Genomic DNA, 113,205 nt, shown 5'->3' with positions numbered 1-113,205 from the left:
AATGGCCAGCGCATCGCCCATTGCAAGGGTCAGCGTCGTCGAGATCGAAGGCACCATGCCGAAACCGCAGGCCTCGCCCATCGACGGTATCAGCAGATGCACATCAGCCTGTTTCATCAACGTGCTTTCTGGCTTGCTGGATAGCCCGATCAGCGGAATGCCAAAGCGGCGCGTAAAGGCAAGCAGGTTGGCCAGCTCAGGCGCTTCGCCCGAATTCGAAATCGCCAGCACCACATCGCCTTTGGAAACCATGCCCAGATCTCCATGGCTGGCCTCGGCCGGGTGCACGAAATAGGCGGGCGTTCCGGTACTGGCCAGAGTGGCGGCAATCTTGTGGCCGATATGGCCCGATTTTCCGATGCCACTGATGATGATGCGCCCGGTGGCTTTCAGGATCAGATGCACGGCCTCGGCAAAATGCTCGTCAAGACTGTCGGCCAGCACATCCAGCGCGCGGGCCTCGTCAGTGACGACCTGGCGGGCGGTTCTCAGGAATGCTTCGGTGTCGGTCATGAGTGTGCAAAGATATCCGTTTCGGGCCAACCGGCGAGGTCCAGCTTCGCACGCATCGGCAAGAAATCAAAACAGGCCTGCGCCATCTCGGTCCGGCCCTCGCGCGCCAGCCGCTTGTTCAACTCGTCGCGCAGGCGGTGCAGATAAAGAACGTCCGAGGCCGCATAGTCCAGCTGAGCATCGGTCAGGGTTTCAGCGCCCCAGTCGCTCATCTGCTGTTGTTTCGAGATATCCACGCCGATCAGTTCCTGGCACAGGTTCTTCAGCCCGTGACGGTCGGTGTAGGTGCGCACCAGCCGGCTGGCGATCTTGGTGCAGTAAACCGGCGCGGCCAGGGCACCAAAGGTGTGATACATCGCGGCGATGTCGAACCGCCCGAAATGGAACAGCTTCAGGACATCGGGGTTTTCCAGCATGGCACTCAGGTTCGGGGCTACGGTCTGGCCCTTGTCCACCTGGATGATATGGCTGTTACCGTCGCCGCCTGACATTTGGATCACGCACAGGCGATCGCGATGCGGGTTCAGCCCCATGGTTTCACAGTCAATGGCCACAACCGGGCCCAGATCCAACCCATCCGGCAGATCGTTTTTGTACAAATGGTTCGCCACCCGACTATTCCTTTGTGCGATATCGCCTCCGAGATAGGCGGTTTAGTCCCCAAACTCAACGCCGTCCGAAAGTCGCGGGCCGTTCGATGCCGAATCCTTGACCATATCCCCATCGGGGGGATATGGATAAGTCATGTCAGACAACGCCCACCAGTCACATCCACAAATCACGGCCCGACTGAAGCGGGCCCATGGGCACCTCGCCAAGGTCATTGCCATGCTCGAGGAGCACGCCCCCTGTTCCGACATCGCCCAACAGTTGTTTGCAGTAGAGAAGGCCGTCACCAATGCCAAACGCGCATTGATTCATGATCATATCGAACACTGCCTGTCCGCTGACGACGATGGCGGCGGGATCGAAGACTTCAAAGCGATTACAAAGTACCTCTGAGCCATGCTGAGTATTCTGAAACACCGCACCTACCGCCACCTGTTCGCCGCCCAGATCGTCGCCCTGACCGGAACCGGGCTGGCCACGGTCGCCCTTGGGCTGCTCGCCTTTGATCTGGCCGGGAATGCTGCGGGCCTTGTCCTAGGCACGGCACTGACGATCAAGATGGTGGCTTACGTCACTGTTGCACCGCTCGCCGCTGCTTTTGCCGAGCGTCTGGATCGTCGCAAGATGTTGGTCGTGCTGGACCTGATCCGCGCTGCGGTTGCAGTGTGCCTGCCTTTCGTGACCGAAATCTGGCAAATCTACGTGCTGATCTTCGTGCTCCAATCGGCGTCGGCGGGCTTTACGCCCGCCTTTCAGGCCACGATCCCGGACGTTCTGCCAGACGAAGCTGAATACACGCGTGCCTTGTCGCTGTCACGCCTGGCCTACGATATGGAAAGCCTGCTGAGTCCCATGTTCGCCGCCGCATTGCTGCTGCTGGTCAGCTTCAACAGCCTGTTCTGGGGTACCGCGCTGGGTTTTGTCGCATCGGCAATGCTGGTTGTCTCGGTCGTGCTTCCGTCACCCAAGCCAAGCCGCCCCCGCGGCATCTATGACCGCACCACGCGCGGCATTCGTATCTATTTGAAAACACCCAGGTTGCGCGGACTGCTTGCGCTCAGCTGGAGCGCAGCAGCCCTGAGCTCGATGGTAATCGTGAACACTGTGGTCATCGTGCGCGCCAATCTGGGCCTGTCGGAAAGCGCGGTGGCCATTGCCCTGGCCGGGTTCGGGGGCGGGTCGATGCTTGCAGCCTTTACCTTGCCCCGCCTTCTGGATCGGATCGAGGACCGTCGGGTCATGGTCGCGGGCGCCGTATTCGCCACTGGCTCCATGGCCGTCGCTGCGATGTTGGCCGCAATTGCTCCTCTGTCGCTCGGGTTGCTGACCGCGTTGTGGGCATTCACCGGTTTCGGATATTCCACCACCCTGACACCTTCGGGCCGCCTTTTGACCCGGTCGGCCCACCCCGAGGATCGCCCCGCCGTCTTCGCCGCACAGTTTACCCTGTCGCATGGTTGCTGGCTGGTTCTTTACCCGCTGGCGGGGTGGTTGATGACCGTGTTCGGCCCGACCGTCACACTCAGCAGCATGGCGACGCTGTCCGTGGCGGGCGTCGTCGGTGCAATCGGCCTGTGGCCGCGCCTCGACCAGGAACCGATCACCCATGATCACCCCGACCTGCCGCCCGATCATCCGCATCTGGCCGGGTCAGGCCCGCACGCGCATCCGATCATCATCGACGATCTGCACCCACGCATCCCGCGCGAACCCTGAGCGGGCGCTTCGACCTGATCTCAACCCGGAATGACCATGAATCAGAGCCCCAATGGACCAGCTTGACCGTCGCATCATCGCCGCCCTGCAAGCCAACGCACGCGCCTCGACCACGCAGATTGCGACCACGCTGGGTGTGGCCCGGACAACCGTGCACGAGCGAATTAACCGGATGGAACAGCGCGGCCTGATCGAAGGATATTCCGTGCGCCTCGGGTCCACCGAAGACACGCCGAAAGTGCAGGTCATCGTCATGCTCGAAGTGCAGCAAAAGGAAACCAGCCGGATCATCAAGCGGCTCGAAGCCTACCCCGAAGTCAAACTGTGCCTGTCGATCAACGGAGAATTCGACCTTATGCTGTCGGCAGAGGCCCCAAGGCTGGAAGATCTGGACATTCTGGTCGATGACCTGGCGAAAATTCCCGGTGTCTTGCGCACCAATACCAGCGTTGTTTTCGGGCGCAGGATAGATCGAAACTGAAACGGCGATAACTCTCTGTAAACCGATCGTTGGCTAGCTTGGCCGGGAGAGATCAGAATCCCGGACCGGCAGAATGCCAAATCAGAAGTTCCCGCTGTTACTCATATTGGTGCATGTGCTTTTGGCGCAGGCAGGGTTTGCCATGCCAGATGCCAAAACCGGTGACCTCTGCGATCATGCCGCGCGCCGCGCCGCTTTGTCCGAAGGCGTGCCCCTGGACGTGCTGCGCGCCATCTCGCGCGTTGAAACCGGGCGCAGGCTGGAAGGCCGGTTGCAGCCTTGGCCCTGGACGATCAACGTCGGCGGTCAGGGATACTGGTTCAAGTCCGAGGTCGAAGCCAAGGCCTATGCGTTCAAAATCTTCAAATCGGGCGCCCGCAGCTTTGATGTCGGCTGTTTTCAGATCAATTATCGCTGGCACGGCAGAGCCTTCCGTTCGATCGACGCGATGTTCGATCCGGATGAGAACGCGACCTACGCCGCCCGGTTCCTGAATGAACTCCATGCCGAGCTTGGATCGTGGCCCGCAGCCGCGGGGGCTTATCATTCCCGCACGACACCCCTTGCCGAAGCTTACAAAGAGCGGTTTCAAAAGGTGCTGGCACAGCTTGAAGGGGCCCCCCGAACCCGGGTTGCGGGCACGTCTCGGGATCCGTTCACCGGAGCCGGACTCCCCTTGATCCCCATTCCGACGGCCTCGCCCCGCACCGGCGCGCTTGGGTCTCTGGTGCCGGCCGCAGGCGCCGCAACCGCGTTTATCGCCTTCAACTAGGAGTTTCGCGTGCCCAAGGTAAACATCCAGTCGCTGTTTTCGCCTACTGTCCTGCTGGCGATTGCGCTGATGACAGTCATCGTCATGATGATCCTGCCCATGCCAGCCTGGGTTCTGGACGTGGGGTTGGCGGCCTCCTTTGCCCTGGCCATCCTGATCTTCACCCTGACCCTGTTCATTGAACGCCCGCTGGACTTTTCGTCCTTCCCGACGATTCTGCTGGCGTCTTTGATGTTGCGCCTGTCGCTGAATGTGTCGTCGACGAAACTGATCATCGGGCAGGGGCACACCGGCCCGAATGCGGCAGGAGACGTGATCGAAGGTTTTGCCAGTTTCGTCATGGGCGGCAGTATTTTTCTTGGCCTGGTGGTGTTCGGCGTGCTGCTGATCGTGAATTTCATGGTCATCACCAAAGGCGCCGCCCGCATGGCCGAAGTCGGCGCGCGCTTTGCGTTGGACGGGATGCCCGGCAAACAACTTGCGATCGACAGCGACATGTCCGCCGGGGCAATCGATCATCAGCAGGCCAAGGAACGGCGAGAGCTGGAACAGCAGGAGACTACATTCTTCGGTTCGCTCGACGGTGCGTCGAAATTCGTGAAAGGTGACGCCGTCGCCGGGCTTCTGATCACGTTGCTGAACCTCGTCATGGGCCTGGTCATGGGCGTCGTCGTACATGGAATGCCCGTGGCCTCGGCGTTCGAAACCTATGCGATTCTGACCGTCGGCGATGGGTTGGTATCCCAAATTCCCGCCGTCATCATTTCCATAGCGTCTGCCCTGCTGCTGGCACGGGGCGGCACGCAAGGGGCCACAGACAACGCCATCTTTTCTCAACTTGGCCGCCACCCCGCAGCATTGTCGACTGTCGCGGTGCTCATGGTCCTGTTCGCTCTGGTGCCCGGTCTCCCTTTTCTGCCGTTCATCCTTGGCGCGGCCATTCTGGGATATGCGGCTTACAATGTTCACCGAAAGCAGCAAGATGCGGCGGCATCGGCAAACCTGCCCTCGACCGAAACCGAAGCGCCGTCATCCCAGGCTATCGGCGACATCCTGGACCTGGATGATGTCCATCTGGAGTTCGCCCCGGATCTGGTCAGCATGGTTCTGAACCCTGGCACGGGGCTGGACGCCCGTATTGCCAATATGCGGACCTATGTGGCGTCGACCTTTGGCCTGATCCTGCCCGAAATCCGCCTGACCGACCGCGCCGACCTGCCGACCGGAACGTATGTGATCAAGGTTCAGGGCGTCGAACAGGCACGCGGTGTCTTGCATCCCGATCTCATCCTGGCGCTCGTGCAGGACGGGTTTGACCTGCTGCCGGAGGGCAATGACGTGACCGAGCCGGTCTATGGTGCTCCGGCGCGCTGGATCCTGCCGAAAGATCAGGAGGACGCCGCGCTGAGCGGCGCCACCATAGTCTCACCGCCTGAGATTCTTGCCACCCATCTGCTGGAGATCATCAAACAGAACTTCTCGCGCCTGCTGACACTGAAATCCCTCCGGCGCCTGCTGTCGGAAATGACCCGCCTGAGCGACCCGGTACGCGCCGAAGCCAACCGCAAGCTGCTGGATGAACTGATCCCCGACAAAGTGCCGATCGACACGTTGCACGCTGTTCTGCGCCTGTTGCTCGACGAACGTGTGTCGATCCGCAACATGGCGCTGATCCTTGAAAGTGTCGCCGAGGCGCGGCTGACCACAACCCAGCCCGAAGGCATCTGTGAACTGGTGCGTCAGCGTCTTGGCTTTCAGCTGGTCGCGGACATGAAGCGCGAGGATGGTTCGATCCCTCTGATACAGTTGGCCCCGGAATGGGAGGACACATTCGCCTCTTACCAGATCGACGCCCCAAATACCGGCATGGATGTCGCGCTGCCCCCAAACGTGTTCAACAAACTGGCCGACGGAGTTGTGAGCACCATCGCCAATTCCGCTGACAACGGTCTGTTTCCGGCCGTCGTGACCTCGACCCGGCGCCGTCGGTTGCTGCGCACAGTCATGCAGGCACGCGGCGTGTCCAACCCGGTGTTGTCCTTCGAAGAAATCGGGCTGGAAGCCAAACCTGCCTTGGTCGGAACTGTTGCAGCGTGATTGCCCTGCCGCCAGAAATGCTGTCGCAGCTGGCCGAAGTAATCTGGCAGGCCTTTGTCGTGTTTCTGCGCGTCTCCGCTCTTGTTTCGCTGCTTCCAGCTTTCGGTGAGCGCAGTATTCCGACACGGGTAAAGCTTGGTGCTTCCGTTGCTTTCACGCTGATCATACTGCCCGCTGCGCCCCCCGTCAGAATTGATCCCAGCCTTTGGGCGACCGTGCAACTGGTCGGCACCGAAGTCCTGATCGGGCTTGTCCTGGGGATAGGCCTGCGCCTGTTCGTTCTCGCGCTGCAAACCGCGGGATCTATTGCGGCTCAGTCCACGTCATTGTCGCAACTGTTGGGTGGCGCGGCGGCCGATCCGGTCCCCGCCATGGGATACCTGCTGACCCTGGCAGGGCTGACACTTGCCGTAATCATGGACCTGCACATCCGGGTCGCGCAGTTCCTGATCCAGAGTTATGGCCTGTTCCCAATAGGGCTGGCACCCGGTGCCGCGGATGCGTCGCGCTGGGGATTGCATCAGGTCGCCAACAGCTTTGGGCTGGCTTTTGCACTGGCAACGCCGTTCGTCATTGCCTCTCTGATTTACAACCTGGCACTTGGGGTCATCAACCGGGCAATGCCCCAGCTGATGGTGGCCTTCGTGGGTGCTCCTGCAATTACCTTCGCCGGACTGTTTCTGCTGTTCGCAGGCACACCGCTGATCCTGTCCGTGTGGGCGGACGCGCTGGTCGCCTTCTTCACCAACCCGATGGGAGCGCAAAGATGAGCGCAGGTGATGACGACAGCGACAAGTCATACGAGCCGACACCGCAAAAGCTGCTGAAGGCGCGCGAGAAGGGTGAGGTTCCAAAATCCAACGACTTGTCGGTCGTGGCGGCATATACCGGGTTTCTGATCGCCCTGCTTACAGTCGGTCAATACAGCGTCGAGCATATGGGCACCGGGTTCATGGTTCTGATCGATCAGTCCGACGCTTTTGCACGGCTTCTGACGGATGGGCCATCGCATGCTCCGGTTGCAGGGGTTTTGAAAAGTGCCCTGCTGCCTGTTGCTTTGCTGTTCTGCCTTCCTGCCGCGGCTGTTCTGCTGAACTTGATCGCCCAGCGCGCGCTGATCTTTGCCCCAAGCAAATTGAAACCAAAACTTTCGCGTATCTCTCTGATTTCGAACGCAAAGAACAAGTTCGGGCGGGGCGGCCTGTTCGAGTTTGCCAAAAGCACCACCAAACTGTTGATCTACAGCACCTGCCTTGCGCTTTTTCTGAAAGCCAATCTAACCGAAATTTTGTCTGCCAGCGCGGCGCCGGCAAAGTCATCCATTCTGCTGATGATGAACCTGCTGTTTCGCTTTCTGTTCATCGTGATCGCTATCGCACTGGCCATCGGGGTTGTCGATTTCCTTTGGCAATATGCCGAACACATGCGCAAGAACCGTATGTCGCGCAAGGAGATCATGGATGAAACCAAGGATGCCGAGGGCGACCCTCATGTCAAACAACACCGGCGCCAGCGCGCACAGGAAATCGCAACCAACCAAATATTGGCAGGTGTTCCAGGCGCGGATGTCGTGATCGTAAACCCCACCCATTATGCTGTGGCGCTTAAATGGACACGGGTTGCGGGCAGCGCCCCGGTTTGCGTTGCCAAAGGGGTGGACGAAATCGCCGCCACCATCCGATCCGCCGCAGGAGAAGCAGGCGTTCCGATCCATTCAGACCCTCCCACAGCTCGCGCCCTTCACGCGACCGTGGACATAGGTCAGGAGATCGCCGAAGAGCATTATCGTCCTGTTGCCGCCGCGATCCGGTTTGCCGAAGCGATGCAAAAACGCGCGAAGGAGCAAGTTCGATGACTCATACGCAATTACCCGATCTGGAAAAAGTGACCAACGCAGCGTTTCAGAAGCAATTTCAAGCGCTGCGACCGATCTTGGAGGCCGAGGCACGGATCAAGCAGCAACTTGCCAGATTGGACGGTCAACTCCGTCAGGCGCGCCAGGACAGCACCAAGGTCGAAGGCTATCAGGTTTCAGGGACCGACGTTCTCTGGAATAGTTGGGAGTCCGCGACCCGGAGACAATTGAACCTGCAACTGGCACGAACGCGCGCGCAGAAACTGGCCGGAATGGAAGCTTTACGTGCTGCCTTTGGGCGAAAACAAGCGGTGGAAACATTGCGGAAGGAAGTTCAGCAGGCAAACCGAAAAGCAAAAACCAGAAAACACTTCGGGCCATAGCTTGACCGACCCGGAGTATCGGGCCGATTAGTGTCAGCTATCTTGTCGGTTTACACTCAGGATCAGCACTTTGGACACGTCGTCGCCAAATTCTTTGCGCGCCACTTCCAACAAGGAATTCCGCAATACATCCAGGTTCCCGGATTCTGTAAAAGCCCCGTCAAAACCACCCGTGTTTGCATGGTCAAAAAGAACCTGAAGAAATCCATCCCTGAGTTTAGGTTCGATTGCATAATAGGTTTCTGTAATGGCTGGATTCGCCTCAAGGCTCAGCGACAGCGTTACCATGGCTTCGATCTGGTCATCTTTTACAACGGGGACGACAAATTGTTTGGTCATTTTCAGATAACCAAAGCTCTCCCCCTCGCCTTTTTCCTTTGATTTCCCTGTTTTTTTGCCGGCCGCCTTGTCCTCTTTGACTGCTTCTTTTTCGGCAACGGCAGTTTCAGGTTTCTTTGCAGGTGCAAGAACCAGACCCGCGCCAATACCCGCGCCGAGTCCAACAATCAAAAGAATCACGGGCATCAATTTCGCGACCACGATCTCACCTCAGAACGGCAATAGGGAATCAAGAACTTGCTGACCATAGCGGGGTTGCTGGACATCCGTTATCTGCCCTCTGCCGCCATATGACACGCGCGCTGACGCGATTTTGTCATAGGTTATTTCGTTTTGCCGCGAGATGTCCTGCGGGCGGACATATCCCGTCACAAGAAGCTCTCGCAGTTCGAAGTTGACCCGCAACTCTTGGGATCCCGATATTGAAAGAACTCCGTTCGGCAACACATCCAGCACTGTTGCGGCAACACGCAGAGTCAGTTTTTCGTTTCTCCTGACGGATCCCCGGCCAGAGCTCGAGGAATCCGCCTCAATCGAAACGGCTTCATCCAGTGACGCGCCCTGGGGCAGGTTCTTTTGCACGCGCTGAGGCAGGCCGAAGAGGCTGGGTACTTCGAGATTCTCGGAACCAGATCTGGATCGTCTGGTGTTGTTCGAAATTTCTGCCTTCTCGTCCAGCTCGATGACAACGGTCAGGATGTCGCCTTTCTTGATCGCCCGCTGGTCGCCCAGCAATGAATGCTGCCCGCCGCTCCACAAAGAGGATCGGTCGACGTTTCGCTGGGGTTGGGTGTGCAATGGCAAACCCGGCCACAACATTGCAACCTGTTCCGGGGAATCCTCGTTGGGTGTGAAACTTGGCGGTTTGCCCAAATGATCCATTCGACCACATGCGGACAAGGCAAAAGCCGTCAGGATAAGGGTTTTTGGCAATCCGTGCATCACTGTACCTCGATTTGACCGTCCAGACGGATTCGGCCTGTTACGGTTGTTCGGGATGAAAGGTTCATGACCCGAATGCGATCCCCCGCCGCGCCGCGCCCCAAGGCCCGGCCCTCTGTGGTGATCGACAAGGGTTGGCTACTGAACACCAGCACGACCAGATCGTTTCGATCCACGATGGCAGGTGGCCCGACATCAGAGCCGCGAATTGGCCGACCGGGGTAGAGCGCCACCCGGGCCTCTTGTCCGATCAGAAGATCAGGGTCTGAAATTGCATCGGCAACATCTGTTGGCTTTAGCTCGAGATCGGCCGCAGAAATGACTTCCTTGGCCCGTATCGTGCGTGTCGGCACCACAATGTCAGCCTGTGCGGCAATTGGCGCCAGCAGCACCAGAGAAAGAACCAGATGTCGCATCACCGTACCTGCGTTGTCGCGCTCATCATCTGGTCCACCGCCGTGATGACTTTGGCATTCATCTCATAGCCGCGTTGCGCTTCGATCAGCTCGGTAACTTCGCGAACGGCGTCAACCGAACTGTCTTCCAGATAACCCTGCCGCAAAGTTCCCAGACCGTCTTCGCCCGGCGTACCTAGTACCGGAGCGCCGGAAGCTTCGGTTTCCTTGAACAGATTGCTTCCGACGGCTTCCAGGCCCTTTGCGTTCGAAAAACTGGCCAGCGTAAACTCCCCAAGCAACTGACCTTCGGGGGAATCGTCAAAATATGCATAGACCTCGCCCGACGCATTGATCGAAACAGAACGCGCATCGTCGGGGATGGTGATTTCCGGCGAAACCGCAAACCCCTCAGAGGTGACGATCAGACCTTCTGCCGACCGCTTCAAACTGCCGTCGCGCGTATAAGCGGCCTGACCGCTGGGCAAGGTCACCTCCAGATATCCGCGACCTTCGATTGCAACATCCAGATCGCTCCCGGTGGCTGACAAGGCGCCTTGTTCCAATTGCACTGTTACCGCTGCCGGTCGCACACCCAGACCCAGTTGAATACCCGTGGGCAGAACCGTTCCGTCCGACGCGTTCACGGTGCCGGCCCGCGCCATCTGCTGATAATGCAGGTCGGCGAATTCGGCCCGTCGGGCGTTGTAGCCGGTGGTGTTCATATTCGCGAGGTTGTTCGAGATCGTCTCGACCCGCATCTGTTGCGCTGTCATCCCGGTGGCGGCAATTTTAAGGGCCCGCATGTCTAACTCTCCTCATCCAAATCAGCGCATCAGCGCCTTGAGTGCTCCACGCACGCGCTCATCTTCACTCTCAAGAAAGCTTTGCCCCAGCTCATAGGCGCGCTGGATTTCCACCAAACGGGTCACTTGCTGAATCGCGTTCACGTTTGACCCTTCGAGAAAGCGATGCAAAACCACCGGCTCGTCGACCGGCTCGATTGCACCGTCGGTGCGGAAACGAGTGTTTCCTTCGCGTACAAGTTCGTTCGTGTCGGCGACGTTGAAAACGCCCAACTGACCCAGAAGTTGACCATCGACACTCAGCGTTCCGTCGCTGCCGACATCGATTGACGCGGCATCAGGCGGGATGAACACAGGCGCGCCATTGGCATCGAGCACGCGCGCACCATCCATTGAAACCAGATCGCCATCGGCATTGGGAGAAAAACTACCAGCCCGCGTCAGCCGGTTGCCGTTCTCGGTTTCGACCATGAAGAACCCGTCGCCCTCGATGGCAAAATCAAATTGCCCGCCGGTTTGCTTCAGCACACCCTGCTGCGTTGACGAATTTCGCGCCTCGGCCCTGCTCATGGAAAGGGAGGGGCTGTTCGGCATATCTCGAATGTATTCCGAGAACACCAGCCCCTGCTGGCGATAGCCGGTCGTGTTGGCATTTGCGATGTTATTCGCCACCAGGCGCATTTCATTCATCAGCCCGGACTGGCGGGACAGGGTGACATAGGCGGTGTCCATCAGCGACCTCCTGCGATCAATGGAACAAGCGTACCGGTAAAAAACGTAACAAGGGTCTGAGTCATGAACCCCATCGAGATCCAGAACACGACGACGATGGCGATCAGTTTGGGAACAAAGGTCAGTGTCATTTCCTGTATCGACGTCAGGGCCTGAAACAGACCAACGATCAGGCCTGACACCAGAGCAACTGCCAGAATCGGGACCGATGTGATGACGGCGATCCAGAGAGCCTGACGCACGATGTCATAGAAAAGACCTTCGCTCAGCATGGTATCAGACCGGCATCCGAAGGATTTCCTGATAGGCCTCGACCACCTTGTTGCGCACGATCACAGCTGTCTCGACGGCCAGTTCGGTCTGTGCCAGCGCCTGCACCAGCGCGTGCGGGTCGGCCTGCCCCACCATCGAGGTCTGCGACATCTGCTCGCTGTGTTTCAACGTGGACGCAAAGTCCTGAAAACTTGCCTTCAGCCCCTGCACCATGCCCGAGTGATCTGGGTCGGCCTGGGTTGCAGGACGGGCGCCGGCATAATTCTGCGCGGCAGTCAAGGATCGGATGTCCATTCTGGCTGTCCTTTATTTTCTAAGCAGTTCCATCAATGACGACGACATTTGCCGTGTTTGATCGAACATCTTGAGGTTGGCTTCGTAGCTCCGCTGCGCCTCACGCGCGTCGGCTATTTCGATCATCAGATCGACATTCGATCCCAGATAGTGACCACTGGCATCTGCCAACGGGTGACCGGGGTCGAAAATTCGTGTCAAGTCGCGTCGATCAAGCTTTACGCGGCCAGCTTTCACCACGTTCCGACCCTCTTTTTCCATGGTCTCAAACGGCACCGTCTTGCGCCGGTACCCGGGTGTATCCGCATTCGATATGTTTTCGGACACGTGACGCAGACGGGCTGCCTGCGCACGCAGGGCGCTGGCGGATGCAGCAAGTGAGTGGGAAAAATCGCTCATCCCCGGCCTCCTTATCCACGCCCCAGACTGGTGCGAAGGATGTTCATCGAGGATTTGTAGATCGCCAACGCGCGGTCGTGCTGTCGTTTGACATCGACCGATTTCAGCATTTCTTCTTCAAGCGATACGCCGTTGCCATTTGGATCACCCGACGAAGCGGCCTGGTGCTCTGCCCAGGGCTGCGCACCTGTACCGCCGTGCAGATGACCCTGCCGCGTGGCCATCATGGTCACTTCGCGTCCCGAGGTTTCAAGTGCTTTATGGAAGGGCTCGATATCGCGCGGCTGGTAGCCCGGCGTATCCGCATTGGCCATGTTGCGCGCAATCACTGCCTGCCGTTGCCCGGCATGGGTTGCCATTGCGTACGCGGTCTTTAGGACGTTCAAGTCATAGAACATCGGGGCTTCTCCCTCGATCAATTTCAATCAAGGCTTAACCCCGATTCCTTTAGAAACCGTTTTCAGAACCCAATTGGAGAACCCAAGATGTCTGATCTCGACCCGATGCTTCTGAAACATGAATTCGATCGGATGACTTCAATCCGCCACGTGGGCCTGGTCAGCGGCGTCGCGCAAGGGTTGATCGAGATCAGTGGCCTGAACGAACATGCGCGAATCGGGGACTTGCTTACATTGCGGCGGCGCGCAGGGCCCGATCTGGCCGGTGAAGTGCTGCATGTCGGTGCAGACCATATCCACATGATACCGGGTTCCGCCCCTGACGGTGTCAGCCTCGGGGATCGTGTGTACCTTGATCCCTCGCCGGGTTTCGCGCCCGCATTGCACTGGCTTGGACGCGTCATTGATCCGTTTGGCAAACCGCTGGACGGAAAACCTCTGCTGAACGGGCCACAGGATCGCGACATCATGCAAGCCCCGCCGCCTGCGGTGGCGCGCAAGCCATTGGGAAAGCGGATGGCCACCGGACTATCCGTTCTCAACACCATGCTGCCGATTGTGCGCGGTCAACGCGTTGGGTTGTTTGCGGGATCGGGTGTGGGGAAATCAACGCTGCTGTCGACGCTGGCGCGCTTCATGCAGGCTGACGTGGTTGTGGTGGCTCTTGTCGGCGAACGCGGGCGTGAAGTGAACGAATTTGTTGCCCGCGCCATAGGCCCGGAAGCCATGAAGCGCACTATCGTAGTCGCCGCGACGTCCGACCAGTCTGCATTGGCGCGCAGACGGTGCGCGTGGTCGGCCATGTCGGCGGCAGAGTTTCTGCGGGATCTGGGGCTGAACGTCCTGTTTCTGGCCGATTCGGTAACCCGTTTCGCGGAAGCGCACCGTGAAATCGCCGTTGCCATGGGCGAAGCCCCGTCGCTCCGAGGGTATCCGCCCTCTGTCACCCCCCTGATTGCCAATCTGTGTGAACGCGCAGGCCCCGGCACGCAGGAGCAGGGTGATATCACCGCCGTATTCAGTGTCCTGGTTGCGGGCTCCGACATGGATGAACCCATCGCCGACATACTGCGCGGTGTGTTGGACGGGCATATCGTACTCAGCCGCGAGATTGCCGAACGCGGGCGCTTCCCGGCCATTGACCTCAGCAAATCCGTATCCCGCAGCCTTCCAGAAGCCGCGTCCGAGGCCGAGAACCAGATGATCAACGAAACCCGCAAACTTGTTGGCAGCTACGAACAATCCGAAGTCATGATAAAGGCCGGGCTGTATTCAGAAGGATCAGACCCGCTCTTGGATCAGGCCGTGCGCGTTCATGAGGAGTTGGACGCATTTTTCGGCAAACCCGATTCCGAAGGGATTGAAAACAGCTTTAACCGGCTGTCCCTGATTCTGCGCCGTGCTTCGGCCGGCCTGCCGCGTTAGCGAACTCTGAACAGTTTTAAGTGTTAAGGCCACCTTAAGACCTGCGCTGCTATCCCGATAGTCGGGTGATAAAAAGGTGGTGGAGATGGGTGCGCAAACCAATGCGGCGCCAATCATCATCAAGAAGAAGCGTGTATCGGGTGGCGATGGCCATCACGGTGGCGCGTGGAAAGTCGCGTATGCCGACTTTGTGACGGCCATGATGGCCTTCTTCATGTTGATGTGGCTGCTGAACGCAACAACGGAACAGCAACGAAAAGGGTTGGCGGATTATTTCGCGCCAACAATCCCGCTGAGCCCGGAATCCGGCGGCGGAGACGGGGCGTTTGGCGGCGACAGCATGCTGTCTGAAGAAGTGCTGCTGCGGGACGGTCAGGGTGCCACGACCACACACCCTACCGAATCGCATCAGGCCCGTGGCTCGATCGGAGTGAATGCCGAGGGCGGCGGCAAAGGGAACAAGGAAGACTTCACTACGTTGGAGGCGCAACTGTTGGGGCGCACGGGTGAAAGCGAGGTCTCGGACAAGCTGCTCAAGCATATCGTCACACGGGTCACAGATGAAGGATTGGTGGTGGAACTGTTCGACACCGACGATCAGGCATTGTTCGAATCGGGCTCTGACAAACCAACCAGCTTTCTGCGCTCCCTGGCCCTGATCCTCGCCCGAGCCTCGGATATTGTCGTCAATTCGATCGCTGTCGAAGGGCATGTCAGCGCATCTCCGGTCGTACAGGCGCGCAACACAGCCTGGGAGTTGTCCACGGCAAGGGCCCAAAAATTGCGCCAGTTGCTGCAAGACAAGGGCGTTGCGGCACAAAGGATGGATCGTGTTACGGGCCATGCCGACAGAGAACTGTTCGCCGAAAATCCCATGGCTGCGCGGAACAACAGGATCGAAGTGATCTTTCTGCGCCAGCCCTAAATGATAGAGCGTATTTTACATGTTAGCGCGCTGTTAAGGGGCAGCGCGTTACCTGTTGCATCAAAGACGGACGCAACAGAAGGGCGCACCCATGACCATTTCCTCTTCGCTCAATGCCGGTGTGGCGGCGCTGAAAGCCAATGCCAACAGGTTGGCGACGATTTCCGACAACATCGCGAACTCTTCAACCTATGGATATAAACGGGTCGAGACGGATTTTCATTCAATGGTCACGTCGGGCCAGGGTGGCAGCTATTCGGCAGGCGGCGTGCGGACGACAAGCCAGCGCATGATTGATCAACGCGGGCCATTGGTCACAACCAGCAACTCAACCGATCTGGCAGTTCGTGGGCGCGGCATGTTGCCTGTGCGCCCCAGTTCGCAGATCGGGAATAATTCGAACGAGATGCTGCTGACAACAACCGGGTCGTTCCGCACCAACGAAGAAGGGTATTTGGTTACCGAATCCGGCCTCGTTCTTCTGGGGTGGCCCGCGGCATCTGATGGCACTATTCCACCGGTTTCGCGCGACACACCCTCCGCGCTTGTACCCATTCAGCTCAGCGTGAATCAGCTGTCGGGTTCTCCAACCACGGAAATGAAACTGCGTATGAACCTTCCGGCCACGGCAACAGATGCGGGCGCGCCGGGCGACATTCAGCCTTTGTCGGTCAAGTATTTCGACAATCTCGGCAAGTCTGAAAGCGTCGATATCCAGTTGATTCCGACCGTTCCTGCAACCGGCAGCAGCAATGAATGGCGGATGGTATTGCGCGATTCAGCCTCTGGCGGGGCCGTCGTGGGGGAATACAGGCTGACATTCACCGACAACCGAACGGCCGGGGGAACCCTCGCAAGCGTGACACCTATTTCAGGTGGTGCTTATGATCCAGCAACGGGCAGTGTCATGGTCAACGTCGCCGGTGGACCGATGGAGATCAATATCGGCCAGATCGGGGATACCGACGGCATAACCCAGCTATCCGACACCTTTGCGCCGGTTTCAATCACACGCGATGGCTCTGCCGTGGGAACCATGACCAGCGTTCAGGTGGACGAAAACGGCTATGTCTACGCGCGCTATGATACAGGTGTCAACCGCCGCATGTTCCAAATCCCGCTTGCTGACGTTCCCAATCCTAACGGCCTGACCGCGCTGGACAGCCAAACCTACGAGCCGTCACGAGAAAGCGGTACGTTCTTTCTTTGGAATGCCGGCGAAGGCCCGACAGGGGATCTTGTTTCTTTCGCGCGTGAGGAATCCACCACGGATGTGGCGACTGAGCTGACCTCATTGATTCAGACGCAACGTGCTTACTCGTCCAGCGCCACGGTGATCCAGACAGTGGACGAGATGTTGCAGGAAACGACAAACCTGAAACGTTAATCCAGCTCTGACCCAAAGAAAGGAGCGGCCTCATGAACATGTCGACAGCACTCAATAACGCATTGGGCGGGCTGACTGCGGCCAGTCGCGGGGCCGCTGTGGTGTCCGGGAACATCGCGAATGCGCTAACCCCCGGCTATGCGCGCCGGTCCCTGGAACTTGCGACAAGTCCTATATCCGGAAATGGCGTACGCACCGTTGGCGTGATCCGGCATCAGGATCCGGTTTTGACCGCCAACAGACGTTCGTCTGATGCCGAACTCGCCTTTCGGTCGGACGTTTCAGATTTTCACGCGCGGTTCGAACAACTGGTGGGGTCTCCTGATGACGGCCCTTCGCTGTCTACCCGTCTGTCCTCGTTGGAAAACGCCTTTATCACGGCGGCCAGTCTGCCTGACTCGATCGAACGGCTGGATCAGGTTGCGCGCTCGGCCCGCGATCTGACCAACGAGCTGAACGCGGCGTCCGAAGGCGTACGCCAGGCACGCTCGGATGCTGATCGAAAAATTGGCGCCCAGATCGATACCCTGAATCAGACTCTGAAAGATATCGAAGACCTGAACGCCAAGATTCCCGCCATTCAAAACTCTGGCGGTGACATCGGTGCCCTGCTGGATCAGCGGCACGTCCTGATCGACCAAGTCAATACCCTGATCCCGGTCAATGTCGTGCCTCGCGCCAATGATCAGGTATCCCTGTACTCGGAGGGCGGGCTGATCCTGTTGGAAGGCACGGCCTCGGAGTTCACTTTTTCCACGACGGGCGAAACAAAGCCTCATATGACTGTGGCAAATGGTCTGTTGTCCGGTCTGGAGATGAACGGAAACCCGGTACGGACAAGCGGAGATAACGCTCAAATCCGCGGCGGGGCACTGATGGCGCAGTTCACCATCCGCGACGACTTGGCAGTCGAGGCGCAGGTTCAGCTCGATACGGTTGCAAGGGACCTGATTGAACGATTTGAAACGCCCGGTTTGGATTCGTCGGCTCTTGTGACAGATCCTGGTCTGTTCACCGACGATGGCAACCGATTTGATCCTGCATCTGTTGTCGGACTTGCATCACGGATCTCACTCAATTCAACCGTGGACCCTGACAATGGCGGGGACAGTTGGAAACTGCGCGCGGGTCTGGGCGCCGCAACTCCGGGTGACCCTGGGCAGGCTGCTCAATTGCGCGCGTTCGGGCACATATTGAACGACGCACGTCCGGTACCTGGCGGGCTGTTCGGCACGGGAAACATGCGAGCTGCCGAGTTGACCGAGGCCCTGTTGTCGAAAGCGGGCGCACACGCCCATGCCGCAGATCAACGCAAGACTTTTGCAAACAGCTTCCAGCAGCAAATGGCGCAGATCGAGGCCGCGCAGGGCGTGGATACCGATCAGGAACTACAGCGGCTCATGCAGGTCGAACAGACTTATGCCGCAAACGCTCGTGTCATCTCGGTTGTTGACGAGCTTATGGAAACTCTTCTGAGGTTGTGACCATGAATATCACTTCTATCGGCGATTTGGCGCGAGGAATGACCTTACGAACCCGCGCAACAGATATCAAAACCCAGATCGAAACCCTGTCTTATGAAATGTCCACCGGGCGGGTACAGGACGTCTCGGGGCGGCTTGGCGGGGATTATTCGCAAATTCTGGATCTCGACCGCAGCCTCGCCAGACTCGACGCCTTTGGCATCGCAACGTCCGAAGCGGCCCTGTTCACCGATACCATGCAACTGAGCCTGAAAACCTTCGGAGATTCGGTCGGAGACATGACCGCGTCTTTGCTGGCTTACGGAACCGCCAATCAGCCCGTCAATCATGAACAAGCGTCCCAACAGGCGAAGAATGAGCTGGACACGATGATCTCGGCACTGAACACGCGCGTAGGAGGGCGCAGCCTGTTTTCCGGTACCGCCACCGATGTGTCGCCCCTGCAATCTTCGAACGAGCTTTTGACGGCGCTGAAATCGCAGTTGACGGGGCTTGCGACGGTCGCTGATATCAGGCTGGCGGCAGAAAACTGGTTCAATGACCCAGCCGGTTTCGACGCCGTGATTTATCAGGGGTCAAACGGCACCCTGTCTCCGATGCAGATTTCGGAAAACGAAAGCGTCACGCTGCCGATCACGGCAACGGACCCGGCGTTCAAGGCCGCACTCAAGGATGTCGCCGTTGCGGCGCTGGCCACCGACAGCGCATTGGCACTTTCGCCCGATCAACGCACCGCTTTGTTCACGCAGTTAGGGGTCGATCTGGCCAACTCACAGGATGCCACCGTCAAGCTCCGGGCAAAGGTCGGGGCGGCCGAAGCCCGCATCGAAGAGGCGGCAACACGCAATTCCTCGACCCGAACCAGCCTGGAATTCAGCCGGAACGAACTGATCGCGGCCGATCCTTATGAGACGGCAGCGAAACTGCAAACGGTGCAATTTCAGTTGGAAAGCCTGTATTCCGTAACCGTTCGCAATGCGAACCTGTCGCTGGTGAACTTTCTGAGATGAGGGCGCTGATATTTCTCCTGCTTCTCCTTCCCGGCATGGCTTGGGCAGGGACAATCCGTCTCAAGGACCTCGTGGATTTTGACGGTGTACGGGGCAACGATCTGGTGGGTTACGGCCTGGTGGTCGGCTTGAACGGAACTGGCGATGGGTTACGCAACGCGCCTTTCACCGAAGAAATCATGTCCAATATCCTCGAACGCCTTGGCGTCAACGTCACAGGTGAGGATTTCCGGCCCAAAAACGTGGCAGCGGTATTGGTCACGGCCAGCCTGCCGCCCTTTGCACGGGTGGGTGGTCAAATCGATGTAACGGTTTCAGCCATAGGCGATTCAAGCAACCTGTTGGGTGGAACATTGATCATGACCCCGCTTAACGCAGCCGATGGCCAAATTTATGCGGTCGCGCAGGGCACAATCCTTGCAGGTGGCGTTTCGGCTCAAGGAGAGGCAGCCTCGGTCGTGCGTGGGGTGCCAACTTCGGGCGTGATCCCATCCGGTGCCAGGGTCGAGCGTGAAATTGACTTCGACTTGTCAACTCTCACTCAGATGCGCCTTGCACTCAGAGAGCCCGATTTCACAACAGCCGCGCGCATCGAAACCGCGATAAACACCGAGTTCAACAGAACCGTGGCAATCATGCGAGATTCCGGCACGGTTGAGATCAACGTCGCGGCGACGCAGGCGGTTTCGACAGCCCACGCCATAGGGCGTATCGAAAACATTCTGGTCGAACCTGAATCGAAAGCGCGCGTTGTTGTTGATCAGCGCTCTGGCACCATTGTCATGGGGCAGGAGGTCCGAATTTCGCGTGTTGCGGTGTCTCAAGGCAACCTGACTCTGACGGTTCAGGAAGCACCGATTGCGGTGCAGCCCAACCCGTTCGCCAGAGGTGAAACAGTGGTCGTGCCACGTACAATCGCAGGGATCGAGGAAGAAGAGGGAACCGGCCTCGCCGAAATCCCCGAAGCCACCACCCTGTCCGAGGTTGTGGCAGGTCTGAACGCGCTTGGGATCTCGCCTCAGGACATGATCGACATTCTGAAAACGATCAAGGCAGCAGGCGCGCTGCATGCGGAATTCATCGTCAGGTGAAGGGCGCCGCCAGTTGGATGGGCGTGCTGCTGGCACGCCCGCCAAAGCTTGTATCTATTTCGATTTCCAGCTGTCCAGCCAGCGCCGAAATCTGTTGTGTCGCTCTTCTATGGCGTCACCCGCCGCATAAAGGCCGTCTTCCACGTTTTCGATCATCGGATCAATCCGTGCTTGCCGGAACCTGCGCCAACGCACCCACATCGCCCAGACGAACGCCGCAAAGATCGTCAGGAAGATGATATTGAACCAGGGAATGATCCGAACATCCGGCCCTTCAACGTCTTTGATGAAAATGGCGTTGGGAAAGATCGACATGAATTCGTTGCGCCACCCGTAATGGGTTACGACCACCCATTTCGGGTTTTCCTTGGTGGATTTCGCATCATTGGCCTCGGTGTACAGGTTCGCAGTGTCGAACTTGAAATACGGGGGCCATCCCCAGCCGGTATCCTCATTTCGGTACACGATGGGTTTTCCGTTGGCCCGCACTGCCTGAATGAACTGCACATCCCGGTTGGACAGGCTGGTGGATTGATCTTCCGGCTCTGACCAGAAGATCCGGGTCCAGTCGTTCAGATCCTGCCGTTCTTCATAGGTGTTGACGATGCGCACAATGTCATGCTGGGGCAGAGAATATTGCAGGATCACGGCAATCGTACCCCAGAAAATGATAATGAACGCCCATTTCACATAGGCCATGCCTAAACCCTCACATGTAATTCACGATGTAGATCAGCGCGCCAATCGCCACCCACGGCACAATATAGACACCCAGGATCAGTTTACGCCGAAACGAGTTGTCATACACATGCAATCCGCGTTCGACAAAGGCTTCTTTGTTGCCGGTCTTGCCCTTTTCGTCCCACCAGTTCTCCAGTTTGCGCCGGCGTATGCCGCGCGAATAGAAAGACAGCCCGACATAGGCAATCGTCTGGATCACCAGCAAGATCAGCAAAAGGCGCAATAATCCAATCATTTCAACCTTTCCTCACCGAACCCCACGGACCAACCCGGGCAATTATGTCATCGCTGACCCGATCGTCGCCGCTCATATCCGGCTCATGTCCGAACAGGGCGGCGCGGGCGCCTTGCTTGTCCACCTGATATTCGCGCGCAAGGAAGTCGGCCACATAGGCCTTCTTGCTCTCGGGCCAGCCCGAATATGTTCGGTAGAACAATTCTTTGTGGCAGATGAACATCTGGCGCGGGTCCAGCGGGGCCAATTCGGACAACAGCATGTTCACCAGATCACGGTTCGGTGTATCGGTCGCCCGCAAGGTGTAGAAGTAGGCCGGGTGATCCGAGGTGATGCGCGGCCAAGGTCCGCCATCCTTTGCCCAGCGCAGCAATTGCGCAAGGCCGTGATAGGCTTCGGGCAGGCGGTCGGCATGGTTGCGCGCCAACCGGCGCATATCGCTGCGATCCAGACCCGCCATATCCACGCCCGCATCCGCAGCAGCAGAAACCGTCAGAAAATCCATCTTCTGTTGCAGGATCGCGCTCGAGTTCACGCCCCGCGCTTCGATGATCGTTTCGACAAGGTTGTTCAGCCCAAGGAATTTGGCGATCTGATTACGTTGCGCCTTTTGAAAGACGTGTTTCAGCGGAAGATCGTCTGGTACGTCTTCCATACAAATTGCGGCCGGGTGATCCAGATCCGGGAACAGATAAAGCCCACCGAAATGCGCTGTCCAGAAGTTGCGCTGCTCGAACGCGGTATGGCGCAAGCGGACGGGGTTTCGGGTCACGTCACCGGTTTCCCTGGCCGTTTCGATCATCTTGGCGATCAGCACATCGTCGAACCAGGCGTCCTCTTCGGTTTTGAACCGCTCGACCATGCCCGCCAGTTGTTCGGCCTTGCGCAGGGTGCCGCCTGCGGTGTCAGCCTCAATCTCAATCTTGCGCAGGTTCAGAAGATCGCGCGGCGTGCTGAGTTTGATGACCGAGTTCACCAATTCTCCGGCCACCGCATCGGTGGCGGTCAGGGCAAACAACTGCGCTTCGTTCATCTCGATGAATTCCCGCAGGATATCGCGCGAGGTCGAGAATTTGACGTTCAGCAGCGGCGCGCGTTTCTGCTCGGTCGTCAGCAGGATGAACTGCCGGTTGACCCCGTTGGGATTGAGGTAGAGCTCATCCTCCAGCTCAATCCCCACCTCCGGCGAATAGCCCGAGATATCCACATGAAAATCCGTCAGCGCCGTGGTCTTGCCCGCCAGATGCTGCAACGCGCGATTATACCGCTCGACCAGAGCCGGGCTGGAGATATGGACGAGGTTGCCGAACATCAGGCCTTTTTTGATGAGGCGGATCATTGGCCTCCTTTCTGTTGAGCGCTCTTTTCCTCAACGTTCCACAAAAATTCTTCCTGCTGAGCCAACTGGGATGATTGTCGTTCTGAGCATATTTCGCCATTGCCAGAATTACGGCTGCTGATTGACACTGCTGCTAGGCAAAACAGGATACCCAACACCAATATTGCCCAAAGGATAGCCGATCCGACAATGATGCCGCCAACCACTATGAACATTGCCGCGGTCCACATGTCCAAAAAGTGGCTCAAGCTTTCCGCGCCACCTGCCAAAATAGTTGAGACCACGACAGGTGCGAGTGGAACTACTGTGAAAAACAACGCCATAGTCATCATCAACGCACGAAACCTAATGAAGCCAGCTCTGTTCGAAGCTGTCTTTCCTGCACGCCAGCCGACAAGACCGGAAGTCACCATACTGAAAACAAAAAAGACAACGATTACGAAGTTACTGCTCACACCTTCCCCTCCAGATACCGCCGCTTGGCCTCGCTGACTACAATCAGGATCAAGACAACCGAAGATAGGCAAAAACTAAGAAGAAACGAAGCCCAACCCGTTGCTGCGTAAGTTGTTCGATCATTGCTGAGAAGCCGATGGCCAAGGCCAAGATCGAACAACATTCCGATCAGAGAAAGACACAGGATCGAAACTGCCAGCGCCGTAATCCATGCTACAATCGAACGCGGGATGAATGGCAGGCGGACAATTTTTTGAGCAATCAAAAAGCACGCAGACAAACTCAGACTGGCTGGAAGTGCGAAGATCACAAAGTTAGCAATCAAGACCCCTTCCCCTCCAGATACCGCCGCTTGGCCTCTTCCATCCGGCCCATCTCACGCACCGCGTTTTCGATGGCGACCTCGTCGCTCTTGTCGGCATAGCGGAACTCGCTGTCGGCGTAGCGGTTGATCTCTTGGATCACCATCTCGACCGTGATCGGTTGGCGCAGGTCCTCGATCATCGCTTTCTTGGTGTCGTAGTCGCGGAACAGGAACAGGTCGGGGTTTTCCATCCATTCGTCAGGCAGTTCGAAATCCATCGCGCGGACCTTGACCGCGTCGGTGATGTTCTTGATCGCGCGACCGGTGAAACGCTCATCCGCCTGTTGGATCGCCTTGAGGTAGGTGCCCAGCTTAGCAATCGTGTCCATCTGGCCGATATCGCCGGAGACCCGGTCATAGACCTGCAACAAAGCATCCTCATGCGGGCGCGAGTGGCTTTCAAAACTGGCGGCGACGGCCTTCTTGATCTCCTGCGCGGCATAGGCTTCGTGCTCGCCCAGCGGGATGTCGTGGTTGCGGCCCATCAGCAGGTGCAGGATGTCGATGTAATCCTCTCGCGTTTGCGGCCCGTCCACCAGAAACCGCGCGCCTGCCCGCTGGCGTAGGGCGTCGTCCACATTCTCGGGGTAGTTCGAGAACATGCCAAAGGTGCAGTTGCCGCGCACGACGGTGTTGGCACCGGCAAAGCTCTCCATCAGCACGGCGGTGATTTCCAGCTGCCCGGCTGACGATTGCCGGTCGCCGCGTTTGCCTGCCAGCTGGTCGATATCGTCGATAGTGCCAAAGCCGATGACCGAGGGGTCGATGATCGTGTTGATAAAGGCCTTGGCGTTCTGACCGGATTTCCCCTGATAGCTGTCGATATTGTCGGTACTCAGGTTCTGATAGCGGAACGGATAGCCCGCGTTCTGGCAATAATCGTTGATCAGCCCGGCCATCATCTGGATCAGGGTGGTCTTGCCGGTACCCGGCTTGCCGTCGCCCATGAAGGTAAAGATGAACCCGCCCAGTTCCGCGAACGGGTTCAGGCGGCGGTCGAAATCATAGGCCATCACCATCTTGGCCAGCTTCATCGCCTGATACTTGGCGATATGGTTGCCCACCACCTCGTTCGGTTTCTTGAACGTCATGGTGAGCGTTGTGGATTTGGCTTTTGAGGCCGGCTCAAACCCCCGGATCGTCAGATCATCCGCCTCGATATGCCAGGCAGCATTATGGAACTGGGCCAGATGGCCTGCGGACCCTGCGCGCAGGGCGGACTTTTCCATCAGTTGTTCGGCATAAGCGCTGGTTGCCGCGATCAGATGGGCGTCGTCGGGGGCGTGTTTGGCCAGCACCTGATCCAGCTCCCACAGCGCGCCATGCAGGGCAAGCTGGCCATTGTCGGTCAGGACCTCTTCGATCTCACCGAGATCAACCGTGGTTTCGCCCAGATGCGAGGACATCAGGTAAGCCAGCGCATTGCCGAACACGTGCGACGTAATCAGGGCCTCAGCCGTCAGCAATTCCGAGAATTCCGTCTTGCGGGCGGCGGGCAGATCCCCGGCCAGATTGGCCCGTTTCAGATCCGCCAGCGGGGTCTGTTCCGCATAGGCCTCGGCCACGGCCAGAGCGATGGCAATGGCGCGTCGGATCGCCTGCTGCGTGGTTGCTTGCGGCGGAGAGACCAGCGTATCGCCATCATCTGCGGCCTCAATCCGGTCGACCAGATGTACGCCATCTGCCCGCGCCACCCGGCGCGTGACCAGCCCGGGCGTGGTGGACCGAAACCGCCGCCCCGTTGACACGCCGGGCGACCGTTCAACCGCAGCTTCAACCGGTTTGGCAATCCGTGGCGCGTGCTCGAACCCGTTCAGCAAGGCGGTCGCTGCCGGATAGTGCTTGCGAATATCCGCCTCGCGCAATTCCATCTGATCTGACGTCAAATTCATTTTCTTCCTCGCAATGCCGGGCTGAAGCCCGGCCTACTTTTGTCGCGTAGGGCGGGCTTTAGCCCGCCACCCGCTTTAATACCGCAACACCTGCCCCGACTTGCTGACCACGAATTTGCGCACATCGGCAAAGCCTGGCGGGTTGCGCTCGGCCAGCACCTGAAACGGCCGCTGTGGCAGGATGATCGACCGCTGGGTGCGCGTAGCCCCGGTTTCGGCCCCCTGCCCGCCGAACGGGTCCAGCGCAAAAACCTCGCGCTCGACGGTTGAAAACCAACCGGCGCGTTCTTCGATCACCTCTTCGCTTTCCAGCTCCTCGGTGGTCCAGGCCAGCGCCCAATCCTGACCTTCGGGCGCCTGTGCGTCCTCCAACACCTGCCGCAGGGGGCCGGATTGCTCGGTATAGGCCGAGGAATACATCGGGCCCACATGGATGCGGCGCAAATGTTTGGGATGGAGGTCGTCGAAATCCTGATCGAAGCCTTTGGCAATGGTCACCAGTTTCAGACCGCCTAAGCTTTGCGCCATCAGATGCGCCTGCACCTCGGGCCAGCGGCGTTGGTCCTTGGGCAGGGCAGTTTTGCCGCTGTCCTCCAACTGCATCAGGTAAATGACCGGCAGGTTGATCTGGCTGTCATAGACCGCCCAATGGATCAGGAACTTGCGCCGCTCGCCCTCATTCCCGATCCAGTGACATTCGGGATCGTTGCGGGCCCAGAACAGCTGACCTTTCAGCAATTCCTCGTAATAGAGCCTTTGGGACAGCGCGAATTGCAGCTTGGTGGGAATCTCCCGGTCGCCAATAATTGTCCGCACCATGTCGGTTTTCAGGTCGTCTTCCGAGGGCATATTCGCCAGATGAACCTGCGCCTGCTGCGCGTCATTGGCCATGGTCAACAACTCGGCCGCCACCGGAAACCCGCTGTCGCGCTTGTCCATGGCGAGGCTGCCAAAGAACCGCCCCGTATCGCGCCCGACCAGCAGGTATTTCATGGACAGCGCGCGGAAGGTGTAGAGCAGCCCCGAAAGGTAGCGCGACACGATCCGCACCTCTTGCTTTGAGATCGCGCCCTCAGCCTCCATCGTCGCGGCCACGCGCAGGAGGTGGACGGTGATCACCTCGAATTTGCGGAAATAGCGGCGCGAGGCGAAGGTGTCGGTCAGGCCGACATGGTCTTGGGTAGGACTAGTCATATTCCTTTGAGAATGCCCATAATTGCTTTTCCGAATGCTCGAAAAGTTCCTCGGCAAAGTGACCTGGCGACGGAATCACACGTTTCGGCTTCGCTTTGGCAATTGAGTAAGTCTAAGGCACAGACCGCTATCAAAGCAGCGAAAACCAGACCTAACAATCCAAAGACAAGCAGTCCCTTACGATCCGCCATACAAATTCTTATCATGCTTCTCGACAATCGAGGCAAACCGGCGGGCAAAGCGTTCATCCGCCTTGGCTTTTTTCTCCAGCACGTCGCGGGCAAAGACCATGTGGTCCTCATGCGCCTCAAGCATGTCAGCCATTTTCTGGTTGGTCGCGGTGCCGATGGCGGCCATGGCCGTCTGCGCCTCTTGGTCGGTCTGCACGCCGATCTCGTTAATACGGTGGGCCACGTCCTGCTGCTGCGCGGTTTTTAGTGATTTGGTCAGGGCGTCATACAGCACCACGCGCTGCTGCGTGTCTGTCTGCAGCTTGTTGATCAGCACCATCTGCGTCGCCGCCTGGTTCTGGAGTGAATCGACCCAAGTCTTGCCCTTTTCGATATAGCGCTCCAGCGTTTGTGATTTGGCCAGCTTGACCTGCTCTTCCTGAACCTTGGCGTTGTATTGCTTGTTCAGCTCTGCCAATTCAGTCTCTAACTGGGTCCGCGCGGCGGCGTCCTGTTCGACGCTGATCTTGTTTTCCAGCGTGATGATCGTCGGATCCATACCCTGAATCTCGGCGCGCAGCGCCTCGAGTTCCGCCACAGTCGCCTCGCGATCGTCCAGCGTGACGGTCAGGTTGTCCTCGACCTTGACGCGCTGTTCCTCCAGCACGGCCAACTGCCCTTGCAGCAGTTTGACGATCACGTCGGATTTGGCGATCAGGTCTTGCAACTTGTCGTCGATATTGGCGGTGCGCATCCGCTCCTGCCGCATCGACTCGGATTTACCTTTCGAGAAGATGCCGACAAACGACTCCCACCCGGTTTTCGAGCGCATCTCGTCAAAATCCTTGGAAAACGCGCTGGTGACGTCGTCCAGCCCCATGATCAGCTCGGCGATATTGGCATTCATCACCTCGGTATGGGCATGCACATCTTCGAGCGTGGCGTTTTCGATGTCGATATCGGCCTCGGCAGTGCCGATCTTGGCGCGGGCCGCTTCAATGCGCGAGGTCAGCCCTTCGATCTGAGACTGGCTTTCGCGCACTTTGGCTTGAGTCTCTTCTATCAACGCTTCGAATTGCTGGTTCGACATCGCTTCTATCCCTTTTTTCTTCTATTACCCAATAAGATAGGAAATGTTACACTGATTTACATCCCCTGGGTCTCAAAATTCACCCAGACTTTGGCAAACTCCTTGGCAAAAAGAAAGGCGAGACCGGACAATGAAACGCGCAGATTTCGGGTGACTCGATTAAATTAACTTGTTAAGTAATTTTTTGATCAAATCTGGATTGATTCCACATCCAGAGTGGCCATAGACAATTGAGACATCACCTGTTTGGGTGCGCACAACCCAATTCACGCCGGAGGCTTATCATGCTGGACGCAACGACCGATCTGAAGTCAATCCTGAAGAACCCCGAATTGCTTGTAACCAAAGCCTATATCGGCGGTCAGTGGGTGGACGGTGACAATGGCACGTTCAAAGTCACAAACCCCGCTCGGGGCGATGTGGTCGCCGAGGTGGCAGACGTCAGCCGCGCTCAGGTCGCCGGAGCAATCGCACAGGCCGAAGCCGCGCAGAAAGAATGGGCCAAGCTGACCGGCAAGGAACGTGCAGCCATCCTGCGGCGCTGGTTCGATCTGATGATGGAAAACGCCGAGGATCTGGGCAAGATCCTGACCGCTGAACAAGGCAAACCCCTGGCCGAAGCCATCGGCGAGATCGGCTATGGCGCGTCTTTCATCGAGTTCTTCGGCGAAGAGGCCAAGCGCGTCTATGGCGAGACTATTCCCGGCCATCAGCGCGACAAGCGGATCATGGTGATGAAGCAGCCGATCGGCGTTGCGGCCTCGATCACGCCCTGGAATTTCCCCAACGCGATGATCACCCGCAAGGCAGGCCCGGCTTTGGCCGCCGGCTGCGCCTTTGTGGCGCGTCCGGCCACTGAAACGCCCCTGTCGGCGCTGGTACTGGCGCTGCTGGCGGAACAGGCCGGCGTACCCGCGGGCGTGTTCAACGTGGTGCCCTCGTCACAGGCCAGTGAGATTGGCAAGGAGTTCTGCGAGAACCCCGGAGTGCGCAAGCTGACCTTTACCGGATCGACCGAAGTGGGCCGCATTCTGCTGCGGCAGGCGGCTGATCAGGTCATGAAGTGTTCGATGGAGCTGGGCGGCAACGCGCCGTTCATCGTGTTCGACGATGCCGATCTGGATGCCGCCGTCGAAGGCGCGATGCTGTGCAAGTTCCGCAACAACGGTCAGACCTGCGTCTGCGCGAACAGAATCTATGTGCAGGCCGGTGTCTATGACGCGTTCGCGGCCAAACTGAAAGCGGCAGTGGAAGCGCTGAAAATCGGCGACGGTTTGACCGAAGGCACCACCACCGGCCCGCTGATCAATGCCGACGCGGTCGCCAAAGTCGAAGAACATATCAAGGACGTGACCGACAAGGGCGGCGCGGTTCTGACAGGCGGCCTGCCCCATGATCTGGGCGGCACGTTCTTCCAGCCAACCATCGTGACCGGCGTGACTCAGGACATGCTGGTGGCGCAGGACGAAACCTTCGGCCCGCTGGCCCCGCTGTTCAAGTTCGAGGACGAAGACGACGTGATCGCCATGGCCAATGACACGATTTTTGGTCTGGCCTCGTATTTCTATGCCAAGGACCTGAGCCGCGTCTACAAGGTGGCCGAAGCGCTGGAATACGGTATCGTCGGCGTGAACACCGGCATCATCTCGACCGAGCTGGGCCCGTTCGGCGGCGTCAAGCAATCCGGTCTGGGCCGCGAAGGCAGCCATCACGGCATGGAAGACTATCTGGAGATGAAATACGTCTGCATGTCGGTCTGATCCAATACGGTCTCTGTCCCATTGCGGTGGGCAGAGACCCCGCGTCCGGAAACGCAATCGCGTCGTCTTTTGACTGTTCATGGCGGCGGCCCAGTCGACGCTGACACGGCTATTCTGCGGATTTGTCGCGGATTTGTTCGATTGCACGGGTCGCGAACTTTCCCTGCAACGAACCGTCCACCATGGCCTCCAGCGCGGGCAATGCAGAGGACGCCGCGCCACCTATTTTCCCCAATGCAATGGCTGCCTCTTTGCGGACAAACACCGACGGGCTTTCAAGAAGCGCGATCAATTCCGGCACCGCTGGCTCTGCCTCGGGACCAAACAGGGCCAGCGATTGAGCTGCCGTCCTCTGATCTTTGGCATCCCCCCGTGACAGATCCGCCCTCAGGCTTGCTATGGTTTTTTCCGGAGGCAACGCCGCCAGACGCAGCCCGTCGTTCAGCCGGGCGTTCAAATGCTGGTTCTCACCGACCCAGCGAATGATGAAAAAGTAATTCTGAACAGCGTCCTGTATGACACCGGCATGCTTGCCCTTTTGCCATCGGTCGATGATGGCCCTGCCCGCACGGCGATCTCCATTCAGGGCCAGAACCGAGGCTGCAAATGGCATCAGCTCGGTTGCCTGCGGATTTCTGTTCAACTCTTTCTCGATCACATCTGCCGCGCCCGTCAGGTCATTCAATGCGTAAAGAGCCGCCGCTTCGAACAGCGCGTAGTGGCTGGGATAATTGGGATCCAGCCGGGTCGCAGCCTGTACAAAGGCCAATCCTTCCTCGGGCTCACCGGCTGCAATCAGCGCCCATCCCATCGTCAGATGCGCCTCGGGGTCGCTGGGTTGCAGCGCGATGGCTTTCGCTGCTTCTCGTCTGGCTTCTTCCGTCCCCCGACCTACCCGTAGGTTACTGTCCCAATCCGGAAGGTTGAGACTGACAATAGCCCGGATAACGTGCACCAGGGCGGTATCCTGCTCCATCACATCCCGGTAATATCTGTAAAACAGGCCGATATGCATTTGCGCGCCTGACTCTGCAAACCCATTCCAATGATGAAAGATGTGCGGCCGCAAATGCGCCAGGGCAAGCGTCGCCCAGGCACGCCCATAATCCGGGTCCAGTTCCACGGCCTTTTCAAAATGGGGAATTGCCGCAAGGTTGTCCTGTTCGTTGAACTGCGAATACAACTCCCACCCGCGTTGGAAGGCTTCGCGTGCCGCAATGGTCTGGGTTTCCACGCTTTCGATGGCTTGCCGGCTTTGAGGGTCGAGCGGAAGATCCAGCTCCTGCGCAATTGCGAGAACAATGGTTTTCTGCACTTCAAAGACGTCATCAATCGCGCCATCAAACCTGTCCGCCCAGATCAATCGCCCGCTCAATGTGTCGGTCAGTCGAATGTTGATCCGGAAATCTTCATCCGCACGTCGCACGCTGCCGTCAACGACGTAGCGAACCCCAAGTTCTTCGGCGAAACGTGCGATATCTATGTTTCTGTCGCGGTATGCGAAGGATGAATTCCCGGCGATGACGAACAATCCGGATATTCGGGACAGGTCCGTGATCAAATCCTCAGAGATACCGTTGATCAGCATCTCCTTGGATGCGTCATCGGTGTAATTCGCAATCGGCAACACGGCGATGGAAGGCAGATCCGGTAAAGGGTAAACCATCTGCGCCTCTGAGGCGCGCAATTGGCCCGTCTTCCACGGTTTCGTCAGAAAAAGCCCAACAGCTGCCAACATCACCAGCAGAGCCGCCAGTGGCAGCCAGCGGGATGTCCTCTGCGTGCGGCTTTTTCGCGGGGAAGGCAAAATTTCCGCTTCTACGCGGAAGGCCTGAACCAGGTCTGCGATGTTCTTGACGTTCTGTGGCCCGATCGGGGCAAAACCATAGGGCACTTTGTTGCGCGCATAATCGACGATGGATTGTGAAACAATGATACCACCGGGATCTGCCAGTGCCTCAAGCCGCGCGGCAACGTTCACCCCGTCGCCAAGGATGTCATCCCCGTTCGAAACCACATCGCCGACATTCAGGCCAACCCGAAACGCGATGGCGTTATCTTGATCGGTGCCCGCGTTTCTCTTTGCAAGGTCGGCCTGAATTTCCACGGCGGCGTGAACCGCATCGACGGCGCTGCGAAATTCGATCACAAAGCTGTCTCCCGCAGTGTTCGCGATGCGCCCTGAATGCCGGGCGATCGCCGGCTCTATCACTTCGCTGCGGATCAGGCGAAGCTTTGCGATGGTACCTTCTTCGTCCAGACCAACCAATCTTGAGTAGCCGGCGATGTCGGCTGCCAGGATAGCTGCTAGTCGACGTTTTGGTCGGCTTTCCATAATGCCCAAGACTATCAGGCGGATAATTTGCTGGGAACCAGTTTTCGAGCACACCAAAAACACAACGCCCCGCATCTGGAGGAACGCGGGGCGTGTGTTGCGGCAGTCCGGGAGGAGTGAACTGCCGCGGGATATTCAGAAGCCTCAGTTCACGGCTTTGGCGTCCATCACATCCTTCTCGATGGCTTTGGCCGAGGTGATCTCGATCCGGCGCGGTTTCAGGGCCTCTGGAACCTCGCGCTTCAGTTCGATGTTCAGCATACCGTTTTCGTGGCTAGCACCGGTGACGCGGACATGATCCGCCAGGGCAAACCGACGCTCGAACGCGCGGGTGGCGATGCCACGGTGCAGATAGGTGCGCTCTTTGTCTTCGGCGGCTTTTTTACCTGCCACGACAAGTGAATTTTCTTTCACTTCAACGGTCAGGTCGTTTTCCGAAAAACCGGCAACGGCCACCGAAATCCGGTAGGTGTCGACATCAGTTTTTTCGATGTTGTAGGGTGGATAGCTGGGCTGGGCCCCATCATTGGTCAGAACGCGATCCATCATGTCGGCAATCTGGTCAAAGCCAATGGTGGCGCGGTGCAGCGGTGCAAAATCAAACGTACGCATGTGTCATATCCTCATTCTTGAGCGATTTGCGATAAGCGCCCTCCGACTGGACGGGCGATTTCAGGTACCGGACCCCGTTGTGGCGGTCCGATACACATCACATGGGTAGCGATTTCGCCGAGTTCAACCCCCGCCAGAACTGATGAATTTCGCACCAGATCCTGACTTACCGGACCCGACCTGCAATCGGCGGATCGAAGCCTTGGGCTGAGGTGCATCGCGCCGCATGATGGCCTTGAGCTCGGCGACGATCCCGTCAAGCTCCATGCCAAACCCCACCTTTCTACGGCCGTTCGTGCCTGCCGCCGATACCACGGACAGGATCTGCCAGCGCGCACCGTTTTTCGCCAGAATTGCAGACCCGGAAGACCCGAAAGTAATGTCGCAATCAAAGGTGATCAGACCCTGCCTGCGGTCGATGATACGGCACGACCGTTCTCGGGTGATCGCCTCGGACCGTCCCCGCCCATACGAGGCAATGCTGATCTCGTTGCCCGGAACATGGCCGCTGTGCAGCGCAAAAGGGTCGGCGACCGAATACGGAATAGGCTCATTCAGCCGCATCAGGGCCACGTCCAACTGGACGCCTTCGTGCGACAGCGGGTTCTGCGCCCCATAGCTGGGATGAAGGGCGATTTGCGTGACCTGACGTTCGGCCAAAGCGTTGCCGTTGCTGAGGCCTGCACGAAACGTGATGTCTTCGGGCACATATGTCTTCCCGGTTCGACGATCCACCGCACAATGGGCTGCGGTCAGTACCATGTCCTGCGCGATCAACGTGCCGGTGCAATACGAGGCATCGCGGACATCCAGTCGACCGATAGCCTCCCAACCATAAAGGTCATCCCGGTCGGTCAGCTTGCGCTTGTTGGATTGCGCTTGCGGCGCTGTTGCCAAGACGCTCAGGCCCAATAACAAGCTCCAAAAGACTCTCATCATGGTCGAATGAACCTTGCGCCTATGTTCTTGTTCGTTCCCGATCCGGACGAGGAAAGCCCAAATCCCCGCCCCGCAGAAAGTTCGTCACGCAGCAATTGCAGCGAATGCTCAACCGCGGTTCCAATTGCAACACTCTGGCCGTCCATACTGGCCTTGGCCGCAACCACCGATACGATCTGAGGGCGCGCGCCCGAGAAAGAAAAAACGGGTGCCCCCGAAGACCCGAAATCAACATCGCAGGACATGACCATAACCCCGGCCTGCCGGTTCATGACCGAGCAGACCTGTTGCAGCGACGGAGCTTCTGACCGGTCATGCGCATAAGACACAACGCCCACTTCAGCGCCACGTTTGGGCTGATCGCCCGACTCAAATGGAATGACGGCGGTATTACGGATCGGCTGCCACAGCTCGATCAAAGCCACGTCCGCGCTTACCCGGTCGGCCGTAGAATCGACGCCATATTGGTAGTCCGGATGGATCACAGCCTGGCGCGCGGTCCGATAGGCCAACGCACGCCCCAAACGCCACCCAGCCAGAAACTCGATATCCGCAGGGTTGATCCGTTGTCCTGATCTTTTGTCGAACAGGCAATGCGCCGCTGTCAGTACAAGCGTCGGCGACACCAGCGTTCCGGTGCAAAACCCTGCGCCGGCGATATCCAACCGCCCGACAGCCATCCACTCGCGCCCGGAATCCGACGTATCCAGGCTTTCCAGCCTGGTGTCCTGCGCCGTGGCCGCCAATGGCAAGACACAGAGCACGATCGCCTTGATCCAGTTACGCACGCGGTTCTCCGAGACTCACTTTGAAGCTTTTGTCCTACGTGCCGCGTTGGGCGAAAATAGGGCGGTCATGCACCAAAGGTATTTCCCTGGAAAATGATGCGCGCTGGCATCAGCATGATTTACCGCAAGACGGGAACCGGATCCGCTGTTCTCTGCAAGGCCGGTGGCTTTGGCCCGCCCGTCGCCCAGTCCAGCAACTCTACCGTGTGAACGATCGGCAGTTGCGTACCAGAACCGATTTGCATCATGCACCCGATATTGCCGGCAGCAATGATATCGGGCTGTTTCGCCTCAAGTGTTCTGACTTTTCGCTGTTTCAACTGGCCTGATATTTCCGGCTGCATCAGGTTGTACGTTCCTGCGCTGCCGCAGCACAAATGACTGTCGGCGGGTTCGACAACCGTGAAACCCGCGTGTTTCAGCAAGTCTTTGGGATAGGATTTGATCTTCTGCCCATGCTGCAATGAACAGGCTGCATGATAGGCGACGGTCAGGTTTTTGTTTTCCCCCGCCGACAGGTCTAGCTGGATCAGAAGTTCACTGACATCCATGGCGATTGCAGACACACGCGCCGCATCTTCGGCAAGCGGGTCATTGCGAAACATATGCCCATAGTCTTTCACGGTTGTGCCACAGCCAGAGGTGTTGATGACGATGGCGTCCAACCCATCACCGTCCATTTCCCGTTTCCAGGCTCTAATATTGGCGGTTGCCGCCATATGACTGTCTTGCACTTTGCCCATGTGATGGGTCAAAGCTCCGCAACACCCGGCACCGTCAGCGATCACGACCTCGCACCCCAACCGTGTCAGCAGGCGGATCGTGGCGTCATTGATATCGGTGTTCAGCGCCTTTTGTGCGCAGCCCGTCATCAGCGCCACCCGCATTTTTCGTTCACCGCCGGGCGCAAAACTCTGCGGATCATCGTTGCGGCTGACAGACGGGATATGCTTGGGCGCCATCTCCAACATCGCGCGCAGCCGGGCATCAGGCATCAGGAACCGGAAAGGACGGCCCAGCCTGGCCCCGATCAGGGCCCAACGGAACCGCATCGGATAAGGCAGGATCTGCGCCAAAACCCAGCGCAACACGCGATCCGTCAGCGGGCGCTTGTAGTTGGCCTCGATATATTCGCGCGCATGATCGACCAGATGCATATAATGCACACCTGACGGGCAGGTGGTCATGCAGGCCAGACAGGACAGGCAGCGGTCGATGTGCTTGACCGTCTTTTCGTCGGGCACGCGCTCGTTTTCCAGCATGTCCTTGATCAGGTAGATGCGCCCACGCGGACTGTCCAGCTCGTCTCCCAGCACCTGATATGTCGGGCACGTGGCCGTGCAAAATCCGCAATGGACGCAGTTTCGCAGAATCTCGTTCGAGCGCTGGATGGCCGGGTCTTGCAATTGCTCATCAGTGAATGTTGTCTGCATCGCCCTATCCCATCAGCCCCGGGTTGAACAAACCCCGAGGATCAAATTTCGCACGCAAGCCCTTTGTCAGTGCCGATATTGATGTGGGCTCCGGATGAAATCGCCCCAGTTTTCTGATCGTGTCGTGGTCAGATCGTACCAAAGTGGCATGACCTGAAAACGCGCCAAGCCGGGCACGCACATCCGTGCCAGCCGGGACCAGCAGCCAGACAAGACCGCCGCCCCAGTCAAACAGCGCTTGATCCGCTTCGGCGCGCGCCGAAATCTCTGCCGCGTCACCCGGTTTTACCGAAAGCCGCCAGACGTCCCCGTCCTTTCCCTGAAATGGGTGAACGTCGCGGATCCCGGTCCAAGGCGCTGCGGCGTCTCCCTCGTCTATCACCTCACCAAAATCTGCCAGTAAGGCGGTCAAACGACCGATCCTGTACGTCACCGATTCTGCAAACCCCTCGACCCTAAGCAGGGCATTGCCACCCGCCGGGTCATAGGCGGCACCCGTCACTTCAAAAGGTGATTTCAACGCAGCGGAAAGAACTTCCACCGCTCTGCCGGCATCCCGAACGGCGACGGACAAAGTCGCCGCTTTTTCCGGCTTGGGCAGCACCTTCAACGACACTTCGGTCAGAATTCCCAGTGTTCCCCAAGACCCACCCATCAATTTAACGAGATCATAACCGGTGACGTTTTTCATAACTCGCCCACCGTTCTTGACCACCTGTCCGCGCCCGTCGACGAAACGCACACCTAGCAGGAAATCCCGGCAGGCACCGACCTGAATCCGCCGCGGGCCCGAGATATTGGCCGCGACGACACCGCCGATCGTTGGTTCACCTTGAGTTTCAAGCAAACTGCGGTGATCCATCGGCTCAAACGCCAGCTGCTGACCTTCCGCCTCCAGCACGGCCTGGATCTCTGCCAATGGTGTCCCGGCCTTGGCCACAAGAGTAAGTGCTCCGGGTTCGTAAAGCGAAATGCCACGCAGAGCCCCGGTTTCGATATTCGCTTCGGGGCCGGTGATCGCGCGCGTGCCGCCACCGACGATGCAAACAGGGTCTTTCAATCCGGCCACCATGTCGGCCAGTTCAGATTCTGATTCAGGTTTCATGGCAAAATCCGTTATTAGAGCCTGTTACTCGGCAGCAATCTGCGCGTGGCGACGGGTTTCCGAAACGTTCAGTGGAAACACCTTGGCAGGGTTCAGCAGCCATTTGGGGTCAAAAATGTCCTTGACCGCCATCTGCGCCTCAAGATCGGCAGGCGCATATTGATGCGACATGAGATCCCTCTTCTCGATACCCACGCCGTGCTCACCGGTCAGACAACCGCCTTCGTCCACGCATAATTTCAGAATTTCGGCCCCGAATGCCTCGCATTTTTCCAGATCACCCGGTTTGTTGGCATCGAAAAGGATCAGCGGATGCATGTTCCCATCCCCTGCGTGAAATACGTTGCCAACAGGCAGACCGAATTCTTCACTCAACTCGCCGATACGGCGCAGCACCGTCGGCAGGGCCGACACCGGGATCGTACCGTCAAGGCACATATAGTCGTTCAACTGCCCCATGGCGCCGAATGCGGATTTCCGACCAAGCCATATTTTTGCACTTTCTTCGGCTGACTGGCTTTCTCGCAGTTCGACCGGGTTGTGTCGTTTGGCGATCTCGGTGATTTTCGCCAATTGATGGTCAATTTCGGCTTCAGACCCTTCCACTTCGACAATCAACAGCGCATGGCAATCGGGGTATCCAGCGTGCGCAAAGTTTTCGCAGGCTTTTATGCACAGCGTGTCCATGAACTCGATCGCGACCGGCAGAATGCCCGATTTGATAATGTCAGAAACACACTGACCCGCGACTTCGTTGTCGTCGAACCCCATCAGAACCGGCCGCGCGCCTTCGGGTTTGCGCAGAATGCGCAGTGTTGCTTCGGTCACCACGCCCAGCTGACCTTCCGAGCCGCAAATGACGCCCAACAGGTCCAGACCGGGTGCATCCAGATGCGCGCCGCCGATCTCGACGACACTGCCATCCATCATCACCATGGTCACGCCCAGAAGGTTGTTCGTTGTCACGCCATATTTCAGGCAATGGGCGCCACCTGAATTCATCGCGATATTGCCGGCAATGGCACAGGCCAGTTGCGAGGAAGGATCAGGCGCATAAAAGAAGTCTTCTTCCTCGACCGCGCCGGTCACGCTCAGATTGGTGCGGCCCGTCTGCACCCTGATGAAACGGTTGTCATAGTCCGTTTCCAGAACCTCATTCATCCGCGCAACGCCCAGAATGACGCAATCAGCCGTTGGCAATGCCCCGCCGGCCAGCGACGTACCCGCACCGCGCGGCACGACCGGCACGCCTTCTTCATGGCAAATGCGCAAAACATCCGAGACTTCCTGCGTGCTCGACGGCAGCACGGCCAGCATCGGCGGGCATTTGTAAGCCGTCAGGGCATCGCACTCATAGGCTCGGGTTTCAGCCGGATCATGGATAATTGCCGTATCTGGCAGAACCCGCGACAGCCGCGAAACGATCGTGCTTTTCCGGTTCAGTACGTCCGGGCTTGGCTTTGGCATTTCCATGGCATCCCTCCCCTTCCTCCCTTTGGTAAAATAATATTACCAATTTACCACTCTGGCAAGTTGCGATGTCCGGTCTTACTGTCGCGCCATGACCTGGATCGAACGTGCCGCCCTGTTTTCCCTTCTGGATTATGCTGCCATGGCGATATTGCTGGGTACGTGGCTATGGATCGGATGGAAGATCGAACACCCGTCACCACAGAAACCGTCCGTCGCCCTTGTGATGGATGGCTACCGCCGCGACTGGATGCACGAGATGGTGACGCGCCAGCCACGGATGTTCGATGCTCAGGTCGTGGCTGCCATGCGGCAAGGCAGCACCTTTTTCGCCTCAACCACGATGATTGCCATCGGGGGCGGTCTAGCCCTGTTGGGCAATACCGAGCGATTGGCCGGGGTGGCGACGGATCTTGCCATCGGCAGCGCACCGGCGATGGTCTGGGAAATCAAGATACTTGTGGTTGTCCTGCTGCTGGCCAATGCCTTTCTGAAATACGTCTGGGCACATCGCCTTTTTGGGTATTGCGCCGTTTTGATGGCCTCGGTTCCAAACGATCCTGAAGACCCAAACGCCTATCCTCGGGCCGGTCAGGCGGCCGAGATCTGCGTGACCGCTGCCCGAAGCTTCAACCGCGGTCTCCGCGCCACATATTTCGCCCTTGCTTCGCTGGCGTGGTTTCTCGGGCCGATGGCATTGGTGTTGGGCACAATGATCACATTCGGTGTCCTGTATCGCCGCGAATTTGCATCGCATTCCCGCGCGATCCTCATGGCCCAAACGTCGAACACAGAGACGTGATCCCCAAGCGCGACATTAAACCCTAGGTTCGAACCATGCGATATGTGATTCTCAGCGCCCTTCTGGCTGCACCTGCCCTTGCCGACCCGCCGACAATCGAACAGGTCCGCGCCAGTGCCACCGGTGACACATGGCGGTTCGATGTGACGATCCGGCATCCCGATACAGGGTGGGATCATTACGCCGACGGCTGGCGCGTTTTGGACATGGACGGGAATGAACTGGGAATGCGGGTGCTGCACCACCCGCACGAGACAGAACAACCCTTTACCCGCTCGCTTGGTGGCGTGGTGATTCCGGAAAACGTGTCACAGGTGCAGATTCAGGCCCGGTGCAATGTGGATGGCTGGAACGAAGACACGACATTGGTCGAACTGAACTGACCTTCAGAAAATCCCCATGGCCAGGCCCGCACCCAGCGCGGCGCCGATCTCGCGACACCGATCCAGCTGATCTTCAGGAATGGTTTTCCGGGCCAGAATGGCCTCGGGCGTTTGCGCATGCGTGCAGACAATCAGCGGCGACTGGACCTTTTTCAACCGCCAGCCAGTGGCGATCCGTGCGATCTGGCGGGCTGCATTCTCTCCGTCTGATCCGGCGCAAATCATCTGCGCATATGGACGACCTTCGATCTGTCCCAGAACCGGATAATAGCAGCGATCGAAGAATTCCTTCATCAAGCCCGAGATCGCCGCCAGATTCTCTGGCGCGCAGAAAATGTAGCCGTCGGCGGCCAGCACATCCTCCGGCCCCGCTTGATCCGCAGGCACAAGTTCAACCTCGGTCTCAGCCCGCGCCGATTCAGCCGCCGCTTCGGCCATCTGCCGGGCGCCACCTGTGCGCGAATGGTAAACGATCAGAAGCTGCGCCATGTCAGACCCGGTGATAGGGGCCACCTGACAGAATGGTCGCGGCCCGATACAGTTGCTCGGCCAGCATCACACGGACCAGCATATGAGGCCAGACCATCGACCCCAACGAGAGGGAAAAGTCGGCTTCCGCCCGCAAAGCAGGGTCTATTCCGTCCGCTCCGCCGATGATCAGCGCCAGATCCTGCCGCCCGGCATCGCGCCAACTACCCAGTTTCTTGGCAAAATCGGGCGAGGACATCACGCGCCCGCGTTCGTCCAGCGTACAGATCACCGCGCCCTTGGGCAGAGCCTTGCGCAGCAACACGGCTTCGGCCCCCATGCCTGCGTTTTTCTTGTCCTCGACCTCGATCACCCGCGCGGGACCAAGGCCCAGCGCACGTCCGGTCCGGTCAAAGCGGGTCAGGTAATCATCAAGCAGGGACTTCTCCGGTCCGGCGCGCAATCGCCCGACCGCAACTATGCTGATACGCATATCTCTCTCGCCTCCGGCCCTTTAATACGGGCCGGGATGGCGCCTCAGTTCGCCGAGGCGCTGCCGCCCTGAGGCAGCCACATCTTTTCCAGCTGGTAGAATTCGCGCACTTCGGGGCGGAAGATATGGACGATCACGTCGCCCGTATCGATCAGCACCCAATCGCCGGCATCCTTGCCTTCGACCTTCGAGGTGAAACCGAATTCCTGCTTGATGCGATCCGTCAGCTTTTCCGCCATGGCCGAGACCTGACGGGTCGACCGACCCGAAGCAATGACCATGTGATCCGCGACAGACGACTTGCCTTGCAGGTTGATCTGCACGACGTCTTCGGCCTTGTCATCGGAAAGTGAGGAAAGGATACGCTCAAGCAGCTTATCGCTGATTGACTGAGAGTGGGCCATTACACGGGACCCGTCTTCGGCGGGCAAACCCGCCTGTGTATGTAGAGACAGGACATAGTCCTCCTTTGCTGCGCGCCGTGAAACCCCGGCGCCAGGGTACTAATAAGGTAGCAAGGGGAATGCAACATTTCAATGAAAGCGCGTCCGGCCCCGCGCAGGGGTGATCACTCTTCTGCGATTTGTTGCATGTTTGCGTTTTCCGACAAAAGCCGAACCTCGCGCTGCGGGAAGGGGATCGAGATGCCTTCGTCCTGAAACGCATCCCACAGCGCAAGATAGACATTTCCCCTGATATTGGTCAGCCCTTTGGTCGGATCGCTGATCCAGAACCGCAGAACGTAATCCACGCTGCTGTCGCCAAAACCGGTGATATGGCATACCGGTTCATGTTTTCCGCCACTCAATACGCGGGTCACTGCCTTTACAGCCCGGATCGCCGTTGCCCGCACTTTGTGGGGGTCATCCTCATAGCTGGTGCCGAAATCCAGATCCAACCGCACGAATTTGTCGGAATGCGACCAGTTCACCACCTGGTTGGTAATCAGGTCCTCGTTCGGGATCAGGTATTCCCGCCCGTCCCGCGTGACAACCGAGACATAGCGTGCGCCCAGCGCATTGATCCAACCAAACGTATCGCCCAGCGAGATCACATCGCCTGGCTTGATCGACCGATCCATCAGGATGATGATCCCCGATATGAGGTTTGACACCACTTTTTGCAGGCCAAACCCGATGCCGACGCCGATTGCGCCCGACAGCAGCGCAATGCCGGTCAGATCGAAGCCCAGCGTGCGGATCGCAGCCAGAAAGACCGCGCCGTACAGCAGCACCTGAATTCCCTTGGCCAACAACACCTGCATGGATGGGGTGATGTCGTCATTGCTCTGCAATCCACGCTCGGCCGCGCGGGTGCCGATGCGGGCCAGCGTCAACAGGACCCCGATCAGCAGGATGGCCTTGAGAATGCCCAGCAAGGAAATATGCAGGTCACCGACGGAAATCGCGACCCCATCAAGGAATTTGGCCACGTCATCCGTCAGATTCAAAGCAACAAGCGTTGCATAGACCCACATTGCCCACTTGAATATCCGTCGCAGCGTCCGGTTGCGGACAAGCCTCGCGACCAGTGCAATCGCCAGCCACGCAGTTGCCAGAGTTGCAATGATCCCAATGAGATAACTGCGCGACGGCCAGGTAACATGCTGCATAACCTGATACAAGAACCAGGACAGCAGCACGAAATAGACCAGTGTCAGCCGCTGCATCAGCTGTACCATGGTGCGAAGCCGCCATTTCGGCCATCCGGTGCGTGCGCGCGTCCAGGCATCCCATCGTGGCTGTGTCAGAACTTTCAGAAGGAAAGCCAGCGCCCAAAGGAAAAGGATGATGACCAACTGATACTGCCGCCAGCCCGGCGTAACCACCAACTCGACCAGTTCTTGAAGCTCGGAAGAGAACCCCGCGACCATGTTGTTGTAAAGGTCTGTCAGCGAGCTGGGGATCAGGTCTTGGTTCATACGCGCCTCCTGCACGGCAGCTTGGACAGCAATGCCAGGCGATGCAAGCCTGACACCGGTTTTGAACCTTGATTGCAGCAAACGCGCGGTATATCTGAACCGCATGAGACTCAATGTGGCCCAAGAACAGAATCTGGAAGACCGCGCGCGTCTGCGCGAACGGTTCTTTGGGGCTGCCCGCACGGTCCTGGCGCGCCTACCCGTCGCCTGAGCCAACTCGCCAGCTATTTCTCATTACATACGGGAGAGGACACATGTCCCCCAAAACACTCTATGACAAGATCTGGGATGCCCATGTCGCGCACGAAGCCGATGATGGCACCTGCCTGCTGTATATCGACCGCCATCTGGTCCACGAGGTCACCAGCCCGCAGGCGTTCGAAGGCCTGCGCATGGCGGGCCGCAAGGTGCGCGCGCCGGAAAAGACCATTGCCGTGCCGGACCACAACGTTCCGACCACACCTGACCGGGTGAACGGTATTGAAAACCCGGAATCGCGCATTCAGGTCGAAGCGCTGGACAAGAACGCCCGGGACTTCGGCATTCACTATTACCCGGTAAATGACGTCCGTCAGGGCATCGTGCACATCGTCGGCCCCGAACAAGGCTGGACCCTGCCGGGCATGACCGTCGTCTGCGGCGACAGCCATACCGCCACCCATGGCGCATTCGGCGCATTGGCCCACGGCATCGGCACGTCCGAGGTCGAACACGTGCTGGCCACGCAGACCCTGATCCAGAAGAAATCCAAGAACATGAAGGTGGAAATCACCGGCAAATTGCAGCCGGGCGTGACCGCCAAGGACATCACCTTGGCCGTGATCGGCGAAACCGGCACCGCCGGCGGCACCGGCTATGTCATCGAGTATTGCGGTGAAGCCATACGCAACCTGTCGATGGAAGGCCGCATGACCGTCTGCAACATGGCCATCGAAGGTGGCGCACGCGCAGGGCTGATTGCACCGGATGAGAACACGTTCGAATATGTCAAAGGCCGTCCGCATGCGCCGAAAGGTGCGCAGTGGGAAGCCGCGATGAATTGGTGGAAAACACTCTACACCGACGAAGGCGCGCATTTCGACAAGGTTGTCACGATTCGTGGCGAAGACATCGCGCCTGTCGTCACCTGGGGCACCAGCCCCGAGGATGTTCTGCCGATCACGGCAACCGTGCCGCACCCCGAGGATTTCGAAGGCGGCAAGGTCGAAGCGGCCCGCCGGTCAATCGAGTATATGGGTCTCAAAGCCGGTCAGAAGCTGAGCGATGTCGAGATTGACACCGTCTTTATCGGGTCCTGCACCAACGGACGTATCGAAGACCTGCGTGCCGCGGCCGAGATCCTGAAAGGCAAGAAGATCAAGGACGGGATGCGCGCCATGGTGGTGCCGGGTTCGGGGCTGGTCCGCGCTCAGGCCGAAGAAGAAGGCCTGGCCGACATCTTCAAAGAGGCCGGGTTCGAATGGCGTCTGGCAGGCTGTTCGATGTGCCTGGCGATGAACCCCGACCAGTTGCAACCGGGCGAACGCTGTGCCGCAACCTCGAACCGCAACTTCGAAGGCCGTCAGGGCCGGGGCGGGCGCACACATCTGCTGAGCCCGGCAATGGCTGCCGCAGCGGCAATCACGGGACGGCTGACAGACGTCCGTGAATTGTTGTAAGGTGCCCTCATATCTAGATATTTGAGGGATTGAACAAATGAGTGACTGGGTCAAATGGCTATTGCTTGGACTTCTGTCCATAGTGTTCGGCATCTTTGTGCTGGGCGCACCGGTCGTGGCATCAATCACCGTGACGGTGGTCACAGGTGTATTGCTGCTGATTTCAGGCGCGTTACAGGTTGTTGGCGGCTTCACCGTCGATGGGGCCGGCAACAAGATACTGTCACTTATCATGGGTGTCGTGATGCTGTTTCTGGGCTGGTCCTTTCTGGATCACCCACTGCAAGGAACGCTGACACTGGCAACTGTCTGCCTGATCCTGTTCATGGCTGGCGGCATTGCCCGCGTGATCCTGTCGTTCCAGATGCGCGGAACGCAATATTTCTGGGCGACGCTGGTCTCGGGCATCATGTCGATTGTACTGGCGATCCTGATCTGGCGCTTTGCCGCAATGGACCCTTCGGTGCTGCTGCAATTGCTGGGCATCCTGCTGGGGATCGAGATGATCTTTAACGGGCTCGGCCTTGTCTTCATGGCGTTCTTCGTCAAGGACGCACCAAAAGAAACGAAACAAGCTTAACGCGGGGCCTGGGCGCGGCCCTCTCCCGCAGGAGTGTGAACATGGATAAGTTTGAAAAAGTCCACGGGGTGGCCGCCCCGATGCCATTGATCAATATCGACACCGATATGATCATTCCCAAAGTGCATTTGAAAACCACCAAACGGTCCGGCCTCGGCGTCGTGCTGTTTGACGAAATGCGTTATCATGATGACGGGCGCGAGAACGAAGAGTTCGTCCTGAACAAACCCGCCTATCGCGAGGCCGAAATTCTGGTCGCCGGAGACAATTTCGGCTGCGGCTCGTCGCGCGAACACGCACCCTGGGCGATCAAGGATTTCGGCGTCAAGGTTGTGATCTCGACCAGCTTTGCCGACATCTTCTTCAACAACTGCTTCAAGAACGGCATCCTGCCGATCGTGGTCGAAGAAGAGCATCACGCGATCCTGATGGAAGACGCGCATAAAGGCGAGAATGCCCGCATGACGGTACATCTGGAAGATCAGCAGATCACCACTTCGGATGGTGTCGTGATCGAGTTTGATATTGACCCGCATCGCAAACACTGCCTGCTGAACGGTCTGGACGATATCGGCCTGACGATGGAGAAAGATCACCACATCGACAAGTTTGAGGAACACGCCAGCCAGGCCCGCCCCTGGGTGTAAGGCCCAAGCGATTCTTTGAACACTCAACCTAACGGGGTCGCCAATGCGGCCCCGTTCTCATTCTTGGGGTTGATTTTCGCAAAACCACAACATCTTGGTCTCATATTGGGATACACGTCGGATTTGCGTCGAAAATGATGCAATCCCGCACCAGTTGCGCCATCATTTTGCCCGAAATCACGTGTTTTCTGCACCCTGTCTTGAGCGAAATGCCGCTTATCGTCCATGTTGGCGCTAAAGAGGCATCCGTCAAAAACTCGAGACGATGGGCACAAGTTGGAATGTAAGTCGGCGAAGATCGACTTATCCGGTTTGAAAAAGGGTTCGGATAGTGATTGCGCGCACAACAGGGGCGGCGATACGCGGAATACTTGTGGCACTTATGGTGCTGACACCCGCGTTGTACCTGCCTGTATCATCGACGAACGGGACCGAGATTCTGGTCTTCCTCGCGATTCTCGCGTTCATCCTGACATTCGCCGAGTACAATTCTGCTTTTCCCAGTTTTATTGAATTTCGCGATGCGCCGCCGGTGAACCGTCTGCGGTTTGTCGGGCTGATGTCGATGGTCACCTTTCTGACGCTGGTTTGCAAAAACACCTATGAGCCGACTGAACTGACCGCGTTCGCCTACACCGCAGGTCTGGCCGTCGCGAATGTTGCGGACTTTCCCTATTCCCCGGTTCGGTTGATCGTGCTGATGCTACCCTTGGATGCCGGTCAGCCGTTGATCGAATTGGTTCGGATCGCAGCCAGTGTGGCCTATGTGGCCGCCTTGGTCACCGTCGCCAGCTTTGCCTATGCGGTCAAAGTGCGCGGCTGGCCCACGGGCAATGGCGCCTTCAACGTATGGACCAATCTGCCGTTGTTTGATCCCACCAAGGGCGGCGATGTTGTCACCCGCCTGCAACGTGATGGTCGCCTGAATATCTGCATTGGCGTTCTGCTCCCCTTCCTCATTCCGGCTGTCATCAAGCTCATGAGCAGCGTCGTTGCCCCGATCTCGCTGAGCAATCCGCAAACATTGATCTGGACCATGTGCGCCTGGGCCTTCCTGCCCGCCAGCATGATCATGCGCGGCATGGCGACGCTTCGCATCGCGGGTCTGATCGTGGAAAAGCGCCGCGCCTATTCGACAAACGAGACAACGCAAGCCGCATGATCCGTGCCCTTGCTCTGCTGCTGTTGCCTTTCTCGGCACAGGCAGAGGCTTATCGCATCGCCACCTACAACACTGAACTCAGCAGAAACGGCCCCGGCCTGCTGCTGCGCGACATCCAGCGGGATGATGCGCAGGTTGAAGCCGTTGTCGAGGTCGTTGCTACGGCGCGACCTGATGTCATTGCCCTGCAAGGCATCGACTGGGATCTGGACGGCGCGGCCCTGAGCGCCCTGTCCGAGAAATTGCGCGAGGCGGGCCTGGATTTCCCCTATCACTTTTCCGCCCAACCAAATGCTGGGTTGGAAACGCCGCTGGATCTGGACGGAGATGGCCAAACGCAAGGCCCCGGCGACGCGCAGGGCTGGGGGAAGTTCACCGGCCACGGAGGGGTGGCGGTGTTGTCCCGTTTCGAAATCATGACCGAAGACGTTCAGGATTACACCAATCTGCGGTGGAAAGACCTGCCTGGGGCTGATTTGCCATTCAGGGATGGGCTCCCCTTCCCGTCTGAAGCTGCGCACGACATTCAGCGCCTGTCCTCGACCGTGCATTGGGTGCTTCCGATCGAAACCCCGCAGGGGCGATTTAGCCTGATGACCTTTCACGCTGCCCCACCGGTTTTTGACGGACCCGAGGATCGCAACGGTCTGCGCAACAGGGACGAGATTCGCCTGTGGTCGGTTTTGCTGAATGGCGGCCTGGGGCCAGTTCCTCAAGGCCCCTTCGTGATGGCCGCGGACGCCAATCTCGACCCGACCCGCGGAGAAGGCCACAAGCAGGCCATTCGCGCGCTTTTGGCCGATCCCCATGTGCAGGATCCGATGCCAAAGGACCCATCGGGTTCATCAGCAACGGTCGAATGGAAAGCCACCGGGGAAATGCGCGTTGACTATGTGTTGCCGTCCAGTGATCTGCAAATCTCGGAAACCGGCATTGTCTGGCCCGTGGAAGGTGGCACGCTGTACGACAGTGCCCGACGCGCCAGCAGGCATCGACTGGTCTGGGTTGACATAATCCTACCCTAGAACCTCGCCCCTGTTCCCGGCCGTCGCCGATGAAACGGCACGTTGGGACGAAATGGCGGAACGCAAGGCATCCTCCAGCTTCGTTTCAGAAAACGAGGTCAGCAATTCTTTCATATAACCGCCATCCAATTGATGCGGCACGTGCCAGAGGTACCGCATCTCGATCAAATGAGGGGCCATGCGCCAGAATGGGCGGGCCAATTGCAGAGGCCACCATTTCATACGCCGCATTGTAACCGGCCGGCCGGTGACTTGCGAAAGCGATTGAGCGATCTGCGTCCCGGTCAAAGTGTACCCTTCAAATGGAACATCGCAGAAACGGGGAAGGTCTTGCCGCATCTCAGCCAGCGCGACGGCGGCGCGGGCCAGATCAGGCAGAAAGGCCCAAGCGTGCGGTGCGTCCGGATCACCGGGATAAACGAACTGACCGCGCGAAAGACGCTTGATCATGACCTGATCGAACCAGTTTCCGGATGCATTGGTGTCGATGAAATCCCCGGCGCGCAACAGGATGGTGCGCACGGTTGACGCGCGATAGGCCTCTTCCATCTCGATCCGAACCCGGCCCAAAGGGTTGGTGGCTCGATGCGGCGTCCCGCCCGACCATGGGCCCGGCGTATTCCCACCAAATACGTAGACATTGCCCGGTACGATCACGGTCGCCCCCGTATCTGAGGCCGCATCTATCACCCGTTTGGTCAGTACCGGCACATCGCGTGCCCAATCGGGATAGGGCGGATTCCATCCGTTCACGATGACGTCCACGCCGCGCGCCGCCTGTGACAGCGAATCAGACCTGCGGTCAAATTCCGTCACATCCCAGCCCGCGCGCCTGAACGCCAGGGCTGCGTTGCGTCCAAAACGACCTGTTGCGCCCAGTACCAGTGCAGATTGTGCCATGTTTGCCTCCTGTCTGAGGTCAATCTACCCATTCACTTCGCGCAAGGAATTGCCGCAATTCGCAGAACGTGTATTCATTTTTGAATGGACAAAGCTCTGACACATGCAGATTGGTCTCTGATCCAATGCTTTCTGGCCGTGGCCGAGACGGGATCGCTGTCCGCCGCCGCACGACATCTCAATCGCAGCCAGCCCACTTTGGGGCGGCAGGTCCAAAACCTCGAGGACGAGCTGGGTGTCTCTCTTTTCGATCGCCACGCGCGTGGTCTGAAGCTCAGCGAAGCAGGTTCACAGCTTTTGCCGTTGGCCCAGCAGATGCACAGCGCCATGACCGCGTTCAGTCTTGCCGCCGCGGGGCAATCGCAACAGCTTGAAGGTTCGGTGCGCATCACCGCATCTGTCTTTGCCTCGCATCACCTGCTGCCACCGATACTGGCGTCCATCCGCAGGCAAGAGCCCACGATCCAGCTTGAACTGGTGGCCACTGACACCACCGAGAATCTGCTTTATCGCGAGGCGGATATCGCCGTGCGGATGTATCGCCCTGCGCAGGTGGATCTCATTTCCCGCTATCTCGGGGATGTGCCGCTGTGTTTTTGTGCGGCAAAGTCCTATCTGGACCGGAAGGGGCGCCCCAAGACACCCGAAGAACTGTTTACGCATGATCTGGTAGGGTTTGACGCGAACCAGGAGATCATCAAAGCCATGCGTGAAAAGGGGTGGCCAGCCAGCCGCGACAGTTTTGCCACCCGCTGTGACCTGCAAAGCGCCTATTGGGAACTGATCCGGGCGGGCTGTGGCATAGGCTTCAGCCAGGTACAGGTTGCCCAAGCCGACCCCGACGTGGAAATCCTGCCGCTGGATGTGGACATCCCGATTCTACCCGTGTGGCTGGCCGCACCCCAGGCCATGCGCCAGACCCCGCGCATCCGCAGGGTCTGGGATTTGTTGGCAGAAGGGCTCAAAGCCGCTCTTTGAGGGTCAAAGCGGGCCGGTATAAGTTCCGCGCGCGGGATAGTTGTTGCCCAGTGTGAATTTCAAACCACCCGCAATATCCGACATGGACGGGCGACCGAAAGGCGTGGTCTGTTGCCATGCATAGTACAGCGTCCGGTCGGGTGCGATGTAGAAATGCCCCGGCTCTGCGAACAGGTCCGGTTCGGCGCTGCCTTCGCGCTTGGTCGAGATGTTAAGGCCCCAATCATCCCGCGCAGCGGACAGGGGAAGGCTGTGGCCCACACGCAGGCGCGACGCTCCGGCTTTTTCGGCGGCTTCCGCCGCGCGCTCGGCTGTATCGGTGGTGATCATGATAACCTCGACGCCCAGCGCCGCAAAGTCATCCAGCGCCGCTTCGACCTCGGTCATCTGCTTGATGCAGATCGGGCAATGCAGCCCGCGATATTGAATCACCAGCGTCCCGTGTTCGCCCTTGTCCGCGTCAAGATCGAAGCTGCCATGGGCAACAGTTTCGATTTTCAGCGCAGGAACCGGATTTCCAGGTGTCAGCATGTGTTTTCCTTCTGTTTTGGCAGGTTCGTCTCATTGACCCGATGCAACGCAGACGCTAGGCCCTGTGCAACAAAACGCAAGGAGACCCTTCATGTCCAACCCTTCGCTCCTTATCCTGCCCGGAGACGGAATTGGCCCGGAAGTCATGGCCGAAGTGCGCAGAATCATCGATTGGTTCGGCGCCAATCGCGGTCTTCAATTTGACGTGAGCGAGGATCTGGTCGGCGGTGCCGCCTATGACGCCCACGGCAAGCCTCTGTCCGATGAGACGATGGCCAAGGCGCAAGAGGTCGACGCGGTTCTATTGGGCGCTGTCGGCGGCCCAAAATACGACGATCTGGATTTCAGCCTGAAGCCCGAGCGCGGCCTGCTGCGCCTGCGCAAGGAAATGGACTTGTATTCGAACCTGCGCCCGGCCCAGTGCTTTGACGCGCTGGCTGATTTCTCGTCGCTGAAGAAAGACATCGTTGCCGGTCTGGATATCATGATCGTGCGCGAACTGACCTCGGGCGTTTATTTCGGTGAACCACGCGGTATCTTCGAGGAAGGCAATGAACGCGTCGGCATCAACACCCAGCGTTACACCGAATCCGAGATTGAACGCGCCGCGCGTTCGGCCTTTGAACTGGCGATGCGCCGGAACAAAAAGCTGTGCTCGATGGAAAAAGCCAACGTGATGGAATCGGGCATTCTGTGGCGCGAAGTGGTCAACCGCGTTTCCGCTGACTACCCCGAAGTTGAGCTGAGCCATATGTACGCCGACAACGGTGCCATGCAGCTAGTGCGCGCGCCGAAACAGTTCGACGTGATCCTGACCGACAACCTGTTCGGTGACATCCTGTCCGACTGCGCCGCGATGCTGACGGGCTCTCTGGGCATGCTGCCGTCGGCGTCGCTGGGCGCGCCGATGGCCAATGGACGCCCCAAAGCAATGTACGAGCCCGTACACGGGTCTGCCCCCGATATCGCGGGTCAGGGCAAAGCCAACCCGATCGCCTGCATCCTCAGCTTTGCGATGGCTCTGCGCTACAGCTTTGATCAGGGCGAGGAAGCGGATCGGCTGGAAGCTGCGATCGAGAAAGTTCTGGCCGACGGCGTTCGCACCGGCGACCTGCTTGCGGATCAGGGCGTTCAGCCCGTCTCGACCAGCGAAATGGGCGACGCGATCCTTTCAGCGTTGGACGCAAGCGTCTAAGAAACGAAAGAATGAAAAAACAAAAGGCGGTGCCCAGCGCACCGCCTTTTTTTGCCTGCTCAATTCCCGAAGATATTGTTCAACAGGTTGTTTATAGCCCGGTCCAACCCGGTTTGTTTCTTTCGCCGTTGTTGCTGCGGCTGCGCCGTTTGCACCGGAGGTTCCGGCGCCATCATCGGCAACGGGGTGGGCGTCATCCCCTCGGTCACGCGCAGCATGGTTTCTTTCCAGATCTCGGCCGGTAAGCCACCACCGGTCACGCCGGACAAGGGCGTGTTGTCATCATACCCCATCCAGACCCCGGTCACATAATCCGCCGTGAACCCGATGAACCACGCGTCGCGCGCGGCCTGGGTCGTTCCGGTCTTGCCCGCCACCTGCCAGCCGGGCAATTTGGCCCGCCCGCCGGTCCCTTCAGAGACCACGCGCTCCATCATCCAGGTCAGCTGTTTGGCAGCCTTTTCATTGATGACCCTCTCGCCAATACCGGTCGTCGTGACCATGACGGGTGTTTCGTCGCCCAGCAGCTTCAGTTCGGTCAGCCCATAAGGTTCAACCTGCGACCCGCCATTCAGGATGCCTGCATAAGCCCCGGTCATCTCGATCAACGTGCTTTCCGATGCACCAAGCGCCAGCGCAGGCCCCTGTGCCAGGTCGCTGGCAATCCCGAAGCCGCTGGCAACCGTCCGAACATTGTCCAGGCCGGAAATCTCGGCCACTTTCACCGCCGGTATGTTCAGCGAGTTTTTCAGCGCATCCGCCAAGGTCACCCGCCCATAATACTTGTTGGTGTAGTTCTTGGGGCACCACTGGCCTGACCCCGGAATATCGACGCAATAGGGTTCATCCATCACCGTATCCAGCGGCGAATACCCAAGTTCCAGCGCGGTGGCATAGACGAATGGCTTGAACGATGATCCCGTCTGTCGCAACGCCTGCGTCGCCCGGTTGAACGCGCCAGACACGCGTGTCTTGCGCCCACCAACCATCGCGCGCACCGCACCGTCGGCCGACATCACCACAATGGCCGCCTGCGCCTTTGATCCTTCGCGCACTTTTTCCTGAAAGATGAATTTCAGCGCCTCTTCCGCAGAGGTCTGAATGCGCTGATCCAGGGTGGTCCGGATCACCACATCTTCGGTCGTGTTGCGGGTAAAGAACTCGGGCCCGCTGGCCATAACCCAATCCGCAAAATATCCCCCGGCCCGTGCAGCCGCCGCCTCGGACAGTTGGGCTGGGCGGGCCCGCGCTTCGCTGGCCTGCGCGGCGGTCAGATAGCCCTGATCCTCCATCAGACCGATCACAAGGCGGGCCCGGTCCTGCGACCGTTGCAGATTGTTCGTCGGTGCATAACGTGTGGGCGCAACCAACAGCCCGGCCAACATCGCTGCCTCGGCCGGCGAGACTTCGGCGGCGGACTTGCCAAAGTACCGCTGGCTTGCGGCCTCGAACCCGCGCGCGCCTGCACCAAGGAAAGCCCGGTTCAGGTAGATCGTCAGAACCTCATCCTTGGAGTATTTCACCTCCATCGCCATTGCATAAATGGCCTCTTTGGCCTTGCGCAACAGCGATCCCTGTCGGCAATCGGCTTCATAGGCGGCCTCTGATTCCCATTCAGTCGGATCATAAGGCACGCCCAGACACAGCAATTTGGCCGTTTGCTGCGTTATGGTTGACCCGCCATGCCCGGACAACGGGCCGCGCCCTTCGCTCAGGTTGATGCGAACGGCGCTTGCCACACCGCGCGGGCTCACCCCGAAATGGCGATAGAACCGTTTGTCCTCGGTCGCGATGACGGCGTTTTTCAGATGCGGCGACACCGTATCGGCAGTGATCACCCCGCCAAACTGGTCGCCCCGCCAGGCAAACACTTTGCCGTCGCGGTCCAGCAGCGTGACAGACCCGCGCGCACGGCCGTCCAACAAGGCATCCAAGTCCGGCAACGAGGAATAGACGACACCCACCGCCAGGGCGATCAGGATGGCCACGACCGCTCCGACCCGCCAGGTCAGCCCCCAGACCATGCGCCAGACCCAGCGGAAAAAACGACGCAGGATGCCGCCGCCTTTGCCCCCCGATCTCTTGCGCGTCTTTTTGCGCGCAGTTTTGCGTGTGGTGGTTTTGCGAGCCGTCGCCTTCTTGCCCGCCGGGCGCTTGGATGCCGACGGTTTACGACCCTTTGACGGGTACCTTTTGTCCGCAACCAATTTCGGCTTGCGTCGCTTGGACTCAGTCATGCTCAAACTCTGCCCGGGTTTTCTTTTGCGCCACCATACCCCGGTGATCCGAGTATGTAGAGGTCCGAATTTCCGAAAATTCCCCTCACAACACTGCCCGTTATTTAATCAACGCGACCGAATTGTGCAAAAAATGTGCAATCTTCTGCCATTTGGCAGCCCTTTGACCCCCAAGAGCCGTTTCATACCGCGATCCGTCGCGCATTTTTCTGCAGGTGCAAACAAACCGGTTCCACCGGAGAACCAGAGGGGAAAGACGTGAAACTGATCATTGCGACAATCAAGCCGTTCAAGCTGGAGGAGGTGCGCGAGGCACTGACCGAGGCCGGCGTGCGCGGCATGATGGTGACCGAGATCAAGGGCTTCGGCTCGCAATCCGGCCACACCGAAATCTATCGGGGGGCCGAATACGCGGTGAATTTCGTGCCCAAGATCAAGCTGGAAATCGTGGTGCCTGCCGCGATGACCGACCAGATCGTCGAGACCATCACCAAAACCGCCAAGACCGGCAAGATCGGCGACGGCAAGATTTTCGTCCTCGATGTCGAGCAGGCCCTGCGCGTGCGGACCGGGGAAACCAACGAAGAGGCGCTGTAAGGCGCCGCGACCGACAATCATTCGAGGACTGAACATGAACCTGATGAAATCCCTCATCCCTGCCGCCGCGATCGTCGCGCTGCCGCAGATGGGCCTGGCGCAGGAGGCCGCCGCAACCGGCGAAACCGCGCAGCATACACAATACATCCTGACCTCGCTGCTGTTCCTGATGGGCGGCTTTCTGGTGTTCTGGATGGCCGCGGGCTTTGCCATGCTCGAGGCCGGTCTGGTGCGCTCCAAGAACGTGGCCATGCAGCTGGTCAAGAATATGGGTCTGTTTTCCTTTGCAGCCATCATGTACTGGCTGGTGGGCTTCAACCTGATGTATCCGGGCGACGGCTGGACGATCACCGGCATTCTGGGCGCGTTCTCGCCAACGTCACTGGAACCGGTTGGTCTGGAAGGTGTCGAAACCGACCTGTCTTATGCATCCGTCGGTTCGGACTTCTTCTTCCAGCTGATGTTCTGCGCCACCACCGCGTCCATTGTATCGGGCACCATGGCCGAGCGCGTCAAACTGTGGCCCTTCTTCTTTTTCGTGATCGTTCTGACAGGCATCATCTACCCGATCGAAGCGTCCTGGCAGTGGGGCGGCGGCTGGTTGTCCGAGATGGGCTTCAGCGACTTCGCCGGCTCGACCCTGGTGCACGCCGCAGGTGGCTTCGCAGCTCTGGCCGGTGCCATCGTACTGGGCCCGCGCATCGGTAAATACAACAAGGAAGGCAAAGTTGTGCCGATCCCCGGCTCGAACCTGGCGCTGGCAACCCTGGGGACGTTCATCCTGTGGCTGGGTTGGTTCGGCTTCAACGGCGGCTCGCAGTTGGCCATGGGCACGATCGGTGACATGGCCGATATCAGCCGTATCTTCGCCAACACCAACATGGCCGCCGCCGCCGGCGCCGTTGCCGCCCTGATCCTGACGCAGGTGATGTATGGCAAGGTCGACCTGACCATGGTTCTGAACGGCGCGCTGGCCGGGCTGGTCTCGATCACCGCCGAACCGCTGGCGCCGTCGCTGTTTCAGGCGCTGATCATCGGCGGCATCGGCGGCGTGATCGTAGTCTACACCGTGCCGCTGCTGGACAAGATGAAGATTGATGACGTGGTCGGCGCCATCCCGGTTCACCTGATCGCAGGCTTCTGGGGCACCTTCATCGTGGCATGGACCAACGGTGATGCGTCTTTCGTGACCCAGATCATCGGTTTCGCGGCTATCGGGATCTTCGTCTTCGTAGTCAGCTTCATCCTGTTCTCGATCCTCAAGGCCACCGTCGGCCTGCGGGTTGGCGAGGAAGAAGAGATCAACGGCCTCGACATGGGCGAACTGGGCATGGAAGCCTATCCTGAATTCTCGAAAGGCTGATCCCACTTCCACCCAAACAAAAAAACCCGGGCATTCGTGCCCGGGTTTCTTGTTTGGCAATGCCCGAAAATCAGACGCCGACGTCGACAATCGCCTGCGCAAGGATCGGAACGGTGTTGGCGTTCAGACCGGCGATGTTCAGGCGGCTGTCGCCAACCATGTAGATGCCGTGTTCAACGCGCAGTTTCTCGACCAGTTCCGGGGCCGCACCCAGGCGCGAGAACATACCGCGGTGCTGGGCGATGAAACCGAAGCTGTCCGAGCCGCTCAGACGCTGGAGTTCGTCGGCCAGTTGGCGACGCAGGCCCAGCATAGACAGGCGCACCTCTTCCAGTTCGGCCATCCAGTCGGCGCGCAGGGCTTCGTCCATCAGGATCGTGGTCACAACACGCGCGCCGTGGTCGGGCGGGAAGGAATAATTCTGGCGGTTCAGGAATGCCAATGTACCCTGGTTCAAAGCGGTCTGCCCGGCATCGGCGCTGATGGCCATCAGCAAACCGGTGCGTTCGCGATACACGCCGAAATTCTTCGAGCATGACGCCGCTATCAGACATTCCTTGACCGAAGACGCGACCAGACGTGTCGCTTGCGCATCCTCTTCCAGGCCGTCGCCGAAGCCTTGATAGGCGATGTCGATCATCGCAACGAGGCCAAGCGCGTTGATCAGGTTCACGACCTCCTGCCATTGAACCATGTTGAGGTTGGCACCGGTCGGGTTGTGGCAGCAACCGTGCAGCAGAACCACGTCACCCGCTTTTGCGGTCTTCAGGTCTTCGATCATGCCATCGAAATCGACGCCACGTGTGTCGCCATCGAAATAGCGGTATGGAACCGTCTTGATCCCCAGGTAGTTCAGGATCGACAAGTGGTTCGGCCATGTCGGGTTCGACACGAAGACGCGGGCCGACGGGTTGGCCATACGGATCATCTCGAAGGCCTGACGGCAGGCGCCGGTGCCGCCCGGTGTCGCCACGGCGGCGATATTGCCGCGCTCAACCGAGGTGCCGAGGATCAGCCCGATCATCGCATCCGCATAGGCCGGATCGCCGGCCAGCCCGGTATAGGCTTTGGTTTCCTGCTCTTCCCAGACGCGCTGCTCGGCCGCTTTGACGGCGCGCATGACCGGGGTGATGCCTTCCGCGTTTTTGTAGACGCCGACGCCCAGGTCGATCTTCTGATCACGCGGGTCTTCGCGATACATCTGCATCAGCGCCAGGATCTTGTCGGCAGGCTGCGGTTTCAGGTTCTCGAACATCAGGTCTCTCCGGTTGCGACGGGCAGGGTCGGGAAGGCGCCCCATTCAGCCCATGAGCCGTCATAAAGCGAGTGGTCTTTCTTGCCCATGCGTTCAAGCGCAAGGCTGAGGATCGCGGCGGTCACGCCAGACCCGCACGAGGTGATCGCCGGTTTCGACAGATCGACGCCCGCGGCCTCGAATATGGCGCGGCACTCTTCCGGCGACTTCATGGTACCATTGGCGTTCAGCAACTGGCCAAAGGGGACATTGCGTGAACCCGGAATATGCCCCGAGCGCAGACCCTCGCGCGGTTCGGCCTCGGCCCCGGAAAACCGGCTGGCAGAGCGGGCGTCGATGATCTCATGATCACCCAGCTTGGCGGCGGCGGAAACTTGCGTGACGTCCCGGACAAGCTGATTTTGCACCCGGACGGTCATATGACGATCACGGATGACCGGCGGCAGGTCTTCGACCTCGCGCCCTTCCGCCTGCCATTTGGGGAATCCACCATCCAGAACCGCGATGTTTTCCTGCCCCATAAGACGGAACAGCCACCAGACGCGCGCAGCCGACATCAGCCCAGCGCCATCGTAAACCACGACCTGATGACCGTCGCCCACACCCATCGCGCGCAGGCGCGACATGAATTTCTCGACCGGAGGCGCCATATGCGGCAAGTCGGAACGGCGATCTGATATCTCGTCTATGTCAAAGAACCGCGCCCCGGGGATGTGGCCTGCGTCATATTCCGCCCGTGCATCACGATTTTGCGCGGGCAAGTACCACGACCCGTCCAGAATCCGCAGATCCGGATCCTTCATATGCGCGGCCAGCCATTCGGTGGATACGAGGGTTTTTGGATCGTCCTGCATCAAAGCCTCCCCTAAGCGCGCTTGATTTTTCCCTATACCCGGCGGCATAGGGGTTCAAGGCTGGATAGCGCTCACTTGGCGCTGCGCAGGCGGAAATGTTGGATAATCCCAATGAGGCTGATCAGAATCCAGAACCCCTCGATCAACATTGATGCGAGATTGAAGTTCTGGAGCAGGGAATAGACGATCAGCACCGAGCCCAGCAGGTTGATCACCGGAAAGGCCAGATCATCCGAGTTCATCATCCGCATCTGTGTTGCGAAATACGCGGCGACCACGATCAGAGCCCCGAAAGAGCCGATGGCGTCGACGATGGTCAGGCTGTCGAAAAATGCGGTCATGAATGGGCCTTGCCGTTCTCTACAAATTCGGTGTGTTGGGCGTAATGATGCATGTTCAGAAAGGCCGCCCCCTCGGGGCCGGCGCGATACCCGTGCGGAAGATCGGCCGCGAAACGCAACCCCTGCCCGGCTTGTAGGGAAACCCACTCGTCTCCGCGCAGGATCTCAAGCGTGCCGCTCAGAACAAAGACCTCTTCGGTCACGCCTGTCGCGTGGGCGGGCGACTCGTGGCTTTGGTTCGGCTTGAGGTTGACGTGGAATGTCTCGGCCCCCAGAGCGGGATCGAATGGAAAGACGATCTTGACCTCGATCGTGCCGGGGAAAGTTACGGTCTGAAAAACCGAAGGGTCCCCGTTCATCGTATCGATCAGCGCGCTGAGCGGCAGTTGAAACCCCTTGGCAATTTTCCACAGCGTTGCGATGGTTGGGCTGGATTCACCGCGCTCGATCTGCCCCAGCATGGCTTTGCTCACGCCAGTCATCTCGGCCACTTTCGACAGGCTCAGGCCCGATGCCGCACGCACGTCTCGCAGTTTCAGCGTTATATCGTCAGAGTCCATCTCATCGTCCCGCGAATCCTCTTGTGCGTTATAGCGCACATGTGGTACGTGCGCTATAACGTACGAACCCCAAGACATGCAACCCGAGGCAAAAGGGAAACAGCATCATGCCATTGTACCGATCCAGAACCTCAACCCATGGCCGCAACATGGCTGGCGCACGCGGCCTTTGGCGCGCCACCGGCATGGGAGACGATGATTTTGGCAAACCGATCATTGCCATCGTCAACTCGTTCACCCAATTCGTCCCGGGCCACGTGCATCTGAAGGATCTGGGCCAGATGGTTGCGCGCGAGGTCGAGGCTGCAGGCGGTGTGGCCAAAGAATTCAACACGATCGCGGTGGATGACGGCATCGCAATGGGCCATGACGGGATGCTGTATTCGCTGCCCTCGCGCGAAGTGATCGCGGATTCGGTCGAATACATGGTCAACGCCCATTGCGCCGATGCGATGGTCTGCATTTCGAATTGCGACAAGATCACCCCCGGCATGCTGATGGCCGCGATGCGCCTGAACATCCCTGCCATATTTGTCTCGGGCGGGCCGATGGAGGCTGGCAAGATCGATATCGCCGATCTGGAGGCCAAGAAAATCGACCTCGTCGACGCCATGGTCGCCGCGGCGGACGACAAATTCACCGACGAACAGGTTCAACATATCGAAGAGAATGCCTGCCCGACCTGCGGCTCCTGTTCTGGCATGTTCACTGCGAACTCGATGAACTGCCTGGCCGAAGCATTGGGCCTGGCCCTGCCGGGCAACGGCTCGACACTGGCGACACATGCCGACCGCAAAGAGCTGTTCCTTGAGGCAGGCCGCCGCATCGTTGAGATCACCAAGCGCCATTATGATCTGGATGAAAAAGGTTTTCTCCCACGCGAGATTGCCACCTTCGAAGCATTCGAAAACGCCATGAGCCTCGACATCGCCATGGGCGGGTCCACCAATACGGTGCTTCATCTGTTGGCCATCGCGCATGAGGGTGGCTTTGATTTCACCATGTCCGACATGGACCGCCTGAGCCGCCGCGTTCCCTGCCTGTGCAAAGTCGCGCCCAACACCGAAAATGTGCACATGGAAGACGTCCACCGCGCCGGAGGTATCTTCTCGATCCTCGGAGAGCTCAGCCGCGCAGGCCTGCTGCACGAGGAATGCAACACGGTACATTCGGCCACAATGGGTGAAGCGATCGCCAACTGGGACATCAAGGTCGCCAACAATCCAAAGGCGCAGGAGCTGTTCAAGGCCGCCCCCGGTGGTGTGCGCACCACACAGGCGTTCAGCCAGTCCAACCGGTACAAGGAACTGGACACCGACCGCGAAGGCGGCGTGATCCGCTCGAAAGAACACGCGTTCAGCCAGGATGGTGGTCTGGCCGTTCTGTTCGGCAATATCGCTCGCGACGGCTGTATCGTGAAAACTGCTGGCGTGGACGCCAATATCCTGAAATTCACCGGCTCGGCCTACGTGTGCGAAAGTCAGGATCAGGCGGTCAACGACATTCTCACCGGCAAGGTGAAAGAAGGCGATGTGGTCGTCATCCGCTATGAAGGCCCGCGCGGTGGCCCGGGGATGCAGGAAATGCTGTATCCGACGTCATATCTGAAGTCCAAGGGTCTGGGCAAAGCCTGCGCGTTGCTGACCGATGGTCGCTTCTCGGGCGGCACATCAGGCCTGTCGATCGGCCATGTTTCGCCCGAAGCGGCCGAAGGCGGTGAGATCGGTCTGGTTCAGAATGGCGACACGATCGAGATCGACATCCCAAACCGCACCATTCATCTGGCAGTTTCGGATGAAGAGCTGGCCGCCCGCCGCACGGAACAGAACGCAAAGGGGTGGGAGCCCGCCGCGCCGCGCAAACGTAAAGTGTCCACCGCGCTCAAGGCCTATGCCAAGCTGACGACCAGCGCAGCAAAAGGGGCTGTTCGCCAAGTCTAAGCACATACGCGACCGGCTTGCCGAGGCGGCGAGCCGGGTAATCAACCGTCCTCAAGAGATCCCGCGCCCGATCCGTACCATCGGCTTCGCCGATGCCACGTTCGACCTTGGGCCCGGCGCCGCGCAGCGCGCGGCGCCGGGCCCAACCGGAGGAGATGTTTCGCAAGAAATATCGACGACAGGCGGGAGCACCCCCACCGTCAGTCGCCCAACTTGGCGTGGATTTCGTCCAAATCGATTTCACCGATCGGCATCTTGTTCGCCGGGTTTTCGAAGTCGTATTTGAACAGCTCGAAATCCTGCTTGTAGATCTCGTAGACCAGATGCATTGACAGATCGTCAAAGTAGTCCTCGACCGGATGCGCACGTTTTGGCCCGTGCCCTTCGGATTCATTGAACCGTGGAATCTCGGACAATTTGACCGGGTGCTTCAGCTCGACATTGTCCAGAACATCCTGCATCCCGTCATTGAACGCTTCTGTCCAGAATATCCGGTCATAGTGACCGCCGTTCACGATGAAAGTAGACACGTGGCCTGACATCGCAGACCAGTGAATGTCCGGGTCCATCGGGCGCCGCCACCGGATCGTATCACGCGCAAACAGCAGAAACCGGCGGAAGCTGGCGATCTGGTCAAACTCTCCCTTGCCGTCGTCGCCGCCCACTTCGATCCCGTAGTTATAGATCAGCGTCGGCACCAGATTGCCGCGGTATCTCTTGCCGTTGCGCTGAATGCCGCAGATCTTGTCAAAGAATGAGCTTAGGATGCGGGTGTAGGGATTGCGCACGCAAGTGAAAGAATAGGACGCGTGATTGCGCACATTGTTCGAGATCAGCTTCTGGCTCTGATCAAATGCCCATTTGTGCATGCCGTCCTTGGCATCATGGATATCACCGTCGAAGAACTGACCATGATCCGAGAAATACATGATCTGACCAATGGTCGAGCAAGCACATTTGGGCACCACGCGGTACACCATGCTTTCGCTCTCGGTCATCCAGGTACCGGGAAACCCCATCTGCTGTGCCTCCTGCGCTGGCCAGGTCTCGATGCGATACGCCAGCTTTTGGTAACAAAGAACCAAAATTATTCTGTTTATTCAATCGCTCATCCTCAGTATCACGGTTGAAATCAGGCAGAAACGGATATTGCGTAATCTCAATGGCAAAAGTCGCCTATATATTGCTGTGTCACAAGGACCCTGAAGCCATCATTGCACAGGCCGAACAACTGACCGCTGTCGGCGATTGCATGGCCATCCATTTTGACGCCAGCGCCAGCGCCAAAGCCTATGAGCGCATTCGTTCCGCACTGGATCAGAACCCCAATGTGACCTTTGCAAAAAAACGCGTCAGATGCGGCTGGGGAGAATGGTCGCTGGTCCGGGCCACGCTGAACGCCCTGGAAGCCGCCGTGGAAAATTTCCCCCGCGCCACACATTTCTACATGCTGTCGGGTGACTGCATGGCAATCAAAACCGCTGAATACACGCACCGTTACCTCGACGATAACGACAAGGATTTCATCGAAAGCCACGATTTCTTTGAAAGCAACTGGATCAAGACCGGCATGAAGGAAGACCGGCTGATCTATCGCCACTACTTCAACGAGCGCACGCAGTCCAAGCTGTTCTATGCCGCCTATGAATTGCAAAAGCGCCTCGGTCTGACGCGGGACATCCCCCAAGACATTCAGATGATGATCGGCAGCCAATGGTGGTGCCTGCGTCGCAGAACCGTCGAAATGATACTGGATTTCCTGCATCAGCGCCGGGATGTGATCCGTTTTTTTTCGACCACGTGGATTCCTGATGAAACCTTCTTTCAGACGCTGGTGCGTCACCTGATCCCAAAAAACGAGATTGAAAACCGAACGCCGACATTCCTGATGTTCTCGGACTATGGAATGCCGGTCACGTTCTACAATGACCACTATGACATGTTGCTGGGCCAGGATTATCTGTTCGCACGCAAGATCAGCGCCGAGGCGCATGAGTTGAAGGCCCGGCTCGGCTCGCTCTATGCCAGTGAGGGCGTCGATTTCCCGATCTCGAACGAGGGGCGCAATCTGTACGCGTTTCTCACTGGTCGCGGGCGTATCGGCCGCCGGTTCGGACAACGCTTCTGGGAAGCCGGGAGCGTACTCGGCCCGGAACGGGAACTGTTCGTGATCGTCTGCAAGAAATGGCATGTCGCCAAACGTCTTGTCGATCAGATCGCATCTGAAACGGATATTCCTTGCGTTGAATACCTGTTCAACGAAGAAAATACGTTGCTGCCGGATCTGGGCGGGATCGACTCCACACTGACCAAGCGCTCTCGTCACCGGCGTGCCGTTCTGCGCCTGTTGTTCGACAGTTTCGGGTCGGATCAGCTGGTGCTGTGCCTTGACCCGGCCAATCTTGACGCGCTCGAGGATTTCTGCGGCGACCAGGCCAAAACCCACGTGCTTGAGATCGAATGCGAATACTCGGACGACTATCTGATCGGCCACGCGCGTCGGGTCGGGCTGGCCGGAGACAACAGCCCAACGGAAACCGTTGCTTCCTTGCTGCCGACCCTTCGCAACGATCTGGGCTATGAATCCGAACGGATCCGCGCTGCCCGGCTGGACAATTACCTGCGCCTGCGGGAAACGGCCCCGCGCGCCGACAATGAAGCGGTTATTGCCAAGTTTCTTGGGGTTGGTGAAGACAAAGCCCAAGCCGTCATGCAGTTGGATTACCTTTTCCTCGACTGATCCCCAAAGCCCTTCACAGATTGTCTGCCCGAAGGCTGGCACCCGTGACCCGCGCAATCCAAATCGCGGATGGCAAGTGTTCCGCCATGCAAGGCAGCCGCAGCCGCTGCAACTGCACTCGTGATTTTTATTCAATTATCGGATACTGTGCAGCCAATTGGGCCATTTTGTTCATACTTTTTCCATCAGAAACACGGCCCTTGCCAGAAACAAACACTGAAAACAGGCAGGTCTTTTATTCTGAATGACCGTCGTCCGAGCTTCGAAGAACCAGAGGCGCTGGCGGACCGAAGATTGAAATATTGCAACGCAACTCCGGGGGGACACAGTTGTGACCATAGATCAAATTTCCAAATCCAGACCTTACACCCCAAGCGACGCAGACTGGAAGATGATATATGATGTCCTTCCGGGCAAGGCTCAGATCGCCGACCCAGCCGTCATCAACCCACAATTCGAATGTATCGAGGTGACCGGAAACGCGGTTCTGCCAGCGAACGGCATGTATATCGTGCTGCGTGGCGTGGTTCAGCTGCGCCAGAACGGAAATCCATTGGCCAGCGCGGATGTCGGCGATTACTTCTATGAAGAACACCTTCAGATCTCGGATATCCCTGTCAGCCTAGAAGCGCTTGCGCTGGATGGAACCCGGTTGGCGTATCTGTCCAGCCAGAACTGGCTTCAGATACCAGAGAGCGTCCGGCAACCCTGTTTTGCAACGATGTTTGGTGATCTGGTCAGCGTTCAGTTGCAGAATTTTCAGCAGCCGATCAATTGTTGCAGTGTCACGGCGGCCGCTCTCAGCATGTCGGCGCTGGGGTTCAGCTGCGAAGTAAATGACATCTTCCGCGAATGCGCATTGCCCTCGTCCTTTGTCGTGAACGACGGAATCTCGCTGGGCGAGCTTTTTGACGTCGCCTGCACCTACATTCACACGCAGGGGCTGCGCGAGAGGGTTCAGGTTCAGGCCTATTTCATGGACGCAGACACAACCAGTGTGCCGCTGCTGCTTGAGGCGATCGACGAATCCAACCGGCTGGGCGGTGACAACGACATTCTGGTCGCTAATTTCCAGGTCGGTCTTGCCCATGGCAACGAGACTATGCCCGGCGGCCATTTTGCCGTCATCGCCAAGTGCAATCCAAGCACGGGGCTGGTGCATATGATGGATGTGCACCCTGAGAAATACGGCAAGCTTTGGGTGACAACCGTCGAACGGTTGTGGCAAGCCATGTCGGATCGTGACGGAACCTCGATGCGGTCCCGCGGCCTTTTGCGGTTTTCAGCACGGGCCGCGGTCAAGACGCACCTGAAGACTTTCAAGCAGCGGTGCAATTACGTCGACAGCACACGTTATCTGGCTAAAGATCCCAAGAAACGCCGCAACCTGTTCCGCCGGGCAACGCCCAACATGAACTCGATCGGCGTTTTGGTGGAAAGCCTCGCCATTCACGGCGACTACAGGGTGGACGAGGACGAGTTGCTGCGGGCGGCCCAGGTGTCGTTCACGGATACTGTCCGCCGGGTCGCCACCGCCAAAGACATGCACGACATGGTCGAAAAGTATATCAGACAATCCGAGAACCTGCATCTGAGCAGTTCGTTCCAGAGCTTTGAGACCCGCGATGACAAATCAATCCAAACCCCCGAAGACTGGTTCAAGGCGCAGTTGAAAAGCCTGACCCCCGACAGCAACCGTCACCTGATGATTAACATCGACTTCAATCGCGTCACCGGGATCGAGGCGATCCGCCCGCCGGACAACGTGTTCCGGGAAACTGCGTTGCTCGAAGAGTTCTGGTGCCTGTGCATAGACTATGACGAGGATGAAGACGTTGTGACCATAGTCGATATGAGTCCGGCAACCTCGCAGGTCTGGCAAGCGCCGCGGGGCAACATCTTCCGTGGTCTGCGGGATCTCGAAGACCCTGCATTGTTGGTGATCGAAGAGGTCGAGCCGCCCGAAAACCCAAGCGATGTTGCCAGCATCATCAAGCACAATACAATGGTTCTGTTCTACGAGGACGAGGACCCGTGGTCCTATATGCTGCGCAGCATTCTTTCGAATATCGGGGCAACGACCGTCAAGCAGATCGACGTGGGCGGGCGCGATCCCAATATGATCAGGATGCGGCGGCAACTGGTGACGCTGGGCGAAAGACCGGACGTGCCGTATTTGTTTTTCAAAGGAAAATGCATCAGCAAAAGTGAAAAGCTGGAAGACATCGTAGACATGATCCAGGCCGGTGAATTGCAAGCCAGAATGCGCAGGGAAGGGCTGCCGGTATCCGAACTGAATGAAACCCCAAGCCTTGAGAAGAACCCGTTCGGCTATCCCAAGGGGGTGATGAATCAAGTAAACGCCGGAAAGCGAAACGTATTGCTCTGCGCCTGCGGGTCATCGGCGGCGGACAAGATCCCCGAGCTTGTCGAACGCATTGTCGACGCGGGGCATAACGTGAAACTGATCCCGTCTGTTTCGGCCGAGAAATTCTTTCGGGATTTCGGCGCCGAACGGATCGACGCCAAGATCACCCACAATGACTATTACCGCGACGATGACGAGTGGAATTTCCGCTATTTGAATTTCGACATGCCGGTGCGCGCCTCGCATCTGGCACTGTGTGACTGGGCAGATTGCGTCATAGTGGCCCCCATCACCTGCAACACGATGGGCAAGGTTGCCAATGGCATCGCCGACAATCTTTTGACCTCGGTCTTCGTGGCATGGCAATACCAGAAGAAACCCGTGATCCTCTGCCCCGCGTGCAATACGAATATGTGGAACAATATCACCACGCAGAACAACGTCGACAAGCTTAAGACGCTTGGGGTCGATTTCGTCGGACCGCGCGAAGGTCGCCTGTCGAACGGCCGGATGGGCATCGGCATGATGGCAACGCCGGACCAGATCATGGAAGCTTTGGCGGATGCGTTCGAGGAATTGGACGACCAGAAGTATCGCGTCTGCAAATGGGCGCGCGAGGCCGCTGCCGCCGATGATATCAACGAATGGAAGCGCGTGTTCCGTGCCATCGACGAAGGGGTCGTCGGGGTCAACATCGTGGACGAGGCCCATGGAGATTCACTGTTGCACTATGCAGCGGGCGGTGAAGGCGAACTGGGCGAAAGCGGCCATGATCTGGGTAAGCCGGATTATGAGGCCGCCCAGAACCTGATCGACAGGGGTATCGACGTCAACATTGTCAACGATCACGGATTCACCGCATTGCATGTGGCGGTGATGAACAAGGCACCGAAGATGGCGGAAATCCTGCTGCGGGCCGAAGACATGGATGCGACCTCGTGCATCGAATTCGTTCAAAGCATGCAGATCGAACCGGAAATCCGTTCCATGCTGGACGCCTGGGCGCAAGATCACAACCTGAAGATGGCAGACCCCGAACAGGGGCGTGACGAAAGCTTCGTGGCGGTGAACGAGCCCTCTTACCTGTATTTCACCTATGGATCACTGAAGCGGGGGTTCCCCAATCATGACGCACACAGCGCGGTCCTGAATGAATTCGTGGGAACGGCGCGCACCCGGCAACCAATGCCCCTGATCATCCCGAAGGAACCATTCTGCGACAATCCCAACTGTGGGTATCTGCATCGCATGGCAACCCTTGTGGATCAGCAGGGGATGGGCAAGCAAGTGGGTGGAGAGGTCTACCGTGTCACCGAATCCGGCCTCGGCGAACTGGACAGGCTGGAAGGGTATTACGGCCCCGGCTCACCCGAGAATGTCTATGTGCGCAAGAAAATCAACGTCGTCATCGAGGGTGCGATGAAACCCGCATATGCCTATGTGATCGCTGATCCGGAAAAATACCTGAAAAGCTGGCGCGAGGGTACATCCGAAGTGGTGAGCGATTACACGCTGGACATGGCGCAGGGCGAACCCAAACCCGGGTTTGAACCCGTGGCCTAACAATCCCGCGTGCTGATCGGTGGCGGTTCCGAGCTGTCCTTGATGCCGAGGTTATAGGCCGTGATCGCCACCATACACAGCAGCACGAAGGGCCAGAAACTGGCCTTTGGGATCAGGTTGTCCCGATAATGGATGATCCGCAGCGACGGCACCGCCTCTGAGGCGAACAGGTACGTATTGATCGAAACCGCCAACAGCATGAAATACATAAGGAAAAAGAATGACTCCATATAGATCACGGGCGATCCGGCGAATCCTTCGCGCAGTTGCACATGGGCCAGCAGGATCACGAAGAACAAAACCGAACAGGTGCCGATCACGCTGGACGTGCTGAAGTCATGCCGCTCGACCAACCCCTCGCGGCGCGTGACGGTCATGACTGCACCGAACAGCAGCATCACCACGACGAGCAACGGGATCATGTGAACGATGAACGCGTTTGCAAAATTGCGTTTGATGACGAAGTTGTAATGCAACTCGGGCGTGTTGGTCTGGTAAGCGTTCTGCCGGATGCCCAGCGTCGTATCCAGTTTCGACAGCTTGTAGTCGAAATAGGTGTTTTCTCGCTCCCACGTGCCCATCACGATCCGGTTGTCGATCCCGAAAATGTCATCCGATCCGGTCGCCGGATAAGCCTCGAAGTCAGGAACCAGCGCGATATTGACCTCGAAAGAAGCGGGTGAGAACCGCACCCAAACCGTTTTGTGATCGAAGGGATAACTGGTGTAGTCGAAGCTCTGGCGCAGGGTTTGTTCAAAATACCAACCAATCAAGACGCCGTCGGGTTGTGACAAGCGGTATGCCTCTTCAACAAGGCCGCTTGCGGTATCGACCGCTTCGGGCAGAAGAAATCCAACCTCACCTTCGGCGGGAAGGATCGCATCATGTTCCTTTGCCTTGTAGTGCTGCCAGATATAGCCGGTAAGCCGCACGTCGCTGGCGCCCAGAAAGCTGAACGACTTTATGAAAATCCCCGTTCTCAAACGATAGTCCGGCGCTACGTCCATTCTGCACAGATACGCATCTACCGAAGCCTGATCGGGCAGCTGCGTCAGGTCTTCCTCGAAATGGTTCAGTTCGATCCAAAGCTTGAGCAACAAGGCGGCCAACCCAAAGGTCAGCAGGCCAGAGATAAGCCAAACCTTTTTTTCGACGCTCATTCAGCCTCCTGCCTTGCCGCCTAACTGGTCAGAAAATCCGCGCGGCCCAGCAAGGATTGGGTAATGCCCATCGCGGCAAAATGCTCGGTCATACCGGCAAAACCGCTATGCTCTGACGGTGGAATATTCTGCCTTCCGCTCTCGGCCAACAGCCGTGTTTGACGAATGGACAGGTCCACCATCGGCAACGGCTCGTTCCTGGTGAACGCGGCAAGGCCATCCGCATACTCCATTGCGGCATCCCAATCACCACGCGCCAGCATGACGGCGCTGGCATCGGGGAAGAAGTGCAGATGGCTGTGGCCAACACATCCCTCGGCGATGATCTCGGAACCCAGTTTCAAAAGGCGCGTTTGCTCATCCGGGTCCGTTTCGGCCATCGCCAGGGCTGACAGGGCCTTGGGTCCAACAAAGTTCCGGCCATGTTCAAGCGCGATTTCGACTGCTCGCAGACCGGTTTCACGTGCGCGCCCGACCTGGCCGGCATAAACCTGCGTTCTGGCCAAATGTTCCAACGCCTGCGCTTCAAGGCGTTTTGCGCCCACGCGCTCTGCGATTTCGGCCGAAACGCCAAAGGCTTCCAGCGCACGGTCGAGACTGCCCAGAAAGGTCTCGGCCACGCCAAGGCATGTTTGCGCAACACATTCCGGAACGAAAGCGAAATACGTCTGCGAGATTTCAATCGCCTCATTGGCATCTGCTCGGCCCTGCCCGACATCCCCAGTATAGCTGCGCGCCACGCTGAGATTGTGCAGATTGGCTGCAAGGTCCCGAACCAGCCCTTTTTCGCGTGCCCGTTCAGCGGCTTGGGTATAGAACCCCGCCGCCGTCTTCATCGAGGCTTTCATGAAATTGGCGTCGCCAAACCCACTCAGCGCCCCAACCTCAAGGCGCGGGGATTCCAGCTTGCGGGCAAGCGAGAGCGCCCGCTCGTTGGCCTTCAGCGCTTCTCTGTTCCGGCCCAGCGGGAAATAGACGTTGCCGCGCACATAGCTTATCTGGGCCTCATCTTCCTCGGACCCGCAGCGCTGTGCTGCTGCCTCGGCCGTGTCGAGCGCTTCCAGCGCGTCCTGATACAGGCTTGCTTGCCGCGCCGCCTGCGCAAGCCCGATATGGGCCCGGGCGATTTGTTCGTCTGTTTCAGCCAAACCGGCGGCGTCTTTGAACTCGTCCAAAGCTTCGTTTGACAACCCCTGCAACCGATGGGTTTCGCCCCGCGCGCACAGCAGGTCAAATCGGACACCCGCCGGGGACGGCAATTCCAAAGCACGCTCGATCAGCGGGCTGGCATCGTCGAATCGGAAGGCTTGTATCAATTTGTCGGCTGCTTCCAGATAGGCTTGCGCCGCGTTATTGGCCCCGGCCCGGTCCAGATGCTGGGCGCGCAAGGTTGCATCCTTGTCTTCGAACCACTGAGCCGCCTGCCGGTGCAGGCGGGCGCGTTCGGATTTGACCAGTGTTGCATAGGACCCGTCCCGGATCAGCGCGTGGGTAAACATGAAATCGGGCCCTGCCTCTCGGATCAACGCCGAGCGGATAAGGTTGCTGGTATCCAGATGCCCTTCACCCAGAATGAAATTCAGAACTTCGGGCGAGAACCGTTGACCCAGAACCGATGCGGCCTGAATGGCGGTTCGGCTGGCGCGATCCAGCGCGTCCAATCGCGACTGAACGATACCCTGAATACTGCCCGGCACAGTTTCCTGTTTGAGCACATCCGTGTTTCGCAACAGCTGCTCCAGAAACAACGGATTTCCACCGGCGCGCTGGACGCAGGTTTCCAGCAAGTCGCGATCGATGGCCCGGAACTCTTCGACCAATTGCCTGACGTGCTCTTCTCCCATCGGTGCCAGTTCCAGTTTTGACACCAGCGCGCCATCCGTGGCCATCTGCCAGTTCCTGTCGATCGGATCGCCCTCGGCCCGGCTGGTCATCATCAACACACAGGGCGTGTTCCGCGTCACCGCGGCGATATGAGAACACGCCGCCAGGATGTCGGGCGTCGCCCAGTGGATGTCTTCAATCTGAATAAGCAGGGGCGATTCCCGACTGCTGGCGGAAAGCAGCTCCTCCAGCACCTGACGCCGCCCCCGCAGACGGGTCTTGTTGTCCATCACCGCATAGACCTCGGCCAGGCCCGGATCCTGCTCGAGTTCAAGCAAAGCATTGAGGTGCGCAGCGTTGGAAGGGCTGACCCAGCCCTTGGTAATGGCCTCTTTTGCAACGGCCGCCCCGGTTTCCGCCCCGTCCGACGCCTCAAGCCCCAGAATGCTGCGTGCAACGGTCTGAATGGCTGAATGACCTTCGCGCGCGCCGAAATCCATCACAACGCCGTTGTGGATCGTGTAGGACAGGCTGGTCGCCAATTCCGCCACTTGCTCGGACAGATGGGTTTTTCCAATTCCGGGTTCGCCCAGAACGATGTGCACTTCACCTTTTCCATGGCGTTGGCATCGGTCGAATGTGGCCGAGAAAATCGACATCTCACGCTCGCGCCCGATGAATTTATGCCGTCTGGTCCGAATGTTCCTGGCCAACCGGTCCAGACGCCAGACCTCAACCGGCTCGTTCAGCCCCTTGATCGCCTTGACCCCGATGGAGTCGCCCACGAACAACGGGCCCAGCGCGCGTTGAATGTCATGTGAGACCAGAGTCTCGCCGCCCCCTGAGATATCTGTCAGCCGAGACGCCAGATTCACCCCATCCCCTGTCACCGTATATTCCGTATGCGACTGGCTGCCTGTCGTACTGGCGATGACCTGACCCGAAGAGATACCGATATGACAGGACAGCGGCGGTGATAACGTCGGAAGAACCGCATGAATTTCAGCTGCCGCCCGTGCTGCCCTTTCCGTGTCATTGGTATGTGAGATCGGCGCTCCGAAAACGGCCATGACCGCATCACCGATATGCTTGTCGATGCGGCCGCCGTATTTTTCGACCACATTGTCCACTTTGCTGAAGAACTGGTTGAGCAGCGCGTGCAGATCCTCGGCATCCAGCTTGCTGGACATTTTCGTGAACCCGGTCAGGTCCGCAAACATCACCGTGACCTGCCGCCGCGCAGGTTCGTGCGGCGCTGCGGGTTCAGGCTCTGCGGCGATCTGCGCGGAATCAAGTTGCTCGATGGCACGCAAAAGCCGCCGACGATCGCCGACAGCGGTCACACCGATTTCGATCAGATCCTCGGCCGTCAAATCAGGCAGAATGGAAAAGTCGATCTTATTATCAATGAAGGCCTGCGCGTACTCGTTTAATCCATTTGCGCTCAACCAGCCCCTCAGATCTTGAGACATATCGCCCCTCTGAAGTCCCCCACTTCAAGCGAGAACCTAGCATGGCAGCGGGCGTGAGTCTGCAAAAACCAAATTAATTTGTGATTTTGAGCAGGGTTAATCCCCTTTTGATGCATTCACAGGCTTGAATTTCCAAACCCACTCGACAGGACAAATGAACGACAGGCCTCCGAAATTTCTCGGAATCGCGACCTTTCCCGCACATAAAGATACACCTCGCGCCTGTCCGGCAAATCCGAAATCGGACGAAAGGCGACTGCGTCCGGGATGAACTGCGCGACGGTCTGCGGCAGGACCGTGATCCACTGGCCTGCCCTGACAGTCGTGATCAGGGAATGCGTGTTGTGGATGGTAACCTCGGCCCTGTCCAGAATTTCTCGGAAAGGCGCGGACTCGATAAAGTCACACAGGGCGTTTCGCACGAAAGGCTGAGCCACCAGATCGCAAATGGCTGGCGGTTCCGCCCGTGTCATCAGCGGATGATCGGACGCTGCAACCAAGCCGAAACGGTCCTGAAACAGCGGCTCTGCACTGACCCCGTTCAGCGGAAAATGGCCGGACGCTATGCCGATATCAGACGTGTCCCCGGCGACCGCATCCAGAACCTGCTGCGAATCTCCGTCTCGCAGCTCGATCTTCAGGCCGGGAAAACGAGACGTCATATGGCCCAGCAGAGCAGGAAAGACCAGCGCCCCCACGGACGGCACGGATACGATCCGGATCAACCCGTGCTCGGCCTGTGCCGCCAGTTCAATATTCTGAACAGCCTGATCGAAATCCCGCACCTGTTTGAGCGCAAGGTCGAGAACTTGCTGACCGAGCGGAGTAAGGTGGTTTTTCCGTTCGCCTTCAAACAGTTTCTTGCCAAGATGCTCTTCGAATTGTTTCAACATCATTGAGACCGCGGATTGCGTGCGGCCCAAACGGCTGGCTGCCTCGGCAAGATTTCCGGTTTGGGCCACGGTGCAAAAGCACCGCAGCATCTCTATTTTCACGGCCATGCTTCAATCTTTCTGAAGTTTTCTAAAGTTATTTGAGTTTGACTGATGTCGTCAGCAAGTTCCATTCTTTCGCAAACTGAAATTTGCGAATTTGGGGCCTGACGTGACCAAACTGAATCTGATTGCCGGCGAATGGCTGGCTGGCGAAAGCGAAATCGAAAACCGCAACCCATCGGATCTGAGCGATCTGGTCGGCATGTTCACACAAGCCAGCGCCGACCAGCTTGAGGCGACCCTGGATCAGGCGCGCGTCGCGCAGGCCGAATGGGCCGCCTACGGGCTCGAGCGCAAACAGGCCGTCCTGAACGCCATCGGCAACGAGTTGATGGCCCGCGCCGAAGAGCTGGGTACTTTGCTGAGCCGTGAAGAAGGCAAGCCGCTGGCCGAGGGCAAAGGCGAGGTTTACCGCGCCGGTCAGTTCTTCACTTACTATGCGGCCGAATGCCTGCGACAGATCGGTGAGAACGCCGATTCCGTGCGCCCCGATATCGAGGTGGACGTGCGCCGCGAAGCTGTTGGCGTGGTTGCCATCATCAGCCCATGGAACTTCCCCACTGCAACCGCCTCGTGGAAGATTGCCCCGGCGCTGTGCTATGGCAACGCGGTTGTGTGGAAGCCCGCCAACATCACCCCTGCCTCGGCCGTGGCCCTGACCGAAATCATCGAACGGCAGGATATCCCGAAAGGTCTGTTCAGCCTGGTGATGGGCTCGGGCCGTTCCATCGGTCAGCGGCTGGTGGAAAGCCCCAAGGTCAATGCGATTTCCTTCACCGGGTCTGTGCCCGTGGGCAAAGGCATCGCCGCCGCCGCGATCCAGAACCTGACCAAGGTGCAGATGGAAATGGGGTCCAAAAACGCGCTGGCCGTGATGGACGACGCCGATCTGGATCTGGCGGTAACTCTGGCGCTGGGCGGGGCCTTTGGCGGCACCGGTCAGAAATGCACTGCCTCGTCGCGGCTGGTGGTTCACGCGGGCATCCATGATGCCTTTGTCGAGAAACTGGTTGCCGGTGCGCAGGCAATGAAAGTGGGTCACGCGCTGGAAGCGGGCGTGCAGATGGGCCCCGTCGTCAGCCAGCAGCAGTTGAATGAAAACCTCGCCTATGTCGAACTGGGCAAATCCGAAGGGGCCGAGCTGGCCTGTGGCGGTCAGCGCCTGGAGATGCCCCATGACGGTTTCTACATGTCGCCGGGCGTGTTCCTGAACACCACCAACGACATGCGCATCAACCGCGAAGAAATGTTTGCGCCCCTGACCAGCGTCATCAAGGTCGGCAGCTATGACGAGGCGCTGAGCGTTGTGAACGACACCAATTTCGGCCTGACCTCGGGCATAGTGACCAAATCGCTGGCCCGCGCCACCCATTTCCGCCGCAACGCGCGCACCGGTGTTGTGACGGTGAACCTGCCCACCGCTGGCACCGATTACCACGTGCCTTTCGGTGGCCGCGGCGACAGCTCGTACGGACCCCGCGAACAGGGAAAGGCGGCGGCTGAATTCTACACGACCGTCAAAACCGCCTATATCAGCGCAGGCCCTGTCTGATGCGGATCGACGGCCTGCAATATGCCAACTGGTCGGAAAAGATCTTTCGCCAGTTGCGCGAAGGGGGCGTGGATGCGATCCACGTCACCATCGCGTATCATGAGAATTTCCGCGAAACGGTACTGAATTTCGAGAAATGGAACCGCTGGTTCGAGCAATACCCGGATCTGATCATGAAAGGCCGGTGGGCCAGCGATATCGACACGGCCCGTAATACGGACCGAACCGCCGTGTTTTTCGGGTTTCAGAACCCGTCGCCCATTGAAGACGATATCGGGCTGGTCGAAATCCTGCACGATCTGGGCGCGCGGTTCATGCAACTGACCTACAACAACCAATCCCTGCTGGCGACAGGTTGCTACGAGGCCGAAGACACCGGCATCACCCGCATGGGCAAGCAGGTCATCAAAGAGATGAACCGCGTGGGCCTTGTGGTAGACATGAGCCATTCGGCAGACCGTTCCACGATCGAGGCGGCTGAAATCTCGGACCGGCCCATCGCGATTACACACGCCAATCCGCACGAATGGTCCCCGGCCCTGCGCAACAAGCGGGATGACGTCATCCGTGCGGTAACGGAAAAAGGTGGGATGCTGGGCTTTTCGGTCTACCCTCACCATCTGAAAAACAAGTCCGATTGCACGCTGGAAAGCTTTTGCGAAATGATCGCACGCACTGCTGACAAACACGGGGCCGAACATCTGGGGATTGGCACTGACTTGTGTCAGGATCAGCCCGACAGCGTCGTGGAATGGATGCGTGTGGGGCGTTGGACAAAAGAGATCGACTATGGCGAAGGCTCGGCCTCGGCTCCGGGATTCCCACCGATGCCGGGTTGGTTTCAGGACAACCGAGACTTTGGCAACATCGAAGAAGGGTTACGCGCGACCGGCCTGAACGATGACGAAGTGGCCGGGATCATGGGCGGGAACTGGTATCGGTTCTTTGCCGAGAACTTCGTCCCACAAAGGTAACCAAATGGAACCACACGCGCAGACAGAGATCGCCAGACGTGACCCATCCACGGTCATGCGGCTGTCACGTTTGGGATCGTTGCACCAATGTCGGCTCAGCTTTATGCGGCAGCTGACGCGTCGCATGGCCGAGGAAAACTGGAGCTTTTCGCGCCCCGCGTTCGAAATTGACAACAAGGGTGTGGGCCATGCGGTCTATACTGCGCAAGGCCCCGATCGGGCTTATTCGCTGGTCGCTTTTGCCCATGACCTGCCACCCGATCAACGATCGGACCGGGTGATTGCCGAGGCCTGGGATGCCACCTTTACCTTGTTTGACGGCATTCCAACGTCAGAGGATATCGACCGTCTGTCGCAGAATGTTCCGTTGCAAGAAGCCGGACGCGTCAGCGAAGCCGAACTGTCCCTGTCGCGGGCGAACCGTTCCGTGCGGCTTTGGGCTCATGTGGTGGATCAGCTTGCTGCGGGGCGGCAACCCGACCTCGAACAGATCTACAAGGTCGGCTATCTGATGCGGACCACGGCCGTTTATGGTTCGGGCAAATTCGGCGCGGCGGACCGCGAAAAGACAGCCGGCCGGGCCGAAGTCAGCGGTCCGTTCCAGATCGAGATGCTGTCGGTCTATCTGACCCGCGCCTTTGTGCGCGATCTGGTGCAGCACATGGCGCGGGTCAAAGGCCAAGACCAGACCGCAGAGCTTGATCCAGAAATCGCGCGCTGGCTGGGCATCGGGAATTCGACCGGCCTGGGTATGGCGCCGTTCATCGTCAATCACCCGGTGCTGTTCAACAACTGGATCATGGTGCGCGAGGAGGCGATCTCGCGCGTTCGGTCCATTGATGCGGCTTCGGAAGATGAAGCACATGTCTTTTGCGATGTCTTTGCACGCTGCAAACAGTCAATCGCCTGGTGGCGATCTGAACACCCGGTGCAGATGGAAAAGCTGGCGGCGCTGAATTCGGATCTGCAAGAAATCGAGAAATACCTGGCCAAGGATGATCTGACACAGGATCACCCCTGGAACCGACTGATCCTTTGGTCCGAAGCCGCGCTGACCGAAGAAGGTCAGGAGCTGCTGGCCTCTTTGATCCTTGAACCTTATGGCGCGCTTGTTGACGGGCTTGCGAGCTGCATGGCAGACACCGACGCCTCTGCACAGGTGATTGATGGGACCATGCCGGTATCAGCGGTGCGCGCTTTGATCCGGAACAGTTTTGACTGGGCTTTGAACCTTGATTGGGCCGCCGCCGAAAACTGCGCGCGGGCCTGGTACGTATCCGAAGAAAAGCTGGAACCCCGACTGGGCGAGCGGTTCGAGGAGCCGATCTCGGATTATGAACAACCTCTTGCACCGGCGCGGGATGCAACCTTGGCTTTCGAAGCGTTGCAGAACTGGCCTGATGACGCTCCGATAGCAGAGTTTCTGTTGCGCCATCCGGAACACCGCCACAGCGTGCGCCGCGCGCAAATCAGCCGTATCGCTCCCTACGGTGAAATTCGAGACAACACGATCAGCGCGCAGGTGATGCCCATTGATATGCTGCGCGCCAAGCTGTCCTTCTTTGGGGCGACGCATTTCGACCCGCGTTCGGATCGGTGGGTGCGTATCTGCATGTATGCGGGCGCGCCCTACCCGGAAGAGCTGAACACCGCGAACGCCGATCTTTGGGTTTATCCGGAGGTTGTGCAATGACCTTCTCGTTGAACGAAGTGGAAGCCACCGCCAAACGCGCAACCCGTGGGGCTGGATATGCCTGGGGTGTGGCGGAGGAGGCCGCGAAAGCAACCCGATGGCTGTGCGTCCAGGGGTTTGACGGGCCTGCGATCCTGTCCCAGTTGCTTGAGCTAGAATTTGCGCCGCACCTGGAACATCACATCCCAGCGGCCCGGGACGGCATGTGGGCCGGCGCCCGGGATCTGTGCCCCCTTATGACCGGATCGGCGCTATCAGATTGCCCGGACGCCCTGTCGCAAGGCAAAGTTCTGATTTCCAATGTTGCCGCACCTCTTCTGTTGCTGCCCTTTGTCGCCACCATGGCGAAAAAGCGGAAATCGACTGTGGAAATCACTTTGGACGGGGTTTCCGCGACCACTGATGGTGTCCATCTCAGCTGTGAAGATTTCGGAATGGACAAGGCAAACCGCGTAGGGATAACCGAAACCGGCCGCAACAGACCCACCCGTTCCTTGCACAGCCGCGCTGAACCGGATCCGGGGGCGTGGCAATTCCTCAACACTGTGGCGCATCGCACCTATGCCCCCGCAACTGAAGAATCCCGGCTGCTTGGCGCTGGTGCAGGCTTGTCAGACAACGATTGAAGGACCACCCGATGACCGAAACCAGAACCCTCTCGCTTGCCGAAATCGAAGAGCTGTCATTCAATGCGCTGGTTGCCGCCGGCACAAGCGAAGAAAACGCGCGCCCTCTGGCTGTTGCCACAGCCGCGACCGAAGCGGACGGCGTGGCCAGCCATGGGCTGGCGTATATCCCGATCTATTGCGAGCATGTTCAATGCGGCAAGGTGGACGGTCACGCAAAACCGGCCCTTGAAACCCCGCGTCCGGGCCTCATCCGCGTCGATGCCAAAACCGGGTTTGCACATTCGGCCATCGATCTGGGTTTCGAGGCGCTGATCCCTGCGGCACGGGAACAGGGCATCGCCGCATTGGCGATTACAAACAGCTACAATTGCGGTGTGCTGGGCTATCACACGTATCGGCTGGCCCAGGCAGGGCTGGTCGGATTGGGGTTCACCAATGCGCCAGCATCCATCGCACCCTCGGGCGGATCGAAACCTGTTGTTGGGACCAATCCGTTCTCGATCGCTGCACCGGGTACGGATGGTCAACCCGCGCTGCTGATAGATCAAAGCGCCAGCACCATCGCCAAAAGCGAAGTGATGAAGCATGCAAGAGAAGGCAAGGCCATTCCTGTCGGATGGGCGCTGGACGCTGACGGCAACCCGACAACCGACCCTGACGTTGGTTTGAAAGGCAGCATGGCCCCCTCGGGCGGCTACAAGGGCGTGGGTGTTGCTTTGCTGACCGAAGTCATGGCCGCTGCCCTTACCGGATCGACACTTGGGTTGAACGCATCGCCTTTTTCCGGAACGGCCGGTGGCCCCCCGAAGACAGGGCAGTTCTTCATTGCGATTGATCCCGTGGCGTCCTCTGCAGGTTTGTTTTCAAATGCCATGGCAACTCTGGTTGAGTCGATCAGATCTCAGGACGGCGCGCATCTGCCCGGTGATGGCCGCCGCAAGAGCCGGCTTTCGTCAAGCGAAGCGGGTGTCGCAGTGAACTCCGCAACCCTGTCAAAGATTGAAGCGATTTTGGGCTCCGGCTAGGCGACGGCCTCACCTTCCATTCGGTGCAGTGACCAATTGGCGGCAATCCCCAAAATTGCGCTGGACAATTCAGTCAAAGGATTTGCCTGTCTCTGATTTACAGGCGCGTTGATAGGCAACGGGATACGCGCCTGTATCCCGGGCCGCAAAAAGCGCAAGTCGCGTGTGAAATCCGATATGCGGCGATCCGTGCCGCGCGAAAACGTTCGGCAGACAAAAAGACTGGCAGCGCGTTGAAACCCGACAAGACCGATGTCTCACGGTCTTTCTATCGGCTGTCGTGACGTGTTGGCGTTGAAACACAACTGGGCCAGACCCAAATCGCCGCTCGCTGCACGACCCAAGAACCTGTGATTCTCGCTGCCATTCGCTGCGCATGCTGCCAAGGACAGCCAAAGCAGCGATTTTGCGGAGTATCCGGCACCTGGCGGTCGTTGCGCAAAAAAGTTGCAAAACGGCCCGTTTGATTGCCTGCAGCAAGCCACATTGCGGCTCTACTGCAGGCTCTGCCTCTCAACTTTCCAGGAAATCGGATATGACTGTAGCGGCCTGTTTCAATTTCGGAGCAAAAAGGGGCGCGCTCCAAAACCCGGTCAGTATTGAATGCTCATTGACAGGCTTTGCGACGAGAGTTCCTTCTCAACGACCCTGGTCTCGTCGATCACGCAAGTAGCAGTTTTTTCACCAGATACATCCAGTCTCACATAGTAAGTTCATGGCCATCCCATTTTGTTGTTTCAGTCGCTGCAATCATTGCAGCGTCCCAGCCGATGATCGCATCTCAATTGCTCAAAACGCTACATCTGTCCGATGAGCTCTGGCTTCAGACCCCAGGTTCAACAGTCAAGGTTATTCTGCCGCGATCGCCTTCTCTTGCCGTCTCTCGACGTCTTCGATCAGCAGCGTGCGGGTTGGGAACGGAATATTGATATCGGCTTCGTCCAGCGCCTCTTTGACTTTGCGCTTCATGTCCGCCTGGTATTGGAAGTAGTCCGAAGACTTGCACCACACGCGGACAAGAAAATCGACGCTGCTGCTGCCAAGATTGTTCACCTGGATGAACGGTTCGGGATCAGCCAGCGAACGGGCGTCCGACATGATCGTCTCGCGAATGACGCGCTCGGCCTCCGCCAAGTTGACGCCGTATCCAACGCCGAACGTCCACTCGGCACGACGGGTCTCGTAGACGGAATAGTTCTTGATGGTGTTTCCCCACACCTCGGCGTTGGGAACGATAACCTTGACGTTCCCCATATCCGCAATTTCGGTGTAGTTCAGGGTGATATCTTTTACGGTTCCGAGCACGCCATTCACGTCAACGAAATCGCCGATCTTGAGCGGTCGGAACAGGATGATCATCACGCCGGCTGCAACGTTGGACAATGTGCCTTGCAGGGCAAGACCAATGGCCAAACCCGCGGCACCGATCAGCGCGATGATCGACGTCGTCTGCACCCCAAACGTATTCAGAATGAACAGCCCTGTAAACGCCAGGATCGTATAGCGCGCCAGATTGCCAAGAAAGTTGAAAAGCGTGTCGTCCAGACGTTCCGAGTTTTCACCGACGCCCCGGATCTTCCGGCCGACATATCTTGAAATCACAATCCCAAGAACCAATAGAATCAGCGCCGCGATCGCGTTCGCGACGAGGCCAAGAAGGGCCTCGAGCGTCAGCAGGTCGCTCAGCGATTTCCCGTCATACAGCTCGGTATTCAGAACTTGTGACAGTTTGGCCCAAACGGTGTTCGTCACGGTCTCTGCGGTCTGTGCAATCTCGTTTTCCATGGTGTTCCTCGTGTTTCATCGCCTGAGTTTTTTCTTGCAGCGCGGTCCTGCCGCGTCAGACCTCGATCACGGCGCTAGAGGCAAAGAACATGGCCTGGCTGACGGCCGATTTGACCTGTTCTTCGGTGTAGGGTTTGGAAATCAAAAAGGCCGGTTCGGGCCCTTTGCCCGTCAGTAGGCGCTCGGGGAAGGCGGTGATGAAAATGACGGGGCAATCGCCGTGCTGGGCAATGATGCGGTTCACGGCATCGATTCCGCTGGACTTGTCCGCCAGTTGAATGTCCGACAGGATCAGGTCGAACGGCTCGCGCTCGGCCAAGTCAATGGCGGCCGTCTCGGTGCGTGCGACCCCTGTGACCCGGTGGCCCAGGTCGGTCACCATCGTTTCAAGATCCATCGCGATGATTGCTTCATCTTCGATGATCAAAATGCGCCCAGAAGTGTGGCGGGCCATTTCCTCGTAGGCGATATCGATCAGCTTCTGAGCCTCGGCGGGTTCTATCTGCATGATTGCGGCGATATCGCTGACCGAGAACTCTTCGACCGTGCGCAGCAGCAAGGCCTCGCGCGTATTGGGCGTCAGGCGTGCCAACTGGGCGTGAGCGCGCGATTGAATGTCAGAACTGCCGCCATCGGCGTCAACGGGCATTCCCGACGTTGACCAGATACCGTGAAAAACACGAAACAGCGCGACCCGCGGCGCGAGATCGGCATCGAACTGGGCGGGATCTGCAAGGATCGCTTCAAGCGATGCAGCGGCGTAGGCGTCGCCACTGTCCTGTGAGCCGGTGAGGGCACGGGCATAACGGCGCAGAAACGGCAAGAGCGGGCCAATTTTATCTGCGACGGAAACTCCGGTCAGCTCGGTCATCTATGTTTTCCTCATTTTTTTCTCTAAACTCGGGAACCAAACGCATACTGGGGCGTTATGGTTCCAGCAAAAGTAAAAATTTTTGATGATGCCATGACAAAACCACAGCCAAGCCGAAGCCATCGGCAAGAAATAGAGCAAAGGATCGACGAGAACCTCAAGCGGGCTTTCGATGAGGTAGCCAACGAACCGGTTCCGGATCGATTCGTCGATCTTCTTGAAAAACTTCGCAATCAGACCAGTGTTCCCAAAAGCGGTGACACGGGAGGCTCGGATGGTTGATCCGCGAGAAGAGCTTGTCGAACATATTGGTGCGATGCGTGCCTTTGCGATCAGCCTGTGCCGAAACGGGGCCACGGCCGATGACATCGTGCAGGATGCATTGATCAAGGCATGGAGCAATATCGACTCGTTCCAGGAAGGCACCAACATGCGGGCGTGGTTGTTCACCATCGTCCGGAACACCTATTTTTCGTTGCACCGCAAGCGCAAGCGCGAAGTCGAGGATGTGGATGGCGCCATGGCCGAGAGCCTGTCGCAAAAGCCCGACCATGACGGACGGCTGGCGTTGAAGGATTTTGCGGTTGCATTTGACCAACTGACGGATGAACAGCGCGAAGCGTTGGTGCTGGTCGGTGCACAAGGGTTTTCCTATGAGGAAGCTGCCGAGATGTGTGGCGTCGCCCTTGGAACGATCAAAAGCCGGGTGAACCGGGCCCGCGCGCAACTGGCCGAACTGATGGGTTTGGAAGATGACGAACCCATCGAATTGACTGATGCGGTGACGGCGGCGATCGTTCAGACGCAACCGGCGGCCTGACGATCGATGGGTGCGAAACCGCGCAGCCTGACCGTCTATCTTGCCGCGCTGGTCACCCTGGCGCTTTTGCCTTTGGGGCTGATTGCGGTATTGCAGACACGCGCTGTGATTACCGAGGCCGACGAAAGATCTCGGGCCTCGGTTTTGGCGCGCACGATCGAAGCTGCCACCCGCGAACGGGAGCTTCTGCAGAAAGCTGTTGGTGCCAGTTCGGGACTTACAGCCGCGCTTGCGGAGGGAAGCCTGGACAATGCCGCTTGTTCGGACCTCATGCGCCGGTTCGTTGAACGCCAGCCAGAGTTCGTATTTGCCGGATTCATCCAGCCAAATGGGATTATGGCCTGCTCGACCGTCGAGAAGGACATCGATTTGTCGGACGCGCCCGGTTTCGGGCAGATCTCGGAAAATCCGCAGCTTACTTTTTCTGTCAGTCGTGCCGGGGCGGCGACAGGGCAATCAGTGATCATCGTAACCCAGCCGGTCATGAACAGGACCGAGCTTATGGGGTTCGTCTCCATCTCGATACCTCATGCGCTGGCGCGCACGCCCATGGATGTTGGCAACATTGGTAGTGACGTGGTCATCGCCCTGTTCGACGCGACCGGAGAAGTGCTGTCATCAAATGTGGGCTTGGATGAGGTCAAACCATTCCTACCGCCCGCGAAAGAAAACCTGTTGGTTCTGTCCAGTTCCGGCAAAACATTTTCGGCTAAAACGGCCGACGGAGAGGATCGGGTTTTTGCAGTTGCCAGCATCATTCCGGGCGAAGTCGCCGTGATTGGCAGTTGGCCACGCGAGGCGGCGCTGGCCTCTGTCGGTGCAGGCAGCACTGCCCTGACCATTGCTTTTCCGATCCTGATGTGGGTGACCGGTCTGGGAGTTGCCTTGTGGGGCCTGCATCGATTGGTGATCCGGCATCTCGACAGCTTGCGTTCGGCCGTGCGTCGTTTCGCGTTGGGCGAGCGCGACCCGATTGAAAGCCTCGCAGGCGCCCCGCAGGAGTTTCAGCAAATACAGACTGCATTCAACCGCATGGTCTTGTTGATCCGCGAGGCTGAGGCGCAGCACGAACGCGACCTTGTCGAAAAAACGCTCTTGTTGCGCGAGGTACACCATCGCGTCAAAAACAATCTTCAACTGATCGCTTCGATCATGAACATGCATTTGCGCAAGGCCGAAACCACCGAGGCCCGGCGCTTGCTGGAACAGTTGCAGCGTCGGGTTCGCGGCCTGGCCATGGTGCACCAGAGCTTGAACCAGAACTCGCAGATGACGACGATCAACACCGAGGCACTGATCGGACATTTGGTCGCCGAACTGGCGCATCGACCGCCAATTCTGGGTCAGGTGGTCGAGGTTGACTGCCGGATCGCGCCTGTCGAACTGGGGCAGGATCAGGCAGTCACGCTGTCGATGCTGGTGGCCGAGGCACTGACGAACGCGGTCAAATACGTAGGCGTTCCGCAGAACGGACCGCCGACAATTTCGGTGGAATTGACCCGACCCGAGGAGAACACCCTGCACCTGAAAATCTTCAACACGCGCGGGCAGACAGACGACGGTGCGGATATGTTCCATAGCGGCGGGATCGGTCAGCGGCTGATGCAGGCCTTCCTCCGCCAATTGGACGGTTCCGAAGACATAACCGAGACGTCATCGCATTATGTGTATGAGGTGACGTTCGAAATCTCCGAAGTAGAAGCGGATAGCGAACCACAGTCCATTGCGGATGAGAGAAGCGGTGATGCCCGTGCCGCAGCAGAATGACTTTGAGGTCCTGATCACGGCCGAGCAAGCCTGGCCCGCCTTGGAAAAAGCGGTTCTTGAGGCCCGGCACCAGATCAAGGCAAGTTTTCGGATATTCGATTTCATGACACGGCTGCGCAGCGACGAGGCGCGCCAGATTGGGGAAACCTGGTTTGACCTGATCGAGCATGTCATTCGCAAGGGTGTAACGTTTCATTTGGTCATCAGCGATTTCGATCCGATCTTCGCGACCGAGTTGCACGAGCTGAGCTGGCGCACGAAACGGCAGGCGGTTGCGCTGGCGGAAATCCTGGGTCAAGAAATCGCCTCGCGCTTGACCGTTCGCGTGTCCATGCACCCGGCGCAGGCTGGCGCATTGCCGTGGGCCGCGCTGTTGCCGGCGGTTCTTCGGAAAAAGGCGCAGCGGATTCAGAAGCTGTCCCGCGAACGACGCGAACGGCAGGCAGTACGGCTGGGGTCGGACACGTTACCCCGGCTTCACACCGTGTCGCACCATCAGAAAGTCGCCGTGATCGACAATGAGATCTGCTACCTCGGCGGATTGGACTTGAACGAAAGGCGCTTTGACACACCGGATCACGATCGTCTGGCCAAAAACACCTGGTCAGACGTTCAGTTGCTTGTCCGCGGACCCGAGGCCGCCGAGGCCGCGCGCCATATCGACCGGTTCGAACATGAAATCGCAACCGGACAATCGGACCCTCAGGCAACCCACCTGCGCCGCACCCTGTCCAGCCCGCGCCGGTTTGCGTTCTGGCGGCTGTCGCCAAAGACCATCGCGCATGAGATCGAGGATGAGCACATAGCCGCCTTTCAAGCCGCGCGGCAACTTCTGCACATCGAGACCCAGTATTTCAGATCGACTCGATTGGCCGAGGCTCTGGCTGAGGCGGGCCTTAACAAGCAGGACCTGAAACTGGTGCTTGTTCTGCCAGCTTTACCCGAGGAAGTGGCCTTTGGCGGGCATGACGGACTGGACGCGCAATTCGGGTTGGACCTTCAAGCCAAATGCCTGGAGATCATCCAGCAGGGGTTCCAAGACCGTGTATCGCTTTCGACCCCGGTCCAGCCGATTTCCGCAAGCGGGGCCGATGACCGCGCCGAGGTTCTGAGCGGGTCTCCGATAATTCACGTTCACAACAAAGTTCTGGTGGTGGATGACAATCATGCCTTGGTCGGGTCCGCCAACCTGAACGGACGGTCTTTGCGGTGGGACACAGAAGTCGCCCTTCGGGTCACCGACCGGCAGCGGGTGGCGGTTCTGCGGCAAGCCTTGGTGGACCATTGGTGGTTCTCGGATGATCTGAGCAAACAGATCGAGCCCGATGCCATGTTCGCGTGGTGGGGGCGAGAGATTCAGGCCAACGGTGTGCGGCGCCCCGAAGCGCGCAGCGGCTTCCTCGTCCCGCATGACGCCGACGTTGCGCGCGACATGCGGCAACCGCTGCCCGGGATAACTGAAAACATCGTCTAGCTGGTTGTGATCGGGCTCATGACCTTGGGGTTCATCAACACGCCGAACCACAGCAAGATCGGCAGCGCGACGATGGCGCCGACCGGCCCCCAAAGCCAAAGCCCAAAGATGATGGCGATGAACACGACCAGCGGATTCACCTGCAGACGTTGGCCGACGAAGGCGGGTGTTACGAATTGTGCTTCAGAAAGATTGATCGCCAGGAAAACCAGGGGAGGCAACAGGGCCGCGGCTCCACCGAACTGGGTTAAACCGGCGATCAGAAGGCCGGTCAGGATCATCAGCGGGCCGAGATACAGCACAAAATTCAGAAGGCCGGCGGCCACCCCCCAGATTACGGCGTCATTGATGCCGATCAGCCCCAAGGCCACAGCCGTAACAGTCCCAAGGCCGATATTGACCAACGTCACGGCAGCGAAATAGCGATAGACCGCGCGGTCAGCCAGATACAGGCGCTCTTTCAGGGGACCGGCTGCGGCATAGAGCTCGGGCCGGGTCAAAACGAAAAAGAACAGCGTGCCGATGAAAATCAGGATCTTTGATCCGAAATTGGGCGCCAGCCACAAGGCATCCATCACTGACGGAAGGGCGGACTCCGTTTCCGCTGCCCCATCGGCGCCGACGGTTTCCTCGATCTCGCGTCCAAGCGTTTCGATGCCCCGAATGAACTCGGACATCGCGGCGACCCAAGAGCGCAACTCGCGTTTGATGGCGGGCAACTGTTCGACCAGCGTGGACAGCAACGGTTCAAGCAGAAGGAACGCCGCGACGATGACGGTGCTGGTCACGAACAGCAGTGCCGAGGCGGATATCACACGCGGGCAACCGACCTTCTCAAGCTTGTCGGCAAGCGGGGCGACCACGACCCCCAAAACCAAAGCGAATGTGATCGGAGCGACGATGGACCGGGCCAGGTACAAAGCGGTGATGCTGGCGATCCCGGTCAGGATCGCCAGCATTGCACGCAAGGCCGATGGAGAGCTGAAAGCAGTTGGCATGGGCGCGCTTCACTGACTGCGCAAAGCGCCAGAGGCCCGATCTGCCGCGTCATCCAGCCGTACATTGGCCGCGGCATGCAGCTTGTCCAGTTCTTCGTTCAAAACCTTTTGGGCGTGACGCATCAGCTGATCGCGCCGATGGCCCAGCAGCTCGTCCTCTTTGCGAGTGTTGGGCAGCAGAGCGCCAGCCAGAATACCTACGCCCAGCGCCAATGCGCCGGCCGCCAGCGGCTGATCATGGACGAAGGTCTGCGAGGCCTTCGCCGCCTTCCGCGCACGCTTCTCGACCGCTTGCTGCGCACCGATTGCGGCCTTGCGCGCTTCGATCACACGGGCACGGGCTTGGGGTGAGAGCTTGTCCAGACCACGTTCCAAGGCGGCGGACAACACGCTAGCAGATTGGCTGATTTCAGTCATTCCTGTCATCTCCTGTTTCATGCGGCTGTCAGCGTCGGCGACACGCCGGTCAAACCCGTCGAAGGCCTGCTGCGGAGGTACGGCTTGGGGCGGGGATTGAGTTATTTTTGCGCCAGACCCGGGACCCGCAACCAAAAGGGCTGCTCCTGCACCGAGCAGAGCAAAGGCGGCCGGATTTTTTTGAGCCGTGGACCGGAGTTGCGCACCGATCTGCCCGCCATAGGCTTCGAGCGTCGATTTCGCCTCGTCTGCCAGGCGTGGCGGTGCCAGCGTATCCGACAGAGCATTCAGCGAGCGTGCAAGAGCGCTGCGTTCGTATGCGATCTGCGTTTCAAGAGGTGTCAGGTCAGACATGGGTCGACTCCTTCATCGCTTCGATGTCGCGCTGCAGGTTTTTCATGGTTTGCTCGGGGACCAGCGCGGTGGCGGACAGGCGGGACCGGCCAAAAAGCGCCAGGCACGCAGCAACCAGAACGAAACCCGCGCCAACGAGCAACGAGGCCATACCCACCGACAGTCCATTGGCGGCGACATACGCGACCAGGGCTGTGGCCATGAGGTTCAGCGCGATCATCAACAGGATCAGAGCAATGCCAATGCAGGCCAGCCCTAAGCCCGCTCGCGTCAGGTTTCGGGACAACTCCTCCTTGGCAAGCTTTACCTCAGCCTGAAGCAAACCCGACAGATGTTTGAGCGCGTTTGCCACAAGCCCCGGTGCAGATCGCAGATCGTTGGGGTTATGCATCGCGGCCACCATTCATCCGCGCCAGCGCGCTGGTGTGGCCCGACGTATCGACCGAGGTCCCATGCAGCAGCGACGGATCAATATCCCAAGGATCTGCACCAAAAGATGCGGACTGGGCCGCGCCCGTATTGCGCGCGCTCAGGAAACGGGCTGCAGCAAACCCGGCCAAGGCAGCCGATCCGACGAACAACAGCGGGTTTTCGCGGGCGAAATCAGACACCTTTCGGCTCATACTGGCCAAGTCGGCAGAGCGGACTTGCCCAGCCACAGCTTCCATGTTGTCCGCAATCCTCGACAAGACCTGATGCTGCACCGATTGGTCGGGAAATTCATCGGCAGCTGCGTCGGCTGCGTGAGCGGCGCTCTCAACCTCCTGCGCTGCGCTGTTCTTCAGCGATTCGGCCCGGGCCGAGGCCTCGGCGGTCACGGTGTCCTTGACCTTGCCGGCCAGATCCTGGGCATGGGCTTTTGCTTTCTCCGTGGTCTCGGTTCGACGTGGCATGGTTCGATCTCCTGTGTTGAGGTCTCTTTCCCCCAACGCATGGAAGGCGAGATTGTTCCCAAGACCAGTTCGAACACCACTGAAGACACAGTTCGGTATCTGCCCGAACCCCCATTTTTCGGGCCAACGCAGAAATATCGCCGGTGCCCGGAACCAGTTCGAGTTTGGTGCGTTTCACTGGCAGCGACGAAGCAATCGAAAGGAATTTACGATGAACTGGGACCAAATTCTTGGACGCTGGACCGAATTCAAAGGCAAGCTGATCGAGCGTTTCGGCGATTTGACCGATGATGAGATCGAGCAAGCCCGCGGCGATCGCGAGCAACTGGAAGGCATCATCCAAAAGAAATACGGAGATTCGAAAGAAGACGTTCGGGAAATCGTGGATCGCCTGATCAAGGACATGTAGCCCAAAGGTGGATGCCCATATTGTGTGTGGTGGCGTCAAATCGGTGGCGCCCCACGCACTCCCAAGATAGACCCCAAAGGTAATCTCCACCGCCATGAAACTGTCTGACCTCATCAATAAGCCCGTTGTCCCAGCTGGGACCGACCACGCGATTGGTCGCGTTTCCGATATCGCTATTAGCGCTGGGCAGACCGAGTTGGAGTACGTCTTGGTCAATTTGAGCGTGGCCGGAGGGAATGACCCGGTGGCTTTCACCGCCGATACGCTCGAACTTGGTGCAAGCGTGATAGAGTGCGCGTTTTCCCATCAGCAATTTCATCACCTTCGCCAGCGCAAAGAAGACGAAGATCCCCTTGCAGTGGACATCAAAGGCCTGCCGCCCCTGGTCGTAGGGCCGTTCGGCAACGCGATTGCGCCGGTTGTGATGGGGGCGGTCCTGAATGACGCTCTCCGCCAACGCCCGCAACCCACGCCACCTGGTAGCAACTTCCGATGGTTTACGAAGTTGCGGAGCAACCCCGTGTTTGACGCTACTGGTGAGTTGGGCAAATTAAAGGATATTGAGTTCGACCCTGACACCAAGGTTCTGCGGTTTCTCTTGATCGACGGGCGACCAGATATCCTGAGTTTTCCGTTCGCTGAGTTACGCAATATTCCCGACGACGAACACTACATGGTTCTGTCCACATCTTCCGATCCGCTGCACCCGGTCTGAAGGTCTGACCACGGCTTGTCAAACCGCGCAGTTGCGCGGTTTTTTTTCTTTTTAAAACAGATATTTTTGCACTTTTCTGGGAACAAGTCGCGGCGTCATTCGTTTGTTCAACAAGACCGCGGGAAATGCGGTCAGAACAGACCAAAGGAGTGAGCTATGAAACGTTTTCTGACCACAACTTCGATCGTTCTGGTGATGTCGGCATCGGCCTATGCAGAAAGCTCGAATGTCGAAGAAGTCGGCAAGAACCTGGAAGAGGCAGCCGAGGCAGCCGGTGATGCGCTGTCCAATACCGCGCAGGACATCAAGAACGCCGCCCGGAACACGGCGGAAGACGTCGACCAGGCAGCCGAAGCAACTGGTGAGTACATCAGCGAAAAAGCCGGACAGATGGCCGATGCAGTTGATCCAACCACCATCGACATCACGGGCTATGTCCCCGTTGCCCAAGGCACCATCCCGGCCAAAGATCTGACCGGCATGCGCGTCTATGACGTCTCGCAAGAGTGGATCGGTGAGATCGAAGAGGTTGTCGTTGACATGGACGGATCGGTTGATGGGGCCGTGATTGGCGTCGGCGGGTTCCTCGGCTTGGGGGAAAAGGATGTTCTGATCGATTTCTCGCGCGTGTCGCTGATGCGTGAAATCGATGGTGACACCACCTATGCCTTCGTTCATGCCGACAAGGAGATGCTGAAGGATATGCCGGCCTACGAAGGGTCGTAAACCGGCTCTTCAGTCGCAAAACTCGTGATCAAGCCGCCGGCCGATTTTTCGGTCGGCGGTTTTTCAATTCCTGTCCATCCGCCACGTTTAGATCAGCGGGCGCGGAACGGCTTCGGTGATTTCGACCAAGCCAAGCTCGGCCAGACCCTCAAGGTCGTTAATCTGCAGCACATTGTTGGACCACTCGGCCAAGCCGAGATCCTTCAGTCGGCGCAGGGTCTTGTTCGTGTGAACCAGAGACAAGCCCAACGCATCCGCAAGATCCTGCTGCCGGTAGGGCAGCGGACACCGCAAGCCTTTAGCCAATCCGACGGCCTGCGACCGTGTGTAAAACCGGTGCAGGCTCCACGCGATCTTCTCGATCGCGCCGCGCTGGCCAACGGTTGTCAGGGCGTCGCCCAGAAAATGCTCTTCGACGGCGGCCAGGAATGTCAGGTCAAAGGCGCGATCAGGCTGGTTCTGATATAATTCGAACAGCCGCGAGCGATTGAACACGCACAGCCGCATCGCGGTTGTCGCTTCGACGGAGTGCCGCATCTCGCCCATGACCCCAGCCTGCAGCCCGACGAGATCGCCTGGAAGCACAAAGCCGATGACCTGCCTGCGACCATTTTCCAGCGTTTTATAACGAACGCCCATCCCGCTCAGAACCGTGAACAGATGCGCGGATTTCGCACCCTCGATGAACAGTTGCGTTCCGGGTTCGGCCTGCATCTCGCCGGTTTTGAACCTCTGCATGAATCGCAGGTCGTCTTCCGAGAACGGCAGGAAGACGTCCATCTGCCTCAGCGGACAGTCCGCACATGCGATTAGAGAATTTTTTCGTTGCTGTGTCATAGTTTATTGCGGCGCTGTGGGATTGCCCTAGGGTGGCATCGAACAGATTTCAGGATGGTATTTATGGAAGCCTCTTCCCGCAGCGTAGCAGATGTTTTGATTGTTACGGAAAACTTTATCGAAGCAGCGGACATCAGTGACGCCATCCCCGGAGTTCCAACCGATCGCATTGTCCATATCCGCGAGCTGCACGCGGGCAGGCATTTCTGGCAGGAGCCCAAATTCGCCCCGGCCTTGAGCGTTCTGAGCTATCGCAGAAGTGAGACGTCATTTGACGCCGTCGCGCGGCTGTTGGCCGAGCGCGGCAGTGCGCTGTTGCTGTTGGACCCGTCCCCCGAGGTGCAAGCGCAATTTGAATGTGCGGCACTGATACGGCCTTTTACGGCCGCAGATCTTGCCCGCAAGATCGCAGCCATTGATTTTAGTGGGAACGGCTTGAAGATCGGTTCTGATCCTGGGTGAGACGGCGAAGGGTGCATTGTGCCCCCCAGATCCTTGAACCAAAAAAAGCGCGGCCGATGCCGCGCTTTTTTGTACCGACAATCTCCGCGCTGATCAGATCGCGCTGCGCGCTGCCTTCGGGCCAAAGATCAGCCAGCAGATGAAGCCGACGACCGGAAGCAACAGAACGAAAAGGACCCACAGGATTTTTGCACCGGTCGTCGCAGACGAGCCGATGATCGAGATAATGGCCCAGATCGACAAAACCAGGACGATCAGACCGCCAATGCCATACACTTCCACCATACCGAAGTTCCTTTCGAGTTACTTGTCGTTGTTCCTACAAGGACACAACGCGATAGGTGGCCAAAAGTTCCCGACAAAGATCTGGGTGTGATCCCAGCTCTCGCACGAGGCTTGAGGATTTTTGCGCCTAATGGAACCAAAACGACCGGCAGAACGTTGGGTTTGAAGGTCGATACAAGGGGTCAAAATGTCCAATACACACAACGCGCCGCGAAAAGATCTTGTCGAGAAAGAGAGCGAGCGCGAAGCGGTCGAAGAAGCGTCCGGCCTGTCTCCGCGCCTGATATTCGAGACCATCCGCCAAAACGGCGAGGAGGAACTGGACCGCCCGACCAAAGCGTTGTTCTGGTCCGGGATTGCCGCTGGAGTGCTGATCAGCTTTTCGGTGCTGGGTGAAGCGATCTTGCGGGCACATCTGCCCGAAACCAGCGGGCGCTTCCTGGTCGAGAACCTGGGCTATTCCCTCGGCTTTGTCCTGGTCATTTTGGGGCGGATGCAGTTGTTCACAGAGAACACGATAACGACCGTCGTTCCAGCCATGATAAATCCGTCCGTCGCGTGCTTCACCAAAACCGCCAGGCTGTGGGCAATCGTTCTGGGTTCCAATGTGCTGGGGGCGTTTGCGATATCTGCCTTCCTGATCCATACGCCGGTGTTGTCGCCCCAACTCGTCGCGGTCATCAACGACCTGAGCCACCACGCCACCGGCATGGGCGCCTGGGTTGGCTTTCTGCGCGGAATACCGGCGGGGATCCTGATTGCGGCGATCGTTTGGATGCTGCCTTCGGCACAGAACAACGAGGTGCTGGTCATCGTAATCTTCACTTGGATGATTGCGGCCGGTGACTTTACCCACGTCGTTGCCGGATCGGTGGAAATGGCGGTTCTGATGCTTCAGGGGCAGTTGCCACCAGGCGCAGCCGTTTTCAGCTTTTTCCTGCCCGTTCTGGCCGGCAACATCATCGGAGGAACCGCTGTCTTCACGATGCTGGCCTACGCCCAGATCAAACCCGAAATAGAAGAAGACCCAAAGCGCGGCTGAGGCGCTTTGGGCCTTTGGGATGGCGGGTTGGTTGGCGTGGCAGTGACGAATAGCGCTGTCAGCGATTCCTGATGAAGAACCAGATCAGTAGACCGGCCAAACCCAAGCCGAGCATGGCCGGCAATACGTACTCGATGCCCATATCGGTCGCGAAGTATCGCGTGTTCTAACCGCGGTCCGCCTTGCGCAACGCGAGGCCCAGCAGGACACCCACGCCCAACGCTCCGACCATAGCCAGACCCGGGTTCTCGCGCACGAATGCGGCACTTTTCTCGGATGTCAGTGTCAGCTGCTTTTGCGCCTCGTCGCGCGCCGTCTTCAACGTGTCACGCGTTGCGGTTACGCCATCTTCCAACGCTGATTTGGCCTCCTTGGCCACTTCTTCGATCCGCGCCGCCATCTCCACATGCGGAGTGTCCTGAGGGGCCTTTTTCGCCGTTTTCTGTGTCATGTCAGATCTCCTTTCATCGACCCAACGCGGGCGCTCGTCAAAGGTTCCACCAAAATGACCCGGAACCAATCTGGGGTTCCAAGCGTTAACCCGTCAGTAGCCACAGAAATGAAAGGAAATCCCATGTTGTCCTGGGCGCTGATCTTTTTCGCACTTGCTATCGTTGCTGGCATCTTCGGGTTTGGCGGCATCGCGTCGGCCTCGGCCGGTATTGCGCAGATCCTTTTCGTGATCTTTCTGGTCCTGTTCATCGGTTCGCTGATCTTGCGGCTGATCCGTGGGTGAGCCCCCGCGCATCCCCATTCCCTGAAACAGTACCCCGAGGTTCAAAGCTCTATGAAAGATGCCGTCCATACCCAAACCGCCGCCGAATTGCTGGTTGCCTGCCTGGAAGCCAACGGCGTGGCCTGTGCATTCGGTGTTCCGGGTGAGGAAACAACCGATCTGATCGCCGCAATCGACAAGTCGAGCATCGACTTCGTCCTGTGCCGGCACGAGCAATCGGCGGCGTTCATGGCATCGGTTCACGGGCGTTTGACGGGGAACCCTGCGGTATGCCTCTCGACACTTGGACCTGGGGCGACCAACCTTGTCACCGGTGTGGCTGACGCCACGCTTGACCATGTGCCGCTGATCGCCCTCACGGGACAGGGTGCGCGGTCCAGGCTGGGCCGCGAAAGCCATCAGATCATCGATCTCGAAGCACTCTTCGCGCCAGTCACCAAGTTGAGCCGAACGCTGATGGTCGCGGATGAAATTCCCCAAGTCGTTGCCGAGGCCGTGCGGTTGAGCAAGCTCGACAAGCCCGGTGCCGTCCATCTTTCCCTGCCCGAGGATCTGGCCGAGGTCCCGATTCTGGCCGAACCTTTCGTGGCGCCGCCGACAGCCGAGGTGCGGCCGGCGGCCGATGCGGTCATCCGTTCAGCGCGCCTGCTGGCCGAGGCGAAAAAGCCCTTGATTCTTGCAGGACACGGGGTGATCCGATCCGGCACGGCAAGCGACGTGCGGGCACTTTCAGAAAGCCTTTCCGCCCCGGTCGTCACGACATTCATGGCCAAAGGAGTTTTGCCGCCGGGGCACCCGCTCTCGCTGCATTCGGTCGGTCAACCGGGCAAAGAATTGGTGTCTGAAGCCTTCGACCTGTGCGATCTGATCATTGCCATCGGGTTTGACCCGGTTGAATATCCAACCTCGAACATCTCGATGGGCGGTAAGAAGCCGGTTCTCGAGATCTCGGACGTGGCCTCGGCGGTTGATGTGGACTGGCCGGTAAAGGCCGCTCTGACTGGGGATCTTCCGCACTGCATTGACGTTCTGGCGAAGGCCACCGCCGAACGCCCCGCGCAAAGCTGGTTCAAAAGTCTCCAGCAAAAGATTGACGCCTCGCTGGAAGGTGGGCCAACACCTTCCGATGCCGCCTGTGTCGCGCCGTCGAACATTTGTCAGGCGATTTCCGAAACGCTTCGCGAAGGCGACGTTCTGTTGTCCGGCGTAGGCCTGCACAAACTTTGGGTAGCCAGCAAGGTTCAAGCGCGCCGGGCGGGGCAAATCATCATTCCGAACGGCCTGGCCGGTATGGGCCTTGCGCTGCCCGGAGCGATCGAGGCTGCCCGCCTGTTGGACGAGGGTCGGGTAATCGCCGTTTGCGGTGATGGGGACTTCCTGATGAACGTTCAGGAGATGGAGACGGCGGCCCGGTTGTGCGCGCCCGTGACTGTTCTGATCTGGGAAGACAACGGCTATGGTCTGATCGACGAAAAACAACCAGGTGCGCGCGAGTTTTCCTTCGGCAACCCCGATTGGGAGTCACTGGCCCGATCCTTTGGCTGGGTCTATCACGACATCGAAAGCCACAGCAAACTTGCTCCTGCGCTGCAGGCGGCTGCCGACGTCGCCGTTCCGACTTTGCTGCGGGTATCGGTCGACTATTCGGCTGACGGCGGAATGCCCACTGTCACCTGATTTTTTTCGTCGAAAGTGGAACAACGCCAGGCTTTGGGCGTTTCTTCCCCAGTAGAAAAAAGGAGTTGTCATGACCGACGCATTGAACGTTGTCCCGAACGAAAACCCCGTTTCCACTGGCGTGCGCGACACCGCGCCCTTGGCCAAGGGTCTGGCTGATGTTCTGGCCGACACCTACCGGCTGACCTTCAAGACACATGCGTATCACTGGAACGTGGAAGGCCCGCTGTTCTATTCGATCCACAAGCTGACCGAAGAACAGTACGAAAACATGTTCGCCGCTGCTGATGAGATCGCGGAACGCATCCGCGCGCTGGGTCATCTGGCACCCTCGCGCATGTCCGACATCCTGGATTTCTCGGTCATCAAGGACCGCGAAGGGGACCTGACCGCCGCCGGCATGATCGAATATCTGGCTGCTGATCACGAGCGGGTGGCGCACCGCCTGCACGCCCTGACCGAGCTTGCAGGCAGCCGCAAAGACGTCGTGACTGAAGATCTGGCGACCGAACGTTCGGCATTTCACGAGCAGGCAGCTTGGATGCTGCGGGCGATCTCCAAATCAAGCTGACGCGGTGTCCGGGCGCGTTTGGCATTTCGAGATCCAACTGCGCGCGCTTAAGGTCTTGTGCAGGCTTGCCGAAAAATAGGCTAGCCTGCACATTCTGATCTGGTGACCAGTCCAAAGGGTGGCAATGTCTGATAAAAACACGAAAAGCCAAAACTTGGCCGAAGAGCGGACCGACTGGGCCGAAGACCGCACCATTTTGGCCAATGAGCGCACGTTTGCGGGTTGGATGAGAACCGGGATGGCATGCGTGGCCATCGCCCTTGGCCTCAAGGCCGTATTTTCCGCCGTCGAGCCCGAGTGGTTGGCGAAAGCCGCAGCCACTCTTTTTGGGTTGATCTCGCTGCTGATCTATTGGGGAGCGTGGATGAACGCCCGCCGCGTGTATTCCCGATTGGAAGCGCACAGCGCCCAACCGGCATCTCGCTTCCACTTGCAATTGGTTGTTGGAAGCCTGTCCCTCGGATCAATCGCATGTTGCCTTGTGTTGTGGCTTGTCTAAGTAAGGCACCTGGCGTGCCCCCGTCGGGTGGTCCGGTCTGATTGTTAGTTCATCGTCGGCCTCTAGTCCACCGGCGCGATGCATTCTGACGCGGGCGGACGGTAGCCCAGTGCACTGTGTCCTGACGGTATTGTAGTGGACACGCCATTGCTCGATCAGGAATCTGGCTTCCTTTAGGCTATAGAATAGCTCGCCGTTGAGCAGTTCATCGCGGAACCGTGCGATGAAGCTTTCGCAGAAGCCGTTTTCCCAAGGTGACCCCGGCTCGATGTAGGCCGTTTTGGCGCCGACGGCCGCGATCCAGTCCTGCACCTTCTGCGCAATGAACTCGGGGCCGTTGTCGGACCTGATGTGTTCCGGCGGTCCCCGCAGAATGAAAAGGTCCGTCAGCGCATCCAGCACGTCGGTCGAGTTGAGCTTGCGATCAACGCGGATCATCAGCGCCTCACTGGTGTATTCGTCGATGATGTTCAGGGTACGGTAGGCCCGCCCATCGGCGGTTCGATCTTGGACGTAATCATAGGACCAGACGTGGTTGGGCCGCTCTGGCCGAAGCCGAACGCACGACCCGTCTGCTGCCCGGCAGGGCATTGCGCAGCAATGTCCCGAGAGGGTTCAGCCAGAGTCCCCGCCGCGCGGCTTCGTTTATGGCGAAGTCCCTTAACTGCCCCGTGGTCAGGTCCGGCAGGTCCAGCACAACGCAGCGGCTCTGAAACGGTTCTGGCAGGCCCTGCCGGCTGTTCGCCGTCATCACCCAGTTGACCCAGGACATGTCCATCTTGACCTGGAAGAACGGGCATTCCCAGGTCGCCGCCGTCATCCGCTCCCGCAGCGGCAGCAGGGCGTCAGTCAGCGTGTGCCGCGTGCCTTTGTTGGAGTGGACCTCGTCGGCCTTTTCGATCTCGTCGATGATGACCAGCGGCCCGCCATGCCGGTTGTTCAGGACCGTGTTGACCAGTTTGCCCGCATGGGCGCTACCCCAGCCGCGCTGGGATCCGGTGAGCGCGAAGGACGCCGGCTTGCCCGTTGCATCAATATTAGTCGCAGGGACCTCCAGATGGTGGGCCAATCGCCGGGCCCAGAAGCTCTTGCCGATGCCGGGCGGGCCGTTCAGGATCAGCGGGGCGAAACGGACACCCGGCAGGCCCTCGCGTGTCGAGGCCCGCAACCCGTGCCAGACGGCTTCGGTGGCGGGCGCCATCCAGGGCATCTCAGCATGCAAGGCGGTCGCGATCTCGTCCGCCTCTTGTTCGGTGGTGATGCGGGTGACCGGCAGTCCGCCACGAATGGGCGTCAGCTTCGCGCGGTTCTCCTCGCTGAGGTGAGACAGACCAGACAGGGCGCCCAGCCGTTGCACGTAGCAGTTCGCGCGACGCCGGATCTTCCGCCGCTCGGCCTCATTCAGATAGTCGAAGAACTGGTCCATCTTGTCGCGGGCGCCTTCATCGTCACCGGTCTGCGCCGCCTGGCGTTGCCTGCGGAGGCCGCGCAGGAATGTTTTCAGGCGCCATTCGACCTCGTGCAGCGTCGGCAGGTCGTCTTCGAAACGCAGCGCATGAAATGGATTCGTGGTGGTGGCACGGGGCATCGCAGAATCCTTTCGAGGCGCGACGGGGCTTGCCGCGCCGTTGTCCACACCGCCGGGGCGGGCGGGGCTGATGGGTGTGAAAGGTTCCGGAACCTGTGAAACGATTAGGGAACAACTAACGTGCAGCGTGTCAACGCATCCTGGTTGGTTGCGCCATCGAACCCGGCCGGAATGAACGAACCGATCCACGACACACAAGTTGTTGAAAGAACTGCGCTAAAAGGAAGGTAGATTCGAGGGCAATTCAAAAAAACCGTTTTTTGTCGTAAAAACGGACTTTGGATGTCGAACGTCAATCTGGGAAAACTGGCGACCCCGGCAGGATTCGAACCTGCAACCTGCCCCTTAGGAGGGATGCGTTCATAGCGCTATTCCTTTTGTGATTTCTTACTGTTGGGTGTTTGTACAGTGTCATCCTGTACATGGTTTGTACGAAAACGGGCCCTGATGTCGGCCTCATCGGTCTCTGCGTGAGCATAGATGCGCATGGGCAAATTAGGGTCTGACCAGCGGCCAGCCTTGGCTGCGGTTACCGGGTCTACACCTTGGCGCACGACTAGCTCAGTGAAGAAACCGTGCCGCCCAGCGGGGTGGGCTGAAAGGTAAGGGATGCCCGCGCGCTTGCAGATTGTCTTCCAGCGCGTGTTGTAGCCTGTCGAGCTGCCATAACCGAAGACGCGGGGTTTCATCAGTTTACCGGTCTTACGGTTCTTTGGCCGCTTCGGTGGCAACGCGAGAAGCTCGTCCATCATCTGAGGTGAGACGGTGATCCAACTTTCGGGATGGCCCTTCTGCGCTTTCACGCGGACTTTATTCTCAAGCGGCCGCAGATCATCAGGCTCCAATGACACGGCCTGATCAATCCGCGCGGCCGTCTCGAACATGAAACGGACCAGCGCGGCATTGTACGGATCGGCGGCACGGCAAAAGGCCTCTATCCATTCCTTGTCGGCTGGCGTGCGCTCAACACGACTTAGCTTCCCTCGCCGCTTGTCCTGAGCGATCCGCTCGAACTTGTCGTACGGCTTCACGCGGATCAGCGGCGTCCCCTCCAGTTCGTGCGCATTGTTGATGACCGCACTCGCGGGCGTCACGATTTCGCGCCACCAGGTATCGGTCGACGCTTTCGGTTTCAGCTTCGGCCCAAGGCTTTTCAGTAGCGCGCCAGATATCGCACCTAACGACAGGTCGCCAATTGCTTCGACAATCGGGATCAACTGCTTCGCTGCTTTGGGGGACGCGTTGTACAGCATGATAGCATCGGAGAACGTCTTGCTCGGTTCGTCGCCCACGACATAGCGACGGATCTGGCGTTCGGTCTCATGGTTTATCCAGTCCCGTGCGCCCTCTTCTGTAGATGCCTTAGTGCTTCGCCGGTATGGGCCGGCGATTGGCCTGCCGTTGTATTCAACCCACCCCTTGGCCCAGTAGACACGGCCCCTCTTGTAAATTTGGAGCGGCATGACTGGCCTCCTTCAAAAATCGTATCAATCTGCGCGGGCGTGATGAGCATGGTCCGCCCAAGGCGATAGAATGCTCCCGTCTCATTTGCTCGCTCGCGCAACGTCCGCTCTGAAATATCGATCCCCATCCCGGCCATGACTTCGACCCACTGGGCGGGCGTTTTCCCAAGCCCCAGGATCTGAGAGCTGTCTGAATAGTTAGTCTCTGCCATTTCAGTCGTCCTTGTCCGCTAAAGTTGAATCAGCGACACGCATGGAATCGCTTGTTCTGCACCTTCTGACGTGGTCAGATGTGATTAACTGCAAATGTTCGTCATTTTGTGCAAAGTTCGCGAATTTCGACGAAGTAGTCAATTGGAAAATTCAGATGCCGCAGAAACATGCTGATCTTTTTGCTGCAATGGGTGCCCGTCTCACCATTGCTCGCAATGAAATCGGCTTCTCACAAGCGGCCATGGCGGAAGCTATCGGTGTCTCACCGCGCGCGTATCACAGCTACGAAAAAGGCCAGCGCGGAATGCCCGTAGAAGCCTTGGTCGCGATGGGTGAGCGGTTCGAGGTGGACGTACCCTGGCTACTTCTGGGCACCAAATCCATTCGGGCAGGGCATGATTTCGAAGCCCTCAAACACATCGAAAGCTCGCTAGATAAGCACCTCACCGACGAGGGCATAAAAGTCAAAAGTGAGAAGCGCGGGGCCATCGTCGCGCGTTGGTATCAATCGCATATCGAAGGCCGTGAAGTGACGGATGATGACGTGCACACATGGATCGAGCTGGTAAGGGAGTAATCTGGTGAACAAGGCAAGTAAACGCTGGAACATGTTGCGGCATTCGGTCTTGGAGCGCACTCGCCGTGAGGTGATCGAACCCTTTGGGCCGCTTTACCTGATCTTCCTGGGAACCAGCGTCTTCTACCTGATTGGCTTGGGTCGACTATCATTGGCACAACAGACCGCCGAATACTCGGTTTTGGCTGCCATCTTGATTTTTGCCATCGCCGCAGCTGGCTTGGCACTTCCATTTTTGACAGGCGCGGTGCTGACCCTACGCGCGGCCGATCGAAAACTGGAACGCCTCCAACGCGGGTGATCCGATGGCCTTCGGTATCTTCATCCATCGCAGCGACTCGATCTACGACGACATTCCCTCGGAGCGGTATCAGTTTCCCAAGCAATACCTTTCACGTGCCCAACAGTGCGAAGGGGATTGGATCGTCTACCTGGAGCCAAGCAAAGTCAAAGAGACCAAAGGGTACTTTGCTGTCGCAAAGGTCCAGGAGATCATTCCGGATCCTCGGAAACCGGACATGTTCTTGGCGGTGATCGAGCCAGGAACGTATCTTGATTTCGGCGACCCTGTTTCATTCCGAGACGAAAACTCAATCGTCGAACTAGGGTTGTTGAACGATCAGGGTAAGATATCTGGACGCGCGCAAGCCGCAGTAAGAACCCTTTCAGCTGCAGACTTTGCCCGAATAGTCGAACGTGGTCTTGGACGAGATGAGGACATCCTGCCTCGCGTGGGCGACACGATGCAGTTGCCAGGGTTTCAGGACGCGCAAACACCTTTCCAGCACATGCCTGCACGGGAACGCGTCAACCAGCTGACTAATCGCGCGGTTCGCGATCGAAATTTCAGAAAGAACGTCCTGCGCGCCTACGGCGAGCGTTGCGCCATCACCGGCCTACGCCTGATCAATGGCGGTGGTCGCGCTGAGGTGGAAGCCGCTCATATCAGACCTGTAGAGCATGACGGACCCGACATCGTCAGCAATGGGCTCGCCCTGTCCGGAACTGCGCATTGGATGTTTGATCGCGGTCTCGTTGGGTTGGCAGACGACCTGACTATTCTGGTTTCACGTCAGAGCAACGACATCGAAGCCGTGACATCGATGATCAACTCGTCCGGCAAGACCTTGGTGCCTGACCGCCTCGCCAACCGGCCAAGGACCGAGTTTGTAACCTGGCACAGAGAGAACTGTTTCAAGCATTAACGATACTCAGTGCGGACCTTGGTGCAAAACGCAGCTAACGGCCGGAAAGAGCCCACTTTGACCGATACTGCAATCAGCAACAACTGGAAGAAAGGGCGGGAAGCAGAAGTTCGCTGCGAGTGCAAAGATTATCTCATCGGGAGCCAAGAGCAGACCTTTGTCTGTCCATCACACACCCATTCGGTATCGATGAACTTTGTTTTGATCTCGTCTGGAGGTTCGTCCACTTCACAACCAACGCACCTCCTCCTTGGAAGCGCATGCCTCTGAACGAATTATTACAAACCCTATAGAAAATCGTCAGGGCTTGGCGGGTCCTGACCAACCTGCAGCTATCATTGCACTGATCAGCTCTTGAACTGGCTGTGGGTCTACAAACACCCGAGCCTTTAGTTTTTCGAGGGGGAAGCTTGGCCAAGTGTCCGAAAATACTCTTGCAAGCCGCTGTGCCTCAGCTTGTTCTCCGTTCCTCCAGTGGGCTGCCATAAGGTAAGCTGCGGAAATTGGTCCGAACGGCCCACCGCGAGATATTGTTTTATCAAACGTTCGGATTGCGGCAGCATAGTCTCCCGTGTGGAACTGAGCCGCACCCAATGCGTTGTCAAAAACTAGCCCTCCACCGTTTTGGGCCAGTGCTCTATATCTCACTGATTGCGACAGAACCCGATCAAAATCGGACGTGTAAAGGGAGATCAGGGCGTCGAATTCAGCAACATGTGAATCATCGGGTGCCAAGTCTACGGCCCTTTGGGATAATCCAACCGCGCTTTCATAATTGCCCACCCCAAATTCAAACCAGGCTCGCGCTGAAAGCGGCCAAGGTGCATTCGGAGCCATTTCCAAAGCGTAAGCACTATTCTTGTCCGCTGCGTGCAAAAACTCGTCTGAACCGGGCTTGCCCGATTGCATAATGGCGAGCATTGTTTCGACCTGAGAAGCACCAGCATATCCCCCGTAATATAACGGGTCTCGTTCAATCGCTGTTTTAAAAATCAACAACGCGGGCTGAAGCCGGGCCAGATCCGTAACAGGGAAAATCAGATCCCGGCCTGCGTCGCTTAGGTTCATTGCCTCGACACGGGCAGGTGACACGTCGTAGATTGCAGTTTTGCCGGTTTTGGGTGCTACAGATTGCGAATTGCGGCCAATCAGGACACCAAAAAGAATGCTGACTATTAATAGTGAAAGCGAGATAACGACTGCGGTAGCCCGTCGCCTTCCGCGTAAGCTTCGTCTGCTTCGACTGGAGCCCGGCAAAAATTCGGGTGCGTAACCCCCGACGGGCAGTGAGATAACCAATTCGTCAGCAATCCCTTTACCGTCATAATAAGATTGCAGCTTTCGCCGAACACGCCCGGCATCCACACGCACGACGCCCTCGCGTTTCAATAACTCATCCGCGTCGTATCCATAAACATCCATCGCAATGGTCTTGGCACGTATTTCGTCGGAACGACCCTCCAGCGTTTCCGTCACCACGTAAGATAGGAATGATCGCATGCGGGCGGATCCTTTGAATTCATCCGACCTCAGAACCTTGTCCAACGCGGCACGCAACTGCTCGCCCGAGAACGATTGAGTGCCAGTCTGGCCCTGATTGCCCACGCTGACGTTCAAAAACTATCCTTTCACAATAAGGGTTTGACGTCACGTTGCTACCGTAGCATGCGGCTTGAAACGTGCAATACATATTCTTTTGGATGCATGCTTAGAGGGAGAATGCCTAAAAAGCGCTGCCAATGACGGATGATGAATTCTTTGAATCTCAATTTCCCAAAGCGGGTCGTCTGCTACGGAACCTGCGGGAAAAAGACCAAGAGTTCGATCAAATTTGTCGCGACTACAAAGAGGTCTTCGCAGAAATGGCGATGCCGCCAAAGTCGCATTCAGTTCTACAGATGCGCTATCTCGCGGATCTGGCAGAAAGCCTCTCGGACCTGCGCAGCAGTATTGACGGACACCTGCGGGCTCAGGGCGCGCGTGCGGAATCGGTACGGAACAAAGATTTGGAGGTTTGACATGAAACTTAGATATATCTTGCCTACGTTGTTGATTGGTGCTGGCTCCGTGCTTGCTCAGGAAACCCCAATTGTTCATGACGGCGAGTTTGAATTCCTCCGCGCGCAGTTTGGTGAGGCATGGGATGCACAAGACGTTGAAGTCGACGCCAAGCTGGCCGAAATTCGTGCGGCCAATGGCGATAAGCCCCCTAACCTCCTCTACATCCTGATTGATGACGTCAGCTTTGGTCAGATGGGTGACCGCAAGATGAATTACGTCATGGGGATCGAGACACCCAGCATCAATCAATTGGCCACCGAAGGTTTGTCGCTGATGCGCATGTATACCGAACCCTCCTGCACTCCGACCCGCACAGCCATGTTGACAGGGCGCCACCCAATTCGCGCAGGTGTGGAAGAGGTCAAGGTGGCTTTGGTTGGCGAGGGCCTTCCGGCCAGTGAAGTGACACTGCCGGAGATTCTGAAACAGGTCGGCTATAATACGGCGCATGTCGGCAAATGGCACCAAGGCGACATCGAACAATCGTACCCCCACAATCAGGGGTTTGATTGGGCCGCATTTCCACTCCACCAGCAAGTACAGCTGAGCCTCATGACCCCCGAGGCAATGCGGTCCAACACCATGCTCGGCTATGTGCCCGAGGGGCAGAACAATCAGTTCCTGCTGGATGAACGGTTCAAGCCATACGGCCTTGTCACCGGTGTCGAGGCCGAAGCCGGTGGACCCGCCCAGGAAGTAGAAATGTCAGCCGGTGAAGTGTGGACGCAGACCAAATATGAAGAGATGAACGAACGATATCAACGGCAGGCGTTGGAGCAACTTGAACGCGTCGCTTCCGAGGATGCGCCATTCTTCTTACAATACTGGCCGCTTTACCCGTTGAATTTCGTCTACCCGGATCAGGCAATTTCACGAAATGGCGGTTTTCATGCCGACAAGCTGCAACTGCTTGATGGTTGGATCGGAGATCTTTTGGCCAAGCTTGAAGAATCTGGCAAAGCGGACAACACAATTGTTGTTTTGATGGCGGATAATGGCCTGATGTATCACTACGAAGGCTCATCCGGTCTGAACCAGCTGATCTATCGCGGTGGCAAAACCCAGCATCTTGAAGGCGGCGTAAGAACCGATGCGTTCATTCGCTGGCCCGGTGTGATCGAAGCCAACAGCGCAGCCGGTGACATCTTTCACGTCTCAGATATCTTCACCACGATGGCGCGAATTGCCGGAGCCACAGACTTTATCCCAAGGGACCGCGTAATAGACGGCATCGACCAGACGGCCTTGCTGTTGAACGGCGAGGGAAATGGGCGGCGCGACTATGTCTATATCTACGAAGGACCTGTCTTGCGCTCGGTCGTCAAGCAGGAGTTCAAGATGCATCTTCCTGCCCCCGGTCAACCCGGCGCGGCTGCTCCGACTTATAATATTTATAGGGACCCCCGAGAGGAACACCCTTTGGTGGGCTACTCGCTTTGGGCCGGGGCATCTTTTCAAGATATGATCAAGCGTCACCAGAAGATGATCGCCAAGTATCCGCATTCAGAGATTGGCAAAGGTACACCTTATGAAGGCATTGAAAACCTGCGCCCGGAATCCGAACTGACCCGCGACGTATTCACGAGTTGGCAGTGAGATCACAAATTTAGTAATTATTCGAATATATCGATGTTACTGATGGTAATCACATCGAAGTCAAAAACCGAAGCTCGGCTTCGAACCCTGGGGGAGATGGAATGAAACTACAATGGCTTATGGTTTTGTGTGCAGGCATTGCCGCCCCACCTTTGCAGGCTCAGGACGACCCTATTCAACACGATGCTGAGTTTTATATTCTGCAAGCCCAACGCGCGGAACAATGGGTGCAGGATGACGCTGCCGTTGATCAGGCTTTGGCCGCTTTTCGTGACGGCAACAATGGGCAACCCCCAAATATTGTCAGCGTTCTGATTGACGATATGGGCTTTGGCGATATGGGTATACCCGAGCTCAACGCTGTCCGTGGGTACGACACTCCGAACATCAACGACTTTTCGGACGAAGCGTTGCGTATGGTTCGGATGTATACTGAACCGTCCTGCACCCCGACTCGCGTGGCACAAATGACCGGCCGCTTGCCCGTGCGTATGGGAATGGGTGATACGACCGTCGATATCGCTGGCTTTGGATTGCCCGATAATGAAGTGACGCTGGCCGAAGTCTTGAAACAGGCAGGATATGCAACCAGCCACGTCGGCAAGTGGCATATGGGCGATATTGCCGAAAGCTGGGCGATGAATCAGGGTTTTGACTATGCCCAGCACGCCATCCACCAGCAGGGCCAGCTGACAATCTTTAATGATGATGCGATCAAAGAACAGGTCTCGGTCGCGATCCGGGACTATGAGGATAAATACACACTGGACGGCTGGTTCCGACCGGATGCCTCGGCGATGATGACCGTCATCGAGGGCGAGACCGGCGGCGCCATTCGCGAAATCCGCATGGAAGCCGGAGAACGCTGGAACGCCGAAAAATACGACGAAATGAACCAGGCGTTTCAGGATAAAACACTTCAGGAACTGGAACGCCTTGCAACTGGGGACGCGCCCTTCTTCCTGCAATATTGGCCGATGATCCCGCTGGACAATACCCGCGCCGGCCGTGACGGGCCGGAAAGCGCGAATGGCGGCTTGTATGTCGACAAGATGCAGCTACTGGATCAGTGGCTGGGTGATCTGTTCGCGCGCATGGATGATCTAGGGCTCAGCGAAAACACCATCGTTGTGGTTATGGGCGACAATGGGCATTTTACCAAATACGCGCCGCAATCCGGGTTTACCCCACTGATTTACGCGGGCGGTAAAGGCGACACGACTGAAGGTGGCGTGCGCGTGGACGCCTTCATCCGCTGGCCGGGCATGATTGAAGCTGACGGGTTGTTAAACAGCATCATTCATGTTTCGGACCTCTATACCACGATCTCGCGCTTTGCCGGGGCGGATGGATTCATCCCAAGGGATCGTCTGGTCGATGGTGTCGATCAGTCGGCGGCGCTACTGTTCGCGGATGAATCGAAAGCGCGACGCGATCACGTGATCATCTATTCGGTCGCGAAACCCGAGGCGATCGTTAAGGATCAGCTTAAGCTCAAACTGCCGGGACCCGGCGAGAGCGCAATTTTAGCAAAATTCTTCGATCTTTACCGCGACACCCGCGAAGAATACTCGGTCTCAACCGAAGTCGGGTCTTGGGGTGGGCAGGAATTCGTACGTATACTGGGCCGCCACAAGGCGCGGAAAGAGAAATACCCCGATACTCCGCCCGCCTACGGCATGCCTTATGAGGGGATTGAGAACATTCGTCCCGAGACACAGCAAGCCGTTGAAGCTTTCATGATCAAGCGCGCGTCGCCCCAGAAGTAGGCCTGTTCTTTCGTAATGAACCGCGAAGGACTGTAATCACCAAAATCGAGGATCTCAGCATGGTTGGTAGCATAATTTTCGCACTGGGATTGATCGTGTCACTCGGAATCGGGTTTGTCTATTTCCGCGACCTTGGCGATGTCTCGCAAATGCTGCTGAAAGTAAAGCGCGAGAATATGGTGCGCTTTATCCGGCATGAATACCGCCTGATTGGCATTGGCCTGGGCGGATTTGTAGTGGCAACCCTTGCACATTTCCTTTTGGGGGGCGGCCCTTTCTGGCTTTGGCTCGTAACGGCTGCGCTGACCTTGCTTCTTTATGGGTTTCCCTATGTGTGGGTGCATTTGGGCCTGAGAAACCAGCTCAACGACGCCCAGTATTTTTCTATCGAGGAAGCGCGAAAATATGTCGGTCCAACAGCGCCAGTCATCGTCATCGAACACAATGGTCACGCGCGCGCGCACCCGGATGCGCAGATCATGCGCCCTCATTTGGCGGGCGATGTAGATGGGCTGGGGGGCGAGGATGTGGTCATGACTTACTGCGCGATGGCCAATCTGGGTCAGGGGTACACACCGCGAATAGAAGGACGGCGCCTGAACCTTGAGGTTCTGGCCCAGCATGGCAACAACTTGATACTGCGTGACAACGACACGGGCGATCCGATCCAGCATATCTACGGTTTTCGCGAGGCGGATCGCGACCCCAACTCCGAGGGCCCTGCTTGCCCTCTCCGGCCCGAAGCGCAAATGAGGCCTTGGCCCACCTTTCGAATGACATTCCGCGGGTTTCAGAAAGCCTATCCAGAAGGTGAGGTGTTTCTGAACAAACCATCCACGAACCCTTTGCTGCGTCTGCTGGACATGATGACCGAGATCACCTTTGGCTGGGGCATCGGACGCCAACATCAGGAAGACGCTCCTGTGATGGACAACATGGATCGTTCAGACCACCGGTTGCCGAACAAAACCTACGTCTGGGGAATTACGATTGGTCAAGATGTCGCTTGCTGGACCGACGATTTCATCATCGAGAACAACTGGATCGTGACCGCCAAAGTCGGAGGACGGGATGTCGTGGTCAGCCTGGATCCGAAATATGAAAGCCTGGGCGTTTGGTATAACGACTCGGGTCAACCGGTGGCCAAATGCGATTTCTGGGGTCACTCGGATCAGGGTCAGCTAAAACGTGTAGAAACCCTGCGCGCAGGCGTATTCTGGCACGTTTGGTCCGAGTTTTTCCCGAACACAGATATCAATCGCGTCGGCAACAGTTCGATGGCGACGGAAGAAGCTGCGGAATGAAAATCAGGACCACACAATTTCAAACCAACGACAATTTATTGAAACTTGTATGTTTGTCGGGAGGAACAGAATGTTTTCGTCACTATGGGTGAAAAGTTGCTTATGCGCGGCAACGCTATCGGCATCGGCAGCCACAACGGCTGCGGCACAACAATCCGATTGGTCCTACGAAGCCACGATTTATCTGTTCATGCCGGAAACAGAAACATCCTTAAGCACCCCCATGGGGACACTGGACGGTACACTCAGTTTTTCTGATGCATTGGAAAACCTAGATTTCGCCTTTATGGGAGCGTTCTCGGCCACCGACGGACGATGGCTTATACTTGCAGATTACAACTACACAGATTTGTCGTTCAGCAACAGCACTCCCGGCCCCGCCAGTTCGGGCCTCGAGACATCATTTACCACGCAATACCTAAGCGGTTATGTCGGCTACCGAGTGTATGAAGCACCAACTATCTCGGTGGATGTCGCCGGAGGGTTCCGGTGGTTCAGCACTGATACAGAGTTCACCCTTCTCCCTGGCGCGGCACCGGGGAGGACAACAACCGCCGACGACAGCTGGACCGACCCTGTCATCGCCGCCAGAGCACGCGTCCGGTTCTCGGACAAATGGTCCGGCACCGGTTTCGTCGACTACGGAGGTTTCCGCAGCGGCAGTGAAACATGGCAGGTTCTGTTGACCGCCGAATATGCCATCAACAACAGATGGCTGATCCGCGGCGGCTATCGCTATATCTCGTTTGACCATGAGATCGACGGTAGCGATTTTACATTTGATCAGTCAGGGCCAGTGTTAGGCGCGACTTATCGTTTCTAGAATTCTTTATTGGTGAACTCGAGACTGGGTTGTGATGTTACGAACATCGTTTGATTGGCGCGAGTAGACTGCAGAAAGTTCTAGAGAATCATATTCGCTGTGTCCTCAGATTTGTCTTCGTGTCTGGCACCAGTTCTTGAACCCCAGCATCGATAGCTGGTTGGAGTTTGTTCTCACTCTAGAAATCAAGCGATGAATGAAGCAAGTCTAAGTCGCGATGCCACTTTCAACCGCAGAGTGAGAATTCACCTCGGCTGGCTTTCGCAACTACAGCGAATGGCTGCAAAGCGGGCTGCGACCGCAGCATCTTGACCCGTTCGCTAACGGCAGGAACGGGCCGGTCGCGATCGTTCAGTCCGATTGACCGAAGGCCCGAAGCGTCCGGCTCAGCGGACCTCCGCCGCACGCCACATCAAGGTCTGCAACGCGGACAAAGCGGTCTGTGGTTCTCCAATCAAATCGGCCGACCTTGGGTTTACAGTACACGGTTGTGGAGAGTGAGAAGGATTAGTTGTCTTCACTTCCGGAAGTATAGTGTCTCAATTGGCATCCTTATTGCATGCTGAGCAGGACGTTATGGCTCACGAGCGTCCAGATACCCTCCGGTTAAGCCCTTTTGAGTGTCAGATGGTATCGTCCCAAAATTAGGTTGTTGGTTGTTCGGGTGCATCACCCAGAGCCAGCAGCAAAAGAATAGCCAAAAGGGGTGATCCAACCAGACCGATCAGGAACCAGATCAAACCAGACCGGTTGCGCCGCCCTGCCATCGTGATCGGCAGGATATAAAGCCAGATCACGACAACCAGCAAGATGAGCATAAAAATCAACTGGATAACTGGTGCGTCCATGAAATTTTGCCTTTCGTATCTTGACGCCATTTTTAAAACGGCTGATTTTTTAAAACGGCTGATCCGGTTAGATAGACAATGGCCCGAAAGCGTTTTCGGGTATTAATTTAGCCCAACATGGGTCCCGGGCGTCCCAACCCACTCCCTTTGGGTTCCTTGGCTATCAGACAGTGCCGTCCAAATGTTTGGTGTTTTCCGGGTCACAAGGTAGCAAGGTCGGCAAAACGGATAAAGTGGGTGTTCAAGGAACCTTTTAAAGTGCCTTTTCAATGAACTTTGAAAAAAGCTCACCCTGCGAATTGATCCTAAGTTTCGCGTAAATGTTGCGTCTGTGGATGCGGACTGTGCCTGGAGAGATGCCGAGAATTGTGCCGACAGCTTCTGCCGAATGGCCCTTCAACGTGAACTCAACGACTTCGCGTTCTCGTGGTGTCAGAACGCCATCGCCAAATGCCTGGAAAGCAAGATCGACGCGACGACTAACGCCATTCGCTGCGGCGCCGCGGGCCAGTGTTGGAAAGTCACTCCAATGTTTGCAACAGGCTGCCCGAACGAGCGGCCATAGAGCGTGCAAATGACGAATTTCCTTGGCTGAAAAAGGCTTCACTGATCGCATGAGCGAGACCACAACCATCCCAGTGCTCGGGATATCGATAAAGTAGCCAATCTCCTCTGCTAACCCAGTCCTTTTGTAATAGCTGCGATAGTATTCGCCCTGATAGAACCTGTCCGGTGCGATATCGCGCATGCGGTACAGACCCGGTGTTATCGGTTTTGTCGCGGCCAAAAAAAATGGATCAAGCACGTAGGGCCCTGCTTGGTAATCCTCAACAAAAATACGCCGTTTGCTTTTGGGAAAATCGTCGTGAAGGTCTATAGGCGCTTCGGTTCCGACATGGCCAAACACCACCGTAAAATCGAATGGTGCGACCTGCCGCAAGCCATCTGCCAAAGCACATGGAAATTCTGGGGTTCCGATCTTCTCCACGACCCTGCCGGCCTCTTCCATCCAATCGTACACGCGCCGCTCCAGATTTTCGAAAAGCACCTCTATACCCCAATTGTGGTATATACAGTTATTCCGAGTTATTGTTACTTTTTCCTTGTTTGAGTGGTATGCCAACAAGTGCCAAAAAATCAAGCAAAAGGAAAACGGCAGTATATGAGCTTTGACATGAGCGTCACCATGCAGACGATTGCGGAACTCCGAGGAGTGACCAAGACCTTCGGGAATGTGGTCGCCGCCAAAGACCTGAATCTTTCCATTGGGAAAGGAGAGTTCCTGTCGTTCTTAGGCCCATCTGGTTGCGGCAAAACCACTGCGCTTAGAATGTTGGCAGGTTTCGAGAAGCCAACCGAAGGTCAGGTGTTGCTCGATGGAGAAGTCGTCAACGACTTGGATGCGCACCATCGCCCAGTCAACATGGTGTTTCAGCACTATGCTCTTTTTCCTCACCTAAGCGTGTTCGACAACATCGCGTACGGCCTGCGCCAACAACGACCACGCGTAGACAAACAAACAATCGCGACAAAGGTTGAGCAAGCGCTGGAAACTGTCCGTCTTGGTGGGTTTGACCCACGTCGCATCTGGGAGATGTCTGGTGGTCAGCAGCAACGCGTCGCTTTGGCGCGTGCGATCGTAAACGAGCCCAAGCTTTTGCTGCTTGATGAACCAATGGCTGCTCTGGATCGAAAGCTTCGAAAAGAAATGCAGTTTGAACTGCAGAACCTGCAACGACAACTGGGAATAACTTTTGTCCTCGTCACGCACGACCAAGAAGAAGCGCTTTCAATGTCCGACCGAATTTGTGTGATGGAAGGCGGCAGTATTGTGCAGGTTGGCAGCCCACGCGAACTCTATGACATGCCCCGCAGCCGCTACGTGGCTGGATTTGTAGGCACCTCAAATTTCTTTGATGCAACTGTGACTGACTCAGCAGCCGACCAAATCACTGTGCGTTTAGCGAGTGGCCAAAAGGTGCGCGGAACTCCGGAGATTCCAATAGATGCAGGGCAGGAAGTGTGCGTTAGTATCCGTCCTGAACAGATCACGCTGACCCGCGCGCTACCCACAGCTGAAATCGCTCTGCCAGTTACCATTCAAAATCGGATCTTCCTTGGGGAGCACACAGAATACCTTGCGCGCAACGAAGCACTGGGTGATTTCCACGTACTTGTGCCAAGGCAAGCGGAATTGAACGAGGGGACGTTCAATGCAGGAGAGCAGGCCTTTGTTTCATGGGGCGAAGGCGCACTGCTGATCCTGGAAAAATAACAAATCCCGCAATCCAACAACAGAGAGGTTCACAATGACCAAGGATAATGGGACTATTTCCAAGCAAAAGTTCATGGAAGAGCTTCGCCGGTACCAAAAGGGTTCGGTTACACGGCGACATTTCTTAGGCGTGACAGGTCTTGGGATGGCAACGGCCGTTCTGGGCACGGCCATTCCTGGGTTGCGTCCACGCCCGGCATTTGCTGCCGGGGACATTGGCGACCGAGTGATCCTCGCCACATGGCCGAACTACCATGACGAGATGAACTTCGAAGCCTTCACGGAAGCCACTGGCGCCCATGTTCAGGTCAATGTTTTTGGCTCGAACGAAGAGATGTTGGCAAAACTACAGGCTGGAGGGTCTGGTTGGGACGTTTTCGTTCCAACCAACTACACGATCACTACGTATGTGGGTGAAGATCTGATCATCCCGCTCGATACGTCCAAACTGCCAAACTACGACGCAGGTTCATTCGAACAGCGCTTTTCCGATGCCGGTTCTGTCGATGGCCAGCTTTACGCGGTGCCAAAAAACTGGGGCACGACTGGCTTTGCAGTGAACACCAGCAAGCTTGACGGCGCTCCGACTCCAACCACATGGAAAGAGTTCTGGGACCTTACTATGGAAGGTTACTCAGGCCGGACAATGGTGCATGATTACCAACTCACCACCATCGGTAATGCCCTGAAATACTTCGGCTACTCCTTCAACTCGGTCGATGAGAAGGAACTGGCGGATGCCGAGAAATTGTTGCTGGATGCCAAACCGCATCTGTTTGCAATCTCGTCGGATTATCAGCCACCGATGCGTAACGGTGACGCCTGGATGACGATGTGCTGGACAGGTGACGGCAAGCAGATGAATGTCGACATGCCTGAAATCGCCTACGTTCTGGGAACTGAGGGCGGTGAGCTCTGGTCCGACTACTACGCTATTCCTAAGGGCGCACCCCATATGGATGCCGCTTATGCCTTGATCGACTTCCTGCTGAACCCGGAAGTTAATGCGAAAGAAGTCCTCGCTCACGGCTATCCATCGGCTGATGCTCGCACCAATGCGTTGCTGCCGAAGGAACTACTGGAAGATCCGATCCTTTATCCGGCAGCTGACCTTCTGAATGCACTCGAGTTCGGCGCGGCGGCTACACTAACCGATCCAAACCGTGCCGAGTTGCTCGCCCGCTTCAAGTCGGCCTAAGCGGCAAGGCCGCCAATATCGGAAAAGACGAGGACAAAATGACCGAACGAGGCAGAAAAGCACTGTTGCTGGCTCCAGCAGGAATATGGCTTTTGGTAATGCTAGCCCTTCCTCTGCTGGTCGTCTTCGTCTTTTCCTTTGGCGAACGGGGTGCCGCCGGAGGCTACCTTCCAGCGTTCACGTTGGAACAATATGCCAACCTTCCTGCGCGATGGACGGCGTTTAAGAACACTTTGATCCTTGCACCTCTGGGGACTATCGCTGCGTTGGTAATTGCCTACCCGCTCGCCTACTTTCTTGCGGTGCGTTGTTCACCAAAGTGGAGAACTTCGCTGTTGATCCTAGTGATCGTGCCGTTCTGGACATCGATCCTGATCCGGTCATACGCTTGGATTTTCATCCTTGGGGGGCGTGGCTTGCCCGCTTTACTGGAGTCGATCGGCATCGATGATATCCGCCTGATAAATACGCCGTTCGCTGTGCTTGTCGGGATTGTCTATGGGTATCTACCTCTGATGGTTTTCCCGATTTTTGTAAGCTTAGACAAACTGGATAAACGCCTTCTGGAAGCATCGGCTGATCTCGGCTCTACCCCATGGCGTACGTTCCGTCAGGTGACACTTCCTTTGTCGGTACCTGGTATCGCAACTGGCTGCATGCTGGTCTTCATCTTGCTGATGGGCGAGTTTCTGATCCCAGCGATCTTGGGCGGCGGAAAGGTCTTTTTCGTCGGAAATGCGCTGGTGGACCTGTTCCTGCAGTCTCGGAACTGGGCGTACGGATCGGCGGTCGCAATGACTCTGGTTGTCGTAA

114 protein-coding genes and 2 pseudogenes (2 of these 116 running past the window's edge) are annotated in these 113,205 nt (G+C 57.8%); 60 read left to right on the top strand and 56 right to left on the bottom strand.

Translation table 11 applies throughout. The features are described from left to right. A protein-coding gene (locus GS605_RS11910) for an SIS domain-containing protein (protein ID WP_171724122.1) crosses the window boundary here: on the bottom strand, positions 1-513 show its 5' portion. Its footprint begins 456 nt before the window's first position; the window shows 513 of its 969 coding nt (coding positions 1-513); the start codon lies at positions 511-513; its stop codon lies off the left edge, out of view. Further along, the gene (locus GS605_RS11905) at positions 510-1,124 is read right to left on the bottom strand and encodes a ribonuclease D (RefSeq protein ID WP_171635664.1); all 615 of its coding nucleotides are present in this window, start codon (positions 1,122-1,124) and stop codon (positions 510-512) included. Before GS605_RS11905 ends, GS605_RS11910 begins: the two co-directional genes overlap by 4 nt. Positions 1,125-1,257: 133 nt before the next feature. Here GS605_RS11905 and GS605_RS11900 point away from each other — a divergent pair, with 133 nt between their 5' ends. The 8 genes from GS605_RS11900 (at position 1,258) to GS605_RS11865 (ending at position 8,426) form a co-directional block, all read left to right on the top strand. Next, a complete protein-coding gene (locus GS605_RS11900; protein WP_171635661.1) occupies positions 1,258-1,515 on the top strand; it encodes a metal-sensing transcriptional repressor in 258 nt (85 codons plus the stop codon). Positions 1,516-1,518: 3 nt separating this feature from the next. Further along, the gene (locus GS605_RS11895) at positions 1,519-2,838 is read left to right on the top strand and encodes an MFS transporter (protein ID WP_171724121.1); all 1,320 of its coding nucleotides are present in this window, start codon (positions 1,519-1,521) and stop codon (positions 2,836-2,838) included. Between the two features lie 52 nt (positions 2,839-2,890). After that, positions 2,891-3,319 (top strand): Lrp/AsnC family transcriptional regulator, encoded by a 429-nt coding sequence (locus tag GS605_RS11890; RefSeq protein WP_152459759.1) that lies wholly within the window; start codon positions 2,891-2,893, stop codon positions 3,317-3,319. A gap of 73 nt (positions 3,320-3,392) precedes the next feature. Continuing rightward, on the top strand, positions 3,393-4,091 hold the full coding sequence (locus GS605_RS11885; protein ID WP_371807755.1) for a transglycosylase SLT domain-containing protein: 699 nt from the start codon (positions 3,393-3,395) through the stop codon (positions 4,089-4,091). Between the two features lie 69 nt (positions 4,092-4,160). Then, positions 4,161-6,188 carry a flagellar biosynthesis protein FlhA gene (gene flhA / locus GS605_RS11880; protein WP_216600177.1) on the top strand — a complete coding sequence of 676 codons (2,028 nt, stop codon included), beginning with the start codon at positions 4,161-4,163 and terminating at the stop codon, positions 6,186-6,188. After that, the gene (locus GS605_RS11875) at positions 6,185-6,958 is read left to right on the top strand and encodes a flagellar biosynthetic protein FliR (protein WP_371807754.1); all 774 of its coding nucleotides are present in this window, start codon (positions 6,185-6,187) and stop codon (positions 6,956-6,958) included. Before flhA ends, GS605_RS11875 begins: the two co-directional genes overlap by 4 nt. Then, positions 6,955-8,043, top strand: a complete 1,089-nt coding sequence (gene flhB, locus GS605_RS11870) for a flagellar type III secretion system protein FlhB (protein ID WP_171724119.1) — start codon at positions 6,955-6,957, stop codon at positions 8,041-8,043. Before GS605_RS11875 ends, flhB begins: the two co-directional genes overlap by 4 nt. Further along, positions 8,040-8,426: a hypothetical protein gene (locus tag GS605_RS11865; protein WP_171635652.1), complete on the top strand. Its 387-nt coding sequence runs from the start codon at positions 8,040-8,042 to the stop codon at positions 8,424-8,426. Before flhB ends, GS605_RS11865 begins: the two co-directional genes overlap by 4 nt. Before the next feature lie 33 nt (positions 8,427-8,459). Here the strand turns inward: GS605_RS11865 and GS605_RS11860 are convergent, their stop codons facing one another. Genes GS605_RS11860 through GS605_RS11820 form a run of 9 tightly spaced genes read right to left on the bottom strand, consistent with a single transcriptional unit; the run spans position 8,460 to position 13,004 of the window. Then, on the bottom strand, positions 8,460-8,966 hold the full coding sequence (locus GS605_RS11860) for a flagellar basal body-associated protein FliL (protein WP_171724118.1): 507 nt from the start codon (positions 8,964-8,966) through the stop codon (positions 8,460-8,462). Between the two features lie 9 nt (positions 8,967-8,975). Further along, complete coding sequence (gene flgH, locus GS605_RS11855) at positions 8,976-9,707, bottom strand: flagellar basal body L-ring protein FlgH (protein ID WP_171635648.1); 732 nt, start codon at positions 9,705-9,707, stop codon at positions 8,976-8,978. Beyond that, positions 9,707-10,123 carry a flagellar basal body P-ring formation chaperone FlgA gene (flgA, locus tag GS605_RS11850; RefSeq protein WP_171724117.1) on the bottom strand — a complete coding sequence of 139 codons (417 nt, stop codon included), beginning with the start codon at positions 10,121-10,123 and terminating at the stop codon, positions 9,707-9,709. The genes flgH and flgA overlap by 1 nt, the downstream gene beginning before the upstream one ends. Next, positions 10,123-10,908 carry a flagellar basal-body rod protein FlgG gene (gene flgG / locus GS605_RS11845; protein WP_171724116.1) on the bottom strand — a complete coding sequence of 262 codons (786 nt, stop codon included), beginning with the start codon at positions 10,906-10,908 and terminating at the stop codon, positions 10,123-10,125. Before flgG ends, flgA begins: the two co-directional genes overlap by 1 nt. Positions 10,909-10,929: 21 nt before the next feature. Continuing rightward, positions 10,930-11,640 (bottom strand): flagellar hook-basal body complex protein, encoded by a 711-nt coding sequence (locus GS605_RS11840; RefSeq protein WP_171635644.1) that lies wholly within the window; start codon positions 11,638-11,640, stop codon positions 10,930-10,932. Then, entirely contained in the window at positions 11,640-11,912 is a 273-nt protein-coding gene (locus tag GS605_RS11835) for a flagellar biosynthetic protein FliQ (RefSeq protein WP_152459750.1), read from the bottom strand. Before GS605_RS11835 ends, GS605_RS11840 begins: the two co-directional genes overlap by 1 nt. A 4-nt stretch (positions 11,913-11,916) precedes the next feature. Further along, positions 11,917-12,207 carry a flagellar hook-basal body complex protein FliE gene (fliE, locus tag GS605_RS11830; protein WP_171724115.1) on the bottom strand — a complete coding sequence of 97 codons (291 nt, stop codon included), beginning with the start codon at positions 12,205-12,207 and terminating at the stop codon, positions 11,917-11,919. A 12-nt stretch (positions 12,208-12,219) separates the two neighbouring features. Continuing rightward, entirely contained in the window at positions 12,220-12,606 is a 387-nt protein-coding gene (gene flgC / locus GS605_RS11825) for a flagellar basal body rod protein FlgC (RefSeq protein ID WP_171724114.1), read from the bottom strand. 11 nt (positions 12,607-12,617) lie between these two features. After that, on the bottom strand, positions 12,618-13,004 hold the full coding sequence (locus GS605_RS11820) for a FlgB family protein (RefSeq protein ID WP_171724113.1): 387 nt from the start codon (positions 13,002-13,004) through the stop codon (positions 12,618-12,620). Between the two features lie 105 nt (positions 13,005-13,109). Between GS605_RS11820 and GS605_RS11815 the strand changes: the two genes are divergently transcribed. The 6 genes from GS605_RS11815 to GS605_RS11790 all read left to right on the top strand — a co-directional run bounded on the left by GS605_RS11815 (position 13,110) and on the right by GS605_RS11790 (position 20,326). After that, complete coding sequence (locus GS605_RS11815) at positions 13,110-14,429, top strand: FliI/YscN family ATPase (RefSeq protein ID WP_253283295.1); 1,320 nt, start codon at positions 13,110-13,112, stop codon at positions 14,427-14,429. A gap of 85 nt (positions 14,430-14,514) precedes the next feature. Next, positions 14,515-15,354, top strand: a complete 840-nt coding sequence (locus tag GS605_RS11810; RefSeq protein WP_171724111.1) for a flagellar motor protein MotB — start codon at positions 14,515-14,517, stop codon at positions 15,352-15,354. Between the two features lie 91 nt (positions 15,355-15,445). After that, complete coding sequence (locus GS605_RS11805) at positions 15,446-16,741, top strand: flagellar hook protein FlgE (protein WP_171635632.1); 1,296 nt, start codon at positions 15,446-15,448, stop codon at positions 16,739-16,741. A gap of 32 nt (positions 16,742-16,773) precedes the next feature. Continuing rightward, positions 16,774-18,225 carry a flagellar hook-associated protein FlgK gene (gene flgK, locus GS605_RS11800; RefSeq protein ID WP_171724110.1) on the top strand — a complete coding sequence of 484 codons (1,452 nt, stop codon included), beginning with the start codon at positions 16,774-16,776 and terminating at the stop codon, positions 18,223-18,225. A 2-nt stretch (positions 18,226-18,227) separates the two neighbouring features. Beyond that, positions 18,228-19,235: a flagellin gene (locus GS605_RS11795; RefSeq protein ID WP_171724109.1), complete on the top strand. Its 1,008-nt coding sequence runs from the start codon at positions 18,228-18,230 to the stop codon at positions 19,233-19,235. Further along, a complete protein-coding gene (locus GS605_RS11790) occupies positions 19,232-20,326 on the top strand; it encodes a flagellar basal body P-ring protein FlgI (protein WP_171724108.1) in 1,095 nt (364 codons plus the stop codon). The genes GS605_RS11795 and GS605_RS11790 overlap by 4 nt, the downstream gene beginning before the upstream one ends. Before the next feature lie 54 nt (positions 20,327-20,380). Here the strand turns inward: GS605_RS11790 and GS605_RS11785 are convergent, their stop codons facing one another. The 8 genes from GS605_RS11785 to GS605_RS11750 all read right to left on the bottom strand — a co-directional run bounded on the left by GS605_RS11785 (position 20,381) and on the right by GS605_RS11750 (position 27,807). Continuing rightward, a complete protein-coding gene (locus GS605_RS11785; protein ID WP_171635623.1) occupies positions 20,381-21,025 on the bottom strand; it encodes a DUF1523 family protein in 645 nt (214 codons plus the stop codon). A 10-nt stretch (positions 21,026-21,035) separates the two neighbouring features. Then, positions 21,036-21,302, bottom strand: a complete 267-nt coding sequence (locus tag GS605_RS11780; RefSeq protein WP_171120117.1) for a hypothetical protein — start codon at positions 21,300-21,302, stop codon at positions 21,036-21,038. Between the two features lies 1 nt (position 21,303). Further along, complete coding sequence (locus GS605_RS11775; RefSeq protein ID WP_171724107.1) at positions 21,304-22,641, bottom strand: DUF6638 family protein; 1,338 nt, start codon at positions 22,639-22,641, stop codon at positions 21,304-21,306. Next, positions 22,638-23,096, bottom strand: coding sequence for a hypothetical protein (locus tag GS605_RS11770; RefSeq protein WP_171724106.1), 459 nt, complete (start codon positions 23,094-23,096; stop codon positions 22,638-22,640). Before GS605_RS11770 ends, GS605_RS11775 begins: the two co-directional genes overlap by 4 nt. Beyond that, entirely contained in the window at positions 23,093-23,422 is a 330-nt protein-coding gene (locus GS605_RS11765; RefSeq protein WP_171724105.1) for a hypothetical protein, read from the bottom strand. The genes GS605_RS11770 and GS605_RS11765 overlap by 4 nt, the downstream gene beginning before the upstream one ends. Continuing rightward, positions 23,419-25,353 carry an ATP-binding protein gene (locus GS605_RS11760; RefSeq protein WP_171724104.1) on the bottom strand — a complete coding sequence of 645 codons (1,935 nt, stop codon included), beginning with the start codon at positions 25,351-25,353 and terminating at the stop codon, positions 23,419-23,421. The genes GS605_RS11765 and GS605_RS11760 overlap by 4 nt, the downstream gene beginning before the upstream one ends. Before the next feature lie 75 nt (positions 25,354-25,428). Further along, positions 25,429-26,547: a hypothetical protein gene (locus tag GS605_RS11755; RefSeq protein ID WP_171724103.1), complete on the bottom strand. Its 1,119-nt coding sequence runs from the start codon at positions 26,545-26,547 to the stop codon at positions 25,429-25,431. A gap of 177 nt (positions 26,548-26,724) precedes the next feature. After that, the gene (locus tag GS605_RS11750) at positions 26,725-27,807 is read right to left on the bottom strand and encodes a hypothetical protein (RefSeq protein ID WP_171724102.1); all 1,083 of its coding nucleotides are present in this window, start codon (positions 27,805-27,807) and stop codon (positions 26,725-26,727) included. A gap of 284 nt (positions 27,808-28,091) precedes the next feature. On the opposite strand from GS605_RS11750, the gene GS605_RS11745 reads away from it, so the two are divergent. After that, positions 28,092-29,567 (top strand): NAD-dependent succinate-semialdehyde dehydrogenase, encoded by a 1,476-nt coding sequence (locus GS605_RS11745; protein ID WP_171635609.1) that lies wholly within the window; start codon positions 28,092-28,094, stop codon positions 29,565-29,567. A 109-nt stretch (positions 29,568-29,676) separates the two neighbouring features. Here the strand turns inward: GS605_RS11745 and GS605_RS11740 are convergent, their stop codons facing one another. The 7 genes from GS605_RS11740 to GS605_RS11710 all read right to left on the bottom strand — a co-directional run bounded on the left by GS605_RS11740 (position 29,677) and on the right by GS605_RS11710 (position 38,252). Further along, complete coding sequence (locus tag GS605_RS11740; RefSeq protein WP_171724101.1) at positions 29,677-31,902, bottom strand: tetratricopeptide repeat protein; 2,226 nt, start codon at positions 31,900-31,902, stop codon at positions 29,677-29,679. A 144-nt stretch (positions 31,903-32,046) separates the two neighbouring features. Beyond that, positions 32,047-32,514, bottom strand: coding sequence for an Hsp20 family protein (locus GS605_RS11735; protein WP_171635607.1), 468 nt, complete (start codon positions 32,512-32,514; stop codon positions 32,047-32,049). A gap of 123 nt (positions 32,515-32,637) precedes the next feature. Then, positions 32,638-33,453 (bottom strand): serine protease, encoded by an 816-nt coding sequence (locus GS605_RS11730; RefSeq protein WP_171724100.1) that lies wholly within the window; start codon positions 33,451-33,453, stop codon positions 32,638-32,640. Next, complete coding sequence (locus tag GS605_RS11725) at positions 33,450-34,241, bottom strand: trypsin-like peptidase domain-containing protein (RefSeq protein ID WP_171635605.1); 792 nt, start codon at positions 34,239-34,241, stop codon at positions 33,450-33,452. Before GS605_RS11725 ends, GS605_RS11730 begins: the two co-directional genes overlap by 4 nt. Before the next feature lie 119 nt (positions 34,242-34,360). Continuing rightward, positions 34,361-35,674 (bottom strand): glycolate oxidase subunit GlcF, encoded by a 1,314-nt coding sequence (gene glcF / locus GS605_RS11720; protein ID WP_171724099.1) that lies wholly within the window; start codon positions 35,672-35,674, stop codon positions 34,361-34,363. Between the two features lie 4 nt (positions 35,675-35,678). Then, positions 35,679-36,779, bottom strand: coding sequence for an FAD-binding protein (locus GS605_RS11715; protein ID WP_171724098.1), 1,101 nt, complete (start codon positions 36,777-36,779; stop codon positions 35,679-35,681). 24 nt (positions 36,780-36,803) lie between these two features. After that, positions 36,804-38,252: an FAD-linked oxidase C-terminal domain-containing protein gene (locus GS605_RS11710; RefSeq protein WP_171724097.1), complete on the bottom strand. Its 1,449-nt coding sequence runs from the start codon at positions 38,250-38,252 to the stop codon at positions 36,804-36,806. A gap of 88 nt (positions 38,253-38,340) precedes the next feature. Between GS605_RS11710 and GS605_RS11705 the strand changes: the two genes are divergently transcribed. Beyond that, positions 38,341-39,051 carry a DUF599 domain-containing protein gene (locus GS605_RS11705; RefSeq protein WP_171724096.1) on the top strand — a complete coding sequence of 237 codons (711 nt, stop codon included), beginning with the start codon at positions 38,341-38,343 and terminating at the stop codon, positions 39,049-39,051. 35 nt (positions 39,052-39,086) lie between these two features. Continuing rightward, a complete protein-coding gene (locus GS605_RS11700; protein ID WP_171230254.1) occupies positions 39,087-39,434 on the top strand; it encodes a hypothetical protein in 348 nt (115 codons plus the stop codon). Positions 39,435-39,437: 3 nt separating this feature from the next. On the opposite strand, the gene GS605_RS11695 is transcribed toward GS605_RS11700, so the two are convergent. From GS605_RS11695 to GS605_RS11680, 4 genes are all read right to left on the bottom strand, one after another. Then, on the bottom strand, positions 39,438-39,923 hold the full coding sequence (locus GS605_RS11695; protein ID WP_171724095.1) for a flavodoxin family protein: 486 nt from the start codon (positions 39,921-39,923) through the stop codon (positions 39,438-39,440). A 1-nt stretch (position 39,924) separates the two neighbouring features. Continuing rightward, positions 39,925-40,395: a 23S rRNA (pseudouridine(1915)-N(3))-methyltransferase RlmH gene (gene rlmH / locus GS605_RS11690; RefSeq protein ID WP_171724094.1), complete on the bottom strand. Its 471-nt coding sequence runs from the start codon at positions 40,393-40,395 to the stop codon at positions 39,925-39,927. Between the two features lie 44 nt (positions 40,396-40,439). Continuing rightward, a complete protein-coding gene (gene rsfS, locus GS605_RS11685) occupies positions 40,440-40,799 on the bottom strand; it encodes a ribosome silencing factor (protein ID WP_058276550.1) in 360 nt (119 codons plus the stop codon). 164 nt (positions 40,800-40,963) lie between these two features. Further along, the gene (locus tag GS605_RS11680; RefSeq protein WP_171724093.1) at positions 40,964-42,316 is read right to left on the bottom strand and encodes a mechanosensitive ion channel family protein; all 1,353 of its coding nucleotides are present in this window, start codon (positions 42,314-42,316) and stop codon (positions 40,964-40,966) included. A 115-nt stretch (positions 42,317-42,431) separates the two neighbouring features. Here GS605_RS11680 and GS605_RS11675 point away from each other — a divergent pair, with 115 nt between their 5' ends. The 6 genes from GS605_RS11675 (at position 42,432) to GS605_RS11650 (ending at position 47,388) form a co-directional block, all read left to right on the top strand. Further along, a complete protein-coding gene (locus GS605_RS11675; RefSeq protein WP_224857982.1) occupies positions 42,432-42,527 on the top strand; it encodes an isopropylmalate isomerase in 96 nt (31 codons plus the stop codon). A 43-nt stretch (positions 42,528-42,570) separates the two neighbouring features. Further along, positions 42,571-43,974, top strand: coding sequence for a 3-isopropylmalate dehydratase large subunit (gene leuC / locus GS605_RS11670; RefSeq protein ID WP_171724092.1), 1,404 nt, complete (start codon positions 42,571-42,573; stop codon positions 43,972-43,974). Between the two features lie 37 nt (positions 43,975-44,011). Further along, the gene (locus GS605_RS11665; RefSeq protein ID WP_171635581.1) at positions 44,012-44,554 is read left to right on the top strand and encodes an HdeD family acid-resistance protein; all 543 of its coding nucleotides are present in this window, start codon (positions 44,012-44,014) and stop codon (positions 44,552-44,554) included. A 41-nt stretch (positions 44,555-44,595) separates the two neighbouring features. Then, positions 44,596-45,201, top strand: coding sequence for a 3-isopropylmalate dehydratase small subunit (gene leuD, locus GS605_RS11660; protein WP_171724091.1), 606 nt, complete (start codon positions 44,596-44,598; stop codon positions 45,199-45,201). 331 nt (positions 45,202-45,532) lie between these two features. Then, positions 45,533-46,363 carry a hypothetical protein gene (locus tag GS605_RS11655; protein WP_171635576.1) on the top strand — a complete coding sequence of 277 codons (831 nt, stop codon included), beginning with the start codon at positions 45,533-45,535 and terminating at the stop codon, positions 46,361-46,363. Further along, a complete protein-coding gene (locus GS605_RS11650; protein WP_171724090.1) occupies positions 46,360-47,388 on the top strand; it encodes an endonuclease/exonuclease/phosphatase family protein in 1,029 nt (342 codons plus the stop codon). The genes GS605_RS11655 and GS605_RS11650 overlap by 4 nt, the downstream gene beginning before the upstream one ends. Here the strand turns inward: GS605_RS11650 and GS605_RS11645 are convergent. After that, on the bottom strand, positions 47,380-48,288 hold the full coding sequence (locus GS605_RS11645) for a sugar nucleotide-binding protein (protein WP_171724089.1): 909 nt from the start codon (positions 48,286-48,288) through the stop codon (positions 47,380-47,382). The genes GS605_RS11650 and GS605_RS11645 overlap by 9 nt on opposite strands. An 84-nt stretch (positions 48,289-48,372) precedes the next feature. Between GS605_RS11645 and GS605_RS11640 the strand changes: the two genes are divergently transcribed. Beyond that, positions 48,373-49,266, top strand: a complete 894-nt coding sequence (locus GS605_RS11640; protein ID WP_171635570.1) for a LysR family transcriptional regulator — start codon at positions 48,373-48,375, stop codon at positions 49,264-49,266. A 3-nt stretch (positions 49,267-49,269) separates the two neighbouring features. Here the strand turns inward: GS605_RS11640 and GS605_RS11635 are convergent, their stop codons facing one another. After that, positions 49,270-49,797 carry a redoxin domain-containing protein gene (locus GS605_RS11635; RefSeq protein WP_171635568.1) on the bottom strand — a complete coding sequence of 176 codons (528 nt, stop codon included), beginning with the start codon at positions 49,795-49,797 and terminating at the stop codon, positions 49,270-49,272. Between the two features lie 91 nt (positions 49,798-49,888). Here GS605_RS11635 and leuB point away from each other — a divergent pair, with 91 nt between their 5' ends. Beyond that, on the top strand, positions 49,889-50,992 hold the full coding sequence (leuB, locus tag GS605_RS11630; protein ID WP_171635566.1) for a 3-isopropylmalate dehydrogenase: 1,104 nt from the start codon (positions 49,889-49,891) through the stop codon (positions 50,990-50,992). A gap of 59 nt (positions 50,993-51,051) precedes the next feature. Here leuB and GS605_RS11625 read toward each other — a convergent pair whose 3' ends face one another. Further along, entirely contained in the window at positions 51,052-53,229 is a 2,178-nt protein-coding gene (locus GS605_RS11625; RefSeq protein ID WP_171724088.1) for a transglycosylase domain-containing protein, read from the bottom strand. 258 nt (positions 53,230-53,487) lie between these two features. On the opposite strand from GS605_RS11625, the gene GS605_RS11620 reads away from it, so the two are divergent. Together GS605_RS11620 and GS605_RS11615 are read left to right on the top strand one after the other, a co-directional pair. Further along, a complete protein-coding gene (locus GS605_RS11620) occupies positions 53,488-53,826 on the top strand; it encodes a P-II family nitrogen regulator (RefSeq protein WP_152459713.1) in 339 nt (112 codons plus the stop codon). Between the two features lie 34 nt (positions 53,827-53,860). Continuing rightward, positions 53,861-55,189: an ammonium transporter gene (locus tag GS605_RS11615; protein ID WP_171724087.1), complete on the top strand. Its 1,329-nt coding sequence runs from the start codon at positions 53,861-53,863 to the stop codon at positions 55,187-55,189. A gap of 70 nt (positions 55,190-55,259) precedes the next feature. Here GS605_RS11615 and GS605_RS11610 read toward each other — a convergent pair whose 3' ends face one another. From GS605_RS11610 to GS605_RS11595, 4 genes are all read right to left on the bottom strand, one after another. Continuing rightward, complete coding sequence (locus tag GS605_RS11610; RefSeq protein ID WP_171724086.1) at positions 55,260-56,444, bottom strand: amino acid aminotransferase; 1,185 nt, start codon at positions 56,442-56,444, stop codon at positions 55,260-55,262. After that, positions 56,444-57,298: a 3-mercaptopyruvate sulfurtransferase gene (gene sseA, locus GS605_RS11605; RefSeq protein ID WP_171635557.1), complete on the bottom strand. Its 855-nt coding sequence runs from the start codon at positions 57,296-57,298 to the stop codon at positions 56,444-56,446. The genes GS605_RS11610 and sseA overlap by 1 nt, the downstream gene beginning before the upstream one ends. 71 nt (positions 57,299-57,369) lie before the next feature. Beyond that, entirely contained in the window at positions 57,370-57,639 is a 270-nt protein-coding gene (locus GS605_RS11600) for a hypothetical protein (protein ID WP_152459709.1), read from the bottom strand. Beyond that, a complete protein-coding gene (locus GS605_RS11595; protein ID WP_171724085.1) occupies positions 57,636-58,199 on the bottom strand; it encodes a helix-turn-helix domain-containing protein in 564 nt (187 codons plus the stop codon). Before GS605_RS11595 ends, GS605_RS11600 begins: the two co-directional genes overlap by 4 nt. Positions 58,200-58,306: 107 nt before the next feature. On the opposite strand from GS605_RS11595, the gene ilvD reads away from it, so the two are divergent. Further along, complete coding sequence (gene ilvD / locus GS605_RS11590) at positions 58,307-60,139, top strand: dihydroxy-acid dehydratase (protein WP_171724084.1); 1,833 nt, start codon at positions 58,307-58,309, stop codon at positions 60,137-60,139. A gap of 200 nt (positions 60,140-60,339) precedes the next feature. On the opposite strand, the gene GS605_RS11585 is transcribed toward ilvD, so the two are convergent. After that, positions 60,340-61,158 (bottom strand): sulfotransferase family protein, encoded by an 819-nt coding sequence (locus GS605_RS11585; protein WP_171724083.1) that lies wholly within the window; start codon positions 61,156-61,158, stop codon positions 60,340-60,342. A 143-nt stretch (positions 61,159-61,301) separates the two neighbouring features. On the opposite strand from GS605_RS11585, the gene GS605_RS11580 reads away from it, so the two are divergent. After that, positions 61,302-62,879, top strand: a complete 1,578-nt coding sequence (locus GS605_RS11580) for a DUF5928 domain-containing protein (RefSeq protein ID WP_171724082.1) — start codon at positions 61,302-61,304, stop codon at positions 62,877-62,879. 331 nt (positions 62,880-63,210) lie between these two features. After that, positions 63,211-66,810 (top strand): flavoprotein, encoded by a 3,600-nt coding sequence (locus tag GS605_RS11575; RefSeq protein ID WP_171724081.1) that lies wholly within the window; start codon positions 63,211-63,213, stop codon positions 66,808-66,810. Here GS605_RS11575 and GS605_RS11570 read toward each other — a convergent pair. From GS605_RS11570 to GS605_RS11560, 3 genes are all read right to left on the bottom strand, one after another. After that, positions 66,807-67,970: a hypothetical protein gene (locus tag GS605_RS11570; RefSeq protein ID WP_171635544.1), complete on the bottom strand. Its 1,164-nt coding sequence runs from the start codon at positions 67,968-67,970 to the stop codon at positions 66,807-66,809. The genes GS605_RS11575 and GS605_RS11570 overlap by 4 nt on opposite strands. A gap of 20 nt (positions 67,971-67,990) precedes the next feature. Next, positions 67,991-71,266, bottom strand: a complete 3,276-nt coding sequence (locus GS605_RS11565; RefSeq protein WP_171724080.1) for an adenylate/guanylate cyclase domain-containing protein — start codon at positions 71,264-71,266, stop codon at positions 67,991-67,993. Between the two features lie 116 nt (positions 71,267-71,382). Next, entirely contained in the window at positions 71,383-72,267 is an 885-nt protein-coding gene (locus GS605_RS11560) for a LysR family transcriptional regulator (RefSeq protein WP_171635540.1), read from the bottom strand. A gap of 103 nt (positions 72,268-72,370) precedes the next feature. On the opposite strand from GS605_RS11560, the gene GS605_RS11555 reads away from it, so the two are divergent. The 6 genes and pseudogenes from GS605_RS11555 to GS605_RS21060 form a co-directional block, all read left to right on the top strand. After that, on the top strand, positions 72,371-73,813 hold the full coding sequence (locus tag GS605_RS11555) for an aldehyde dehydrogenase family protein (protein WP_171724079.1): 1,443 nt from the start codon (positions 72,371-72,373) through the stop codon (positions 73,811-73,813). After that, positions 73,813-74,787: a membrane dipeptidase gene (locus tag GS605_RS11550; protein WP_171635536.1), complete on the top strand. Its 975-nt coding sequence runs from the start codon at positions 73,813-73,815 to the stop codon at positions 74,785-74,787. The genes GS605_RS11555 and GS605_RS11550 overlap by 1 nt, the downstream gene beginning before the upstream one ends. A gap of 4 nt (positions 74,788-74,791) precedes the next feature. After that, positions 74,792-76,480 (top strand): hypothetical protein, encoded by a 1,689-nt coding sequence (locus GS605_RS11545; protein WP_171724078.1) that lies wholly within the window; start codon positions 74,792-74,794, stop codon positions 76,478-76,480. Beyond that, positions 76,477-77,106: a DUF3726 domain-containing protein gene (locus GS605_RS11540; RefSeq protein WP_171724077.1), complete on the top strand. Its 630-nt coding sequence runs from the start codon at positions 76,477-76,479 to the stop codon at positions 77,104-77,106. Before GS605_RS11545 ends, GS605_RS11540 begins: the two co-directional genes overlap by 4 nt. An 11-nt stretch (positions 77,107-77,117) precedes the next feature. Beyond that, on the top strand, positions 77,118-78,134 hold the full coding sequence (locus tag GS605_RS11535) for an Ldh family oxidoreductase (protein WP_171724076.1): 1,017 nt from the start codon (positions 77,118-77,120) through the stop codon (positions 78,132-78,134). Between the two features lie 96 nt (positions 78,135-78,230). Then, positions 78,231-78,432: pseudogene (locus GS605_RS21060) on the top strand (IS5/IS1182 family transposase); the annotation flags it as partial. A gap of 551 nt (positions 78,433-78,983) precedes the next feature. Here GS605_RS21060 and GS605_RS11530 read toward each other — a convergent pair. Together GS605_RS11530 and GS605_RS11525 are read right to left on the bottom strand one after the other, a co-directional pair. After that, positions 78,984-79,919, bottom strand: a complete 936-nt coding sequence (locus tag GS605_RS11530; RefSeq protein WP_171635528.1) for a mechanosensitive ion channel family protein — start codon at positions 79,917-79,919, stop codon at positions 78,984-78,986. A gap of 55 nt (positions 79,920-79,974) precedes the next feature. Continuing rightward, a complete protein-coding gene (locus tag GS605_RS11525; RefSeq protein ID WP_171635526.1) occupies positions 79,975-80,790 on the bottom strand; it encodes a response regulator in 816 nt (271 codons plus the stop codon). Between the two features lie 57 nt (positions 80,791-80,847). Here GS605_RS11525 and GS605_RS11520 point away from each other — a divergent pair, with 57 nt between their 5' ends. The 4 genes from GS605_RS11520 to GS605_RS11505 are packed head-to-tail and all read left to right on the top strand — an operon-like array spanning position 80,848 to position 84,851. Next, positions 80,848-81,072, top strand: a complete 225-nt coding sequence (locus GS605_RS11520) for a NepR family anti-sigma factor (RefSeq protein ID WP_245218085.1) — start codon at positions 80,848-80,850, stop codon at positions 81,070-81,072. Continuing rightward, the gene (locus GS605_RS11515; RefSeq protein WP_171635524.1) at positions 81,065-81,610 is read left to right on the top strand and encodes an RNA polymerase sigma factor; all 546 of its coding nucleotides are present in this window, start codon (positions 81,065-81,067) and stop codon (positions 81,608-81,610) included. Before GS605_RS11520 ends, GS605_RS11515 begins: the two co-directional genes overlap by 8 nt. Before the next feature lie 6 nt (positions 81,611-81,616). Then, entirely contained in the window at positions 81,617-83,377 is a 1,761-nt protein-coding gene (locus GS605_RS11510; RefSeq protein WP_171724075.1) for a sensor histidine kinase, read from the top strand. Beyond that, the gene (locus GS605_RS11505) at positions 83,355-84,851 is read left to right on the top strand and encodes a phospholipase D family protein (protein WP_171724074.1); all 1,497 of its coding nucleotides are present in this window, start codon (positions 83,355-83,357) and stop codon (positions 84,849-84,851) included. The genes GS605_RS11510 and GS605_RS11505 overlap by 23 nt, the downstream gene beginning before the upstream one ends. On the opposite strand, the gene GS605_RS11500 is transcribed toward GS605_RS11505, so the two are convergent. From GS605_RS11500 to GS605_RS11485, 4 genes are read right to left on the bottom strand one after another with little or no spacing between them, the layout of a single operon-like run. Further along, on the bottom strand, positions 84,848-85,849 hold the full coding sequence (locus tag GS605_RS11500) for an AI-2E family transporter (protein ID WP_171635518.1): 1,002 nt from the start codon (positions 85,847-85,849) through the stop codon (positions 84,848-84,850). The two genes, GS605_RS11505 and GS605_RS11500, sit on opposite strands and share 4 nt — an antisense overlap. Before the next feature lie 9 nt (positions 85,850-85,858). Beyond that, positions 85,859-86,620, bottom strand: coding sequence for a DUF883 family protein (locus tag GS605_RS11495; protein ID WP_171724073.1), 762 nt, complete (start codon positions 86,618-86,620; stop codon positions 85,859-85,861). Continuing rightward, the gene (locus GS605_RS11490) at positions 86,613-87,011 is read right to left on the bottom strand and encodes a phage holin family protein (RefSeq protein ID WP_171724072.1); all 399 of its coding nucleotides are present in this window, start codon (positions 87,009-87,011) and stop codon (positions 86,613-86,615) included. Before GS605_RS11490 ends, GS605_RS11495 begins: the two co-directional genes overlap by 8 nt. After that, a complete protein-coding gene (locus GS605_RS11485; protein ID WP_171724071.1) occupies positions 87,004-87,513 on the bottom strand; it encodes a hypothetical protein in 510 nt (169 codons plus the stop codon). Before GS605_RS11485 ends, GS605_RS11490 begins: the two co-directional genes overlap by 8 nt. A 211-nt stretch (positions 87,514-87,724) precedes the next feature. Between GS605_RS11485 and GS605_RS11480 the strand changes: the two genes are divergently transcribed. The 3 genes from GS605_RS11480 to GS605_RS11470 all read left to right on the top strand — a co-directional run bounded on the left by GS605_RS11480 (position 87,725) and on the right by GS605_RS11470 (position 89,363). After that, positions 87,725-87,922, top strand: coding sequence for a CsbD family protein (locus tag GS605_RS11480; protein ID WP_171116905.1), 198 nt, complete (start codon positions 87,725-87,727; stop codon positions 87,920-87,922). 94 nt (positions 87,923-88,016) lie between these two features. Continuing rightward, positions 88,017-88,637 carry a PRC-barrel domain-containing protein gene (locus GS605_RS11475; RefSeq protein ID WP_171724070.1) on the top strand — a complete coding sequence of 207 codons (621 nt, stop codon included), beginning with the start codon at positions 88,017-88,019 and terminating at the stop codon, positions 88,635-88,637. A gap of 156 nt (positions 88,638-88,793) precedes the next feature. Further along, positions 88,794-89,363: a PRC-barrel domain-containing protein gene (locus GS605_RS11470; RefSeq protein ID WP_171635506.1), complete on the top strand. Its 570-nt coding sequence runs from the start codon at positions 88,794-88,796 to the stop codon at positions 89,361-89,363. Between the two features lie 87 nt (positions 89,364-89,450). Here GS605_RS11470 and GS605_RS11465 read toward each other — a convergent pair whose 3' ends face one another. Further along, complete coding sequence (locus GS605_RS11465; protein WP_171635504.1) at positions 89,451-90,200, bottom strand: Crp/Fnr family transcriptional regulator; 750 nt, start codon at positions 90,198-90,200, stop codon at positions 89,451-89,453. A gap of 63 nt (positions 90,201-90,263) precedes the next feature. On the opposite strand from GS605_RS11465, the gene GS605_RS11460 reads away from it, so the two are divergent. Beyond that, complete coding sequence (locus GS605_RS11460) at positions 90,264-90,662, top strand: hypothetical protein (protein WP_171724069.1); 399 nt, start codon at positions 90,264-90,266, stop codon at positions 90,660-90,662. Positions 90,663-90,755: 93 nt separating this feature from the next. Here the strand turns inward: GS605_RS11460 and GS605_RS11455 are convergent, their stop codons facing one another. Then, the gene (locus tag GS605_RS11455) at positions 90,756-90,947 is read right to left on the bottom strand and encodes a PLDc N-terminal domain-containing protein (RefSeq protein WP_171172676.1); all 192 of its coding nucleotides are present in this window, start codon (positions 90,945-90,947) and stop codon (positions 90,756-90,758) included. A gap of 187 nt (positions 90,948-91,134) precedes the next feature. On the opposite strand from GS605_RS11455, the gene GS605_RS11450 reads away from it, so the two are divergent. Further along, complete coding sequence (locus GS605_RS11450) at positions 91,135-91,989, top strand: formate/nitrite transporter family protein (RefSeq protein WP_171724068.1); 855 nt, start codon at positions 91,135-91,137, stop codon at positions 91,987-91,989. A gap of 166 nt (positions 91,990-92,155) precedes the next feature. On the opposite strand, the gene GS605_RS11445 is transcribed toward GS605_RS11450, so the two are convergent. Then, the gene (locus GS605_RS11445; protein WP_171635497.1) at positions 92,156-92,440 is read right to left on the bottom strand and encodes a hypothetical protein; all 285 of its coding nucleotides are present in this window, start codon (positions 92,438-92,440) and stop codon (positions 92,156-92,158) included. A gap of 123 nt (positions 92,441-92,563) precedes the next feature. Here GS605_RS11445 and GS605_RS11440 point away from each other — a divergent pair, with 123 nt between their 5' ends. From GS605_RS11440 to GS605_RS11425, 4 genes are all read left to right on the top strand, one after another. Then, the gene (locus GS605_RS11440; protein WP_093961673.1) at positions 92,564-92,725 is read left to right on the top strand and encodes a DUF1328 domain-containing protein; all 162 of its coding nucleotides are present in this window, start codon (positions 92,564-92,566) and stop codon (positions 92,723-92,725) included. A gap of 51 nt (positions 92,726-92,776) precedes the next feature. Further along, complete coding sequence (locus GS605_RS11435; RefSeq protein WP_171724067.1) at positions 92,777-94,402, top strand: acetolactate synthase large subunit; 1,626 nt, start codon at positions 92,777-92,779, stop codon at positions 94,400-94,402. 70 nt (positions 94,403-94,472) lie between these two features. Then, complete coding sequence (locus tag GS605_RS11430; RefSeq protein WP_171724066.1) at positions 94,473-94,973, top strand: Dps family protein; 501 nt, start codon at positions 94,473-94,475, stop codon at positions 94,971-94,973. 124 nt (positions 94,974-95,097) lie between these two features. Continuing rightward, positions 95,098-95,472 carry a YidH family protein gene (locus GS605_RS11425; RefSeq protein ID WP_171635494.1) on the top strand — a complete coding sequence of 125 codons (375 nt, stop codon included), beginning with the start codon at positions 95,098-95,100 and terminating at the stop codon, positions 95,470-95,472. Positions 95,473-95,534: 62 nt separating this feature from the next. On the opposite strand, the pseudogene GS605_RS11420 reads toward GS605_RS11425, so the two are convergent. From GS605_RS11420 to GS605_RS11410, 3 genes and pseudogenes are all read right to left on the bottom strand, one after another. Next, positions 95,535-96,045: pseudogene (locus GS605_RS11420) on the bottom strand (integrase core domain-containing protein); the annotation flags it as partial. Beyond that, a complete protein-coding gene (locus tag GS605_RS11415) occupies positions 95,990-97,060 on the bottom strand; it encodes an AAA family ATPase (protein ID WP_171724065.1) in 1,071 nt (356 codons plus the stop codon). The pseudogene GS605_RS11420 and the gene GS605_RS11415, both read right to left, overlap by 56 nt. A gap of 368 nt (positions 97,061-97,428) precedes the next feature. Next, the gene (locus GS605_RS11410; protein ID WP_171724064.1) at positions 97,429-98,523 is read right to left on the bottom strand and encodes a tyrosine-type recombinase/integrase; all 1,095 of its coding nucleotides are present in this window, start codon (positions 98,521-98,523) and stop codon (positions 97,429-97,431) included. A gap of 253 nt (positions 98,524-98,776) precedes the next feature. Between GS605_RS11410 and GS605_RS11405 the strand changes: the two genes are divergently transcribed. From GS605_RS11405 to GS605_RS11395, 3 genes are read left to right on the top strand one after another with little or no spacing between them, the layout of a single operon-like run. Next, complete coding sequence (locus tag GS605_RS11405; protein ID WP_253283290.1) at positions 98,777-99,313, top strand: helix-turn-helix domain-containing protein; 537 nt, start codon at positions 98,777-98,779, stop codon at positions 99,311-99,313. A 4-nt stretch (positions 99,314-99,317) separates the two neighbouring features. Continuing rightward, the gene (locus GS605_RS11400) at positions 99,318-99,614 is read left to right on the top strand and encodes a hypothetical protein (protein WP_171724063.1); all 297 of its coding nucleotides are present in this window, start codon (positions 99,318-99,320) and stop codon (positions 99,612-99,614) included. A 4-nt stretch (positions 99,615-99,618) separates the two neighbouring features. Next, complete coding sequence (locus GS605_RS11395) at positions 99,619-100,518, top strand: HNH endonuclease (RefSeq protein ID WP_171724062.1); 900 nt, start codon at positions 99,619-99,621, stop codon at positions 100,516-100,518. Positions 100,519-100,818: 300 nt separating this feature from the next. Here the strand turns inward: GS605_RS11395 and GS605_RS11390 are convergent, their stop codons facing one another. Further along, the gene (locus GS605_RS11390; RefSeq protein ID WP_216600164.1) at positions 100,819-102,135 is read right to left on the bottom strand and encodes a tetratricopeptide repeat protein; all 1,317 of its coding nucleotides are present in this window, start codon (positions 102,133-102,135) and stop codon (positions 100,819-100,821) included. A 122-nt stretch (positions 102,136-102,257) separates the two neighbouring features. Here GS605_RS11390 and GS605_RS11385 point away from each other — a divergent pair, with 122 nt between their 5' ends. The 5 genes from GS605_RS11385 (at position 102,258) to GS605_RS11365 (ending at position 108,071) form a co-directional block, all read left to right on the top strand. After that, positions 102,258-102,536 (top strand): hypothetical protein, encoded by a 279-nt coding sequence (locus GS605_RS11385; RefSeq protein WP_170347524.1) that lies wholly within the window; start codon positions 102,258-102,260, stop codon positions 102,534-102,536. 1 nt (position 102,537) lies between these two features. After that, on the top strand, positions 102,538-104,175 hold the full coding sequence (locus tag GS605_RS11380) for a sulfatase-like hydrolase/transferase (protein ID WP_171724061.1): 1,638 nt from the start codon (positions 102,538-102,540) through the stop codon (positions 104,173-104,175). A 101-nt stretch (positions 104,176-104,276) separates the two neighbouring features. After that, a complete protein-coding gene (locus GS605_RS11375; protein ID WP_171724060.1) occupies positions 104,277-105,944 on the top strand; it encodes a sulfatase-like hydrolase/transferase in 1,668 nt (555 codons plus the stop codon). Positions 105,945-106,003: 59 nt separating this feature from the next. Further along, positions 106,004-107,248 (top strand): DUF3179 domain-containing (seleno)protein, encoded by a 1,245-nt coding sequence (locus tag GS605_RS11370; RefSeq protein ID WP_171724059.1) that lies wholly within the window; start codon positions 106,004-106,006, stop codon positions 107,246-107,248. A gap of 70 nt (positions 107,249-107,318) precedes the next feature. Then, positions 107,319-108,071 (top strand): outer membrane protein, encoded by a 753-nt coding sequence (locus tag GS605_RS11365; RefSeq protein WP_171724058.1) that lies wholly within the window; start codon positions 107,319-107,321, stop codon positions 108,069-108,071. A 644-nt stretch (positions 108,072-108,715) separates the two neighbouring features. Here the strand turns inward: GS605_RS11365 and GS605_RS11360 are convergent. Continuing rightward, positions 108,716-108,919 (bottom strand): hypothetical protein, encoded by a 204-nt coding sequence (locus GS605_RS11360; RefSeq protein WP_058283652.1) that lies wholly within the window; start codon positions 108,917-108,919, stop codon positions 108,716-108,718. A gap of 253 nt (positions 108,920-109,172) precedes the next feature. Continuing rightward, positions 109,173-109,940, bottom strand: coding sequence for a helix-turn-helix transcriptional regulator (locus GS605_RS11355; protein WP_348539544.1), 768 nt, complete (start codon positions 109,938-109,940; stop codon positions 109,173-109,175). A 153-nt stretch (positions 109,941-110,093) separates the two neighbouring features. On the opposite strand from GS605_RS11355, the gene GS605_RS11350 reads away from it, so the two are divergent. The 3 genes in view from GS605_RS11350 to GS605_RS11340 are tightly spaced (at most 38 nt apart) and all read left to right on the top strand, a layout consistent with a single transcriptional unit that may run on beyond the window. After that, the gene (locus tag GS605_RS11350; RefSeq protein ID WP_253283289.1) at positions 110,094-111,194 is read left to right on the top strand and encodes an ABC transporter ATP-binding protein; all 1,101 of its coding nucleotides are present in this window, start codon (positions 110,094-110,096) and stop codon (positions 111,192-111,194) included. Between the two features lie 34 nt (positions 111,195-111,228). Further along, positions 111,229-112,392 carry a PotD/PotF family extracellular solute-binding protein gene (locus GS605_RS11345; protein WP_093962198.1) on the top strand — a complete coding sequence of 388 codons (1,164 nt, stop codon included), beginning with the start codon at positions 111,229-111,231 and terminating at the stop codon, positions 112,390-112,392. A gap of 38 nt (positions 112,393-112,430) precedes the next feature. Continuing rightward, positions 112,431-113,205, top strand: the 5' portion of a protein-coding gene (locus GS605_RS11340; RefSeq protein ID WP_171724056.1) for an ABC transporter permease. Its footprint extends 77 nt past the window's final position; the window shows 775 of its 852 coding nt (coding positions 1-775); it begins with the start codon at positions 112,431-112,433; its stop codon lies beyond the right edge, outside the window.

The sequence above is a fragment of the Ruegeria sp. HKCCD7559 genome (assembly GCF_013110575.1).
GTDB lineage: Bacteria > Pseudomonadota > Alphaproteobacteria > Rhodobacterales > Rhodobacteraceae > Ruegeria.
The sequence above is the reverse complement of the archived record's forward strand: the minus strand, read 5'-3'. Positions and strand labels throughout refer to the sequence as shown.

Coding starts and splice junctions, on each gene's coding strand:
- GS605_RS11900 (WP_171635661.1), top strand. CDS start 1,258: ATGTCAGACAACGCCCACCAGTCACATCCACAAATCACGGCCCGACTG.
- GS605_RS11895 (WP_171724121.1), top strand. CDS start 1,519: ATGCTGAGTATTCTGAAACACCGCACCTACCGCCACCTGTTCGCCGCC.
- GS605_RS11890 (WP_152459759.1), top strand. CDS start 2,891: ATGGACCAGCTTGACCGTCGCATCATCGCCGCCCTGCAAGCCAACGCA.
- GS605_RS11885 (WP_371807755.1), top strand. CDS start 3,393: ATGCCAAATCAGAAGTTCCCGCTGTTACTCATATTGGTGCATGTGCTT.
- flhA (WP_216600177.1), top strand. CDS start 4,161: ATGACAGTCATCGTCATGATGATCCTGCCCATGCCAGCCTGGGTTCTG.
- flhB (WP_171724119.1), top strand. CDS start 6,955: ATGAGCGCAGGTGATGACGACAGCGACAAGTCATACGAGCCGACACCG.
- GS605_RS11865 (WP_171635652.1), top strand. CDS start 8,040: ATGACTCATACGCAATTACCCGATCTGGAAAAAGTGACCAACGCAGCG.
- flgH (WP_171635648.1), bottom strand. CDS start 9,707: ATGCACGGATTGCCAAAAACCCTTATCCTGACGGCTTTTGCCTTGTCC.
- flgA (WP_171724117.1), bottom strand. CDS start 10,123: ATGCGACATCTGGTTCTTTCTCTGGTGCTGCTGGCGCCAATTGCCGCA.
- flgG (WP_171724116.1), bottom strand. CDS start 10,908: ATGCGGGCCCTTAAAATTGCCGCCACCGGGATGACAGCGCAACAGATG.
- GS605_RS11840 (WP_171635644.1), bottom strand. CDS start 11,640: ATGGACACCGCCTATGTCACCCTGTCCCGCCAGTCCGGGCTGATGAAT.
- GS605_RS11835 (WP_152459750.1), bottom strand. CDS start 11,912: ATGCTGAGCGAAGGTCTTTTCTATGACATCGTGCGTCAGGCTCTCTGG.
- fliE (WP_171724115.1), bottom strand. CDS start 12,207: ATGGACATCCGATCCTTGACTGCCGCGCAGAATTATGCCGGCGCCCGT.
- flgC (WP_171724114.1), bottom strand. CDS start 12,606: ATGAGCGATTTTTCCCACTCACTTGCTGCATCCGCCAGCGCCCTGCGT.
- GS605_RS11820 (WP_171724113.1), bottom strand. CDS start 13,004: ATGTTCTATGACTTGAACGTCCTAAAGACCGCGTACGCAATGGCAACC.
- GS605_RS11815 (WP_253283295.1), top strand. CDS start 13,110: ATGCTTCTGAAACATGAATTCGATCGGATGACTTCAATCCGCCACGTG.
- GS605_RS11810 (WP_171724111.1), top strand. CDS start 14,515: ATGGGTGCGCAAACCAATGCGGCGCCAATCATCATCAAGAAGAAGCGT.
- GS605_RS11805 (WP_171635632.1), top strand. CDS start 15,446: ATGACCATTTCCTCTTCGCTCAATGCCGGTGTGGCGGCGCTGAAAGCC.
- flgK (WP_171724110.1), top strand. CDS start 16,774: ATGAACATGTCGACAGCACTCAATAACGCATTGGGCGGGCTGACTGCG.
- GS605_RS11795 (WP_171724109.1), top strand. CDS start 18,228: ATGAATATCACTTCTATCGGCGATTTGGCGCGAGGAATGACCTTACGA.
- GS605_RS11790 (WP_171724108.1), top strand. CDS start 19,232: ATGAGGGCGCTGATATTTCTCCTGCTTCTCCTTCCCGGCATGGCTTGG.
- GS605_RS11785 (WP_171635623.1), bottom strand. CDS start 21,025: ATGGCCTATGTGAAATGGGCGTTCATTATCATTTTCTGGGGTACGATT.
- GS605_RS11780 (WP_171120117.1), bottom strand. CDS start 21,302: ATGATTGGATTATTGCGCCTTTTGCTGATCTTGCTGGTGATCCAGACG.
- GS605_RS11775 (WP_171724107.1), bottom strand. CDS start 22,641: ATGATCCGCCTCATCAAAAAAGGCCTGATGTTCGGCAACCTCGTCCAT.
- GS605_RS11760 (WP_171724104.1), bottom strand. CDS start 25,353: ATGAATTTGACGTCAGATCAGATGGAATTGCGCGAGGCGGATATTCGC.
- GS605_RS11755 (WP_171724103.1), bottom strand. CDS start 26,547: ATGACTAGTCCTACCCAAGACCATGTCGGCCTGACCGACACCTTCGCC.
- GS605_RS11750 (WP_171724102.1), bottom strand. CDS start 27,807: ATGTCGAACCAGCAATTCGAAGCGTTGATAGAAGAGACTCAAGCCAAA.
- GS605_RS11745 (WP_171635609.1), top strand. CDS start 28,092: ATGCTGGACGCAACGACCGATCTGAAGTCAATCCTGAAGAACCCCGAA.
- GS605_RS11740 (WP_171724101.1), bottom strand. CDS start 31,902: ATGGAAAGCCGACCAAAACGTCGACTAGCAGCTATCCTGGCAGCCGAC.
- GS605_RS11735 (WP_171635607.1), bottom strand. CDS start 32,514: ATGCGTACGTTTGATTTTGCACCGCTGCACCGCGCCACCATTGGCTTT.
- GS605_RS11730 (WP_171724100.1), bottom strand. CDS start 33,453: ATGATGAGAGTCTTTTGGAGCTTGTTATTGGGCCTGAGCGTCTTGGCA.
- glcF (WP_171724099.1), bottom strand. CDS start 35,674: ATGCAGACAACATTCACTGATGAGCAATTGCAAGACCCGGCCATCCAG.
- GS605_RS11715 (WP_171724098.1), bottom strand. CDS start 36,779: ATGAAACCTGAATCAGAATCTGAACTGGCCGACATGGTGGCCGGATTG.
- GS605_RS11710 (WP_171724097.1), bottom strand. CDS start 38,252: ATGGAAATGCCAAAGCCAAGCCCGGACGTACTGAACCGGAAAAGCACG.
- GS605_RS11705 (WP_171724096.1), top strand. CDS start 38,341: ATGACCTGGATCGAACGTGCCGCCCTGTTTTCCCTTCTGGATTATGCT.
- GS605_RS11700 (WP_171230254.1), top strand. CDS start 39,087: ATGCGATATGTGATTCTCAGCGCCCTTCTGGCTGCACCTGCCCTTGCC.
- GS605_RS11695 (WP_171724095.1), bottom strand. CDS start 39,923: ATGGCGCAGCTTCTGATCGTTTACCATTCGCGCACAGGTGGCGCCCGG.
- rlmH (WP_171724094.1), bottom strand. CDS start 40,395: ATGCGTATCAGCATAGTTGCGGTCGGGCGATTGCGCGCCGGACCGGAG.
- rsfS (WP_058276550.1), bottom strand. CDS start 40,799: ATGGCCCACTCTCAGTCAATCAGCGATAAGCTGCTTGAGCGTATCCTT.
- GS605_RS11680 (WP_171724093.1), bottom strand. CDS start 42,316: ATGAACCAAGACCTGATCCCCAGCTCGCTGACAGACCTTTACAACAAC.
- leuC (WP_171724092.1), top strand. CDS start 42,571: ATGTCCCCCAAAACACTCTATGACAAGATCTGGGATGCCCATGTCGCG.
- GS605_RS11665 (WP_171635581.1), top strand. CDS start 44,012: ATGAGTGACTGGGTCAAATGGCTATTGCTTGGACTTCTGTCCATAGTG.
- leuD (WP_171724091.1), top strand. CDS start 44,596: ATGGATAAGTTTGAAAAAGTCCACGGGGTGGCCGCCCCGATGCCATTG.
- GS605_RS11650 (WP_171724090.1), top strand. CDS start 46,360: ATGATCCGTGCCCTTGCTCTGCTGCTGTTGCCTTTCTCGGCACAGGCA.
- GS605_RS11645 (WP_171724089.1), bottom strand. CDS start 48,288: ATGGCACAATCTGCACTGGTACTGGGCGCAACAGGTCGTTTTGGACGC.
- GS605_RS11640 (WP_171635570.1), top strand. CDS start 48,373: ATGGACAAAGCTCTGACACATGCAGATTGGTCTCTGATCCAATGCTTT.
- GS605_RS11635 (WP_171635568.1), bottom strand. CDS start 49,797: ATGCTGACACCTGGAAATCCGGTTCCTGCGCTGAAAATCGAAACTGTT.
- leuB (WP_171635566.1), top strand. CDS start 49,889: ATGTCCAACCCTTCGCTCCTTATCCTGCCCGGAGACGGAATTGGCCCG.
- GS605_RS11625 (WP_171724088.1), bottom strand. CDS start 53,229: ATGACTGAGTCCAAGCGACGCAAGCCGAAATTGGTTGCGGACAAAAGG.
- GS605_RS11615 (WP_171724087.1), top strand. CDS start 53,861: ATGAACCTGATGAAATCCCTCATCCCTGCCGCCGCGATCGTCGCGCTG.
- GS605_RS11610 (WP_171724086.1), bottom strand. CDS start 56,444: ATGTTCGAGAACCTGAAACCGCAGCCTGCCGACAAGATCCTGGCGCTG.
- sseA (WP_171635557.1), bottom strand. CDS start 57,298: ATGCAGGACGATCCAAAAACCCTCGTATCCACCGAATGGCTGGCCGCG.
- GS605_RS11600 (WP_152459709.1), bottom strand. CDS start 57,639: ATGACCGCATTTTTCGACAGCCTGACCATCGTCGACGCCATCGGCTCT.
- GS605_RS11595 (WP_171724085.1), bottom strand. CDS start 58,199: ATGGACTCTGACGATATAACGCTGAAACTGCGAGACGTGCGTGCGGCA.
- ilvD (WP_171724084.1), top strand. CDS start 58,307: ATGCCATTGTACCGATCCAGAACCTCAACCCATGGCCGCAACATGGCT.
- GS605_RS11585 (WP_171724083.1), bottom strand. CDS start 61,158: ATGGGGTTTCCCGGTACCTGGATGACCGAGAGCGAAAGCATGGTGTAC.
- GS605_RS11580 (WP_171724082.1), top strand. CDS start 61,302: ATGGCAAAAGTCGCCTATATATTGCTGTGTCACAAGGACCCTGAAGCC.
- GS605_RS11570 (WP_171635544.1), bottom strand. CDS start 67,970: ATGAGCGTCGAAAAAAAGGTTTGGCTTATCTCTGGCCTGCTGACCTTT.
- GS605_RS11565 (WP_171724080.1), bottom strand. CDS start 71,266: ATGTCTCAAGATCTGAGGGGCTGGTTGAGCGCAAATGGATTAAACGAG.
- GS605_RS11560 (WP_171635540.1), bottom strand. CDS start 72,267: ATGGCCGTGAAAATAGAGATGCTGCGGTGCTTTTGCACCGTGGCCCAA.
- GS605_RS11550 (WP_171635536.1), top strand. CDS start 73,813: ATGCGGATCGACGGCCTGCAATATGCCAACTGGTCGGAAAAGATCTTT.
- GS605_RS11545 (WP_171724078.1), top strand. CDS start 74,792: ATGGAACCACACGCGCAGACAGAGATCGCCAGACGTGACCCATCCACG.
- GS605_RS11540 (WP_171724077.1), top strand. CDS start 76,477: ATGACCTTCTCGTTGAACGAAGTGGAAGCCACCGCCAAACGCGCAACC.
- GS605_RS11535 (WP_171724076.1), top strand. CDS start 77,118: ATGACCGAAACCAGAACCCTCTCGCTTGCCGAAATCGAAGAGCTGTCA.
- GS605_RS11530 (WP_171635528.1), bottom strand. CDS start 79,919: ATGGAAAACGAGATTGCACAGACCGCAGAGACCGTGACGAACACCGTT.
- GS605_RS11525 (WP_171635526.1), bottom strand. CDS start 80,790: ATGACCGAGCTGACCGGAGTTTCCGTCGCAGATAAAATTGGCCCGCTC.
- GS605_RS11520 (WP_245218085.1), top strand. CDS start 80,848: ATGGTTCCAGCAAAAGTAAAAATTTTTGATGATGCCATGACAAAACCA.
- GS605_RS11515 (WP_171635524.1), top strand. CDS start 81,065: ATGGTTGATCCGCGAGAAGAGCTTGTCGAACATATTGGTGCGATGCGT.
- GS605_RS11510 (WP_171724075.1), top strand. CDS start 81,617: ATGGGTGCGAAACCGCGCAGCCTGACCGTCTATCTTGCCGCGCTGGTC.
- GS605_RS11505 (WP_171724074.1), top strand. CDS start 83,355: ATGCCCGTGCCGCAGCAGAATGACTTTGAGGTCCTGATCACGGCCGAG.
- GS605_RS11500 (WP_171635518.1), bottom strand. CDS start 85,849: ATGCCAACTGCTTTCAGCTCTCCATCGGCCTTGCGTGCAATGCTGGCG.
- GS605_RS11495 (WP_171724073.1), bottom strand. CDS start 86,620: ATGTCTGACCTGACACCTCTTGAAACGCAGATCGCATACGAACGCAGC.
- GS605_RS11490 (WP_171724072.1), bottom strand. CDS start 87,011: ATGCATAACCCCAACGATCTGCGATCTGCACCGGGGCTTGTGGCAAAC.
- GS605_RS11485 (WP_171724071.1), bottom strand. CDS start 87,513: ATGCCACGTCGAACCGAGACCACGGAGAAAGCAAAAGCCCATGCCCAG.
- GS605_RS11480 (WP_171116905.1), top strand. CDS start 87,725: ATGAACTGGGACCAAATTCTTGGACGCTGGACCGAATTCAAAGGCAAG.
- GS605_RS11475 (WP_171724070.1), top strand. CDS start 88,017: ATGAAACTGTCTGACCTCATCAATAAGCCCGTTGTCCCAGCTGGGACC.
- GS605_RS11470 (WP_171635506.1), top strand. CDS start 88,794: ATGAAACGTTTTCTGACCACAACTTCGATCGTTCTGGTGATGTCGGCA.
- GS605_RS11465 (WP_171635504.1), bottom strand. CDS start 90,200: ATGACACAGCAACGAAAAAATTCTCTAATCGCATGTGCGGACTGTCCG.
- GS605_RS11460 (WP_171724069.1), top strand. CDS start 90,264: ATGGAAGCCTCTTCCCGCAGCGTAGCAGATGTTTTGATTGTTACGGAA.
- GS605_RS11455 (WP_171172676.1), bottom strand. CDS start 90,947: ATGGTGGAAGTGTATGGCATTGGCGGTCTGATCGTCCTGGTTTTGTCG.
- GS605_RS11450 (WP_171724068.1), top strand. CDS start 91,135: ATGTCCAATACACACAACGCGCCGCGAAAAGATCTTGTCGAGAAAGAG.
- GS605_RS11445 (WP_171635497.1), bottom strand. CDS start 92,440: ATGACACAGAAAACGGCGAAAAAGGCCCCTCAGGACACTCCGCATGTG.
- GS605_RS11440 (WP_093961673.1), top strand. CDS start 92,564: ATGTTGTCCTGGGCGCTGATCTTTTTCGCACTTGCTATCGTTGCTGGC.
- GS605_RS11435 (WP_171724067.1), top strand. CDS start 92,777: ATGAAAGATGCCGTCCATACCCAAACCGCCGCCGAATTGCTGGTTGCC.
- GS605_RS11430 (WP_171724066.1), top strand. CDS start 94,473: ATGACCGACGCATTGAACGTTGTCCCGAACGAAAACCCCGTTTCCACT.
- GS605_RS11425 (WP_171635494.1), top strand. CDS start 95,098: ATGTCTGATAAAAACACGAAAAGCCAAAACTTGGCCGAAGAGCGGACC.
- GS605_RS11415 (WP_171724065.1), bottom strand. CDS start 97,060: ATGCCCCGTGCCACCACCACGAATCCATTTCATGCGCTGCGTTTCGAA.
- GS605_RS11410 (WP_171724064.1), bottom strand. CDS start 98,523: ATGCCGCTCCAAATTTACAAGAGGGGCCGTGTCTACTGGGCCAAGGGG.
- GS605_RS11405 (WP_253283290.1), top strand. CDS start 98,777: ATGGAATCGCTTGTTCTGCACCTTCTGACGTGGTCAGATGTGATTAAC.
- GS605_RS11395 (WP_171724062.1), top strand. CDS start 99,619: ATGGCCTTCGGTATCTTCATCCATCGCAGCGACTCGATCTACGACGAC.
- GS605_RS11385 (WP_170347524.1), top strand. CDS start 102,258: ATGACGGATGATGAATTCTTTGAATCTCAATTTCCCAAAGCGGGTCGT.
- GS605_RS11380 (WP_171724061.1), top strand. CDS start 102,538: ATGAAACTTAGATATATCTTGCCTACGTTGTTGATTGGTGCTGGCTCC.
- GS605_RS11375 (WP_171724060.1), top strand. CDS start 104,277: ATGAAACTACAATGGCTTATGGTTTTGTGTGCAGGCATTGCCGCCCCA.
- GS605_RS11370 (WP_171724059.1), top strand. CDS start 106,004: ATGGTTGGTAGCATAATTTTCGCACTGGGATTGATCGTGTCACTCGGA.
- GS605_RS11365 (WP_171724058.1), top strand. CDS start 107,319: ATGTTTTCGTCACTATGGGTGAAAAGTTGCTTATGCGCGGCAACGCTA.
- GS605_RS11360 (WP_058283652.1), bottom strand. CDS start 108,919: ATGGACGCACCAGTTATCCAGTTGATTTTTATGCTCATCTTGCTGGTT.
- GS605_RS11350 (WP_253283289.1), top strand. CDS start 110,094: ATGAGCGTCACCATGCAGACGATTGCGGAACTCCGAGGAGTGACCAAG.
- GS605_RS11345 (WP_093962198.1), top strand. CDS start 111,229: ATGACCAAGGATAATGGGACTATTTCCAAGCAAAAGTTCATGGAAGAG.